We start from the raw sequence: 92,591 nt of genomic DNA on the forward strand, positions 1-92,591 counted from the left end.
CGAAACTTCGTCGGAGGCCACCGGCGCGTGGTGTGTGCAGCGAAGGGGGGTACGACAGGACTCCGTCGTAGTCGGAGATCCATGTGTCACCAATGTCCTGCAGTTCTATACCTAGCCCATCGGGGGAAGCGGGGGGAGGCCGGTGTCGGGGGCGTGGCGCAGTCCGTCGCCGGTGGAACGGCCGGAGAGCCAGGCGGTGAGGGCGCGGAGCGGGCCCTCGACGGTCAGGGACACCTCGCCCGAGCCGATCACGGCGCGGTCCGCGGTGTCGTCGGAGACCAGCTCGACGGCCGGCAGGTCGGCCGCCCCGGCCAGCCCTCCGGAGATCCGGCGGAACTGGGCGGCCGCGAACTCCTCCGGCCAGTGCGCGGGGGTGTACCCGGCGTCCAGGTCGACGTGGTGGAACTCCAGCTCGACCACGCGCTTGGCCGGGATGTCGCAGGCCGGGAAGACGTAGCCGAAGCGGTGCCTGACCGTCGCCGTCCAGGCCTCGTCGGTCATCCGCGCGGCGGCGGCCAGGAAGCGCTCGTGGGAGTCGCGCAGGTCGGCGAGCTGGACGTCGAGCGGCCGCGGCGCGTCGCGCTCGATGTCGGCGTCGCGGGCCTCGTGGGTGGCGTACTGGGGGATGTCGGTGCCGGTGCGGGCGCCGGTCAGCAGGTTGACCAGCGAGTCGGCGTTGCGGGCGAGGTGGGCGAGCACGTGACCGCGGGTCCAGCCGGGCAGGGCGGAGGGTTCGGCGAGGGCCTGCGGCTTCAGCTCGGCGGCGGTGTGCAGCAGGTGCCGGGTGCTCTCCTCGACCCGGGCCAGGGCCCGGGAGGCGGAGGCGGCGGCGGACTTCGGGTCGGCGGACTTCGGGTCGGTCATCACATCTGCCTTCTGTGCGCGACGGCGCGTTGCCCGAGGGGGCCCCGCTCGTTGACCATGTGACGCTACCGCCGAAATCGGGCCCTGAGCAGGCCCTTTTTCGGTCCGGGTACGGACGGTCCGGAGGTCGGCCTCACTCGTTCGGGTGGTCCCGGCTGGACAAGGTCGATATTCGAACGTCTGAGCTATAGGCTGGCTGCCGCATCCTGGAAGAAGCAGCACATCCCAACGCAAGCCCTCTCGCACCGGAGAAAGGCGCCAGAAGCAGTGGCCGACCGCCTCATCGTCCGCGGTGCTCGCGAGCACAACCTCAAGAACGTCTCGCTCGACCTGCCCCGCGACTCCCTCATCGTCTTCACGGGCCTCTCCGGCTCCGGCAAGTCCTCGCTCGCCTTCGACACGATCTTCGCCGAGGGCCAGCGCCGCTACGTCGAGTCTCTGTCGTCCTACGCCCGCCAGTTCCTGGGCCAGATGGACAAGCCCGACGTCGACTTCATCGAAGGCCTCTCCCCGGCCGTCTCGATCGACCAGAAGTCCACCAACCGCAACCCCCGTTCGACCGTCGGGACCATCACCGAGGTCTACGACTACCTGCGCCTGCTGTTCGCCCGGATCGGCAAGCCGCACTGCCCGCACTGCGGCCGTCCGATCGCCAAGCAGTCGCCGCAGGCGATCGTCGACAAGGTGCTGGAGCTCGCCGAGGGCACCCGCTTCCAGGTGCTGAGCCCGGTGGTGCGCGAGCGCAAGGGCGAGTTCGTCGACCTCTTCGCCGACCTCCAGTCCAAGGGCTACTCCCGCGCCCGGGTCGACGGCGGGACGATCCAGCTCGCCGAGCCGCCGAAGCTCAAGAAGCAGGAGAAGCACACCGTCGAGGTGGTGATCGACCGCCTGACCGTCAAGGACAGCGCCAAGCGGCGGCTCACCGACTCGGTGGAGACGGCCCTGCGGCTGTCCGGCGGCATGGTCGTGCTCGACTTCGTCGACCTCCCCGAGGACGACCCGGAGCGCGAGCGGATGTACTCCGAGCACCTCTACTGCCCGTACGACGACGTGTCGTTCGAGGAGCTGGAGCCGCGCTCGTTCTCCTTCAACTCGCCGTTCGGCGCCTGCCCGGACTGCTCGGGCCTGGGCAACCGGATGGAGGTCGACCCGGAGCTGGTCGTCCCGGACGTCGAGCGCTCGCTCGACGAGGGCGCGATCCACCCGTGGTCGGCCGGGCACGCCAAGGAGTACTTCCAGCGCCTGATCGACGCGCTGGCCGGGGAGCTCGGCTTCCGCACCGACATCCCCTGGGCCGGGCTGCCCGCCCGGGCCAGGAAGGCGCTGCTGTACGGCCACAAGCACCAGGTGGAGGTCCGCTACCGCAACCGCTTCGGCCGGGAGCGCTCGTACAGCACGGGCTTCGAGGGCGCGATCCCGTTCATCCAGCGCCGGCACACCGAGGCGGAGAGCGACAGCAGCCGCGAGCGCTTCGAGGGCTACATGCGCGAGGTGCCCTGCCCGACCTGCCGGGGCACCCGGCTCAAGCCGGTGGTGCTCGCCGTCACCGTCCAGGACAAGTCGATCGCCGACGTCTCCTCGATGTCGATCAGCGACTGCTCCGAGTTCCTGGGCGCGATGAAGCTCAACGCCCGGGACAAGCAGATCGCCGAGCGGGTCCTCAAGGAGGTCAACGAGCGGCTGCGCTTCCTGGTCGACGTCGGCCTGGACTACCTCTCGCTCGACCGCGCGGCCGGCACCCTGTCCGGCGGCGAGGCCCAGCGCATCCGGCTGGCCACCCAGATCGGCTCCGGCCTGGTCGGTGTGCTGTACGTGCTGGACGAGCCGTCCATCGGCCTGCACCAGCGGGACAACCACCGGCTGATCGAGACGCTGGTGCGGCTGCGCGACATCGGCAACACCCTGATCGTGGTCGAGCACGACGAGGACACCATCAAGACCGCGGACTGGGTGGTCGACATCGGACCGGGCGCCGGTGAGCACGGCGGCAAGGTGGTGCACTCCGGCTCGCTGAAGCAGCTGCTCGCCAACAAGGAGTCGCTGACCGGCCAGTACCTCTCCGGCAAGCGGTCCATCCCGATCCCGACCACCCGCCGCGAGCGGGACAAGAAGCGCCAGCTGACCGTCCACGGGGCCCGCGAGCACAACCTCAAGGACGTCACGGTCGGCTTCCCGCTCGGCACCTTCACGGCGATCACGGGCGTCTCCGGCTCCGGCAAGTCGACGCTGGTCAACGACATCCTGTACACCCACCTCGCCAGGGAGCTGAACGGCGCCCGCAGCGTGCCCGGCCGGCACACCCGGATCACCGGCACCGACCTGGTGGACAAGGTGGTGCACGTCGACCAGTCGCCGATCGGCCGTACCCCGCGCTCCAACCCGGCCACCTACACCGGGGTGTTCGACCACGTCCGCCGGCTCTTCGCGGAGACGCAGGAGGCCAAGGTCCGCGGCTACCTGCCCGGCCGGTTCTCCTTCAACGTCAAGGGCGGCCGCTGCGAGAACTGCTCGGGCGACGGCACCATCAAGATCGAGATGAACTTCCTGCCGGACGTCTACGTGCCGTGCGAGGTCTGCCACGGCGCCCGGTACAACCGGGAGACGCTGGAGGTCCACTACAAGGGCAAGTCCATCGCCGAGGTGCTGGACATGCCGATCGAGGAGGCGCTGGCGTTCTTCGAGGCCGTCCCGGCGATCGCCCGGCACCTGCGGACGCTCAACGACGTCGGCCTCGGCTACGTCCGGCTCGGCCAGTCCGCGCCCACCCTCTCCGGCGGCGAGGCGCAGCGCGTCAAGCTCGCCTCGGAGCTGCAGAAGCGCTCCACCGGGCGGACGGTCTACGTGCTGGACGAGCCCACCACCGGCCTGCACTTCGAGGACATCAGCAAGCTGATCAAGGTGCTCAGCGGGCTCGTCGAGAAGGGCAACACGGTGATCGTCATCGAGCACAACCTCGATGTGATCAAGACCGCCGACTGGGTCGTCGACATGGGCCCCGAGGGCGGCTCCGGCGGTGGCACGGTGGTCGCCGAGGGCACCCCCGAGCAGATCGCCGGCGTGCCGGAGAGCCACACCGGCAAGTTCCTGCGGGACATCCTGCCGGACGGCTTCGCGGACGCCCCGGCCGCCGCCCCGGCGAAGAAGGCGCCGCGCAAGCGCGCGGCCGCCGCGAAGAAGTAACCGCCGCGAAGAAGTAACCGACGCGAAGACACGGCCGTCGCGAAGACGCGGCCCCGCCCGCCCCGCCGCTCCCCGGGCACTGCCAGGAGCGGCGGGGCGGGCGCCGCATAGACTTCCGTGGTCCCTCGCCGCAGCAGCAAACCGTAGGAGCACACCGATGTCCGAGGCCCCCGAGACCAGCCCCACCGCCTCCCGCCGCACCCTGCTCTGCGGGGCCGCGGCCGTCCTGGCGGCCGGCGGCACCGTGGCGGTCACCGGGTGCAGTTCCTCGGCGGGGGACAAGGGCGCCCTCAAGGGCCCGGTCGACCTCGGCCCGGCCTCGGCCGTGCCGGAGGGCGGCGGCAAGGTCTTCCGCGAGCAGAAGATCGTGGTGACCCAGCCCACCGCCGGCCAGTACAAGGCGTTCAACGCCCGCTGCACCCACGCCGGCTGCCTCGTCGACCAGGTGAAGAACGCCCAGATCCAGTGCCCCTGCCACGGCAGCCGGTTCGCCATCGCCGACGGCGCCGTGCAGGACGGACCGGCCCCCTCCCCGCTGCCCGCCTACACCGTCACGGTCGAGGGCGGCAACCTCAAGGTGACCCCGAGCTGACCGAGTTGACCGACTTGACCGCCTCCCGACCGCCACGGTCCCCGTTGACGATCGCCGCCCCGCGGCCCCGGCCCCACTCGGTACGGTGGACCCATGGCTGACCCGAGCACCTACCGCCCCGCGCCCGGTGCGATCCCGACCTCCCCCGGCGTCTACAAGTTCCGCGACGCCCACGGCCGGGTCATCTACGTCGGCAAGGCCAAGAGCCTGCGGCCGCGCCTCTCGTCCTACTTCCAGGACCTGGCCGGCCTGCACCCGCGCACCGCGACCATGGTCACCACCGCCGCCTCGGTGGAGTGGACCGTCGTCGGCACCGAGGTCGAGGCGCTCCAGCTGGAGTACTCCTGGATCAAGGAGTTCGACCCGCGGTTCAACGTCAAGTACCGCGACGACAAGAGCTATCCGGAACTCGCCGTCACCCTGAACGAGGAGTACCCGCGGGTCCAGGTGATGCGCGGGGCGCACAAGAAGGGCGTGCGCTACTTCGGCCCGTACGGGCACGCCTGGGCGATCCGCGAGACGGTCGACCTGCTGCTGCGCGTCTTCCCCGTCCGCACCTGCTCCAACGGCGTCTTCAAGCGCGCCCGCCAGGTCGGCCGGCCCTGCCTGCTCGGCTACATCGGCAAGTGCGCCGCGCCCTGCGTCGGCAAGGTCTCGGCGGACGAACACCGGGCGCTGGCCGAGGACTTCTGCGACTTCATGGCCGGGCGCACCGGCAACTACCTGCGCCGGCTGGAAGACGGGATGCGGGAGGCCGCGGCCGAGCTGGAGTACGAGAAGGCGGCCCGGCTGCGCGACGACATCGGCGCCCTCAAGCGCGCGATGGAGAAGAACGCCATCGTGCTCGCCGACGCCACCGACGCCGACCTGCTGGCCGTCGCCGAGGACGAGCTCGAAGCCGCCGTGCAGATCTTCCACGTCCGCGGCGGCCGGGTGCGCGGCCAGCGCGGCTGGGTCACCGACAAGGTCGAGGACGTGGACACCGCCGGCCTGGTCGAGCACGCCCTCCAGCAGCTCTACGGCGGCGGCGAGTCCGTCCCCCGCGAGGTGCTCGTCCCCGCCCTGCCCGACCCGGCGGAGCCGGTCCGCGAGTGGCTCGGCGGCCTGCGCGGCAGCCAGGTCGACCTGCGCATCCCCCAGCGCGGCGACAAGAAGGACCTGATGGCCACCGTGCAGCGCAACGCCCAGCAGGCGCTCGCGCTGCACAAGACCAAGCGCGCCTCCGACCTCACCACCCGCAGCCGCGCCCTCCAGGAGATCGCCGACGCGCTGGAGCTGGACTCCGTCCCGCTGCGCATCGAGTGCTACGACATCTCCCACCTCCAGGGCGAGGACGTGGTCGCCTCCATGGTCGTCTTCGAGGACGGCCTGGCCCGCAAGAGCGAGTACCGGCGCTTCCAGATCAGGGGCTTCGAGGGCCAGGACGACGTCCGCTCGATGCACGAGGTGATCAGCCGGCGCTTCCGCCGCTACCTCCAGGAGCGCGAACAGACCGGCGAGTGGGCCGTCCCGGAGTCCGAGGACGGCCCGGCCGAGGACGACCGGCCGGAGGACGGCCCGCGCACCGAGGACGGCCGCCCCAAGCGCTTCGCCTACCCGCCGCAGCTACTGGTCGTCGACGGCGGCCAGCCGCAGGTCGCCGCCGCCAAGCGCGCGCTGGACGAGCTCGGCATCGACGACGTCGCGCTGTGCGGCCTGGCCAAGCGCCTGGAGGAGGTCTGGCTGCCGGGTGAGGACGACCCGGTGGTGCTGCCCCGCTCCAGCGAGGGCCTCTACCTGCTCCAGCGGGTCCGCGACGAGGCGCACCGCTTCGCGATCAGCTATCAGCGCAACAAGCGTTCCAAGCGACTCACCGCCGGGGAACTGGACTCCGTCCCGGGCCTCGGCGAGACTCGCCGCCGGGCGCTGCTCAAGCACTTCGGCTCGCTGAAGAAGCTCCGGGCCGCCACCGTGGACGAGCTCTGCGAGGTACCCGGCATCGGACGCCGCACCGCGCAGACTGTTGCGGAGGCGTTGTCGTCCCGTACACCCGTCGCACCCGCGGTCAACACCGCGACCGGCGAGATCATCGAGGACGGGGTCGACGAGACCACCGAGCCGGTGGCAGCAGCACCCCAGACCGCACCATCCCAGGAGACGCCATGACGGCCGACGCCGCCCGTCAGCCGGTGCGCCCCGGCCCCGCCCGCCTGCCCGGGCCGGGGAAGGGCGGCCGAGCCGTACGCGTTCTCCCCAGCAGAAAGACCGAGAGCGGGGAACCGAAGTGACCGTGTCAGACGTGGCCGAGAACGCGCCGGAGCTGGTGATCATCTCCGGCATGTCCGGAGCCGGCCGCTCCACCGCGGCCAAGTGCCTGGAGGACCTCGGCTGGTTCGTGGTGGACAACCTGCCGCCGGCCCTGATCCCGACCATGGTCGACCTGGGCGCGCGCTCCCAGGGCAACGTCGCCCGGATCGGCGTGGTCGTGGACGTCCGCGGCCGGCAGTTCTTCGACGACCTCCTCACCTCGCTGGACGAGCTGGAGAAGCGCGGAGTCCGGCTCCGGGTCGTCTTCCTGGACTCCTCCGACGAGGCGCTGGTGCGCCGCTTCGAGAGCGTCCGCCGCCCGCACCCGCTGCAGGCCGACGGCCGGATCGTGGACGGCATCGCCCAGGAGCGCGACCTGCTGCGCGACCTGCGCGGCGAGGCCGACCTGGTGATCGACACCTCCAACCTCAACGTGCACCAGCTGCGGGCCAAGCTGGACGCCCAGTTCGCCGACCACGACGAACCCGAGCTGCGCGCCACCGTGATGTCCTTCGGCTTCAAGTACGGCCTGCCGGTCGACGCCGACCTCGTGGTGGACTGCCGTTTCCTGCCCAACCCGCACTGGGTGCCCGAACTGCGGGCCCGCACCGGCACCGACGCGGACGTCGCCGACTACGTCTTCCAGCAGCCCGGAGCCAACGAGTTCCTGGACGGCTACACCCAGCTGCTGCGCATCATCACCGAGGGATACCGCCGCGAGGGGAAGCGCTACATGACGCTTGCCGTAGGCTGCACCGGTGGCAAGCACCGCAGCGTCGCCATGTCCGAGCGTCTGACCAAGCGTCTCATCGCCGACGGAGTCGAGACGGTGCTCGTTCACCGTGACATGGGACGGGAGTAACCGCCGCCTCCCTGCCGGGCCCGTCGGCGGAGCGGTCGGCGGGCCGAGGAACGCGAGGTGATTGTGGCGGGATACGTGCCCGGGCGGCAGCCGCAGAGCAGGACCGGTGACCGGGCGGGCAGCCCGGCCCGGCCCACGGCGCCGAGTCGTCCGCGCAGCAGTCCCGCCCGGGCCAATCCGGCCCCGAGGATCACCGCGCTCGGTGGCGGGCAGGGCCTGTCCGCCTCGCTGTCCGCGCTGCGCCGGCTCACCAGCGACCTGACCGCCGTGGTCACCGTCGCCGACGACGGCGGCTCCAGCGGGCGGCTGCGCGAGGAGCTGGGGGTGCTGCCCCCGGGCGACCTGCGCAAGGCGCTGGCCGCGCTGTGCGGGGACGACGACTGGGGCCGCACCTGGTCCGAGGTGATCCAGCAGCGCTTCACCGGCAACGGGGAGCTCGGCGGCCACGCGGTCGGCAACCTGCTGATCGTCGCGCTCTGGGAGAAGCTGGGCGACCCGGTGGCGGCACTGGACTGGGTCGGCCGGCTGCTCAACGTCCAGGGCCGGGTGCTGCCGATGTCGGCGGTGCCGCTGGACATCGAGGCGACCGTCCGCGGCCACGACCCGCTGCACCCCGGCGAGCTCACGGCCGTCCGCGGCCAGGCCGACGTCGCGGTGACCCCGGGCACCGTGCAGTCGATCCGGCTGCTGCCCGACGAGCCGCCCGCCGTCCCGGAGGCGGTCACGGCCGTCCGGGAGGCGGACTGGGTGGTGCTCGGCCCCGGCTCCTGGTTCACCAGCGTGCTGCCGCACCTGCTGGTGCCCGAGCTGGCCGCGGCGCTCACCGAGACCCGCGCCCGCCGGCTGCTCACCCTGAACCTGGCCCCCCAGCCCGGGGAGACCGAGGGCTTCACCCCCCAGCGCCACCTGGAGGTCATCGCCGACCACGCTCCGGACCTCGCGGTGGATGCGATCCTGGTGGACGAGCGCGCCGTCACCGGCGGGGCCTTCGGCCAGGCCGACCTGGACGGCTTGGAGAAGTCCGCGGCCCGGATGGGCGCCGCTCTGGTACTCGGCTCGGTGGCCCGCACCGACGGGACGCCGCGACACGACCCCGAGCTGTTGGCGGCAGCGTACGACCGGATTTTCCGGACACATGGAAGGATCGGGCCATGGCGATGACTCCAGCGGTGAAGGACGAGATCAGCCGGCTCCCGGTCACCCGGGCCTGCTGTCGCAAGGCGGAGGTGTCGGCGATCCTGCGGTTCGCGGGCGGACTGCACATCGTGAGCGGCCGCATCGTGATCGAGGCGGAGCTGGACACCGGAGCGGCGGCACGGCGGCTGCGCAAGGACCTGCTGGAGATCTTCGGGCACTCCTCGGACCTCGTGGTGATGGCCCCCGGCGGGCTGCGCCGCGGCAGCCGCTTCGTGGTGCGGGTGGTCAAGGACGGCGAGCTGCTCGCACGCCAGACCGGGCTCGTGGACGGCCGCGGCCGTCCGATCCGGGGGCTGCCCCCGGCGGTCGTCTCCGGGGCGACCTGTGACGCCGAGGCGGCCTGGCGCGGGGCCTTCCTGGCGCACGGCTCGCTCACGGAGCCGGGTCGCTCCTCCTCGCTGGAGATCACCTGCCCCGGCTCCGAGGCCGCCCTCGCGCTGGTCGGCGCCGCCCGTCGGCTCGGCATCCCGGCCAAGGCCCGCGAGGTGCGCGGCGTGGATCGGGTGGTGATCCGCGACGGCGACGCGATCGGCGCCCTGCTGACCCGGCTCGGCGCGCACGAGTCGGTGCTGGCCTGGGAGGAGCGCCGGATGCGGCGCGAGGTGCGCGCCACCGCCAACCGGCTGGCCAACTTCGACGACGCCAACCTGCGCCGCTCGGCCCGGGCCGCGGTGGCGGCCGGCGCCCGGGTGGCCCGCGCGCTGGAGATCCTCGGCGACGAGGTGCCCGAGCACCTGGCCGCGGCCGGCCAGCTGCGGATGCAGCACAAGCAGGCCTCGCTGGAGGAGCTGGGCGCGCTCGCCGACCCGCCGCTGACCAAGGACGCGGTGGCCGGCCGGATCCGCCGTCTGCTGGCGATGGCAGACAAGCGCGCCTCCGAGCTCGGCCTGCCGAGCACCGAGGCCAGCATCACCGACGAGATGGCGATGAACTGACGGTCACGCCCGGTGACGACACCACGGCCGGCGCCCCCGCTCGGGGGCGTCGGCCGTCGGCGTTCCCGGGTGGTCCCGGGGGCGGCCTCCGAACGGGTTTCCGGGCCCGCCGACACTCCCGAATTGGTAGAGACCACTGGCCCGGGACCAACTGCCCGGCGGAGCAAGGCCGGACGGCCTGAAATCGGGTTTCGGCCGCGCCACGCCCGGTCCCACCAGGCGGCGCGATGTGCCGTCCCAGGCCCCGGAGGGGTAGGGTCATAGGCGGTCGGGGACTTCCCAAATCTCACCCCCGCCGGGCCTCGCGCCCGGCGTACCTAACGAGGAGATCGGTTCGTGACGATCCGGGTAGGCATCAACGGCTTCGGCCGCATCGGCCGCAACTTCTTCCGCGCGGTCAAGGCTCAGGGCGCGGACATCGAGGTCGTGGGTGTCAACGACCTCACCGACACGAAGACCCTGGCCCACCTGCTCAAGTACGACACCACCCTGGGGACCTTCCCGGGCGAGGTCTCGCACACCGAGGACAGCATCACCGTCGACGGCCACACCTTCAAGGTGACCGCCGAGCGTGACCCCGCCAACCTCCCGTGGGCCGCCCTGGGCGCCGACATCGTCGTCGAGTCCACCGGCATCTTCACCAAGGCCGAGGCCGCGAAGAAGCACCTCGCCGCCGGCGCGAAGAAGGTCATCATCTCGGCGCCCGCCAGTGACGAGGACGTCACCATCGTGCTGGGCGTCAACGACGAGAAGTACGACGCCGCCAACCACCACATCATCTCCAACGCCTCCTGCACCACCAACTGCGTGGCGCCGATGGCGAAGGTGCTGAACGAGGCCTTCGGCATCGTCAAGGGCCTGATGACCACCGTCCACGCGTTCACCAACGACCAGGTGACCCTGGACTTCCCGCACAAGGACCTGCGCCGTGCTCGTGCGGCCTCGCAGAACATCATCCCGACCTCGACCGGCGCCGCCAAGGCGACCGCCCTGGTCCTGCCGGAGCTGAAGGGCAAGCTGGACGGCACCTCGCTGCGCGTCCCGGTCCCGACCGGCTCCATCACGGACCTGGTCGTCACCCTGGAGCGCGAGGTCACCAAGGACGAGGTCAACGCGGCCTTCCAGAAGGCCGCGCAGGAGGGCCCGCTCAAGGGCATCCTGGCCTACACCGAGGACCCGATCGTCTCCTCGGACATCGTCAACGACCCGGCTTCGTGCATCTTCGACAGCCAGCTCACCATGGTCCAGGGCAACCAGGTCAAGGTGCTCGGCTGGTACGACAACGAGTGGGGCTACTCGAACCGCGTGGTCGACCTGGTCACCCTCGTCGGCGGGCAGCTCTGACCTTGCGGGAGCTGACGTGATGTAGGGGCGAGGGCCCGGGCGGCGTACGGTGCCGGCCGGGCCCTCGTTCCGCGCTCAAGGACTTCTCAGGCGGCCCCTGCGCCGTGCCGCCTCACTGCGCATCAACCATCTCCCCAGGAGAAACCGAATCCCCGTGAAGACCATCGAAGAGCTCATCGAAGCCGGCGTCGAAGGCAAGCGCGTGTTCGTGCGCGCCGACCTGAACGTGCCGCTGGACGGCGACACGATCACCGACGACGGCCGGATCCGCGCCGTCGCGCCGACCATCGCCAAGCTGGCCGCGGCCGGCGCGAAGGTCGTCGTGGCCTCGCACCTCGGCCGCCCCAAGGGCGAGCCGGACCCGAAGTTCTCGCTCGCGCCGGTGGCCGTGCGCCTCGGCGAGATCCTCGGCAAGGACGTCGCCTTCGCCGCCGACACCGTCGGTGACAGCGCGGCGGCCACCGTGGCCGGGCTGGCGGCCGGCGAGGTCGCGCTGCTGGAGAACCTGCGCTTCAACGCCGGCGAGACCAGCAAGGACGACGCCGAGCGCAAGGCCTTCGCCGAGCAGCTGGCCGCGCTGGCGGACCTGTACGTCGGTGACGGCTTCGGGGCCGTGCACCGCAAGCACGCCTCGGTCTACGACCTGCCGGCGCTGCTGCCGCACGCCGCCGGCGACCTGATCGCCACCGAGGTCGGCGTGCTGAAGAAGCTCACCGAGGAGGTCGCCCGCCCGTACGTGGTGGTGCTGGGCGGCGCCAAGGTCTCCGACAAGCTGGGCGTGATCGACAACCTGCTGGAGAAGGCCGACCGGATCCTGATCGGCGGCGGCATGGCGTACACCTTCCTCAAGGCCAAGGGCCACGAGGTCGGCATCTCGCTGCTGCAGGCGGACCAGATCCCGACCGTCCTGGAGTACCTGGCCCGGGCCGAGGCGCGCGGCGTCGAGTTCGTGCTGCCGGTGGACGTCCTGGTCTCCGCCGAGTTCCCGGACCTCAAGACCAAGGCCCCGGCGAACCCCTCGACCGTCGCCGCGGACGCCATCCCGGCCGACGAGGAGGGCCTGGACATCGGCCCGAAGACCCGCGAGCTGTACGCGGCCAAGCTGGCCGACGCGGGCACCGTGTTCTGGAACGGCCCGATGGGCGTCTTCGAGCACCCGGACTACGCGAACGGCACCAAGGCCGTCGCGCAGGCCCTGATCGACAGCGACGCGTTCACCGTGGTCGGTGGCGGCGACTCCGCCGCGGCCGTCCGCATCCTGGGCTTCGACGAGACGGAGTTCGGGCACATCTCGACCGGCGGCGGCGCCAGCCTCGAGTACCTGGAGGGCAAGACCCTCCCCGGTCTCGCCGCTCTGGAGGACTGAAAGCACATGACCGACCGTCTCCCGCTGATGGCGGGCAACTGGAAGATGAACCTCAACCACCTTGAGGCCATCCAGCACACCCAGAAGCTGGCCTTCGCGCTGGCCGACAAGGACTACGAGGCCGTCGAGGTCGCCGTCCTGGTGCCGTTCACCGACCTGCGCTCGGTGCAGACCCTGGTGTTCGGCGACAAGCTGAAGATCAAGTACGGCTCGCAGGACATCTCGCAGCACGACGGCGGGGCCTACACCGGCGAGGTCTCCGGCCCGATGCTGGCCAAGCTGCAGTGCACCTACGCGGTGATCGGCCACTCCGAGCGCCGCCAGTACCACGGCGAGGACGAGGAGATCGTCAACGCCAAGGTGAAGGCCGCCTACCGCGCCGGGATCACCCCGATCCTCTGCGTCGGCGAGCCGCTGGACGTCCGCAAGGCCGGCACCCACGTCGAGCACACCCTGGCCCAGCTGGACGGCGGCCTGGCCGGCGTCCCGGCCCACCAGGCCGAGTCGATCGTGGTCGCGTACGAGCCGGTCTGGGCGATCGGCACCGGCGAGGTGGCCACCCCGGAGGACGCGCAGGAGGTCTGCGCCGCGATCCGCGCGCGGATCGCCGAGCTGTACGACGCCGAGCTGGCCGGCAAGGTCCGCGTGCTGTACGGCGGCTCGGTGAAGTCGTCGAGCGCGGCCGGCCTGATGGCCAAGCCCGACATCGACGGCGGCCTGGTCGGCGGTGCCTCGCTGGACGCCGAGGAGTTCGTCAAGATCGTGCGCTACCGTGAGCAGGCAGTAGGCTAACGCCGCCGCAGCAACGTAGGCTTTGGGGCCGGACCGCCGTACGCGGCCCGGCCCCTTCGCCGAAGATACGAGAGAGTTGGTCCCGTCGTGGTTCTCGGGTTCTCGATTGCCCTGATCATCTTCAGTCTGCTGATGATCCTCCTGGTGCTGCTGCACAAGGGGAAGGGCGGCGGCCTGTCCGACATGTTCGGCGGCGGCGCGATGTCCACCGGTGGCGGTTCGGCGGTGGCCGAGCGCAACCTGGACCGCATCACCATCGTTGTGGGCGTGGGATGGTTCGCATCCATCATCGTGCTGGGCCTGCTGATGAAGACCTCGGTCTGACGTACCCCTGACGCCCCGTCGCCCGAGCGCCTATCCTGTAACGGCCCGGTGCGGAGGCGATGGTGGCGGATGCTTAACTCCTGCTTACACTAGGACGACTTTCGCCACCGACGCGCACCGCGGCGGGTCGGCGCACCAGTACGCAGGGAGTCAGACCGTGGCAAGTGGCAATGCCATCCGTGGCAGCAGGGTCGGGGCCGGCCCGATGGGCGAGGCGGAGCGCGGCGAGTCCGCCCCGCGCAACCGGATCTCCTTCTGGTGCGCGAACAAGCACGAGACCCGACCCAGCTTCGCGGCCGAAGCGGCGATCCCGGAGACCTGGGACTGCCCGCGCTGCGGCTTCCCGGCGGGGCAGGACCAGCACAACCCGCCGGCGCCCTCGCGCAACGAGCCCTACAAGACCCACCTCGCCTACGTCCGCGAGCGGCGCACCGACGCCGACGGCGAGGCGATCCTGGCGGAGGCGCTGGCGAAGCTGCGCGGCGAGATCTGACCGGAACACCCGCTGAACACCCGCTGAACGGCGCGAAGGGCGCCACCGTCGAACGACGGTGGCGCCCTTCGGCGTTGCCGGGCCCGCCTACGCGGAGGCCGGCGGGTACAGCTGCGGCGGGATCTGCTCCGCGGCCGCGCGGTCCAGCAGCCACAGGGTGCGGCTGCGGCCGTACGCCCCGGAGGCGGGCGCCTGGAGCTCGCCGGGGCCGGACAGGGCCAGCGCGACCGCGCCCGCCTTGTCCTCGCCGGCGGCCAGCAGCCAGACCTCGCGGGCGGTGCGGATCGCCGGGAGGGTGAGCGAGACCCGGGTCGGCGGGGGCTTGGGGGCCCCGCGCACGCCGACCACGGTCAGCTCGGTCTCCCGCACGCCGGGGTGCTCCGGGAAGAGCGAGGCGACGTGGGTGTCCGGGCCGACGCCGAGCAGCAGCACGTCGAAGGCCGGGACACCGAGCCGGTCGCCCGGACCGGCCGCCTTCGCCAGCTCCTCGGCGTAGCGGGCGGCGGCGGCCTCCACGTCCGAGCCGTCCACCCCGTCCGAGGCGGGCATCTCGTGCACCCGTGCCGGGTCGAGCGGGACGGCGTCCAGCAGCTCGGCGCGGGCCTGGACGGCGTTTCGCTCCGGATCGGCGGCGGGCAGGAAGCGCTCGTCGCCCCACCAGAGGTCCAGCCGGCCCCAGTCGACCGCGTCGCGCGCCGGGGAGGCGGCGATCGCGGCCAGCAGGGCGTTGCCGTTGCGACCGCCGGTGAGCACCACCGAGGCGCTGCCGCGGGCGGCCTGGGCGTCCACGATCCGGGTGATCAGGCGGGCCGCGGCCGCCTGGGCCATCAGCTCCTTGTCCCGGTGGACGACCAGCTGCGGGGTCGCGTTGGTCATGCGCCTTCCTTGGTGGTGCGCTTGCCGGAGGCCTTCCGGGCGGGCTTCTTCTCCGCCGTCTCGGCGGTCACCCGGTCCGGGTTGGCCACGGCCGCCTCGGCGGCCTGCTCGACCGCCTCCTCGGCCTCCGCCGCGACCTCGCGGGCGACCTTCTCGGCCGCCTCGGTCTCGGCGTTGTCCGGCTCGTGCAGCTGGTCGACGGGCGTGCGCACGGCCGTCGCGTAGATGTCGTCCGGGTCCAGGCGGCGCAGCTCCTCGGCGATCAGCTCCGAGGTCTCGCGCCGCTTGAGCGCCACCTGGCGGTCCGGCGAGCCGGGCATGGAGAGCGTGCCGAGCAGGCCGTCCGGGCGGTCGAGGGTGATGTCCCCGTCCTTGGTGCGCAGGCGCACCGCGGTGATGCCGGGGCCGTTGGTGACGACCCGCTCGACCGGCACCTGCAGCCGGTTGGTCAGCCACAGGCCGAGCAGCTCGACGCTCGGGTTGTACGACTCGCCCTCGACCACCGCGGAGACGATCGTGGACGGACGCTGGTCCAGCGCGGCGGCCAGCATCGAGCGCCAGCCGGTGATCCGGGTCCAGGCCAGGTCGGTGTCGCCCGGGGAGTAGCTCTGCGCGCGCTGGGCGAGCTGGCCGACCGGGGACTCGGCGGTGACGGTGTCGGTGATCCGGCGCTGGGCGATCGAGCCCAGCGGGTCCTGCGCCGGGTGGAGCGGCGCGTTGTCCGGCCACCAGACCACGGTCGGGGCGTCCGGCAGCAGCAGCGGCAGGACCACCGACTGGGCGTGCGCGGCGAGTTCGCCGTGCATCCGCAGGACAACCGTTTCGCCGGAGCCGGCGTCCGAGCCGACCAGGATCTCGGCGTCCAGCCGGGTCTCGGCCCGGGCCCGGGGCGAGCGCCCGGCGCGCTTGATCACCGCGAGGGTGCGCATCGGGTGCTCGCGGGAGGCGTCGTTGGCGGCCTTGAGGGCGTCGTAGGCGCTGCCCTCGTCGGTCACGATCACCAGGGTGAGCACCATGCCGGCGGCGCCGGAGCCACGGGCCCGGCGCGCCTCCATCAGCGCGGCGTTGATCTTGCTGGACGTCGTGTTGGTGAGGTCGATCTTCATGGCCGGCGCCAGCTCCTGCCGTCTCGTGCGAGCATCTCGTCCGCCTCGACGGGGCCCCAGGTCCCCGCCGCGTACTGGGCGGGCTTGCCGTGGGTGTCCCAGTACTTCTCGATCGGGTCGAGGATCTGCCAGGAGAGCTCGACCTCCTGGTGGCGCGGGAACAGGTTGGCGTCGCCGAGCAGCACGTCGAGGATGAGCCGCTCGTACGCCTCCGGGCTGGACTCGGTGAAGGACTCGCCGTAGGCGAAGTCCATCGTGACGTCCCGGACCTCGAAGGAGGTGCCCGGCACCTTGGAGCCGAACCGCACCGTCACGCCCTCGTCCGGCTGCACCCGGATGACCAGGGCGTTCTGCCCCAGCTCCTCGGTCGCGTAGGAGTCGAAGGGCAGGTACGGGGCGCGCTGGAAGACGACGGCGATCTCGGTGACCCGCCGGCCCAGGCGCTTGCCGGTGCGCAGGTAGAACGGGACGCCCGCCCAGCGGCGGTTGTTGATCTCCAGCTTGATGGCCGCGTAGGTGTCGGTCTTGGAGTCCGGGTCGATCCCGTCCTCGTCCAGGTAGCCGACGACCTCCTCGCCGCCCTGCCAGCCGGACGCGTACTGGCCGCGCACGGTGTGCCGGCCGAGGTCGGCCGGGAGCTTGACGGCGCTGAGCACCTTGAGCTTCTCGGCCACCAGCGCCTTGGGGTGGAAGGAGGCGGGCTCCTCGATGGCGGTGAGCGCCATCAGCTGGAGCAGGTGGTTCTGGATGACGTCACGGGCGGAGCCGATGCCGTCGTAGTAGCCGGCCCGGCCACCGATGCCGATGTCCTCGGCCATGGTGATCTGCACGTGGTCGACGTACGACCGGTTCCAGATCGGCTCGAACATCTGGTTGGCGAAGCGCAGCGCCAGGATGTTCTGGACCGTCTCCTTGCCCAGGTAGTGGTCGATCCGGAAGACCTCGTCCCGGGGGAAGACCTCGTGGACGACCTTGTTGAGCTCCTGGGCGCTCTCCAGGTCGTGGCCGAACGGCTTCTCGATGACCGCGCGGCGCCAGGAGCCCTGCGGCGGATCGGCCAGGCCGTGCTTCTTGAGCTGCTGGACGACGGTCGGGAAGAACTTCGGCGGGACGGACAGGTAGAAGGCGAAGTTGCCGCCGGTGCCCTGGGCCTGGTCCAGTTCCTGGATGGTCTCGCGCAGCTTGTCGAAGGCGTCGTCGTCGTCGAAGGTGCCGTGGACGAACCGCATGCCCTTGGCGAGCTGCTGCCAGACCTCCTCCCGGAAGGGGGTGCGGGCGTGGTCCCGGACGGCGTCGTGGACCTCCTTGGCGAAGTCCTCGTCGTCCCACTCCCGGCGGGCGAAGCCGACGAGGGAGAAGCCCGGCGGAAGCAGACCGCGGTTGGCCAGGTCGTAGATGGCCGGCATCAGCTTCTTGCGGGACAGGTCGCCGGTGACCCCGAAGATGACCAGACCGGACGGCCCCGCGATGCGCGGGAGCCGTCGGTCGGAGGGGTCACGAAGCGGGTTGACCGGGCTGGACGGGAGGTCGTCCACGTCCGATTCCGAAGTCAACTCGGGGAAATCAGTGCTCACTTGATGGGCTCCGCTTTCGTGCGCTGGCTGTGAGCCTGGGTCACTTCTCGTCGGCGAAGGAAGCGAGCGAGGCGGTGACGGTGTCGAGCAGTTCCTTCCAGGACTGCTCGAACTTCTCGACGCCCTCGTCCTCCAGGACCTGGACGACGTCGTCGTAGTCCACGCCGGCGGCGGCGATCGCGTCCAGCACGGCCTTGGCGTCGGCGTAGTTCGGGACGATGGTGTTGCCGGTGACCACACCGTGGTCGCCGGTGGCGTCCAGGGTGGCCTCGGGCATCGTGTTGACGGTGCCGGGGGCGACCAGCTCGGTGACGTACAGGGTGTCCGGCAGGGCCGGGTCCTTGACGCCGGTGGACGCCCAGAGCGGGCGCTGCGGCTTGGCGCCGGCGGCCTCCAGGGCCTTCCAGCGGGCGCTGCCGGCGGTCTTGCCGTCGACGCTGCCGAAGACCTCCTCGTACGCCTGGTAGGCGAGGCGGGCGTTGGCCAGGGCGGCCTTGGAGCGCAGGTTCCGGGCGTCGCCGCCGATCTTGTCCAGGCGCTTGTCGATCTCGGTGTCCACGCGGGAGACGAAGAAGGACGCCACCGACTCGATCTGGGAGAGGTCCAGGCCCTTGGCCTTGGCGGTCTCCAGACCGGTCAGGTAGGCGTCGATGACGGCCTTGTAGCGCTCCAGCGAGAAGATCAGGGTGACGTTGACGCTGATGCCCTTGCCGATGACCTCGCTGATCGCGGGCAGGCCGGCCTTGGTGGCGGGGATCTTGATGAAGACGTTCGGGCGGTCGACCAGCCACCACAGCTGCTTGGCCTCGGCCACGGTGACGGCGGTCTCGTGGGCCAGGCGCGGGTCGACCTCGATGGAGACCCGGCCGTCGCGGCCGTTGGAGGCGTCGTAGACCGGGCGCAGCACGTCGGCCGCGTCGCGCACGTCCGAGGTGGTGATCATGCGGATCGCCTCGTCGGTGGTGACCTTGCGGACGGCGAGGTCGCGCAGCTGGCTGTCGTAGGAGTCGTCGCCGGCGCCGGCGATGGCCTTCTGGAAGATGGTCGGGTTGGTGGTCACGCCCACCACGTGCTTGTTCTGCACCAGTTCGGCCAGGTTGCCGGAGTTCAGCCGCTTGCGGCTGAGGTCGTCCAGCCAGATCGCAACGCCTTCGTCGCTGAGGCGCTTCAGTGCGTCAGTCATGGTGCTTCAGTCCCTTGTTCTTCTTGCTTCGTGGGGTGGTCTGAGGGGGCCGCGTGCCCGCGTGCGGGCGGGCACGCGGCCCGGAACCGCTAGCGGTTGACGGCTTCGAGGGAGCGCAGGGCGTTGTGGGCCTCGGCCACCACGCGCTCGGCGGTGATGCCGAACTCCTCGAACAGCACCTTGTAGTCGGCGGAGGCGCCGAAGTGCTCCAGCGACACGATCCGGCCGTGGTCGCCGACCAGCTCGCGCCAGCCCTGGGCGATGCCGGCCTCGACCGAGACGCGGGCCTTGACCGACGGCGGCAGCACGCTGTCGCGGTAGGCCTGGTCCTGCTCCTGGAACCACTCGAAGGACGGCAGCGAGACCACGCGGGTGGGGATGCCCTCGGCCTCCAGCACCTCGCGGGCCTGGACGGCCAGCTGGACCTCGGAACCGGTGCCGAGCAGGATCAGCTGCGGGTCGCCGGTGGAGGCCTCGGCCAGGACGTAGCCGCCCTTCGCGGTGCCCTCGGCGGAGCCGAAGACCTCGCGGTCGAAGGTCGGGACGCCCTGACGGGTCAGGGCCAGGCCGACCGGGCCGGGGTGGCTGGTCTGGCGCTCGACGATGGTGCGCCAGGCGACGGCGGTCTCGTTGGCGTCGGCCGGGCGGACCATGGCCAGGCCCGGGATGGCGCGCAGCGAGGCCAGGTGCTCGACCGGCTGGTGGGTCGGGCCGTCCTCGCCGAGGCCGATCGAGTCGTGCGTCCAGACGTAGGTGACCGGCAGCTTCATCAGCGCGGCCAGGCGGACGGCCGGGCGCATGTAGTCGGCGAAGACCAGGAAGGTGCCGCCGTACACGCGGGTCCTGCCGTGCAGCGCGATGCCGTTCATGGTGGAGCCCATGGCGTGCTCGCGGATGCCGAAGTGGATCGTCCGGCCGTACGGGCCGGCCGACTTCAGCGGGTTGCCCTCGGGGAGGAAGGAGCTGTCCTCGTCGATGGTGGTGAGGTTGGACTCCGCGAGGTCGGCCGAGCCGCCCCACAGCTCCGGGATCACCGCGCCGAGCGCCTTGAGGGTGTCGCCGGAGGCCTTGCGGGTGGCGACGTCCTTGCCGGCCGGGAAGGACGGGACGGCCTTCTTCCAGCCCTCGGGCAGCTCGCCGGCCTCGATGCGGTCGAAGTCGGCCGCGCGCCCCGGGTTGGCGGCGCGCCAGGCGTCGAAGGACTGCTGCCACTGGTCGCGGGCGGCCTTGCCGCGCTTGATGACCTGGCGGGCGTGCTCGATGACCTGGTCGCTGACCTCGAAGGTCTTCTCCGGGTCGAAGCCCAGGACCTTCTTGGTGGCGGCGATCTCGGCGGCGCCGAGCGCGGAGCCGTGGGCCTTGGCGGTGTTCTGGGCGTCCGGGGCCGGCCAGGCGATGATGGTGCGCATCGCGATGATCGACGGGCGGGAGGTCTCGGCCTTGGCCGCGGCCAGCGCCTCGGCGACGGCGGCGACGTCGATGTCGCCGTTGGCCTTCGGGGTCACCCGCTGGACGTGCCAGCCGTACGCCTCGTAGCGCTTGAGGACGTCCTCGGAGAAGGCGGTCTCGGTGTCGCCCTCGATCGAGATGTGGTTGTCGTCGTAGAGGGCGACCAGGTTGCCCAGCTTCTGGTGGCCGGCCAGCGACGAGGCCTCGGCGGAGATGCCCTCCTCCAGGTCGCCGTCGGAGACGATCGCCCAGATGGTGTGGTCGAACGGGGACTCGCCGGCCGGGGCCTCCGGGTCGAACAGGCCGCGCTCGTAGCGGGCGGCCATCGCCATGCCGACCGCGTTGCCGATGCCCTGGCCGAGCGGGCCGGTGGTGGTCTCCACGCCCGCGGTGTGGCCGTGCTCGGGGTGGCCGGGGGTGCGGCTGCCCGCGACGCGGAAGGCCTTGAGGTCGTCCAGCTCCAGGCCGTAGCCCGAGAAGTACAGCTGGGTGTAGAGCGTCAGGCTCGTGTGTCCGGGGGAGAGGACGAAGCGGTCACGGCCGACCCAGGAAGGGTCGGTCGGGTCGTGCCGCAGGAACCGCTGGAAGATCAGGTACGCGGCCGGGGCCAGGGACATGGCCGTCCCCGGGTGCCCGTTCCCGACCTTCTGGACGGCGTCCATGGCCAGGACGCGCGCAGTGTCAACCGTGCGCTCGTCCAGATCGGTCCACTCGAATGCGTTCGTCGGCGCAGTGCTCACCCTGTCTCAGGGCTCCTTCCATTGAAGAGTGACCCCGTGAATGGGGACCGGGTCGGCCACGGCGCTGTGGTCCCGACGCTGGGTGGTGCCGGTCACGGAGGGTAGATCCCGCTTCTCCGTGCGAGCCTACCGTCCGGGCCGCCACTCACCCTCCGTGCTGGGACAACCGGCAATTCCGCATGCAGATTCCCGGGGGAACGGTGCGAATGGATTTGTCCCAGACTCTCCCGGTTCGCCGCCCGCCGCCGCCCCGGTGGTCAGGACGGGCTAAGGGGGCCCGCGGCGGGCGCTCAGGGGTGTCCCCGGGGGGTTCACCCGGGGGTGTGCGTTCCGCCTCGCCGGGGGACCCCGGAGCCGGATGCGATATATGGAACGTCTATGGTGTCGTGGTACGCGCAGAGCGGACGATTCGGGACCCTTCGTTCCTGTGGACGCCTGCGAAGATTCATCTTCAGTTGGGGTGTTAGTGACCGCCGTCGAAACCCGTCCCGCCGGGGTCACCGGGGCGACTCCTGCGCACCGGCCCTTCGGGGCCCGTGTCGGCGCGTTCGTCGCACTGACCAAGCCGCGGATCATCGAGCTGCTGCTGATGAGCACCGTGCCGGTGATGTTCCTGGCCCAGCAGGGCGTGCCGAACCTGTGGCTGGTGCTGAAGGTCGTCGTCGGCGGCTACCTCTCGGCGGGCGGTGCCAACGCCCTCAACATGTACATCGACCGCGACATCGACGCGGTCATGTCGCGCACCGAGCGGCGGCCGATCGTCACCGGGATGGTGTCACCGCGCGAGGCGCTGGTCTTCGGCATCGTGCTCGCGATCGGCTCGACCCTGCTGCTGGGCTACGGGGTCAACTGGCTGTCGGCCTGGCTGGCGCTCGGCGCGCTGCTGTTCTACGTGTTCGTCTACACGCTGGGGCTCAAGCGGCGCACCTCGCAGAACATCGTCTGGGGCGGCATCGCCGGCTGCATGCCGGTGCTGGTCGGCTGGTCCTCGGTGACCAACTCGGTGTCCTGGGCCGCGGTGGTGCTGTTCCTGGTGGTCTTCTTCTGGACGCCGCCGCACACCTGGGTGCTGTCGATGAAGGTCCGCGAGGACTACGAGCGCGCCGGTGTGCCGATGCTGCCGGTGGTCAAGGGCAACGTCGCGGTCGGCAAGCAGGTCGTCGTCTACTCCTGGGTGATGGTGGCGACCTCGCTGGCGCTCTGGCCGCTGGGGCACATGAGCTGGCTGTACCCGGTCGTCGCGGTGCTGCTGGGCGGGGCCTGGCTGCGCGAGGCGCACGCGCTGTACGGGCGGGCCAAGGCCGGCATCGTGGGCGCGAAGCTCAAGGAGATGCGGCTGTTCCACTGGTCGATCACCTACCTGTCGCTGCTGATGGTGGTCTGCGCGATCGACCCGTTCGTGAAGTAGAGGCTTACGAGGAGAGCCCCGGTCCAGGCGGACCGGGGCTCTTCGCGTTCTCAACGGGCGGGGAGTTCGGAGGGGCCGACGTGGCCGTCCAGCCAGTCCCGCAGCGGCTGGGAGGCGTGCAGGAAGCCGGCGATCCGGGTGTGGGCGGCGCGGGTGCCCAGCCACTTCGCGGGCTCCCACTCCTGCCAGGCCACCAGGCCCTTGTGGCGCAGCAGCCCGATCCGGGGGTGGTCCTTGGGGTAGCCGCGCGGGGCCGACTTGAGGGAGTCCCGGCCCACGACCAGCGGGCCCTGCTGCTCCACCCGGGCGATCACCCGCTCCAGCTCCGCGCCGGTGACGTCCTCCGCGACGGCGGCGCGGTAGCGCTCCAGCTGGTCGGGGGCGAGCCGGTAGTAGCCGTTGCCGCAGGCCAGGCCGTCGGCGGAGAGCTGGATGTAGCCGCCGCTCTCCAGATGGGCGCCGATGTGGGTCTTGTACGGGGATTTGTCGGCGCTGAACCGGACGTCGCGGTTGGGCCGGAAGATCTTCCCCGGCCCGAACTCGGGCTCCAGCTCGGCGAGCAGCTCCTCCATCGGGGCCCGCACGGCGTCGTCGTACTGCTCTCTGTGGGCCTGCCAGAAGGCCTTGGAGTTGTCGGCTTCCAGGTGCTCGTAGAAGTCGAGCGCCTCGGCCGGCCAGCCTGTGAACGTCACCCCTCCAGTATGTGGCCCGGTGCACAGGGCGTTCCCGTCGCCAGCGGCGCTACCGGTGGGTAGCATGCGGGCATGAGCAGCGCAGAGACCTCCACCGCCGCGTCGGACGCCCGCACCGAGCGCCGCGCCAAGCGCATCGCCAAGAACCTCACCAGCTTCGCCCGGGAGCACGGGGGCGGCGACGCCGTCGTCGAGTACGTCGGCTCCGTGGCCACCCGCATCGTGGTCGTCGGCGCGGACGGCGCCTGGGGCGACCAGGTGGCCCCCAGCTACGCCGTCGGCAAGCGGGCCGCGGAGCTCGCCGGGCTGACCCTGCACGACGACTTCGAGGGCGAGCTGGGCCTCAAGGTGAAGACCGGCGCGTACGAGTGGAAGCGCATGGCCGGCATCCAGATCTGAGCCCGCACATCGCGAACGGCCCGGTTCCCCCACACGGGGGAACCGGGCCGTTCGCCGTACCGGGGCACCGCCGCACCTCGTCTACGGGCTAGGTGCGCTGGAAGTCGGCGGGGTCGACTTCTGGTGCTTGACGGCCTGGGTGCGGCAGTGGGCGAGGGCGTACCTGATGCGGGTGTCGGGGTTGGGGGTGGTGGTGAGGAGTTCGCCGGCGGTGACGAGGGTGGCCCAGTAGAGCGTGGGGTTGCCGGTGCGGGGCATGGGCCGGGCGTGGCGTCGGGCCCGGCTTGGATCATCACGGGCATCGAGCGTGAGCCGTCACCGACGAGGATGCGGACGAGCCGGTCGGTCGGACGGCCGACACCGACGAGCATGCGGGCCTGGCAGCTGGTCTAGCCGATGACGAGCATCCGTGGTTGAGCCCGTTCGACGACGCCACTCTCGTCAGCGAGTCGGCATTGGCGTTCAGCGACCTCGGCCGCCCCAAGGAGGCTCTTCGGCACGGGATGCAGGTTGTGGTGCTACGGGAGGAAGGCCGCACACGTTCGCTCACCTTCAGCAGGATCACCCTCGTCCGTATCCATGCCGATCGCGGTGACCTGGACGCTGCGATCAGTGTCGGAGCCGAGCTTCTCGACACCAGCCCGACGCTCGGGTCCGTTCGGGTTGTTCGCCAGATGGATGACCTCTGTGAACTCCTTGAGAAGCACCGCGACTACGGCCCGGTCTGTGAATACCTGGCACGATTCGATGAGGCGCGCAGAGCCCGGCAGCTCCTGCTCGCTGACATCATCCCGTTGCCTCGGGGAGGTCCAACATGAGGCCCGCACCTACCGACACCCAAGCCTGGAACGCCTACCTGGCGGAGGGGAACGCCAGGCAAGCCCGGAAGCGCGTCTCGGCGGACGTGATCCTGCGCGACCGGGCTGGTCGCATCCTGACCGTCAACCCGACCTACAAGGAGGGCTGGGACCTCCCCGGCGGGATGGCTGAAGCCAACGAGCCACCGGACGAGGCCGCAGTGCGGGAACTGCGCGAGGAATTGGGCCTGGAGATCAGGATCCATCGCCTGTTGGTCGTGGACTGGGTTGCGCCGCACGGCCCGTGGGACGACCAGATCGCGTTCATCTTCGATGCGGGAACCCTCCCACCCACTCGGGCCGCGGGGGTTCGCCCACACGACGACGAACTGTCCGAGGCCGTCTTCCTCCCCGCATCGGAGGTCGCCGAGCGACTGCGGATCCGCCAGCGGAACCGGCTGAACGCCGCTGTCAGGGCAATCGCAGACGGTGGCACACGGTATCTGCGTGACGGGGTAGAGATGTGGTGACGCCAGGGGCAGTGAACGGGGCAGACCGGCTCCCGTCTGCGTCGCCGGGCGGCGGCGCGCGCTTGGACCATGATCACCCAGCCCCCGCTCCCACAGCTGCGCGTACACGCGGCGGGATGTGTTCCTGCGAACAGGAGTTCAGGTTTGACCGAGCACCATGAACCGTTCCTCTATGTCATCGTCTGCGCCTCGGGAATCGCTGACGGCGTGGGCGAACTGATCACCGCCGCCCACGCCGAGGGATGGAAGGTCGGGGTGATCGCCACTCCCAACGCGCTCGGCTTCCTGGACCAAGAAGCCATCGAGGCCCAGACCGGCTATCCGATCCGCTCGGCCTGGCGCACGCCCGGAAGCTCGCGGCCACTGCCGGAGGCGGATGCCGTCGCGGTCGTCTCCGCGACCTTCAACACCATCAACAAGTGGGCCCTCGGGATCGCCGACACGCTCGCGTTGGGCATCCTCTGCGAGGCGTACGGGCTGGGCATTCCCGTCGTCGTCCAGCCCTACGTCAACTCCGCCCTGGCGGCCCACCCGGCCTATGCGGAGAGCCTGGTCCGACTGCGCTCGATGGGCGTCCTGATCGGCGACTCGGTTCCCCACAGGCCCAAGTCCGGCGGAGCCCGCGACGAGTACAACTGGACCCATGTCCTCGACGCGCTTCGCCCGACCCTCGGCAGCTGAGCGTGGGGCTATACGCGCGTCGGGTCGGCGATCCCGTGGGAGGGCGCGGCTCGGCACGATGTGATGCTGCTCGATCCGGCCCGTCCGGTTGTGTGAGTGTGAGATTCCAGGCTGTGCCGTCGAGCATCCCGGCTCGGGACGGGTGACAGCTGCCGTGACGACACGGCGAAGGCCCCCATCCCGGGGGATGGGGGCCTTCGGCGACGGTCAGACGGTGGCGGTCTCGGGAGTCCGCGGGGCCGGGGTGTCGGCGGTGACTTCCTCGTCCGCGCGGGTGCGCAGGGCGAGGGGGACGCGCAGGGCGGCGATCCAGGTCAGTGCCGCGAGGAGCATGTGGAGGCCGACCATCAGCTCGGGGGCGTCGGTGAAGTACTGGATGAAGCCCAGGACGCCCTGGAGGAGCAGGACGGCAAGCAGTTCCTTGGTGCGGGACCGGGCCGCCTGGGGGGCCTTCACGGCGGCGAGGACGAAGATCACCGCGATGGCCAGGCCGACGGACACGAACGCGAAGTCCGCGTGGAACTGGGCGAGGCGGTCGTAGTCGATCGGGATGCGCGGGACGATCTTGTTGTCCTTGGGCGTGCCGGGGTGGTGGCCGGCGCCGGTCACCAGGGTGCCGGCCGCGACGAGCAGGCCGATCACGGTGACCAGGACGTAGGACAGCTGGTGGACCGGGCGGGGCACCACGAGCTTCGGCGGGCCGTCGCCCTCCTTGGACCGCTCCCACATCAGCAGCGCGACCCAGACCAGGGCCATCGCGGCGATCATGTGCAGCGCCACGGTGTACGGGTTGAGGCCGGTCAGCACGGTGATGCCGCCGAGCACGGCGTTGCTCATCACCAGCCAGAACTGCGCCCAGCCGAGCTTGGTCATGCCGTGCCGCCACGGCCGGTGGCAGCGGGCGGCCAGGATGGCCCAGCCGACGGCGGCGCTCAGCACGTAGGTGAGCATCCGGTTGGTGAACTCGACGACGCCGTGGAAGCCCATCTCGGCGGTGGGCACCAGGCTCTCGTCGGTGCAGCGGGGCCAGGTCGTACAGCCGAGGCCGGAGGCGGTGAGGCGGACGGCGCCGCCGGTGACGACGATCACCACGCTCATCACCAGCGCGGCGAACGTGGCGCGCCGGACCATCTCGGCGGATGGCTGCCAGCGCTCGGCGAGCAGGGAGAAGGGGTTAGGCACGGGGTCAATCGTAGGCGGCCTTACAGGCGATCTTGGGGCGGGGCGCGGGCGGGGCGCGGGCGGTGCGGCGGGCGGTGGGGCGGGACGGCGCGGGTGGTTCGGCCGAGTGGGGCGGAGCCGGTGGTCGGCGACACGCGGAGGGGCGACACGCGGACAAACCGGGGTGGTTCGGTCAAGGAGTGAATTGGTCTTGACCATTCACCCGTTTGGCCGAAAGAGTGCGGGTTGGTCCATACCTTTTCCGGGCCGCTCCCCCCACCCTTCCCGCACGCAAGCGGAGCCTGCACATGCGCATACCCATTTCCGCCGCCGCGCTCGCCGTCGGTGGCTCACTCGCACTGGCCGGGCTCGTCGCGCCGGCCGCCCAGGCCGTCGGCACCGACCAGGAGTGCCGCGGCCTCGGGGTCGCCAACCTCTACGGCGAGTTCATCGAGGGCGACGACACCCACACCCCGGACGCCGAGGGCGCGGTCGCGGTCGGCGGCAACGCCGACTTCACCGGCGGCTTCTCGGTCGGCCAGGAGCTCACCGCCGCCGAGGTCGACGCGCTGCCCGGCAAGAACGCCCTGGTGGTGGCCGGCAAGATCACCGGCCACAACACCCAGGTGATGAAGGGCAACGGCGTCTTCGGTGCCAAGGCCGACGGCGCCGTGGTCCAGGCCCACCAGGGCGCCGTCGCCCAGGGCTCCTCGCCGATCGACTTCAAGGCCGAGTTCGCCAAGCTGCGCGCCGCCGCCACCTCGCTGGCCGCCGTGCCGCAGACCGCCGGCGCCACCGTCCAGGCCGAGGGCGCCAAGCTGACGCTCACCGGCGGGGACGCGAAGTACAACAGCTTCACCGTCGACGCGGCGAAGCTGCAGGGCGCCAAGGACGTCTTCCTCAAGGTGCCGGCCGGCTCGGTGACGGTGGTCAACGTGACCGGCGGCTCGTACGACATGGCGGCGGCCGGGACCACCGGCTTCCACCTGTGGGACGAGGGCAAGAAGGCCTTCGTGCTGGACGACAAGCTGCAGAGCGCCGCGGGCGGGGCGATCCGGTCCAAGCTGCTCTGGAACTTCCCGACCGCCATCAAGGTGGTCAAGAACAGCCAGGCCGCGTGGGCCGGTACCGTGCTCGCCCCGAACGCCGCCTTCGACCTCGGCAGCGGCGGCCCGGTCAACGGCTCGGTGATCGCCGCCTCGCTGACCGGCAAGGGCGGCGCGGAGACGCACCACTACCCCTTCACCGGCTGCCTGCCCGGCACCGTCCCGACGCCGTCCGGCACGCCGACCCTCCCGCCGACCGGCCCGAGCGGCTCCCCGTCGGCCACGCCGAGCGCGTCGACCTCCCCGAGCGGCTCGGCGAGCCCGTCGGGCAGCCCGTCCGCCCCGACCAGCGGCAAGCCCAGCGCGAGCGGTTCGGCCAGTCCGTCGACCGGTGGCGCGACGGCCGCTCCGGCGGCCTCGGGCAGCCCGTCCGCCCAGCCGGACGCCGGCGGCAACCTGGCGCACACCGGCTCCGGCCCGGTGCTGCCGCTGGCCATCGGCGGCGCGGTGGTGATCGCGGCCGGCGGTGCGATCGTGGTGGCGGCCCGGCGCAAGGCGGCCCGGAAGGCCTGAGCCGTCGGGGCCGGAACGGCCCGGAGATTCGTCGGCTGACCGAATCGGAGCCCTCGGTGATTGAACCTGATCACCGGGGGCTCCGTTCTGTCTTGAAGATGACGTAGCCCATTCAGGTTTGCCGAATCCGCATTCTGCGAGGTCGCGGCTGTGATGGGCTGGTCATGCACATCAGAAGACGGACGGAAAGTCGATATCCGGTCGTACGGCGGGGTGTGGCGGGGTGCGGGAGTGCCGGTAGAGTCCCCCGGACAGTCGTAGCGGGCCACCGCGAACCACTCAACACGCCTGCTGCACAAGACCGTTCGGAGGGGAACATAGTAATGGCACGACAGCAGCGGCACTTCGCGATCGGCGCGACGGCGCTCGCCGGCACGGCTGCGGCCGGTTTTCTCCTGCCCCTGGCGCTGGCCACCAACGCCTCGGCGCACGTGCCGAGTTGGACGGTGACCTGCGACAAGATCGTGGTCGATCTGATCAACTACAGCCCCAAGGCCGACGTGAAGAACACCGTCAGCCTCACCATCGACGGCGAGAAGGTCCTGGACGCCAAGGCCTTCCCCGCGGAGTTCCACGGCTCCTTCCCGGTGAAGGACCACAACGCCCCGATCAAGGCGAACCTGGTGGTCACCACCACGGAGAACCCGAACGAGAAGGGCTGGAACATCAACGAGACCAAGACCATCGAGCCGTGCCACACGCCGACTCCGACCCCCACGCCCACCCCCACTCCCACCAAGACGCCGACCCCGACGCCGACGCCGACCCCGACGCCGACCGTGAGCACCCCGCCGCCGGCCACCACGCCCCCGGCCAGCCCGAGCCCGTCGGTCACCCACACCCCGACCAAGACCCCGACCCCGGCGCCCGCCACCAGCGCTCCGGCGCTCGCCCAGACCGGTAGCAGCGACGCGACGCCGATGATCGCGGCGGCCGGCGGCGGCGTGCTGCTGGTCGGCGGCGCGCTCGTGCTGCTCGCCCGCAAGCGCCGCGGCGGCAGCGAGAGCTGACGCCCGCAGGCGGAGAACGACGACGCCCCCCGGCCTGTCCAGGCCGGGGGGCGTCGTGCGTCGGGGGTGTCGCGCGTGGTCGCGGATCGCTCCCGGCGGATCACTTCCCGCGGGTCACCCGCAGCGGCTCACTCCCAGCGGAAGAAGCGGGCGGCGGCGGCCAGGGCCACCACGGCCCAGCCGGCCAGGATGCCGAGGTCCGACCACGGCACCCCGGCGCCGGACTGGAGCACCGACCGCAGGCCGTCCGAGAGCGCGGAGATCGGCAGCAGCTCCAGCACCGACCGCACGGCGTCGGGGAACCTGCTCAGCGGCACGATCACCCCGCCGGCGAGCAGCAGCAGGACGAACACCAGGTTGGCGCCGGCCAGGGTGGCCTCGGCCTTCAGGGTGCCGGCCATCAGCAGGCCGAGCCCGGAGAAGGCGGCGGTGCCGAGGACCAGCAGCGCGGCGACCGTCAGCGGGTTGCCGTGCGGGGACCAGCCGAGGGCCAGCGCGATCACCGACAGCAGTGCGACCTGCAGCGCCTCCGTCACCAGGACGCAGCCGGTCTTGGCGGTCAGCAGCGCCCAGCGCGGCAGCGGGCTGGCGCCGAGCCGCTTCAGCACGCCGTAGCGGCGCTCGAAGCCGGTGGCGATGGCCTGGCCGGTGAAGGCGGTGGACATCACGGCCAGCGCGAGTAGGCCGGGGGCCAGGAAGTCGACCCGCTTGCCGGGGCCCTCGACCGCGACGATGTCCACGGCGGAGAACAGCACCAGCAGCACGGTCGGGATGACCACGGTGAGCAGCAGCTGCTCACCGTTGCGCAGCAGCATCCGGGTCTCGAACGCGGTCTGCGCGAGCAGCATCCGGCCGACCGGCGCCGCGCCGGGCCTGGGGGAGTAGTCCGTGGTGCTCATGCGTCGACCCCGCTCCGCTCGGTGGGCGCCGCGCTCGACGCGCACCGCTCGATGGTTCGCTCGGTCACGGTCGGAGCTCCCGTCCGGTCAGGTCGAGGAAGACGTCCTCCAGGCTGCGGCGCTGGACGGACAGCCGTTCGGGCAGGATGCCGGAGGCCGCGCACCAGCCGGTGACCGTGGCCACCAGCTTCGGGTCGACGGGGGCCTCGACGCGGTAGCGGCCGGGGGAGGCCTCGACGGCGGTGGCACCCTCGGGCAGCTCCTTGAGCAGCGGGCCGAGGTCGAGGCCGGGCGGGCCGTCGAAGTGCAGCGCGCTCTCGGCTCCGCCGCGGCACAGCTCCTCGGTGGTGCCGTCGGCGATGACCTTGCCGCGGTCGACGACGGCGACCCGGTCGGCGAGCTGCTCGGCCTCGTCCATGTGGTGGGTGGTGACGACCACGGTGGCGCCGTCGCGGCGCAGGTCGCGCACCAGCTCCCAGGTGGCGCGGCGGGCCTGCGGGTCGAGGCCGGCGGTGGGCTCGTCCAGGAAGACCAGTTCGGGGCGGCCGACGACGGCCATCGCCAGGGCGAGCCGCTGCTGCTGGCCGCCGGAGAGCCGGCGGTAGGTGGTGCGGCCGCAGGAGCCGAGGCCGAGGCGTTCGACCAGGGCGTCGACGTCCAGCGGGTGGGCGTGCAGCTTGGCGGTGTGCCGCAGCATCTCGACGGCGCGCGCGCCCGCGTACACGCCGCCGGACTGCAGCATCACGCCGATCCGGGGTCGCAGTGCGGCGCTCTGGGTGGCCGGGTCGAGGCCGAGGACGCGGACGGTGCCGGCGTCGGGGCGGCGGTAGCCCTCGCAGGTCTCGATGGTGGTGGTCTTGCCGGCGCCGTTGGGGCCGAGGACGGCGGTGATCGCGCCGGCCGGGATGGTGAGGTCGAGGCCGTCCACCGCGAGCTTGTCGTCGTAGCGTTTGACCAGCCCGGCGATCTGGACCGCGGGTTCGGAGTGCATACCGGCGAGTGTAAGAGTGCCTGACGCGCGGGCCGTCCGGCGGGCCGATGATCGTTTTCCCAGGTCAGGTAAGGCTTACCTGCGTGACAGATGACACCGGTGAGGCCTGGGTCACGGCTTGTCCCGGCGGAAGGAATTACGCAACACTGGTGTTGTGAAAAACATGCGCGAGCACGCCCAGCAGCAGGAGGCCGAGTCGGCCTCCTCCTGCGACGTGCCCGTGACGGCGGCCGAGGTGCTGCTGGAGGGCCACCGGGCCACCCGGGACCGGGTCGCGCGGTCGATCCTGGACCACGGTCCGTCCTCCGCCGCCGACCTCGCCAACCGGCTCGGCCTCACCGCCGCGGCCGTCCGCCGCCACCTCGACGGGCTGGCCGCCACCGGCCTCGTGGAGTCCCGCGAACAGCGGGTCTACGGCAGCCGGGGCCGGGGCCGTCCGGCCAAGGTCTTCGCCCTCACCGACGCCGGCCGGGACGCCTTCTACCAGGCCTACGACCAGCTCGCCGCCGACGCGCTGCGCTGGATCGCGGAGTCGGTGGGCGGCGGCAAGGCGGGCGAGGAGGCGGTCGCCGCCTTCGCCCGCGCCCGGTTCGGCAAGCAGGCCGAGAAGTACCTGGAGGCCCTGCGCCTGGCCGCCGCCGGAGAGCGCACCGAGGCGCTCGCCCAGGCGCTGAGCGCGGACGGGTACGCTGCGACGGTGCGGCGTGTCCCGTCGGCCGCGGCCAAGGCCCCGGCGGGCGCCCAGCTCTGCCAGCACCACTGCCCGGTCGCGCACATCGCCGAGCAGTTCCCGCAGCTCTGCGAGGCGGAGACCGAGGTCTTCTCCCAGCTCCTGGGCACCCATGTGCAACGGCTGGCCACGATCGCCCACGGCGACGGGGTCTGCACCACCTATGTGCCGGCATCCGGTGCCGCATCGTCGTCCGCCCGGGTGCCCTCGGGCCGCGGCTCCGATGCGCTGCCGACTGCCGGTACGTCCACCGAAGATTCTGCGTCCGCGCGTTAGGAAGCTCGCATGACTGACACCGTTTCGCACCCGGAGCTCGAGGGCCTGGGCACTTACGAGTACGGCTGGGCCGACCCGGACACCGCCGGTGCCGCGGCCAAGCGCGGGCTCAGCGAGGAGGTCGTCCGCGACATCTCCGCGAAGAAGAACGAGTCCGAGTGGATGCTCAACCTGCGTCTCAAGGGCCTGAAGCTGTTCGGCAAGAAGCCCATGCCGACCTGGGGCTCCGACCTCACCGGCATCGACTTCGACAACATCAAGTACTTCGTCCGCTCCACCGAGAAGCAGGCCGAGTCCTGGGAGGACCTGCCGGCGGACATCAAGGCGACCTACGACAAGCTCGGCATCCCGGAGGCGGAGAAGCAGCGCCTGGTCGCCGGCGTCGCCGCCCAGTACGAGTCCGAGGTCGTCTACCACCAGATCCGCGAGGACCTGGAGGAGCAGGGCGTCATCTTCCTGGACACCGACACCGCGCTGCGCGAGCACCCGGAGCTGTTCAAGGAGTACTTCGGCACGGTGATCCCGGCCGGCGACAACAAGTTCGCCGCGCTGAACACCGCGGTGTGGTCCGGCGGCTCGTTCATCTACGTGCCGAAGGGCGTGCACGTGGACATCCCGCTGCAGGCCTACTTCCGGATCAACACCGAGAACATGGGCCAGTTCGAGCGGACGCTGATCATCGTCGACGAGGACGCCTACGTCCACTACGTCGAGGGCTGCACCGCCCCGATCTACTCCTCCGACTCGCTGCACTCGGCGGTCGTGGAGATCATCGTCAAGAAGGGCGGCCGCTGCCGCTACACGACGATCCAGAACTGGTCGAACAACGTCTACAACCTGGTCACCAAGCGCGCCGTGGCGTACGAGGGCGCGACCATGGAGTGGGTCGACGGCAACATCGGCTCCAAGGTCACCATGAAGTACCCGGCCGTGTACCTGATGGGCGAGCACGCCAAGGGCGAGACCCTGTCGATCGCCTTCGCGGGCGAGGGCCAGCACCAGGACGCCGGCGCCAAGATGGTGCACATGGCGCCGAACACCTCCTCCAACATCGTCTCCAAGTCGGTGGCGCGCGGCGGCGGCCGGACCTCCTACCGCGGTCTGATCGAGATCGGCGAGGGCTCCAAGGGCGCCAAGTCCAACGTGCTGTGCGACGCGCTGCTGGTCGACACCGTCTCCCGCTCGGACACCTACCCGTACGTGGACGTCCGCGAGGACGACGTGTCCATGGGCCACGAGGCGACGGTCTCCAAGGTCAGCGAGGACCAGCTCTTCTACCTGATGAGCCGCGGCCTGACCGAGTTCGAGGCGATGGCGATGATCGTCCGCGGCTTCGTCGAGCCGATCGCGCGTGAGCTGCCGATGGAGTACGCGCTGGAACTCAACCGGCTGATCGAGCTGCAGATGGAGGGCTCGGTCGGCTGACCCCCGGCCGCCGCCGTCCACTCATTTCCGAGGAAGAGAGCACTACGAACAGCCATGGCTGAGCAGAACACCACCGGCTCCACCACCGCCGGGTCGATCGAGGTCGGCACCGCCGGCGCGGGCGCGCAGCTCGCCGGCCCCGGCACCGGCCGGACCACCGTCCAGCAGCCGATCGACGCGCGCGTCGCGGTCAAGCCGTCCTTCGACGTGAACGACTTCCCGGTGCCCACCGGCCGCGAGGAGGACTGGCGGTTCACCCCGCTGCACCGCCTCGCCGGCCTGCACGACGGCACCGCCGCGGCTGCCGAGCGCGGCGAGGACAAGGTCGAGTTCACGCTGCCGGACGGCGTCACCGCCGAGACCGTCGGCCGGGACGACGCCCGCCTGGGCAAGGCCGGCACGCCGGTCGACCGGGTCGCCGCGCAGGCGTTCAGCGCCTTCGAGCAGGCCCTGGTGGTCACCGTCCCGAAGGAAGCGGTGCTCACCGAGCCGGTCAAGATCGACGTGCGCGGCGAGGGCGGGGTCCGCTTCGCCCACGTGGTGATCGACGTCAAGCCGTTCGCCGAGGCCGTCGTGGTGCTCAACCACGCGGGCACCGGCACCCGGGCCGCCAACGTCGAGCTGCTGGTCGGCGAGGGCGCCAAGCTCACCTTCGTCTCCGTGCAGGACTGGGAGCGCGACGCCGTCCACGTCGCCCAGCACAACGCGCTGGTCGGCCGCGACGCCTCCTACAAGTCCGTGGTCGTCACCTTCGGCGGCGACCTGGTCCGCCTGCACCCGCGCGTCAACTACGCGGGCCCCGGCGGCGAGGCCGAGCTGTTCGGCCTCTACTTCGCCGACGCCGGCCAGCACCTGGAGCACCGCCTGGTCGTCGACCACGACACGCCGCACTGCCGGTCGAACGTGGCGTACAAGGGCGCGCTCCAGGGCCAGGACGCCCACGCGGTCTGGGTCGGCGACGTGCTGATCCGCGCCGCCGCGCTCGGCACCGACACCTACGAGCTCAACCGCAACCTGGTGCTCACCGACGGCGCCCGGGTCGACTCGATCCCGAACCTGGAGATCGAGACCGGCGAGATCGTCGGCGCCGGCCACGCCTCCGCGACCGGCCGCTTCGACGACGAGCAGCTGTTCTACCTGATGGCCCGCGGCATCCCGGCCGACGAGGCCCGCCGCCTGGTGGTGCGCGGCTTCTTCGCCGAACTGCTCCAGCAGATCGGCGTGGCCGAGGTCCAGGACCAGCTCATGGAGAAGATCGACGCCGAGCTGGAAGCGGCGGTCTGAGCCCGATGACCTTCCTCCGTGCCTGCGCGCTGAGCGACCTCCAGGAGGACGTTCCCAAGCGCGTGGACCTCAACGGCGTGCCGGTCTCCGTCGTCCGCACCGACGAGGGGGTGTTCGCGATCAACGACACCTGCTCGCACGCGAACGTCTCGCTCTCCGAGGGCGAGGTCGAGGACTGCATGATCGAGTGCTGGCTGCACGGCTCCAGCTTCGACCTGCGCACCGGCAAGCCCTCCGGCCTGCCCGCCACCAAGCCGGTCGCTGTCTACCCCGTAAAGATCGAAGGGGACGATGTGCTCGTCTCCGTCAACCAGGAGTCCTGAGTACACATGGCAACCCTTGAAATCCGCGACCTGCACGTCTCCGTGGACGCCGAGAACGGCCCGCGCGAGATCCTGAAGGGCGTGGACCTGACCGTCAAGCAGGGCGAGACCCACGCCATCATGGGCCCGAACGGCTCCGGCAAGTCCACCCTGGCCTACTCGCTGGCCGGTCACCCCAAGTACACCGTCACCGGCGGCTCGGTGCTGCTGGACGGCGAGGACGTCCTGGAGATGTCCGTCGACGAGCGCGCCAAGGCCGGCGTCTTCCTGGCCATGCAGTACCCGGTCGAGGTCCCCGGCGTCTCGGTCTCCAACTTCCTGCGCACCGCCGCCACCGCCGTCCGCGGCGAGGCCCCCAAGCTGCGGCTGTGGGTGAAGGAGGTCAAGGAGGCGATGGCCGCCCTCCAGATGGACCCGGCCTTCGCCGAGCGCAACGTCAACGAGGGCTTCTCCGGCGGCGAGAAGAAGCGCCACGAGATCCTCCAGCTGGAGCTGCTCAAGCCGAAGATCGCGATCCTCGACGAGACCGACTCCGGCCTGGACGTCGACGCGCTGCGGATCGTCTCCGAGGGCATCAACCGGGTCCGCTCGACCGGCGAGGTCGGCACCCTGCTGGTGACCCACTACACCCGCATCCTGCGGTACATCAAGCCCGACCACGTCCACGTCTTCGCGGGCGGCCGCATCGTCGAGTCCGGCGGCGCCGAGCTGGCCGACAAGCTGGAGAACGAGGGCTACGAGGCGTATGTGAAGGGGGGCGCGTCCGCGTGACGCATCCGTTCGCGGGACTGCTCGACACCGACGCGATCCGCAAGGACTTCCCGATCCTCCAGCGGGTGCTGCACGACGAGAAGCCGCTGGTCTACCTGGACAACGCGGCCACCTCGCAGAAGCCGCGCCAGGTACTGGAAGCCCTGAACGCCTACTACGAGCGGCACAACGCCAACGTCCACCGCGGCGTGCACGTGCTCGCCGAGGAGGCCACGGCGCTGTACGAGGGCGCCCGGGACAAGGTCGCGGCGTTCGTCAACGCCCCGAGCCGCAACGAGGTGATCTTCACCAAGAACGCCTCGGAGTCGCTCAACCTCGTCGCCAACATGCTCGGTTGGGCCGACGAGCCGTACCGGGTGGACGCCGACTCCGAGATCGTCATCACGGAGATGGAGCACCACTCCAACATCGTCCCGTGGCAGCTGCTCTCGCAGCGCACCGGTGCGAAGCTCAAGTGGTTCGGGCTGACCGACGAAGGCCGGCTCGACCTGTCGAACATCGACGAGCTGATCACCGAGAAGACCAAGGTGGTCTCCTTCACCCTGGTCTCCAACCTGCTGGGCACGGTCAACCCGGTCGAGACGATCGTCCGCAAGGCCCAGTCGGTCGGCGCGCTGGTCGTCATCGACGCCTCGCAGGCCGCACCGCACATGGTGCTGGACGTACAGGCGCTGGAAGCCGACTTCGTCGCCTTCACCGGCCACAAGATGCTGGCCCCGACCGGCATCGGCGTGCTCTGGGGCCGGCACGAGCTGCTGGAGGACCTCCCGCCGTTCCTCGGCGGCGGCGAGATGATCGAGACCGTCACCATGGGCTCGTCCACCTACGCCCCGGCGCCGCACAAGTTCGAGGCCGGCACCCCGCCGATCGCCCAGGCGGTCGGACTCGGCGCGGCCATCGACTACCTCCAGGACATCGGCATGGAGAGGATCGCGGCGCACGAGCACGCGATCACCGAGTACGCCGTCGAGCGGCTGCTCGAGGTCCCGGACCTGCGGATCATCGGCCCGCGCACGGCCGTCGACCGCGGCGCCGCGATCTCCTTCACCCTCGGCGACATCCACCCGCACGACGTGGGCCAGGTGCTCGACGAGCAGGGCATCGCCGTGCGCGTCGGCCACCACTGCGCGCGGCCGGTCTGCCTGCGGTACGGAATTCCGGCGACCACGCGGGCGTCGTTCTACCTGTACTCGACGCCGGGCGAGGTCGACGCGCTGATCGACGGCCTGCACCACGTCCGGAACTTCTTCGGCTGACGGGACGGGGCAGGACGACCATGAAGCTCGACTCGATGTACCAGGACATCATCCTGGACCACTACCGCAACCCCCACGGCAAGGGTCTGCGGGACGGCGACGCCGAGGTGCACCACGTCAACCCGACGTGCGGCGACGAGATCACCCTGCGGGTGAAGCTCGACGGCGCCACCGTCACCGACGTCTCGTACGAGTCGCAGGGCTGCTCGATCAGCCAGGCGAGCGCCTCGGTGCTCAACGACCTGGTGGTCGGCAAGACCGTGGGCGAGGCGCAGGCGGTCCAGGAGGCGTTCCTGGAACTGATGCAGAGCAAGGGGCAGGGCGAGGGCGACGAGGAGGTGCTGGAGGACGCGGTCGCGTTCGCCGGCGTCTCCAAGTACCCGGCCCGGGTCAAGTGCGCCCTGCTCAGCTGGATGGCCTGGAAGGACGCCACCGCCCAGGCGCTCGCCCAGAACCCCGCCACGAACGACTGACCCCGCAGAGGAGGACAAGACCATGAGCGACGAAAGCACCACCACCACCACCGGCGCCGAGGCCCCCGCTGCGGAGCAGCAGACCGGCACCGTCATCGTCGGCACCACCGCCGGCACGGTCTCCGTCGAGGACCTGACCGAAGCCCTGATGGACGTCGTCGACCCCGAACTGGGCATCGACGTCGTCAACCTGGGCCTGATCTACGGCATCCACATCGACGAGTCCGACGTGGCCACCATCGACATGACGCTCACCTCGGCGGCCTGCCCGCTGACCGACGTCATCGAGGACCAGGCCAAGACCGCCACCGACGGCCTGGTCCAGGACCTGCGCATCAACTGGGTCTGGATGCCGCCGTGGGGCCCCGACAAGATCACCGACGACGGCCGCGACCAGCTGCGGGCGCTGGGCTTCAACGTCTGAGATCGCCTTCGGCTCAAGCTGCTGCCGCGCGACACCCTTGGGGTCGCGCGGCAGCGGTGTGCCGGGGGGCCTTCGCCTGGAGCGGGCCTGGCCGTGTGCCGCCCGGCCCGGCGGCACACGGTGCGTCCAACAGCGTCCGGCCGGCTCGCACCGGCCTCAGCGGGCGATCAGCTTGCGGACCTCGTCGCTGACCTCGGGCAGCTCACCCGGGAGTGCCCACTGGTGCGCGTCGTGTTCGGCGAGGACGACCGGCCCGGTCCGCTCCACGGTGACGGCGAAGTTGAACTGGCGGGTGGTGCCGCCGCGGCTGTTCCGGTAGTCGAAGTGGCCGACGTAGCCGGTGATCCGGTCGATGGCCAGGCCGGTCTCCTCGGCGGTCTCCCTGTGCAGGGCGGCCAGGATGCTCTCCCCGGTCTCGACCGTTCCGGAGGGGATCTCCCACAGTCCGCCCAGGTAGTCGTCGGGGTTGCGACGTACGAGCAGGACCCGGCCCTCGTGCTTGATCACGGCGGCCGCGACGAAGCCGGTGACGCCGGCGGCTTCGGCGCCGGCCGCCAGGTCGGCCACGAACTCGGGAGAGACGACAGTCACAGCAGCTCCTTGTGGTGGTCGCTGACCTTGACGGCCGCGCGGACGTACTGCTCGGCCAGTTCGAGATCCTGTTCACGATGCCAGACCGGGAGCTTGATCGTGTGGCCGTGGGCGTGCTCGGCGACGGGGAAGTCACCTGGCTTGTACCGGCGGTGGGAGCGCGAGTGGCCGGCGAACAGCGTGCCGGGCTGCTGGTACAGCGGCAGTCGGTTCAACGGACAGGTGGAGCCGGGCCGGTCGAACTCGGTGGCGCCCTCGGCGATCACAGCCTGGTGGAACCGCTCGATCGGCAGGCCGCCGAGCTGGTCCGGCTTGTAAGTGAGCGTCAACCCGTACCAGGACGGGATCACCCCGTCGGGCATCACGGTGACCTCCAGACCGGGTGTCGGGGCGAGTCGGCCGGTGAGGTAGCGGGCGATCTCGGCCCGGCCGGCGAGGTAGCCGTTGAGACGGGCGAGCTGGTCGTGGGCGATGGCGGCGGCGAGAGGATGGATGCGGAGCTTGAGGCCGGCCCCGGTGACCGCGTACCGCGCGAACGGATGGCCTTCCGGGATCTCGGTCCTGGCCCGCTTGTTGTAGTGCGCGAAGGCGATGACCCGGTGGTAGATGTCGTCGTCGTCCGTGAGGACGAAGCCGCCTTCGCCGCCGGACAGGGGTTTGGGGCCGTGATCTCCAGCCCGTACGGCTCGATGGCGATGCCGGCCTCGGATGCCCAGCCGGTCAGCGTGGCCATCAGGTGCCCGTTCGCGCAGCCGATGTCGAGAAAGCTCCCGCCGGCAGGGAGAAGAGCTTCGAGGAGGAGCCCGCGGGCGTGGCGCCAGCGGGCCTCGTCGCCGCTGTACCCGGACTGGGCACGGGGGTTGTCGGTCTTGAGGTACTCGCGCTCGGTGACGGCGAGCGTCGCGGCGTACCAGTCCTCGGCGGTGATCTCGCCGTTCTCGTACGCCAGGTCGATCGGGGCGAAGTCACGCCACCCGCGGTTCTCGCGGCGGCGATCTCTCCGGCTTCGGGCGCAGGATCCCCAGGGTGGGCCTGTTGGGACGGAGCGGTCATGACGCGGTCCTCTCGGCGTCGCGGTCGGGCCGGGCACGCTACGCGGGATCGGTGCGCGGCTCGCCGTGCCGCGCACACCGATACCCGATGAGGTGAACCGGTCCGGCCTGTCAGCGAGTTGGCGACGGGCCGGCTCCGGTGTGTGCCCGCAGAGCCGTCACGGCCTCGTCGGCTGGTCCGGGAACCTGGTCATCCGCAGGAGCGCCGGGTCGCTGTCGAACCCGACGGCTCGGTACAGCGGCGCGGAGCCGTCGCTGGCGTACAGCTCGAACAGCGTGCAGCCCTGCTCGGAGAGGTGGTCGACGACGGCCTGGACCGTCGCCTTGGCGTACCCGCGGTGCCGGAAGTCCGGGACGGTCGCCACCGCGTGGATGCGGGCGGCGAGGCCCTTCGGGTAGCGCGGGGCCGGCAGCACCCGGTGGATGAAGGCGAGCGCGCAGGACGCGAGGCCCCCGGTGGGCGCGTCGACCACGTAGGCCACCGCGTCGTCCTCGTCGGCCAGACGCTCGGCCAGCTGGTCCGTGCAGATCCGCAGCCACTCGGCGTCCATAGGGGCCGAGAGGATCAGCTCGGAACGCAGGCGCGCGAGTTCGGCGGCATCGTCGGGGGTGGCTCGGCGCACAGGAAGCACCGGGTCTCCTTCGTCTCGGTGGTGGTGTCGGTGGGGTGGATTCCCGCCGGCCGCCCGGAGCTACCGGGCGGCCGGGGTCAGAAGTGGTCGGGAAGCCACGGCTCCTGGTCGAGGGCGGCCCGCACGAGGGCGGTCAGCGCCTGGTCGGAGCGGGAGCGCACGCCGGACAGGGCGGCCGCGGCCGGGCTGCGGTAGCCGCCCGCGTACCAGACGGCGAACTGGCCCCGGGTGAACGCCACGGCGCCCTCGGTGCGCACGGGGGCGAGGTCGGCCGACCCGGCGCAGATCCGCAGCAGGTAGCGGTGGCTGGAGCCGGGCCGCTCGTCGCCGATCTCCACCGGGACCTCCAGGTCGAGGTCGGCCGGCCACCCGCGCATCCGGACCGCGGCCTGGAGGTCGAGGATGCGCAGCATCCACGGGTGCCAGGCGTCGGCGCTCACCCGGTGGCGGTGCAGGTTGTGCAGCAGCAGCGGGTAGGGCGGCAGCGCGCCGCGCCGGAACTGCACGGTCTCGGCCCGGCTGTTGTGCCGGCCGAGGAAGGCCAGCATCGCGGCCGCGCAGTCCGCGTCGGAGGACCAGAAGTCGTGGACCACCAGGTCCATCCCGTGCCGGTCGCTGCGCTTGGTCGTCAGCGACACCCACCCGGCCACCGGTTCGCCGGAGCGGGAGAAGCGGTAGGTGGTCAGCGCGTTCTTCGCGGTCGTCCACGTCGACCACCAGTCGGGGCGCTGGACGGGCCCGTTCCACTGCCGGGCGAGCTCCTGCTGCAGGTCCAGGGCGTCCTTGGTGAGGCCGTGCTCGATGTCGAAGTCCCCGGCCGCGAAGGACCGTTTCAGGTCGTCGGAGCTGACCGCCCAGCCGAACACCGGCACCGGGGCCTCCCAGCCCATGCGGCGCGCGTAGCCGTTGGAGATGGTGGAGATGGTGGAGACCACCGCGCCGCGCTCGCGCAGGGCCCGCAGCCGCTCGTGGACCATGCGGGCCGCGAGGTGGGCGCCGCGTTCCTCCGGGGCCACGCTCCCCGCGGCCAGGCACGCCGTGGGCACCGCGGTGCCGCCGAAGAACTGGGAGGTGAGGATGCCGAGCCCCCCGGCGACGACCCGGCCGGCGCGCACGGCCACGCGCACGTCCGCGTGGCCGCGCAGGTGGCTGATGTCGCCGACCGGGTGGCCGAAAGAGCGGGCGGCCAGCTCGTCGTACTCCTGGGCGAGGCCGTCGTCGGCCCGCACGAAGGTGATGCCGTCCTCCATGACGTGCGCCTCCTAGTAGTGGGCCGGGCCGCGGGCGGCGGCCGGGTCGGTGGGCACGAGGAAGGTCCGGGTGAAGCCGACGACCCGCTCGTTGTCCTGGCTGAGGCCGGTGGTGCGGCAGGTCACGATGCCCTCGCCGGGGCGGCTCTTGGACAGGCGGCGCCCGATCACCTCGGTCTCGGCGTAGAGGGTGTCGCCGACGAAGACGGGGTGCTCGAAGCGCACGTCGTCCAGGCCGAGGTTGGCCAGGGTCAGGCCGCTGGTTCCCCGCACCGTCATCCCCGCGACGTAGGTGAGGGTGACGCCGCTGCACACCAGGATCCGGCGCCAGGGGGTCTGGGCGGCGTAGTGGGCGTCCAGGTGGATCGGCGCGGTGTTCCCGGACAGGGCGGTGATCAGCGTGTTGTCGGTGTCGGTGATGGTGCGGCCGGGCCGGTGTTCGATGACCAGGCCCTCGGTGAGGTCGTGGTAGCCGGGGCCGACGACCTCGCGCACGCGGTGGGTGCTGATCTCGCGGTAGCCGGGCGGCAGGGAGGCGGTGCTCACCGGATGGGCTCCTCTCCGGCGCCGGCCGCCTCGAGGACGGAGCGGGCCATCGCGAAGAACGGGCGGCCGAGCATGTGGCCGTCGACGGAGGTGATGTTGCTGCCGCTGCTCTGGGCGGCGGCGACGATGGCGCGGGCCCGGGCGATGTCCTCCTCGGACGGCGTGAAGTGCTCGGTGATGACCGGCAGCTGCGCGGTGTGGATGGCGCCCTTGCCGTGGAAGCCGAGGGCCTTGGCCCGCTCGGCCTCCTGCCGCAGGCCGTCCGGGTCGTCCATCTGGAAGTACGGCGAGTCGATCGCGGCCAGGCCGGCGGCGGCCGCGCTGTTGGCGACGACGGAGCGGGCGTGGAGCATCGGCTCCCAGCCCATGCCGCAGCCGAGGGCGGCGGCGTAGTCCGCGGTGCCGAACACCAGCCCGGAGATCCGGGACGCCCTCACGATCTGGGGGAGTTCCTCGATGGCGCGGGGCGTCTCGATCAGCGCGAACAGGTAGGGCCGGTAGTCGGCCGTGTCCAACACGCCGGCCACCAGCTCGATGTCGCGGGCGGACTCGACCTTCGGCACGAGCACCACGGCGGGCTTGCTGCTCCAGCCGGACATGGCGGCCAGGTCCTTGATCCCGTCGAGGAGGACGGGGGCGTTCATCCGCACGCCGAGCAGGCACCCGCTGGTGGCCTGGTTGTCGAAGAACCGCTCGGCGATCGTCCTGGCGTGCTGCTTCTTGGCGGGGGCGACGGAGTCCTCGAGGTCGACCAGGGCGACGTGGGCGCCGCTGGTCTTCGCGGTGTCGTACCGGTTGACGGCCGGTGCCGGGACGCTGATCCAGGCCCGGGCGACCCGCAGGGGAAGAGCGCTCATGGCCGCGGTCACCGGCCCTGGCGCTTGGCCGCGACGAGCTGCACGAGACCGGCGAGGGTTCGGGCGGCGGTGATCTCGTCCTCGGTGACCTTGGTGCCCAGGTTCTCGGACAGCATGACGGCCAGCTCGATGACGGACAGGGAGTCCAGGCCGATGGCCTCCAGGGTGGCGTCGGCGGCCAGCTTGTCGGGGTTGACGCGCAGCTCGCGCACCAGGAGGTCTTCGAGGTCGGGGTCGATGACCGGGGCGGCGGTGTGGTCGTTCACGTTCTGCTCCTTGAGGTGTCGGGCGGCTTGGGGGATGAGGTCTTCCTGACCGGCGATCACGTGGCGCCGTCCGAGCTCGTCGAACAGGTCGCCGGCATCGACGCCTTCGGCGGCCGCGACGGCGAGGACGCGGTTCTTGAAGCCGGAGAACACCCCGGCGCGGCCGCTCATCACGGCGACGGAGTCGGTGTAGGGCGGGGCGTCCATCAGCCGCCGCTCGGCGACGTCGGCGGCGGCCAGGGCCTTCTTCAGGTCGATCCCGGTGGGGTGGCCGAGGCGTTCGAGGACGGCGACCAGGACTTCGAGCTGGGTGTTGCCGGCCCCGGCGCCGAACCCGCGGGCGCAGGCGTCGATGACCCGGGCTCCGGCCCGCACGGCGGCCACCGAGTTGGCGACGGCCATGCCGAGGTTGTTGTGCCCGTGGAAGATCACCGGCACGTCCCCGACGGCCTCGGTGATCGCGGTGATCCGCGCCTCGACGTCCTCGGGCAGGAAGTGCCCGGCGGAGTCGAAGATCCCCACCGCCTTCGCGCCGAAGCCGACCATCAGGGCGCACTGCTCGGCGAGCTGCCCGGGGCCGGCCATGTGGCTCATCATCAGCACGCCCTGGCCTTCGCCGCCGTGTTCGGCGACGAAGCCGAGGTGGCGCTCGGTGACGTCGGCCTCGGTGCAGTGCGCGGCGATCCTGAACACCTGGGCGCCGTGCCGGAAGGCTCCGCGCAGGTCGTCGCTGGTGCCCCAGCCCGGGCCCATGAACACGCCCATCCGGGCGCTGGTCAGGGCCTCAGCGACGGTGGCCAGCATCTGGGAGTCGCTGAGCTTCGCGCGGCCGATCTGGAGCGAGGAGGCTCCGAGGCCGTTGCCGTGGCCGACCTCGACCACGGGCACGCCGGCCCGGTCGGCGGCCGTCGCGTAGTCGCGCAGCTGACCGGCGTCGAGCTGGTGGCGTACGGCGTGGTGGCCGTCGCGCAGCGTCGGGTCGTGGATCAGCACGGCGGGCTTGGCGGTCATGCCCCGGCTCCTTCCGCGGTCAGGGAGATGGCGCGCTGGTGGGCCAGGTGGATCGCCGCGGCGTTGATGATGTCGAGGTTGCCCGCGTGCTCGGGCAGGCGGCCGCCGGTCGCGGACACCTCGACGGTGACGCTGACGCGCCCTTCGGAGGTCTCGAACTCGGTGACCCGGTAGCCGGGGGCGAAGCGGCGGACCTTGTGGGCGGCGGCGTCGACGAGGTCGCGCACCGGGTCCGGGTCGACGCCGGGGGCCAGGACCGTCATGCAGACGCGGAACGGCGGCGGCGGGACGGCGGGGGTCACGTTGACCATGACCTTCGCCGCGGGCGCCCCGGTGAAGGTGCGGATGGCGTCCTGGGTGGTCGCGATGTACTCGTCCAGGTTCAGGCGGGTCGCCCGCCCGGCGCTGCGACTGGCGCCGGTGGAGACGACCTCCACGTAGGCGGGCGTGCAGTGCTGGGCGATGGCGTGCAGGACCGGGATCGCGGCCTGGCCGCCGCAGCTGATCAGGCTGATGTGCCGGCCGGTCAGGGCCTCGTGGCCGTTGACCGTGGGCACCGTCAGGGTGCCGCTGTTGTGCGGGGTGAGGTCGATGAACACGGCCTCGGTGGGCTCCAGCAGGCGCCAGTGCTCGGCGTGGGAGTCCGCGTTGGAGGCGTCGAAGACGAGGTCGAAGGCGTCTTCGGAGTCCAGCAGGGCCGCGATGCCGCCGGCCGTGGTGGCGAGTCCCATCTCGGCGGCCCGCCGCAGCCCGGTGGTCTGGGTACTGCGGCCGACGACGAGGCCGCAGTCGAGGCGCGGCGAGCTGCGGATCTTGTGCAGGAGGTCGACACCTATCAGCCCGGCGCCGAGGACGGCGACCTTCAGCTTGGTGTGCGCGGACATGGCTCTCCCCGGGAATGAGGGTCGGGTGGCGGTGGCCGGGGGCTCAGAGCGCCCGGAACCACACGGGGGGAAGGTGCTGGGACAAGGCCCGGACCGTCGTCCCGGCCTTGAGGGGCAGGCTCGCGTGGACGGAGCCGGGAAGGACCACGTCACCGGCGCGCAGGCCGCCGCCGAGGGCGGCGAGCCGCCGGGCCAGCCAGACCAGCGGAAGCAGCGGGCCGCCCAGGACGTCGCGGCCGTGGCCGAAGGCCGCGGGGGCGCCGTCGGTCTCGACGTCGACGCGTTCGCCGCCGAGATCGAGGAGCGCGTCGGCCGGCACGGCGGGGCCGAGGACGAAGCGGGCGGCGGAGGCGTTGTCGGCGACGCTGTCCTCGAGGGAGATCTGCCAGCCGCCGTAGCGGGTGTCGATGACCTCCAGGGCCAGGAACACCTCGGACACCGCGGCGCCGGCGGCCTCGACGTCGATGTCCTGCCCGTGCAGGTCCGCTCCGAGGCGGAAGGCGATCTCCGCCTCGACGCGCGGGGCCAGCAGCCGGCCCGCGACCAGGTCCCCGCCGCAGGGCACCTCCATGTCGGCGAACAGGACCCCAGAGTCCGGCTCGCTGACGCCCATCTGCTGCTGCATGGCGACCGAGGTCAGACCGATCTTGTGCCCGACCGCCGTGGCGCCGGCGGCCAGGCGCAGGTCCGTGCCCCGCTGCTGGATCCGGTACGCCTGGTCCAGGGTCAGGCCGGGCAGCTGGCGGGCCATCGCGGTGGCGGGGAGGACGGACAGCTCGGCGGCGCGCAGTTCACGCGCCGCCCCGTCCTCGCGGACCTCCACGTCCGGGGAGGCGGCCTGCACACTCATCGGTCCTCCCCGCTGTGCGGGCGGCGTAGTGCTCCAGCAGGGGCTCCAGGTAGTCGACGTGCTGGCCGTCCAGCCCGGCCAGGTCCTTCGGGGACGCCAGCAGGACGATCTCTTCCAGCTCCGCCGCCCGGCCCTGCGCGGTCTCCGCCTCGACCACGCCCGCGAACCGCGCCAGCACCAGCGGCTCCGGCAGCTCCGGGGCGAGGTAGTGCAGGCCGACGTTGCCGTTCTCGCCGCGCGTGATCGCCAGCAGCACGAGAGCGTCCGCGGCCACCTCGATCCCGGTCTCCTCGGACAGCTCCTTCGCCCCCTGGCGCCGCAGCTCGGCCTCGTCCAGGCACGCACCGCCCTGGGGCGGCTCGACGTTGCCGCCGGGCAGCTGCCACCGGCCCGGGGCCGCCGTCGACGCCGACATGCGCCCGACGACGATCCGGCCGTCCTCCACCGGCTGGGCGACGGTCACAAACACCGACGACACCACCGGGGCACCCGGGACACGGCGCAGGGCGAACCGCCGGTAGGTGGTGGCGGCCCACGACAGGTCGACGGCGCCGTCGCGCTGCTCCAGCGTGGTGCAGATCACGGCCGGCCCGTCGAACAGCGACGGGTTCGCCGAGGTCGCCTTCTCCCAGACACGGTCCATGGCCGACCGGTGCTCGGCGGACAGCCCGGGGACGGGGGTCTCGGCCAGCCGGACGCCCTTGGCGTTCAGGACCTCGACAGCGGACGTGGGGGCCGGGGCGGATTCAGTCGTCAACGGGGTTCTCTCTTCCGAGTGTTGTGCTGCATCGGGCTCTCCTGGTGCTCAATGCTCGGATGGTGCGGGAAGTGGTGGTGCCGGCCGCGCGCCGTGGTCGTGCGGCCGGCACCGGGTCCGCCCGGCCGGTGTGCCTACCGTGGGATTCGCGGGCGGAGACTGGGGGGATCAGGCGTCCCCGGTGACCAGGCCGGTTCCCGTGCGGCGCTCGGCCTCGGAGAGCGGCTTGGGCCCGAGGGCCGCCCAGGCGGTCTTGCTCGACCCGAACCGCCACCAGCCGCACTCCTTCGAGCACGCCTCGGTGAGCGCGACGCCGCGGCCGCGCACCTCCTGCGGTCCGGGTTCCTTCTTCTTGGGGACGGTGGGGCTGGAGTCGGTGACGACCACGGTGACCGTGTCGCCGCTGGACCACAGCACCACGTCGACCATCCCGAACCGGGGGGTGCCGTGCTGGGCGGCGTTGGCCGACAGCTCCGTGACCACCAGTGCGACGGCGAAGGGCTGCTCGTCGTCGGGGTCGTAGCCCCACTCGGTGAGCTTGGCCTGGACGAAGCCGCGCAGCGCGGACACGCCGTCCAGATTGGTGCAGTCGGTGGTCCAGCGTGCCCAGCGGGCGCCCATCGGCTGGTCGGGGGGCTGCTGCTCGATCACCTCGGACACCGCCCTCGCGGCGGTCTGCGGCGAGCGGGCAGGACACCGCGGGCCGGTCGGGCGGGGTCGGCCGGACTGCCGGCCTCGGGAAGCGCGGCCGGTACCGCCGCTTGGGGGAGCTGGTGCACCTCCGCCTTCCGTCTCTGCTCTGGGGTTGGTCCCCCTGGTCGGGGTGTCCGGGAGCCGTACACCCCGACCAGGGGCTCAGCGGCTGCTACTCGGCGTGGCTCTCGTTGCCGTGGTTCTCGTTGCCGCCGTCGTTCTCGTGCTGGTTGCCGCTCTCGTTCTCGCCGTTCGCGCTCATAGCGGACGTTCCTTTCGGAAAGGCCCAGGAATCCCTGGGGCTGTGGGTTGGTCGGGAGCGTGAGCGGAGCGTTTCGTCCGCCGGCTCCGGGCCCGGGGAAGAGCACCGCGGACGGTCCTGTGGTTGGGGGCCGGTGCGGTGGCTGGCCTCCTGGCCGCGAAGGGTGATGTCGGCAGGGAGGCCATCGGCCGGCGGCTTCCCCGGTGAGCGCTCTGGGCGCCTGCTTCCGCCGAACCGATGACAGTAAGTAAACGTGCGGTCACGCACATTGGGGTAGGACGTTTCCGGGGGGCCGTGTTCACGGAACCCGGACGTTTGCGCCGAGTTGACGCCGTGTTGACTCGGCCGCCGAGCCGAGTACGGTCGCCGGTACCGGCCCCGAGGAGCGCCATGCCCGAAGCGCAGCCGAACGAGGTCCTCAAGCTGCTGATGGACGAGCACGGGCTGAGCGCCCGCAAGCTCGCCGACGCGATCAACTCCGCTGAGGAAGGCCTGTTCGGGCGTCCCGGCAACGCCACCGACCGGCAGGTGCGGCGCTTCGTGTCCGGTGAGACCGCGACGCCTCACCTGCACTACCTCGCGGCCATGATGAGGGTGTTCCAGCTCCAGGCGGACCAGCTCGGATTCACCATCACCGCCGCCAGATCACGGCAGCTGGCGTCGCTGGGCGACGGACCTACGCTTCTTGAAGGACACCCCGCCGATCCTCAGGAGACCCGCCCCGTGCTCCGCCGTGACTTCGTCCTCGCCGCCACCGGCAACCTGCTCAACTTCGCCTTCGCCCCGCTCCCGGCCAGCGGCCGCATAGGGATGAGCGACGTCGTCCGCATCCGCGGCAGCATCGACAAGCTCCACGCCGTGGACGACGCCTACGGCGGCGACCAGCTCGCCGACGTCGCCGAGAAGTACGTGAAGCAGATCGAGGACGCCATGGGCCGGTGCCTCTACGGCCCCAACGTCGAGAGGGCCCTCTACACGGTCATCGGCGACCTCAACGCCTCCGCGGGCTGGTTCGCCTTCGACAGCGGCGACCAGCCCCGCGCCACCCAGGACTTCGACGCGGGCCTGCGCGCCGCTCTGCTGGCCGGCGACCGCATGCTCCAGGCCCGCATCTGGTCCTACATGTCCCGCCAGAGCTGGGAACTCGGCCGCGCGATGGAGACCGTCACCATCGCCCGTACCGCCCTCGAAGCCACCCGAAACGGCCGCGACCACCGCCTCAGCGCGCTCCTCCACGGCCGCCTCGCCCTCGGCTACGCGGCCTCCGGCGAAGCGTCCCGGTGCGCGAACGCCCTCGCCCGCGCCGAGACCTGCCTCGACCGCGCCACCGACCAGCCGCCGGCCTGGCTCGCCTTCGTCGGCCCCGGCGAGATCCTCGGCGCCGCCGCCATGGCCCACATGAACCTCAAGCAGCCCGACCGCGCCGCCCACCAGGAAGAACAGGGCATGACCCTGCTCGACCCGCGCTTCCGCCGCAACCGCTTCGCCAAGCTCGTGCACCTGTCCGAATGCCATCTCGCCGCCAAACGCCCCGAGCAGGCCGTCGCCACCGCCGACCAGGCCCTCGACCTCTACGCCCACGTCAACTGCCCTCGGTGGGCCGTTCGCCTGGACGGCTTCCGCGACAACGTGGCCGGAGCCTGCCTTCCGGAAACCGAGGCATTCGTAGAACGCTATGACGAGATGACCGCCAGCTGACAGGAGCCGACCCGCCCGTGGACGCCGCCACGCTCACCGTTGCCTACTACACCAACGACGACTTCGCCCGCGTCGAACAGCGGCTGATCGACGTCTACGCCGAGGTCTACGCGGCGGAGGCCGCCACCGACCCGTTCTTCACCGTCGACCGGTTCACCCAGCGCCTGCGCGCCCACGCCGCGGGCCCGCGCTGGGGCTGCGCGCTCGGTGAGGTCGACGGGCAGCCCGTCGGCTACGCGTACGGCTTCGCCCGCACCGCCGCCTACCAGTGGAAGGGCCTGCTCACCGAGGTGCCGGCCGCCGATCTCACGGAGACCGACACCCGCACCTTCGCCCTGTGCGAGGTGATGGTCCGCGCCCCGTGGCGGGGGACCGGCATCGCGCTCACCCTCCACGAGGAGCTGCTCTCGCACCGCATCGAGGAGCGCTCGCACCTCCTGGTAGAGGAGACGCACCCCAAGGTCCGCGCCCAGTACGAGCGCTGGGGCTACCGCTGGATGGGCACCATGCAGCCCTACGCCGACGCACCCCGGTACGACTCGATGCTCCGGCCGATCTGACCAACCGGAGCGCCGAGCCGTGCCTTCACCGCCTCCAGCGCCCGGACAAGAAGCGGCGGTGGTCCACCAGGTCCTGCACGGTCTCCTCCAGCGGCGGCAGGAGAAGCACGGAGGTTTCGGTCTCGTGCCATCGGGCGGGGGCGCCCGGCCCGAGCAAGGCCCGCAGTCGGAAGCGTCCTGCTCGTCTTTTCGTCGCGCGGTCCGACGCGTCCCTAGCCGCGCTGTTGCGGTCCGCTCCGCCCATCGTTTCCCGGCGTGGAGCCGTTGACGGTCCGTACAGTTGTCGTATGCCCTCTGGTGAACTGCCTGGGATGACCCGGGAACTGATGATGGTGGAGTACCCGTCGACCACGCGCCTGTCGCAGTCGAGCACTCCCGGGGGCCGCAGCTCCCTCGCGCGCAATGACGAGAACGGCCTCACCACGCACGCGGTGCTCTTCCCCGCGGACGACGAGGTCGATCGGATCAGAGCCGAAGGAGTCCGGGCCGGCTACACAGACGGCGCCCAGGTCGGCCTGGCGGTGGGCGTCGCGGTGGGCGCCGTGGTGACCCTCCTGGCCTTGAAGGCCGCGCCACATGTCAAGAGTCGGTTTGCTGACCTCAGGGCCAAGCTGGGCTGGAAGGCCGAGGTTGCCGTCGAGGTCCTTCCTGGAGAAGCCGGAGCTGAGGTGGAGACACCTCAGAGCGAGAACCGGACCTTCGCCACGATGGCGGAGTGACGGGTTCGTCAGCTCAGCGGACCCCGCGGACCCGGTTCCACTCCTGGATGCCGAGCCGGTACCGGGTGACGATCCTGCGGACGTGGTCTTCGGCGGGAAGGGAGAGAGCGGCCTGCGGGTCGAAGAACTGCACGTCGGTGGCGCCCGGGACCGACAGCTTGTCGGCCGCCCCGTACCAGGGGAGCACGAAGACGCGGACGGTCTTGATGGAGGGCGTGCCGACTTCGGCGGTGAACAGCTCGAAGATCGTGGACGTGTACGCCGATGCGCGGGCCCCCTGCTGCACCTGCCGAACTACCGCGTCGACGCGTTCGCCGAACGCCTCGACCGACATGCCACCGAGCCCGGCTTCGAGATCGTCCTCGGCTACGACGGCGAGGTGCCGGTCGGTTACGCCTACGGCAACACGATCGAGGCGGGCGACCGATACTGGAAGCGGATGACCGAGCCCCTTTTTGACGGCTACACCGAGGCCCCGGCCCTGGCCATCAAGGAAATCGGCGTCCGGACCCGCTGGCACGGCACGGGGACCGCCCGCCGGATCCACGACAGCCTGCTGCGCCGCCGCGTTGAGTGCCGTGTCACCCTTCTGGTCAACCCGCTCGCCGGGGACGGAAAAGTCCAGCGACTCTACGAGGCCTGGGGCTACCAGGCGTTCAACGCTCGGCAGCCCTCTCCGGACTCGCCCCGGCTGACCGCGATGATCCGCCCGATCCGCTGAGCCGGGGTCGGCGGCGCCTGGTAGTACACGCCGATGGTTGACCGGCAGTCGCCCTGCTTCTTCAGCGCCACGCGCCGCCTGGCCGCGCGCCGCGCGGTCAGGCCCGGGGCGGGCACCCGCCGGGAGGCGGGTGGGGGGTGGATGGTGGGGAACGGTGGGGGAGCTGTTCGACGGAGCGGATGATGCGCGGGTGTTCACAGCTGGTGGCGAAAGCGCCGCTGCCCGGGGCCACCGTAGTGGTCCCGGGCAGCGGCGTTCTGTGTGCGGGGTCAGGCCGTCGGCTTGGGCCTGCGGGCGACGGCGATGGCGAGAGCGGCGCAGAGGAGGGCGGCGAGGCCCGTGAAGCCGCTGACGGAGGGCAGGAGGCCGTAGTGCTGGACGAGGGCGCCGAGGGCGATGATGGGGCCGGAGCTGCCGAGGTAGACGATGACCCACAGGGAGCTCAGTTCGGAGCCTCGGCGTTCCGGGTCCATGGCGGCGACGGCGCTGGTGAACAGGGAGCGGAAGGCCACGCCCTGGGAGATGCCGCCGAGGACGCTGCCGATGAAGAGCAGCGCGGGGGTCTCGGTGTATCCGGCGGCGACGACCAGGCCGAGGCCGGTGGCCAGGCCGGTCATGCCGAGGGCGGTCACGACGCGGTCCGAGGTCGGCGGGACGATCAGCTGGGTGGCTGCCGAGGAGCCGAGCAGGAGGGCGGCCACGATCGCGCCGACCAGTTTGGAGTCGGTGTGCAGCAGGTCGGCCGCGAAGGCCGGGGCCAGGCTGAGGTAGACGCCGAAGACCGCGTAGGAGATGAATCCGGCCGCGGCGGCGAGGAGGAACTCCCGGCGGCCGGTGCGCGGCAGGCGCAGGCGCTGCGGGCGCAGGTGGGCCGGGGTGGTGATCCGGGGCGGGGAGGCCGGCGGCCGGCTGCGGCCGGGCATCCGCGGGTGGACCAGGGCCAGCGGCACGCAGAGCGCGAGCAGGGCGACGGCGTGCAGCAGGAACGGGGTGAGGAGTGGGTCCGAGCCGCCGGCCAGCAGGGCGCCGACGATCGGGCCGAGTGCGACGCCGCCCGCCGAGCAGGCCAGGGTGATCTTGGCGGCGAGTGTCGGGCGGTCGGGCAGCAGGTCGCCGAGGGCGGCCCCGGCGGCACCGGTGGACAGGCCGACGGCGACGCCCTGGACGGCGCGGCCGGCGGCGAGCTGCCAGAAGCTGCCGGAGGTGGCGAACACGGCGTCGCCGACGGCGGACAGTGCGACGGCGGGCAGGATCAGGGCGCGTCGGCCGAGGTGGTCGGACCAGTGGCCGACCACGGCGAGCACCGGGACGAGCGCGAACACGTAGATCGCGAAGAGGACGGTGGTGTCGAGCGCGGTGAGGTGCAGCTGCTGCTGGAGGAGCGAGTAGATCGGTGTGGCGAGGTTGGCGCCGATCAGCATGAGCAGCAGGGCGGCGGCCACCAGGCCGACGCGGACGCCGCGTAGCGCGTTCCAGCGGCTGATCGCGGCGAGTCGGAGCTGGGCGCGCGGCGCGAGCTCCAGGGGAAGCAGGGCCTCCGACAGTCGGCGTCCGTCGAGCTGCGCGGTGCGCAGGCCGGAGCCGGCGGGGGAGAGGTCCGCCATGGCAGGGGTCTCCTGTGGCCGGGCACCACCGGGGTCGGCGGGGTGTGCCGGCGCGCCCGTCCGGAGGCGCTGTGGTGGTGGCCGCGGGTGAGGGCTCCCTGGTGGGGCGAGGTGAACTGAAGAGGGCCCCTCCGGCCCGGGGTCGGGTGGAGGGCGTGGGCTTCGTTGCCCCGGTGGCACGCGCGGGGTGTGCGCGGTACCAGACCGAAGGATAAGGGGTGGGCGCACGCCCACGGCGCGCGCCCCTGGGTGCGCCCGGAACAGCCGGGCGTCGGGGGTGCCCGACCTATACGCTGAGGTGGTGGATCGGTACGCGGCGCTGTTGGGCTGACCGCTGGCTGAGGGAGAGCGCACAACGATGGCCGGACGACGGCGCAAGACCACCGGGGCTTCGGCTGGTGAGGGCACGGCCGAGGCGGTGCTGCCCGCGGACCTGGAGCTCCAGGACCTCTACGGGGCGTTCGCCGCGCACGGGCTGGACGACGAGGACCTGGACGACGCGGCGGTGCTCGTCCCGCCGGTGAAGCTGCCTGCCGAGCGCGAGCTCGCCGAGCAGGCGAAGGCCGTCCCGATGTTCGGGTTCGCCCTGGCGCTGGCCCGCTGGGCCGCCCCGCACCTGGCGGTGGACGAGTTCGGCGACCTGGTCGAGGCGGACCGGGCCCCCGCGGCCCGGCTGCTGGGCCTGGCCCCGGCCGAGGGCGAGGTGCCCGAGGAGGCCGAGGTCGAGGCGCTGCGGGCCTGGTCGCTGGCCTGCGACCTGGACCTGGTGGAGCTCGGCACGACCGCGGAGGGCGAGCACGTCGCCGTCCCGGGCCCGGACCTGGAGCCCGCCGAGCAGGGAGACCCGGAGACCGTCCTGGAGCTGTGGCTGACCGCCGCCGGGATCGTCCGGGAGCTGGCCGTCGAGGCGGACTCCGTCCCGGAGGAGGCCGAGGGGGAGCCCGCCGCCGGAGGGGAGGCCGAGGGGGCAGAGGAGGACGAGGACGGGCTCACCGAGGTCGAGGAGGCCCGGGACGAGGCCGCCGAGCTGCTGGACGAGGCCCTGCAGGTGCTCTACGAGACCACCGCCTTCGCCGAGCCCGGCAACGAGACCGTGCCGCTGGGCGTGCTGGCCGCGCTGCTGGTGGTCCCGGAGGGCGAGGAGCCGAGCGAGGAGCTGCTCGGCGACATCACGGACGTGATGGTCGCGCTGGACCCGATGCTGGGCGATCTCGCCGAGCTCGGCCTGCTGGAGTACCGCCCGATCGACCCCGAGCTGTTCGACGAGGAGGACGGCGAGGAGCCCGCCGTGGTCGGCGAGGAGCCGCTGGACGAGGAGGAGTCGGCCCGCTTCGGGCTGGTCCGGCTCACCCCGCTCGGCCAGTACGGCATCCGGCAGTGGCTGCTGGAGGACGGCTACGACGCACCGCTGGTCGGCGACCTGGCCAGGGGGGACGCGGCCGAGCTGCTGCGCGGCGTGTGCGAGTCGGCCAACGTGCTGCCGGAGGAGGAGCTGCGGGTGTGGACCGCCGACCGGGAGCCGGTGGCGGCGGCGCGCGAGCTGCTGGCCGCGGCGCGCGGCACCGACGGCTACGGCCCGCTGCGCCGGATGCTCTGCGTCTCCGCGCTGAACCTGCTCGGGCCGGAGGCCGGGCCCGCCGCTCGGGAGGTCATGGACGACCCGGAGCTGGGCGGCGCGGTGCGGGCCTGGCTGACGGCGCAGGGGGCGACGGACGTCCCCGTGCCGGACCGGGCGATGGCGCTGTGGACGGTGGTCGACACCTTCGCCGCCCAGCTGCTGGACAACGGCGGGGACGCCGAGCTGCTGCGCGAACTGATCACCGACCTGCCGGTGAACGGCGATCCGGCCGGGTGGTTCGGCGAGCTGTGGCGGGTCGACCACCCGTACACGGCGGACGTCCTGGAGGCGATCGGGGAGCTGCACCCGGACCGGGCGCTGGCCAAGGAGGCGCGCAAGGCGGCCTTCAAGGCGCGCTCCAAGGGCTGAGGGCGTGAGGGCGGCAACGCTTCAGGGCAGGTCCAGCGAGCCGTCCTCGGTGAAGGGGAAGAACGGGTTGTGGGCCAGCTCCCAGAGGTGGCCGTCCGGGTCCTCGAAGTAGCCGGAGTAGCCGCCCCAGTCGGTCGGGACCGGTGGCTTGACGACCACGGCGCCGGCCTCGACCGCCGTCCGCAGCGCGGCGTCCACCAGTGCGGGGGACTCCAGGTTCACCGCGAGGGTGACGCCGCGGAAGGAGGGCTCGCCGGCGGCGGGCACGCCCGCGTCGGCGGCCAGCTCCTCGGTGGGGAAGAGGCCGAGCGCCGAGTCGGCGGTGCGGAACCAGACGATCTCCGGGCTGGAGGCGGTGGAGCGCTTCCAGCCGAGCCCCTCGTAGAAGCGGGCACTGCGGTCGAGGTCGGTCACCCCGAGGGTGACGATGCTGATCCGGGCGGGGAAGGCGCCCTGCCCGGTGCGGTCCTGTGCTGCGTCGTTCTGTGCTGTCATGCCGCCAGGTTAGGGAGGGCGGCTGACAACCGGGCGTCCTGACACGGCCACCGCCCCCGTCCGGAGGCCGAGCTGATGACCCGGCAGCTGCGGGCACGTAAGGTGGCGTCAGCGGTGCGGGCGCGAGGACTCGGGGGTGCGGCACAGGATGATGCGGGAGAGCGGCGGCAGGCACCAGGAGTGGAACGCGGGACCCTCGGGGCCCGCCCCGGTGCCGGAGCAGCCGGTCCGGGAGGACCGTGTTGCCGGTCGACTCGTGGACCGGGCACCGGACCGGGCGGTGGGCCGATCGCGGGAGCGGCCGGCGGACGGGTTCGCCGATCAGGAGGAGTTCTCCCGCCGGATCCTGGCGGCGGCGGACTTCCCGGTGTTCGGGGTGGTCGCCGGGGCGCCGGCGGACGAGGCACGGGCCGGCCGGGCGCTGGCCGCCTTCGAGACCTCCGGCGGCGAGCTGCGCTGGGCCGAGGTCAGGTGCGGTGACTGGCGTTCGGCGGCCGGCCCGTACGTGACCGTGCGCACCTACCGGCCGGGGGCCGAGGAGGGCGAGCAGCTGCCCGAGCTGGAGGACCTGGTCGAGGACGAACGCGACCGCGTCTACGAGCAGTTGGGCGTCGACGAGGGCGACGGGCCGGGCCGGGTGCGGGCGTTGCGGGTGTGGATGACGGTGGACGGCGAGCCCTGCGCGGTGGAGGTGCACGAGGACCGGCCGGTGCCGGAGCCCGGCGCCCCGGCGGTGGGCGGGCCCGAGCCGGTGTGGGCCGGCCGGCTGCGGGTCGGCGGGCTGACCGTGACGGTGTGCGGGCGCGGGATGCCCCCCGGCGCGGTGGAGCTCGGCCCGATCGGCGACTTCGAGTGCTATCTGCGCGGCCGCACCGAGCTGTTGCGCGACCTGGCCGCCCGGCGGGCCCGTCACGTTCCGGTCGAGGAGCGCGAACTGCCGCCCGCGGTGGGGATGGAGGCGCACCGGGCGCTGATCGCGCAGACCGTCGCCGAGTCCGCCGCGATCGAGGCGCAGGTGCGCGTCGGGCGCACGCCGAGGCTGCCGCGCGGGCTGCGCGGGGAGGCCGGCGCGGTGCGCTGGGAGGCCGCGGTGCGCCAGCAGATGCGGCTGGCCACCGAGACCCGGCAGGAGGCCGTCGCGGCGGTGACCTCGATGGTGAACCACCTCAACCGGCTTTCGCAGCAGACGCATTGGCTGCTCGGCACGGCGGAGGGAGAGGCGGCCGTCGAGGAGGTCGTCCGGTACACGGTGTTCGCGAGCGAGGTGGCGAGCCTGCCGGCCCAGCGGGCCTGGGCGCAGCTGTGGCGGGAGCGGCCGGGCAACGGCGGGGCGGGGGTCTGGGAGGAGCAGCGGCTGGCCGAGCAGTTGTGGCTATCGGCCTGGGAGCAGTGGCGGGCGGCGCGGAGCTGACGGGCCGCCGGTGCGGGTGGGGCCGGCCGGGGCGGCGGGTGCACGGGTAAAGCCAGGGTCATGTGAAGGTCATCGGTCGGCAAATGGCCGCCTGGACGTGAGATGGACGTCATGCCGGGTTCACCCGTCCGGCGGAGCCTGCTGGGCGTCGGCATCCCGCACCGACGCCCCCGCTCATCCTCAGGAGTTGCTGCCATGTCGCTGTCCCGCCGGGACTTCGTCAACCGTTCCACCCTCGTCGGGGCCGGCGTGCTGATCGCCGGCAGCGCCGAGGCGCTGGCCAGCGCCCCGGGCGCGATCGCCGCTCCGGCCGGCGGCGAGGCCCCGGCCGCCGCGGCCACCGGGACCAACTCGGCCGCCGGCACCGCCGTCGGCTACGGTCCGCTGGTCCAGGACCCGGAAGGCCTGCTGTCCCTGCCGAAAGGCTTCTCGTACAAGGTCCTCAACCGGGCCGGCGTCACCAAGCTGCGCAGCGGCGAGTTCACCCCGAGCAACCACGACGGCACCTCCGCCTTCGAGGACGAGCGCGGCGGCAACCTGATGGTCGTCAACCACGAGCTGGCCGGCGCCCGCGCCAACTGGCCGCACCCGGTGCCGCTGATCGAGGGCCACGTCTACGACCCGGGCGCGGCCGGCGGCTGCACCATCGTGCACGCCAAGCGGGACGGCTCGGTCGAGCAGTGGGTCGGCATCGCCGGCACCGCCACCAACTGCGCCGGCGGCGTGACCCCGTGGGGCACCTGGCTGTCCGGCGAGGAGACCGAGGACAAGGCCGGCAAGAACGGCTTCACCAAGGACCACGGCTACGTCTTCGAGGTCGACCCGTTCGACGACGACTACAACCGGGACCCGCAGCCGGTCAAGGCCTTCGGCCGCTACGCCCACGAGGCCGTCGTGGTGGACCCGAAGAAGGGCCACGTCTACCTGACCGAGGACGCCTCCAACCCGAACGGCCTGCTGTTCCGCTGGACCCCGCCGGCCGGCTTCAAGCACGGCCGCTACAAGCTGCGCAAGCTCGCCGACGACGCCGGTGTGCTGGAGGCCTTCAAGGTCTTCGACGCCCAGGGCAAGTTCGTCGACGACCTCTCCCGCGCCACCAAGGTCGGCACCACCTACGGCGTGGACTGGGTCAAGGTCCAGGACCGCGACGCCAAGACCGTCTCGGTGCGCAAGCAGTTCAAGGACGGTGAGGTCACCCGCGCCCGCAAGCTGGAGGGCATGTGGTGGGGTGACGGCGGCTTCTACTTCGTCTCCAGCTTCGCCCGCTCGGAGAGCCCGGTCCAGCACGACGGCCAGGTCTGGTTCTACAACCCGAACCGCCGCACCATCACCCTGAAGGTCCTGCTGGGCGTCAACAGCGACGTCTGGGGCGACCACGACAACTTCGACGGCCCGGACAACATCACCGTCTCGCCGTACGGCGGCATCGTGATCTGCGAGGACGGCGACGGCGTCTCGCACCTGTTCGGCGCCACCGAGGACGGGCTGGTCTACCCGATCGCCCGCAACGAGCTGAACATCGGCACCGCCGAGAAGCCCGAGTTCAGCGAGTTCACCGGGGTGACCTTCTCGGACGACGGCAAGACCCTGTTCGCCAACATCCAGACCCCGGGCATCCAGCTGGCCATCAGCGGCCCGTGGCGCCGGCTGAACGAGCACAAGCGCGGTCAGGGCTACGGCAGCTGACGTCGCGTCAGGTGGAACGGCTGCCCGCGGACCACTCGTCCGCGGGCAGCCGCAGTTGCAGCATCGCCAGCAGCCGCTGCTGCGGCTGGGCGAGGTCGATGCCGGTCAACTGCTCGGCGCGGCGCACCCGGTAGCGCAGGGTGTTGGGGTGGATGTGCAGGGCGTCCGCGGCCACCCGGACCTCGCCGAGCGCGTCCAGCCAGGCCAGCACCGACTCGGCGAGCCGGGTGCCGTGCCGGCGGTCGTACCCGGTGAGCGCGGTCAGCCGCGGGTCGCGCAGGCCGGTGCGCTCCTGGAGCAGCGCGAGCATCTCGCTGACCAGCACCTCCGCCTGGACGTCGATCAGCGCCGCGACGTCGAGGTCCACTCCGCCGCGGCCCATCGCGTCCAGGATGCGGTCCGCCTGCGCGCGGGAGTCGGGCACCTGGGCCAGGCCGTCGACGGTCGAGCCGATCGCGGCGCGCAGCGGGACGCCCAGGTGCTCGCGGGCGGCCGTCACCACCTCGGAGGCCCAGTCGCGCACGGTGGTCATCGGCAGGCCGGGCGGCAGCTCGGGCAGCAGCACGTACACCCGGGACTCGATCGGGGCGAGCAGCGCGCCGCGGTGCCGGGCGGCGGTGTGCACCGAGATCAGGCCGGTGACGTCGGAGCGGTGCAGCGCGTCGGTGGTGTGCGCGCCGTAGGCCAGCACGGTGGCCGGGCGGCGCAGGTCCAGGCCGAGGTGGGTGGCGAGCGACTGGGGGCCGGTGGAGCCCTCCAGCAGGCCGGTGAGCAGGGTCCGGGTGAGCCGGACGTCGGCGGACAGCTCCCGGCGGCGGCGCACCAGCTGGGCGGCCGCGACCCGGGCCGCGCCGACCAGGGCCTGCTCGGCCAGCGGGGCCAGCGGCTGGGCGCCCTCCTGCACCCAGATGGTGCCGAGCGGCTGAGCCCCGGCCCGGATGCCGACCGCCAGGCGGCGGCGCAGGCCCAGCTCGGGGTGCGGCTCGACCGCGATCGGGGCGTCCGAGCTGCGCAGGTGCTGGAAGATGCCCCACTCGCGGAGCTTGGACAGGTACGGCTCCGGGCCCTGCCAGCCGAGGATGGACAGCCGGCGCAGGTCGTCGACCTCGTCGGAGTCGGAGGACCGGGAGTAGGCGAGCACCCGGCTGGAGGTGTCCTCGATCGAGACGATGCCGTTGGTGAGCACGGCGACGGTCTGGGCGAGGGAGAAGAGGTCGCCCGCGTTGGGCTCGGGGGCGCCGGGGGCGTCCGGGGCGTCGGGGCCGGCGATGATCGCCCGGGCCAGCGAGTCGAGGTGCTCCCAGCGGGTCTCCCGGCGCACCGAGAGCAGGGCGACGCCCGCGTCGGTGGCGGCCTCGCGCAGCGCGTCGGCCTGGCCGGGGCCGTCCAGCTTGACGGCGACGGCGGCGGCCCCGGCGCGTCCGGCCGCGCGCAGGGCGGGCAGGGCGGCGCGGCCGCGGGCGCCGATCGCCAGCACGAGCTCGCCGGCGGCGGCGGTCGGCGGGTCCTCCGGGTCGAGGATGGCGACGTCGCGCACCGGCACGTCCAGGCCCTGCGGGGCGGCCTGGAGCTCGACCAGCGGTTCGCCCAGGGACATCAGGAGTTGACGGAGCGGCAGGCCGGGAGTGGTCACGCCGGTCCTCCTTCATCCGCTCGGACAACGGTGTGTGGTTGATTTTAGCCGGACGGACAGAGTTCGGGTTCGTCAGGGCTGAATAGTTGATTTCGACTATCCGGGACCGGATAGTCAGTACCGACCAACCGATGGGGAACGTTCTCGATGGCGAAGCGACGCAAGGTGTCGAACCCGCTGGCCCTCGCGGTCCTGGCCGAGCTCACGATCGAGCCGATGCATCCGTACGAGATGGGGCGTCGACTCAAGGAGCAGGGCAAGGACCGCAACATCAAGTACAACCGCAGCTCGCTCTACATGGTCGTGGAGCAGCTGCGGAAGGCCGGGTTCGTCGCCGAGCGGGAGACCGTCCGCGACACCCAGCGGCCGGAGCGCACCGTCTACGCGCTCACGGCGGAGGGCAGGGCGGAACGCGACGACTGGATGCGCGAGCTGGTCGCCGAACCCCGACACGAGTACCCGGCGTTCGGGGTGGCCCTGAGCCTGTTGGCGGCCCTGCCGATCGAGGAGTCGGTGGACCTGCTGGCCCGCCGGCTGGAGGCGCTGGACGCCCTGATCGACGCCTCGCGCTCCGCGCTGCACGAGGCCGAGGGGACGGGCCTCCACCCGATGTTCGTCATCGAGGAGGACTACGCCCTCGCGCTGCTGCGGGCCGAGCGCCGCTTCACCGAGAACCTCATCGGACAGCTCGGGGAGCCGGAGTTCCGTCGGACCCTGGACGAACACCTGAGGAGGCTGGAATGAACGGGATCCGCACCACCGGAAAGGCCCTGGTCATCGGCGGCGGCATCGCCGGGCCGGTGACGGCGCTGGCGCTGCGGCTGGTCGGCGTCGAGGCCGTCGTGTACGAGGCCTACGGGAGCTCCGCCGAGGGCATCGGCGGAACCTTCATGATCGCGTCCAACGGGCTCGCGGCGCTGGCGGCCGTCGGCCTGGAGGCGGAGGTCGCCGCGATCGGGCAACCGGTCGACCGGATGGTCATCGAGGACGCGAAGAACGCCGTCCTCGCCGAGTTCCCCGAGGCGGCCGGGCGGGTGATGCGGCGCGCCGAGCTGTACGCCGTGCTCCAGCGGCGGCTGGCCGAGCAGGGCGTCGCCGTCCGGTACGGCAAGCGGCTGGTCGGCGTCGAGGAGCGCGCGGACGGCGTCACCGCCCGGTTCGCCGACGGCAGCACGGCGGACGGCGGCCTCCTGATCGGCGCCGACGGCGCCCGCTCCGTGGTCCGCGGGCTGATCGACCCGGCCGCGCCCGGCCCCCGCTACACCGGCCTGATCGGCGTCGGCGGGTACAGCGCGCACCGGTTCGACGGCCCGCGCGGCGCCGGCCTGTCCCTCCACTTCGCCCAGGGGCCGCGGGCGTTCTTCGGCTACTGGGCGCTGCCGGACGGCGCCGGGACCGCCTGGTTCAGCAACATCCCGCAGCCGGAGCAGCTGACCGCGGCGCAGGTCCGGGCGGCGACGCGGGCGGACTGGCTGGCGCTGGCCCGCGCGCGGCACGCCGAGGACCTGCCCGCCCGGGAGGTGCTGGCGGCGGCGGACGAGGAGAGCGTCGAGGTCTTCCCCCGGCTGGAGATCATGCCCTCCGTGCCGCACTGGTACCGCGACCGGATGGTGCTGGTCGGCGACTCGGTGCACGCGCCGTCCAACAGTTCCGGCCAGGGCGTCTCGCTTGCCGTCGAGAGCGCCGTCGAACTGGCCCGCTGCCTGTCCGAACGGCCCGACCCGGCGAGCGCCCTGGCGGCGTACGAGGCGGCCCGGCGGCCGGTGGTGGAGGCCGTCGCGGCCAGGGCGGAGGTGGTGAACGAGCAGAAGGCGGGCGCCGGAGCGTGAGCCGGTCGGGCGGGCCGGGGGCGTGAGCCGGTGGCGCCGGGTGATGCGGGGTGGTGCCGGGTGGTGTGAACGGTGGGGTGGACGGGGGCGGTTCGTGACCGCGGCGTGACCCTGTTCGTCGGGCCGGACAACGCCGTACGGGGGAATTTAGCCGCCCGGCCAATCAAGTGGCCCGGTGGCCAGGAATAGCGTTCGTGCTGTGGTCGGTGCGCAACCCGCGCCGGCAGTCCCCCCGCACTGAACGAAGGAGAGCGTGCGCTCTATGGACGCTGTGACCCAGGTCCCCGCGCCGGTGAACGAGCCGGTCCACAGCTACGCCCCCGGGAGCCCGGAACGGGCCCGTCTGGAGGCCAAGCTGAAGGAGCTGGGCGGCCAGGAGCCGGTCCAGCTGACCATGACGATCAACGGTGAGCGCCGGATGGGCGGCGGCACCGAGATCCACGTCGTCCAGCCGCACAACCACGCGGCTCGGCTCGGCACCCTGCGCAACGCCACCCAGGCCGACGCGCAGGAAGCCATCGACACTGCCCTGGCCGCGGCCCCGGCCTGGCAGGCGCTCTCCTTCGACTCCCGCGCCGCGATCTTCCTCAAGGCCGCCGACCTGCTGGCCGGCCCCTGGCGCGAGACCCTGGCCGCCGCCACCATGCTCGGCCAGTCCAAGACCGCCCAGCAGGCCGAGATCGACACCCCCTGCGAGCTGGTCGACTTCCTGCGCTTCAACGTGCACTTCGCCCGCCAGATCATGGCCGAGCAGCCGATCTCCTCGGACGGCGTGTGGAACCGCAGCGACCACCGCCCGCTGGAGGGCTTCGTCTACGCGATCACCCCCTTCAACTTCACCGCGATCGCCGGCAACCTGCCGACCGCGCCCGCGCTGATGGGCAACGTGGTGCTGTGGAAGCCGTCCCCGACCCAGCAGTTCTCCGCGCACCTGCTGATGCAGCTGCTGGAGGAGGCCGGCCTGCCCAAGGGCGTCATCAACATGGTGACCGGCGACGGCCTGGCCGTCTCCGAGGTCGCGCTCAAGCACCCGGCGCTGGCCGGCATCCACTTCACCGGCTCCACCGCGACCTTCCAGCACCTGTGGCGCGAGGTCGGCAACAACATCTCCGGCTACCGCACCTACCCGCGGATCGTCGGCGAGACCGGCGGCAAGGACTTCCTCGTCGCCCACCCGTCCGCCGACCCGAAGGTCCTCAAGACCGCGATGACCCGCGGCGCCTTCGAGTTCCAGGGCCAGAAGTGCTCGGCGCTGTCGCGGGCCTACGTCCCGGCGTCGATCTGGGCCGGCCTCAAGGACGAGTTCGCCGCCGAGGTCGACGGCCTCACCATGGGCGACGTCACCGACCTGACCAACTTCATGTCGGCCGTCATCGACGAGCGCTCCTTCGCCAAGAACAAGGCCGCGATCGACCGCGCCCAGGCCGACCCGCAGGTCGAGGTCCTCGCCGGCGGCACCTACGACGACTCGGTGGGCTACTTCGTCCGTCCGACCGTCCTCGTCTGCCAGGACCCGTCCAGCGAGTACTTCAAGGACGAGTACTTCGGCCCGATCCTCGCCGTGTACGTCTACGAGGACGAGAAGTACGAGGAGATGCTGGCCCAGATGGAGTCGGTGTCGCCGTACGGCCTGACCGGCTCGATCATCTCCCAGGACCGCGCCGCGGCCCAGGACGCGATGCACAAGCTGCGCTTCGCGGCCGGCAACTTCTACATCAACGACAAGCCGACCGGCGCCGTCGTCGGCCAGCAGCCCTTCGGTGGCGGCCGGGCCTCGGGCACCAACGACAAGGCGGGCGCCAAGCAGAACCTGGCGCGCTGGACCTCCACCCGCTCGGTCAAGGAGACCTTCGTCCCGCCGACGGACTACCGCTACCCGCACATGGGCTGACCAGCCCCTCCGACCAGCAGGCTCCTCCAGTAGCCACCGGTCACCCGCGACGCCCGGTCCCGCAGCCGGGCGCCGCCCGCCGGGGCGGCGGGCCCGTCCGCGCCCAGCGGCACCCTTCTCGGGACGCGCTGCGCGCGGCACCCCCGGTACCGCCGCCCCGGCCCCTCTGCCACCCTTGGAAACACCAGCTCCAGGAGTCACGATGCTCCGTTCCGCCCTTCTCGCGGCCTCCCGGTCCCCGCAGGTCCGCACCGTGGTCGAGAAGTTCCCCCCGACCCACGCGATAGTCGAGCGATTCGTCGCGGGCGACGTCCTCGACGACGCCATCACCGCCACGGACGACCTGATCGCCACCGGCCGCAAGGTCACCCTCGACCACCTCGGCGAGGACACCCAGGACGCCACCCAGGCCGCCGGCACCGCCGAGGCCTACGAGCACCTGCTCAAGGCGCTCAAGGAGACCGGCCTGGCGGCCGGCGCCGAGGTCTCGGTCAAGCTGTCGGCCGTCGGCCAGTTCCTCCCGGTGGACGGCGAGAAGATCGCGCTGGAGAACGCCCGTCGCATCTGCGAGGCCGCCGCCGACGCCGGCACCACGGTGACCCTCGACATGGAGGACCACACCACCACCGACTCCACCCTCGCCATCGCGCGGGAGCTGCGGGCCGACTTCCCGTGGCTGGGCGTCGTGCTCCAGGCCTACCTGCGCCGCACCGAGGCCGACTGCCGCGAGTTCTCCGGCGCCGGTTCGCGCGTGCGCCTGTGCAAGGGCGCCTACAAGGAGCCCGAGTCGGTCGCCTTCCAGGGCAAGCACGAGGTCGACCTCGCGTACGTCCGGGCCCTGAAGGTCCTGATGGCGGGCGAGGGCTACCCGATGATCGCCTCGCACGACCCCAACATGATCAAGATCGCCGGCCAGCTCGCCCAGTGGAACGGCCGCAAGCGGGACTCCTTCGAGTACCAGATGCTGCTCGGCATCCGCCCCGAGGAGCAGCTGCGCCTCGCCGGCGAGGGCAACACCATGCGCGTGTACCTCCCGTACGGCCAGGAGTGGTACGGCTACTTCATGCGCCGCCTCGCGGAGCGCCCGGCCAACCTGACGTTCTTCCTGCGCGCCATGGCCACCCGCGGCTGACCCGCGCGCCCACGAACCGCGGCCCGCACCCCTGACGGGGGGTGCGGGCCGTCCGCGTTCAGAGGAACGGCTTCGTGTCGAGGTCGAAGCCGAACGGCGCGGGGAGAGCGAGCGGTTCCCCGAAGGCGGCCAGGTGGACCTCGGTGTACTCCTCGCGGTGCGGCTTGGGGAGCTCGATGAGGATCTCGCCCTCGATGAGTTCGGACCGCAAGCCTTCGGGTGCGTCCAGGGCCAGGAACAGTTCGAGGAGGATTTCGCTGTCCGTTGTGTTCATGAAGGGCCTCTCGACTGGATGTGTCGAAAGGTACGGGGTGGTGGGCATGGGTGGGGAGGGATGAGCGTGCCGTCACTCGATGGTGTGGGGCCGAAGGTGGGCCTAGGATCTTGCTGCTGGTGAACTGGCTGTTCGAGCCGAGGAGTTGGGGATGCTGAAGGCCTTCGCGGAGCTGTCGACGCCGTTGGTGGCGGATGCGTGCGTGCGGCTCGGGGTGGGGTTGCGGGTGGCGCCGGTGGGGGTGGGGCCGGTGGTGGCCGGGGCCCGGGTGGCGGGGCGGGTGCTGCCGGTGCGGCACTACGGGAGCGTGGACGTGTTCCTGGAGGCGTACGGGGCGGCGCGGGACGGGGACGTGCTGGTGGTCGACAACGGCGGGCGGACCGACGAGGCCTGCATCGGGGACCTCGCGGTGCTGGAGGCGCGGGCCGCCGGGGTGGCCGGGATCGTGGTGTGGGGGCTGCACCGGGACACCCCCGAGCTGCGGGAGATCGGGCTGCCGGTGTTCAGCTACGGGGCGCTGCCGCTCGGCCCGGTACGGCTGGACGACCGCGAGCCGGAGGCGCTGCTGACGGCGAAGTTCGGGCCGCACCCGGTGAGTGCCGGGGACGTGGTGTTCGCCGACCCGGACGGGGTGCTGTTCGTGCCCGGTGACCGGGTCGCGGAGGTGCTGGAGACGGCCGGCGCGATCGCCCGGACCGAGCGCGCCCAGGCCGAGCGGATCGCCGGCGGGGACACGCTGCGCCGGCAGACCTCCTTCGACGAGTACCTGGAGCGGCGCGCCGCCGAGCCGGGGTACAGCTTCCGGCAGCACCTGCGGCGGGTCGGCGGGGCGATCGAGGAGTAGGCGCCGGGGCGGGCGGGCCGTTTCGCGGTCCCGCCCGCCCGCGGGCCGTCGCGGCGGGCGGGCGGGTCAGCCGCCGAGGACGGCGTCCTCGACCAGGGCGGCGGCGTGGGCCTGGCCGGTGGCGTTGGGGTGCACCACGGCGTACCGGAGGGGGAGGACGCTGGTCAGCACGCCGTCGAGCCAGTGGTCGGCGTCGCAGACGCTGTGGCCGGCGCTGGCCGGGTAGAGGTCCACGAAGGCGTCGCCGTGGGCGGCGGCGACCCGGGCGACGAGGGCGTTGAGCGGTTCGACGACCGCGGTGCGGGTCCAGCGGAGGTCCCCGGTGGTGAAGGTGCCGAACTGCAGGACGTTGCCGTACTGGCAGAGCTCGGCGGCCTCGGGGACGAGGTGTGGGTAGCCGACGGTGACGATCCTGGCGGACGGGGCCTTGGCGTGCAGCGCGGTGAGCATCCGGTCGTAGTCGTCGCGCAGCGCGTCGAAGCGGGCGGGCAGGCCCGCGTCGAACTTGTCCTTGCAGGGCGAGCCCTGGCCGAGCTGGAGGGCGCCGAGTTCGATGCAGCTCTTGAGGATCTCGGCGAAGCCGAGGTCGTTGCCGCCGATCCCGACGGTGACCAGGTCGGTGGCCGCGTCGACGCTGTCGATCTGTGGCGGGACGGCCGGGTAGGGGCCGTTCGGGTCGGTGCCGAGGGGTGGCAGCGGGCGGCCGAGCGGGCTCTGGGAGTCGGCGTAGACGCCGTCGGTGGTGGCGCCGCTGCAGCTGACGTTGCGCAGGTCGACCAGGGAGCCGAGGTCGCGGCGGATGATCTCGGGGTAGGACTCGACGGTGCGGGCGCAGCCGTCGCGGGGCTCGGTCTCGGCGCCGGTGGCCTCGATGACCCCGGCGGTGTAGGAGTCGCCGAGGGCCGTCCAGCGCAGGGCGCCGGCGCGGTCGCCGGGCCGGGCGGCGGCCTGGACGGTGGTCGGGGTGATCAGCCCGGCGGCGAGCACGGTGGCGGTGCCGACGACGGCGAGGCGGGACAGGGAGTGTGGCACGGCTCTCCTCCTCGGGGTGCGGGGGAGAGTGCGATTCACCCCCCTGAGAGTCAATCGAGTCGGTGCGTGGACGACTTGATGCCTCGGGAGGGTGAATTCGCGGGCGTAGCAGTGACGTCGGGTGTCAGAGGATCGCGGCGGCGGGCTCGATCATCGCCCGCGCGGTCTTGCCCTCGACGTACTCGCCGACGGCCGTCATCTCCCACTCGCCGCCCGGGCGGCGCACCAGCTTGCACATCATCACGCCGGTGTGGGGTTCGGAGTTGGTGAGGTCGAAGCGGACCAGTTCCTCCTCCGTCCGGGCGTCCAGCAGCCGGCAGTAGGCGTCCCGCACATCGGTGAACTTCTGGCCGGAGAAGGAGTTCACGACGAAGACCAGCGCGTGGACCTCGGCCGGCAGGCCCTCCAGGTGGACGGTGATCACCTCGTCGTCGCCGCCCTCGCCGCCGACCAGGTTGTCGCCGGAGTGGGAGATCGCGCCGTTGAAGATGTTCAGCTTCATGAACCAGGCCGTCTCCAGCCGCTTGTGGCGGGCGTCGAAGGCGAGGCAGGAGGCGTCCAGGTCGATGTCCCGGCCGCGGGCGGCGGACTTCCAGCCGAGGGCCATCCGGACGGAGGAGAGGAAGGGCCGGCCGTTCTTGACCAGGGAGACCGAGCTGCCCTTGACCAGGTTGACCCGGCCCTTGTCCAGGGTGATCCGGCCGGGGGCGGCCGGGGCCGGGGGAGCCGCGGGCGGGGTCGGGAGGGTGTTCTGGCCGGTGGCGAGGGCGATCCGCGGGTCGACCGGAGCGGCCGGGGGCGTGGGCGGGGCGGCCGGCGGGGCCGGGAGCTGGACGGTCCGGTCCGGTGAGGCCGGCGGCGCGGCGGGCGCGGCGGGCGCCGGGGCTGGGGCCGGGGTCGGAGCCTGAGCCGGAGCCGGAGCCGGGGAGTCCTCGACGGTGACGCCGAAGTCCGTGGCGATGCCCGCGAGGCCGTCGGCGTAACCCTGGCCGACCGCGCGCACCTTCCAGGCTCCGCCCCGCAGGTAGACCTCGACCACGATGAGCGCGGTCTCCAGGCCCAGCCGGGGCGGGGTGAAGGTGACCAGCACCTCGCCGGTGTCGGCGTCGCGGACGGTGGCGGTGGGCTCCGTCCCGGCGAAGGTCGAGACCTGGTCGGCGGGGCTCGCGGTGACCACGATCTTGGTGATGCCGGCCGGGACGGCCCGGGTGTCGACGGTGATCGCGTCGGGGGTGCCGGCGGTGGCCGGGCGGTGGCTGACGCCGGGGCCGTTCGGGGCGTTGAAGAAGACGAAGTCCTCGTCCGAGCGGACCTTCCCGGCCTCGGTCAGCAGCAGGCCGGAGACGTCCAGCGCCTTGGGCGCGGTAACCTCGACGGTCACTCGCGCGGCGGTCAGCGGTGCGTTGCCGCCTTGGGTCAGGACGGTGGACACGGACTCCTCCTCGGGTGCGGAACGGCGGCCCGGCCGGGGCCGGTTGGGGGCGCCGGGTCGGGTGCTGCCCACAGTAACGAACGAGGGTGCGGGGATGAGCCCGTCCGAATCGCCCTGCGGCCGGATCGTCGGAGGACTGTTACACCCGGCCGTCGGCAGGTCAGCGCGCGGTGGTGCCCGCGATGGTGGCCGCGGTGGCGGTCGGCACGGGGAGCGACGGCTCGGCGGTCGGCGCCGGAGCCGGGCCGAAGCCGCCGAGCGCGGCCACCGCGCGGGGGCGGTCGAGGGCGAAGGCGGAGACGTTCCAGCTCTCCGCCGGGGCCGGCCCGCGCCCCGCGCTGGACGGCTCGGCGGCCGGACGGGCGCCGCGCACGCCGAAGGTGTAGTGGCCGGGCCGGACGTCGGTGCCGGGCGGGGTGGTGAAGCGGTGGACGACGGTGCCGCGCTCCTGCTGGGTGGTCACCACGGCGCCCGGAAGGTCGGTCCAGACGGTGCCGGGCCCGGGGGCCGACTCGCCCGGGGCGAGCCGGAACTCGGCCTGGAACGCGGTGACCGGCTCGGTGACGTCGAGGGTCAGCTGGTGGCGCAGGCCGTCGCGGCCGAGCGGGGAGACCTGGCCGGCGCCGGTCAGCGCGCGGTCGGTGCCCGGGGCGATGCGGTCGGTGCCCGGGGCGATCCGAGGAACGCCCGGGGCGATCCGGGGGCCGCCGGCGGGGGTCGCGGTCGGGGTGCCCGGGTCGCCGCCGGAGTCCGGGAGGGGCATGGCGGGCGGCGGTGCCGGGCGGGCCGGCCCGGCGGCCCCCAGCCCGGGCACGGCCGACCCGGGGGTGGGCTGCGGGCGGTCGGAGCCGGCCGGGGCGTAGGGCTGCTTGGCCTCGGCGGGCGGGGTGGACACGGAGGGGGAGGGCGAGGGGCCGGCGGCGGCCGGGGCGCCGGCCTCGGTGCCGGTGAGCTGGGTGCCGGGGGCCGGGGCGTCCTGCCCGGCCGAGGCCTGGCCGCCGGTCTGGGGCATGCCCGGGCCCGCCGGGTGGAACGCGGGTGGGCTGACGGCGACCGGCGCCGGCCCGGAGGGGCGGGAGGAGGGGTGCGTGGACGGGTGCGTCGAGGGCCGGCCGCCCAGGGGGCGTCCGGCGGAGGGGGCGGGCGACGGGCCGTCGGTCGGGGTCTGCGCGGAGATCGCCTCGGCCTCGTCGGTGGCGCCCGGGGTGGGCGGCGGGGTGGTGCCGACCCGTGCGACGCCGGCCCGGCGGCCGATCCCCTGCTGCTCGTTCAGCAGCAGGGTGGTGGCGATGCTGATGCCGACCACGGTGGACATCGCCATCGCGGCACCGGAGAAACGCACGGTGGGCAGCCGGAACAGGCCGCCGAACGGGCGCGCCCGCCCGTGCCGCCCCTGTCGTGCGGGCTCGTGCCGCACGTCCCGCGCGGTGTCCTCGCGCCCAGCCAACGGACCCCTCCCTCCCCGAAGCCGCCGTCGCGTCGCCGTATTCTCCCACGCGTCGCCGCCGGGCCCGGTCCCGGCCGTCGAGGGCCGGTTCCGCGCGGGCCCGCACGGGGGAGGGGGCGAGCGTACCAGCGGGTGACCGCGTTCCGGTCGGTCCTGATCAACTTCACGGAAACCCTTTCCATGCAAGGAAGTTGACGTTCCGTCTGACAAGCGCGGTAAGGGGCTGTTGCCCCGGACGGGGGTTATTGCAACCCCCTTGCAACCCTTGCCCGCCGGGTGCGGCGTGACGCAGGCTGAGGGCATCCCACGCCGTCCCGGAGAGACCGTCATGTCGCTCGACCCGCTGTCCGCAGCCTCCAGTGCACCCCTCGCCGCCACCCCCACGGGCGGCGATGGGGACGGCTCCACCGCCGCTCCGGCGGCGGTGGAGGAGGTGCTGACGCTGCGGATCTCGCTGGGCGAGGAGGTGGTCGGCGAGGTGCGCACCCGGTTCCGGTTCACCGCCGAGCGCCCGTACGAGGTGCTGCTGACCTTCCACCTCGGGCGGCCGGACGAGGCGGACTGGGTGTTCTCGCGCGAACTGCTGCGCGACGGCCTGCGCGCGCTGAGCGGCCAGGGCGACGTCAAGCTGTGGCCGGCGTACTGCCCCTGCCACGGCGCGACGCTGCACCTGGCGCTCGAATCCCCGCACGGCAGCGCGCTGTTGGAGGCCTCCAAGCCCCGGGTGCAGGCCTGGCTCGACCGCACCTACGCGCTGGTCTCCGAGCACCAGGAGCGCCGCTGCGGCCCCACTGACGCGGAGCTGGCCGCGCTGCTCGCGAAGGGCTGAGGGCCGCCGGGGGGGGGGCGAGCCGGCGCCCCGGCGTCAACGGTGCCCCGGCGTCAGTGACGCCCCGCCGTCAGCGACGCCCCGGCGACTCGGCGGCGCACGGCGGCGGGAAGCCCGGCGCGCCGGGCAGCCGGGCCGTCCCCGCGTCCAGCGCGGCCCGCAGCCGCCGGACGGCCGGGGCCGAGGAGGCGGGCAGCAGGTCGTACGGGTCGTCCGGCCCGTCCACCGTGACCAGCACCGACTCGGCGATCCGGTACGGCCGGTGGGCCAGCAGCCCGCCCAGGTAGCGGCGCAGCCTGGACAGCTCGGCGCGGACCGTCACCGTCCGGCCCGCGTCGCCGAACAGCGCCTCGGCGAGCTGGGCGGCGGTGCTGCCCTCGCGGCCGGTGGCGAGCAGGAGCAGCAGTTCGGCGTGGCGCGGGCTGAGCGGGTGCGACCAGCTTCCGGCCGCGCCCCGGACGGACAGCTCGGGGCGGTCCGGGCGGCGCAGGTCGAGCCGCAGCCGGGCGCCCTCGGCCTGTTCGGCTCCCACCGTGCCGGAGCCGTCCTCCTCGGGCGGCCGGACCGGGCGCACCAGCCAGCCGTCGGCGAGCGGCTCCAGCGCGCACTCGCCGAGGCCCGGCACCCAGTGCACGGCGGCCGGGGCCCAGCCCTCGCTGGGCACCCGCAGTCTGCTGGGCGGCGGCAGCCCGGCCGCGGCGGCGGTCCAGCCGGCCGCGTCCACCACCAGGGCCGGGCCGCCGAGCCGGGCGAGCAGCGGGGCGGCCAGGGCGCGCAGCTGGTGCAGCGCCTCCAGCCGGTGGGCGCGCAGCTCGGTCTCGGCGAGCCGGGCGGCGGTGGCGGTGAGCTGGAGCAGGTACGGGCGGACGCTGTGCGCGGGGCCGCTGAGGTTGATGGCGCCGACCAGCTGTCCGGTGCCCGGGTCGCGCACCGGTGCGGCCACGCAGGTCCAGGAGTGGTGGCTGCGCAGGTAGTGCTCGGCGGAGTGGACGAGCATCGGGCGCCGGGTGCGCAGCGCGACCGCGATCCCGTTGGTGCCGACGCTCTCCTCGATCCAGCGGGCGCCGGTGGTGAAGCCGATCCGGTCGGCGCTGCGGCGCAGGCCGCGCTCGCCCTCCTGCCAGAGCACGTGGCCCTCGGCGTCGGCGACGGCCAGCAGCAGCGGGGGCGCGCCGCCGGCTTCCAGCAGGGTCTCGCGCAGCACCGGCAGGACGGTGTCCAGCCCGCTGGTGCGGCGGCGCTGTTCGATCTCGCCGGGGCCGAGCAGGACGGCGGCGGCGCCGGTGTCGGGGTCGAGGCCGAGGCGGCGCAGCCGGGCCCAGGAGTCGCCGATCTCGGGGCGGGGGTCGAGCGGGCCGGGACCGCCGGCCCCTTCGGCGGGGGCGGTCAGTTCCCGGGCGGCCGCGTCGGCGAGGGTGCGGTCGTGGACCTTGGCCAGTTCCGTCGCGGTGGGCGGGGTGCGGCGCTCGGGCCGTCGGGACTGCCGTCCGGTCTGCCGCACTCGCTTCGCTCCTCGCCACCGTTCGAGGACGCGTCGGGGCCGACGCGCTGACGAAAGCGTACGGGGGCGGTGGGCCGCTGGGGACGGGGTCCGGCAAGTCCGCGTACCGGGCGGTACGGAACGCGGCCCCGTCCGCGGGGCCCGTTGCCGTCCGGTCGCGCCGGGACCGGACCTCGCCGGAGCGGGACCGGACCCGGACGGCGCGGGACCGGACCCGGACGGCGCGGGACCGGACCCGGACGGCGCGGGACCGCCCCCCGTCGGGGTCAGTGCCGCGGGCCGGAGCCCTGCTGGGCCGCCTCCACGGTGTGGTGCAGGTCGGCGGTGGCCTCCAGGGTGGCGCCGGTGCTCAGGGCGAGGCAGGCGGCCAGGGCCACGGCGGCGGCGCGCAGCCAGGTGCCGGAGGAGGCGGCCGGGCGGGGCTGGAGCAGCGCGGCGACCCGGCGCGGGACCGGGCCGGAGTGGGCGGCGGCGACCGTCCGGGGGCGGGCCGGCCAGGGGGAACGGCTCGCGGCCAGGGCGGCCCGGCCGACGGCGCGGGCGGTGACGGCGCGGTCGCCGACCCGGGCCGCGGCGACCTCGTCGGCCCAGCGCTCCAGGTGGTACCCGAGGGGGGTGCGCAGCGGGCGGAGGGCCGGGTGGACGTGGGCGGCGTGTTCGGCGAGGGCGAGGAAGAGGTGGTGGCGGGCGGCCAGGTGGGCCCGTTCGTGGGCGAGCAGGGCGGAGCGTTCGGGGCCGCTGAGGGCGCGCAGCATGCCGGAGGTGACCACGATCCGGCCGGGCTCGCCCGGTCGGCCGGGGCGGCCCAGGCGGCCTGGCAGGGCGAAGGCGTCGGCGCACTCGTCGTCCAGGACGGTGAGCGGGTGGTCCGCGGGCCGCAGCAGGGTGGCGGGCCGCAGCAGGCCGACGCGCCGGAGGAGGGCGGTCGGCCAGGCCGAGGGGCGTGACCGGCGCACGGAGGCGCTCGGGGGGCGCATGTCCGGATGCTGGGCAGAGGAGGGGGCGCGGCCCGGTCGGCGGGCGCCCGGCCTGTCGGCGGGGTGGCCGTCGGCGAGACCGGGGGAGGGCTCCGCGTGGTGTCCGTGGCCCGGGAGCGCGGCCCGGGCGGTGCGCAGCTCCCGCAGCCGCCGGCCGGCGGTGCGCACCGCCAGCGCGATGAGCGCGAGGAGTGCGAGGGCCGCCAGCGAGGCCGCGAACGGCGCGTCGGGCGCGGCCGAGGTGAGCCAGGGCAGCGAGAGGTGGCCGAGGGCGGCGACCGGCGGGAGCTGGAGCAGGCCGGCGGTGGCCAGCAGGCCGAGCGAGCAGACGGTGCCGCCGGCCAGGACGGCGGAGCTGCCGGCCAGCATCCAGGCGGCGGCCCGCGGCGGCAGCGCCTCGGCGAGGCGGCGGGCCAGCGGGGCGGCGAGGAAGGGCAGCAGCAGGGGGACCCAGACGGCGAGCATCATCGGCCGGCCGCTCCCGGTAGGTCCCGCCCGGTCGGGTCCGCGTCCGGGGCGCCGTCGCCGAGGAGGTCGCGCAGCAGCTGCTCGTCCTCGGCGGAGAGGTCGGAGACGAAGCGGGCCAGCACGGTGGAGCGGTCGGCCTCGCGGCCGAGTTCGGTGTGCATCCGGCGGGCGGCGAGCCCCGCGGTGTCGTGGACGGTCGGGGTGTAGGCGTAGGCCCGGCCGGCCCGGGTGCGCTCGACCGTCCCCTTGTCGAACAGCCGGGCCAGGATCGTCGCGATGGTGGTGCGGGCGAGGTCCCCGCCGAGCGCGGCCTGGACGTCCTGCGGCGTCATCGGCTGCCGGGCGGACCAGAGGGCGGCCAGCACCTCGGCCTCCAGCTCCCCGGCGGGCCGGCGGGCGGACGGTACGTCGGGCATGGCGGCGCTTCCTCCAAGTTTCGTCTACAGTCATGTAGACCGTCTACGTCACTGTAGACGGTCGGGCGGGTTCCGGTGCGAACCGCCCTCCAACGTACGGGAGGTCCGTCGCCCTTGCTCCAGTTCCTCGCGGATCCGGCCGCTCACCTCGCGGTGAACCCGCTGGACGCGTCCTCGCTGCTCGCCGCGTTCGGCGCGCTCGGCATCGCCGCGGTGCTGTTCGCCGAGACCGGACTGCTGGTGGGCTTCTTCCTGCCCGGCGACTCGCTGCTGTTCACCGCCGGCCTGCTCTGCGTGCCCGGCGCCACCAAGGGGCCGCAGCTGGAGCTGTGGCAGGTGCTGCCCGCCGCCCTGGTCGGCGCGATCGGCGGGGCCCAGGTCGGCTACCTGATCGGCCGGCGCGGCGGCCGGGCGCTGCTCGCCCGGACCAGGCGCAAGAGCCTGCTGGAGGGCGTGGCGCGGGCCGAGGAACTGCTCGCCAGGTACGGCCACGGCAAGGCGATCGTGCTCGCCCGGTTCATCCCGGTGGTCCGAACGGTGCTGAATCCGCTCTGCGGCGTACTCGAAGTGCCGGTCCGCTCGTTCACCCTGTGGCAGGTGGCCGGAGGCGTGGTCTGGACGGTCGGCGTGGTGTTCGCCGGGTACGGGCTCGGATCGTCGATCCCCGGCATCGACCGATATCTGCTGCCGATCATCGGTCTGGTAGTAGTTGTCTCCGTGCTCCCCATTGTTCTCGAACTGTTCCGTGCCCGTAAGGCGCGACGTCACGGAGGTGACATGTGACTGCCTCCCGGGCGCTCGCCGTGTACGACGGCAGCGGAATCGACGGCGGCCTGTACACCCGCGTCAACGGCTGGGCGCAGTCGGCGCCGCACTGGCTGGACGAGCTGATCAAGGTCTGGTCGGCGCTCGGCCTCGGGCTGTTCGCGGTCTTCATGCTCTACGCCTGGTGGCGGGCGCGCGGCGCGGACTCGGCCGTGATGGCCCGGGTGCTCGCCTCGCCGGTGATCGTGGTCGTCGCGTACGCCGTCAACTCGGTGTTCAAGGGCATGGTCGAGGAGATCCGGCCGTGCGCGCAGATCCCCGGCAGCGTCGCACTGGAGACCTGCCCGGGCACCGGGGACTGGTCCTTCCCGAGCAACCACTCGGTGATCGCCTTCGCCGCCGCTGCCGCGCTCTGGTTCGTCGACCGGCGGCTCGGCTGGGTGGCCGGCCTGTTCGCGGTGCTGATGGCCGCCTCCCGGGTCTGGGTCGGCGTGCACTACCCGCACGACGTGGCGGTCGGCGCGCTGGTCGGCCTGCTGGTCGCGGTGGTGCTGGCGCCGCTCGCCGGGCGCTGCGGTCCGCTGGTGGACCGGATGCGGGCGAGCGCGCTGCGGCCGCTGCTCGGGCCCGGGCGGCCGCAGCCGCTGGTGAACCACGGCCATTCGGCGTACCGGGCGCAGGGGCACTGACCCCGGCCGGCCCGCGGCCGGTCCCCGTTTGCGCGGTTTCGCGGCCAAGGCGCTCCCCAGTCCTGTCCGCCCCGCCCCTTGTCCGGTTTCGGACGACGGGTGGAGCATGTGAGCCGGGCGTGGAGCCTCCTCCGGGAGGCGCCCGCCCGGCTCAGTCGTGCTCGGGCGCGCGGGCGCCGGGCGTGCCAGTGGAGGGAGTGCCGAATGCCGTACCGACTCGACATCACGCAGGGGGACTGGCCGGGCGACCTGCTGCACAAGGGCGTGGAGGGGCTGCTCGCCGAGGCCATGGTGCTCACCCTCGCCACCGCGGGCCACGAGCACGGCCCGCACGCCAATCTGGCCTTCTTCGCCCACGACGACGACCTCGTCCTCTACTTCGTCAGCGAGCGGTCCACCCGGCACAGCCACCACCTGGCGGAGGAGGCCCGGGCCGCCGCCACCGTCTTCCTGCCGCCGCCGGTGTTCGGCGAGCAGCTGCGCGGCCTCCAGCTGTCCGGCAGCGCGAGCGAGGCCTGGGGGCGGCAGGCCGAGGCGGCGCTGGCCGCCTACCAGGGGCGCTACCCGGCCTTCGCGCAGGACGGGGAGACCCGGCGGCAGTTCCTCACCGGCGGCGGGGCGGCGGCGCTGTACCGCTTCCAGGTGGAGGAGCTGACGGCGGTGGACGAGCCGAACTTCGGGCGGCGCAACTACCTGCGGGCGCGGGTGGTGCGGTCGTAGCGTCGGGGCCCACGGAGTGGGTTGTCTGTACAACTTCCCAGGTGGTTCATCTTCGGGACGGACCTCGTACGCCCCTCGGACACCTGGGCGCATCAGCCTGGACGCATGAGAGTCATCGTCGTAGGAGCAGGCGTGCTCGGCACCATGCACGCCTGGCAGGCCGTCGAGCGCGGTCACGAGGTCGTCCACCTGGAGCGCGAGGCGGAGGCCCGCGGCGCCTCGGTGCGCAACTTCGGCCTGGTCTGGGTCAGCGGCCGGGCGCAGGGCGAGGAACTGGACACCGCGCTGCGGGCCCGCGAGCTGTGGGAGTCCATCGGCTCCCGCGTCCCGGACCTCGGCTTCCGCGCCAACGGATCGCTCACCGCGATCCGCACCGAGGCCGAACTCGCCGTCGCCGAGCAGGCGCTGACCCTGCCGGACGCCGCCTCCCGCGGCTACCGGCTGCTCGACCCGGCGGAGACCCGCGCCGTCAACCCGGCCCTGCGCGGCAAGCTGCTCGGCGCCCTGTGGTGCGAGCGCGACGCCGCCGTCGAACCCCGCACCGCCCAGCCCGCGCTGCGCGCGTACCTGGAGTCCACCGGCCGGTACACCTTCCTGCCCGGGCGCGAGGTGCGCGAGGTCGTCGGCGAGAACGCCGTCCGCGACGACCACGGCGACGTCCACACCGGCGACCTGGTGATCCTCTGCACCGGCGCCTGGCTCGGCGGCCTGGTCCGCGAGCTCGCCCCCGCCCTGCCGGTCCGCCGGGTGCGGCTCCAGATGATGCAGACCGACCCGCTCGGCGAGGCCCTGACCACCTCCGTCGCCGACGGCGACAGCTTCCGCTACTACCCCGCCTTCGCCGGCACCGCCCTGGACCGGCTGCGCGAGACCCAGCCGCAGCCGCCGGTCGCCGCCGAGCACAAGATGCAGCTGCTGATGGTCCAGCGCCGTGACGGCGGCCTGACCATCGGCGACACCCACGAGTACGACCAGCCGTTCGGCTTCGACGTGGTCGAGGACCCGTACGACCACCTCGTGGGCGTCGTCGAGGAGCTGCTCGGCCGCCCGATGCCGCGGATCCGCCGCCGCTGGGCCGGGGTGTACGCGCAGTGCGTCGACTCCACCCGGGTCGTCCACCGCGAGCGCGTGCGCGACGGCGTCTGGCTGGTCACCGGCCCCGGCGGCCGCGGCATGACCTGCTCGCCCGCCATCGCCGAGACCACCGCCGAACTCGCCAACCTGTAAGGAACGTTGTCATGACGAACGACATCCGCCTGGTCGTGCTGGACATGGCCGGCACCACCGTGGCCGACGACGGCCTGGTCGAGCAGGCCTTCACCGCGGCCGCCGCGAAGCTCGGCGTCGAGGCCGGCAGCCCGGAGTTCGACCCGATGCTGGCCCACGTCCGGGCCACCATGGGCGAGTCCAAGATCTCCGTCTTCCGGCACCTGTTCGGCGAGGAGGAGAAGGCCCAGCTGGCCAACGCCGCCTTCGAGGCCGCCTACGACGACCTGGTCGGCGCCGGCCACTGCGCCGCCCTGCCCGGCGCCGCCGAGGCGATCGCCGAACTGCGCGGCCAGGGCCGCACGGTGGTCCTCACCACCGGCTTCTCCCGGACCACCCAGGACCGCATCCTGGACGCCCTCGGCTGGCAGTCCGTCGCCGACCTGACCCTCTGCCCCGCCGAGGCCGGGCGCGGCCGCCCGTACCCCGACATGGTGCTCACCGCCCTGCTGCGCACCGGCACCGATTCGGTCCGCCAGATCGCCGTGGCCGGTGACACCGGCTACGACATGCTGACCGGCACCCGGGCCGGCGCCTCGATCGTCGCCGGCGTCCTCACCGGCGCCCACGACGAGGCCCGCCTGCGGGCCGACGGCGCCACCCACGTCCTCGGCTCGATCGCCGAACTGCCCGCCCTGCTGGGCTGACCGTCCGTCTCCCGCCCCGGATGCCCGGGGCGGGAGACGGACGGCTCAGGCGGACGACTCCTTCGGCCGGCGCACCGACCAGAGCACGGTGCCGTCGATCAGGACGTTGCAGCCGAGGAACGCCAGCAGGTAGGCGGAGGAGTCGGCCTCGCCGGGGAGCTTGGGGGCGACCCGCCCGGCCGGGTCCATCCGGACGGTGATCACCTGGCCGCGCTCGAACCGCGGGGAGTTCTCCGTGAGCGGGCCGCCCGGCACGTCGTCGTTCAGCTCCGTGGAGGCCAGGCTGTACGCCCGCCCGGTGCCGTGGAGCGCGTCGGTGACCTTCTCGTCGACGACCACGGCCCGCACGGTCCGCCCCGAACCCAGGATCAGGTTCGCCCAGGCCTCGGTGCCGGCCAGGTACGCGACGAAGCCGACGGCGGAGATGCCCATGCCCCAGGCGACCATGCTCTTCTGGAACCTGGGGTTGCTGTCGGCGTCGCGGCGCACGGCGAACGCGTACAGCACGACCAGGGGGTGAGCGAGCCCCACCACCGCGGCGAGGAACGAGTTGACGTAGACGTCCAGCGCGATGACGCCGACGAGCACCGCCGTGGTGACGGCGATGAGGGCCAGGGCCCCGCCGAGTCGGCGGGACCCGCTCTGGATGCCCTGGTCGGGCTGGGCGATCGTCACCCGAAGGCCTTCCGGATGTTGTCCTGCCGCTCGGGCGGCAGGGCGTTCGATGTCTCGTTCAGCGGGGGGTGGAAGGAGATCCCGCTGATGGCGGCTCCCACCAGGACCGACCAGCCGTCCCAGTAGTCCAGGTGCCGGGTGGAGAAGACGACGGCGAGCACGTGGGGGCTCCACGGGTGCGCGAACAGGGCCTCCAGCTGCCGGACGGTGGTGACGCCCGATCCCGGCAGGCCGTAGGCCGTCCCGGACACGGGTACGGCCAGGTCGCGGACGGTCACGGCGGCCCGGCCGAGCGGGAAGTCGAGGACCTCGACGTCGGCGTCCGGCCAGGCGGTCGCGAGCTCCCGGGCGACGCGCTGGGGGTAGCCGCCCGGGACGCCCTGCTCCTGCTCGCGCAGGTACAGGCTGAACACGCCCTGGACGATCTCGCCCTCCTCGGTCTGCACCAGGCAGTTGGAGACGTGCACGGCCCCCTCGCGCAGCTGCGCCTGGAGGGCGAGTTCGGCGGAGACGGCGATGCCGAGCTTCTGCTCCGGACCGGCGCCGGTGAGTCCGTCGAGCCCGTCCACGATCCGGCTCATCCGGTCGCCCGGGTCCTCGGACAGGTCGATGTCCGTGAACCCCTCGGGCAGGGAGAGCCAGAAGGACGGCGCGGTCGTGTCAGTCATGTCCCACTCCCCAGACACCGGTGACGATCGCGCTGCCGCCGCCGAGCAGCGCGGGCAGGATCCGGCCCTTGCCGCTGCCGCCGATGGCGCCGCCGGCACCGTTGAGCGCGGTGCCGCCGCCGGTGGTGTAGTTGACCGCGGCGCTCAGGCCCGGGCTCGGGTCGTCGGTGAAGAGGCCGGCGGCGGTGGGGGCGGTCAGCGCGACCCCGCCGGCCGCCTGCACGCCGTCGGAGACGTTCATCGCGGCGGCCTTGGAGAGCCCGAGCTTCATGGCGGGCTTCTCGATCGCCGTGGTGAAGACCGGGTTGGCCGGATCCATCGCCCGGGCGGCGACGCGGATCTCCTTGGCCCCGGCGCTCACGGCCTTGGCCCCGCCTTCGGCGGCGCGGGCGCCCCTGAACGCGGTGACCCCGCCCTTGAGGAGGGCGCCTCCGGGGAGGGCCCCGAGGAGGTCGCCGGCCAGGGTGAGGTCGTTGCCGAGGTTCGCCATGCTGGTCGGTATCAGTCCCTTGATGCCGTACTGCTTGGCGTGCAGGCCCGCCGCGCCGACGCTCAGCAGGATGGCGGGCAGGGCGAACGCGGGGCAGAAGACGGCCGCGACGCCGCAGATGCCGGATGCCACCGTCAGCAGGTCGCCGCCGTGGTTCTTGAACCAGTTGCCGATCTTGCTGAGCATGCCCGGCTCCGGCGGGGCCTTGCTGTCGGCGGCCTTGCGGACGGCCTCGGCCGTCTTCCGGGCGTCCGACCTGTGGGTCCCGGCGAGCTCGTGGGCCTGCTTCCGGAGGCCGGCCAGCTCGTTGGAGGCGCTGGTGAGCAGGGAGGCGGCGGAGTCCAGGTGGTTCTTCGCCGTGTTGTAGCGCTGCTCGGCGGCGGCGAGGGCGGCGTCGTCGGGGTAGGAGCGGCCGGCCAGTCGGAGGTCGGGTGCGGCGGCCGCGGCGCTGTGGGCCTTGTCCGCCTCGTCCTTCCTCTTCTTGGCGGCGACCGCGGAGGCGGCCAACTCGGCGGCCTTGGGCTGGTGTTCGGTCAGCGCCTTGTACCAGACGTCGAGCGCCGTGTAGGCCGAGGTGATCGAGTCGGCGGCGTCCTGGAGGTAGCCGGGGAGCTTGCCGAACTGCTCGGCGAACTTCTTGGCGGCCTCACCCGTCCACTGGCCCTCGTTGGCGGAGATCTGGGAGAGCGTGGTGTGCACGCCGGTCAGGTGTTGGCCGACCCGGCGCAGGCCGGTGCTGAGCGCGGTGACGGCGGCGGAGTCGCCGGGGGTGGGGTTGAAGCCGAGGCCGGACCAGTCGGGCGCCGGAGGCGTGGGGGTGCTCACGACTGCCCCGCCGGGGCGAGGACCTTGACGATGCTCTGCTCGGTGCCGTCGTAGTTCTTCTGCACCTGCTCAAGGCCCTCGTCCAGGGCCTTGACGCACTCGCGGACCTTCTTCAGGCCGAACTGCCACTTGTCCTTGAAGTGCCCGCAGGCCTCGTCCAGGAAGTCGAAGCCGGTGCCGGTGTGGCCGGCCGCCTCGAAGGCCTTGAGGCCCTGGTCGAGTTCGTCGGCACAGCCTTTGAGGTCTTGGGCCAGTTTTGCGAGGAATTCGGTACTGACTTTGAAGTCGGACACTTTCGCCCCCCGATGCGTCGAATGTCGGACCGGGCGAGCATAGCTCCGGCCGACGGGGGAGAGATCGTCACGGCCGGAATCGGAGGCGGTCGTTACGGGACTTTTACGGGCCGTCGACGCCTTCTTGACGTCGGCGGCCCAGATCCGAGGCGTATGCGTACGGTCGTTCTCAGCGGCGCCAGAAGCCGCGCTTCTTCGGGGTGACGAGCCGCACCACGGCCGCGACGAAGAGTTCGGCGACGGGGGAGGGCCCCTGCCCGTGGTTGAGGTGGCTCTCGGCGGTCCACTCGCCGAGGACGGTGCCGGGGCTGCCGTCGAGGGGGCTGAACGCGTGCTCCAGGGTCACGTAGCGGACGGTCCTGGAGCCCTGGGGCTGGACGGCGGCGACGAAGTGGGCCTCGGTGGCGCCGACCGGGGTGGGCAGGGTGACCAACAGCATGTGGTGGCCGTCGACCGACAGGTGGCGGCAGTCGAGGCCGTGGCCGGGCAGGCGGTCCTCGGGCGGCAGGGTGCCGCCGAGGTCCTCCCAGATCTGGGTGACGACGGGCAGCAGGCTGCCGCCGTCCGGGGTCGGGGTGGCCACGCGCGGGCCGAACTCCAGCACCTGGCGGGCCAGCTCGCGGTGGACGAAGCGGTAGTGGTGTGGCCGGGGGTCCGTCATGGGGGACACCGTAGCGAAGCCGCCGGGGCGGGAGGTCGGCGCGTCCGACTTCCCGCCCCGGCAAGCGAGTTGGCCAGCATTGTTCTATCTGACTGAACGTCAGGAATCGGTTCCGCTCAGGAGTGTCCGCCCTTGAGGTTGAGCACGACCACCCCGACGATCACCAGTGCTATCCCCAGCCACTGGAGCCGTCCGAGCGACTCGCCGAAGGCGACCACGCCGATCCCGGCGACCGCCGCGGTGCCGGCGCCGGACCAGACCGCGTACGCGACCGAGACCGGTATGTGCTTGAGCGCGCGGCCGAGCAACAGGAAGGAGAGGGCGTAGCCGATGCCGACGCCGAGGCTCGGCCAGAGCCGGGTGAACCCCTCGGTGAGCTTGAGGCAGCTGGTGGCGCAGACCTCACTGATGATGGCCAGGGCGAGCAGGAGATAGGGCATGTCAGGGTCGAACCGCGCCGGCCCCCGCGAGCTTCCCGAGCAGGGCGAGGTCGGCCTGCTCCAGGCTGGCGAGCAGGGTGATCCGCTCGCCCTCGGGCATCGGCACGGCGGTGGAGGGCACGGCGAGCACGGCGCAGCCGGCCGCGGTGGCGGAGGCGACCCCGGTCGGGGTGTCCTCGACGGCGAGGCAGGCGGCCGGGTCCAGTCCGAGCCGCTCGGCGGCGGCGAGGTACGGGTCGGGCGCGGGCTTGGTGCGCGCCGTCTCCTCGGCGGCCAGGGTGACGGCGAACCAGTCCCGGCCGATGGCGGACAGCACCAGGTCCACCACCCGGCGGGGGGAGGCGGAGACCAGCGCGGTCGGCACCCCGGCGTCGCGCAGCGCGGCCAGCAGGGCGAGCGCGCCGGGGCGCGGCACCGTCTCGGCGGCGACCTTGGCGGCGAAGGACTCGCCCAGCCGGGCGGCGAGTTCGGCCTCGCCGAGGGCGGTGCCGCTGACCCGGTGGAGGTGGGCGGCGGTGTGCTCGATGGCCTGGCCGAGCACCTCGGGGGCGTCCTCGTCGGTGAGCGGGCGGTCCAGTTCCTCGGCGAGTTCGGCGGCGGCCCGCCACCACAGCTGCTCGGTGTCGACCAGGGTGCCGTCCATGTCGAACAGGACGGCGGCGGGCAGGGCGGTGGCCGGGAGGGCGGTGGCCGGGAGGGCGGTGGTCGGGAGGGCGGCGGGGCTCGCGGGCGGGTCGGTGGCGGGTCCGGGGGCCTCGGGGCGGGCGGAGTTCTCGGGCAGGACGGAGTCAGGCATGGCGGTACCTTCGGTGGTTCTTCCGGTGGTTCTTCGGTGCTCCGCGGGGCGGAGGGGGAGGTACGAGGCTCTCAGGCGGAGCGGCGGTCCACCAGGACCGGGCGCTCCGGCAGGGTGAGCGCGGCCCGGGCGCCGGCCGGCAGCGCGGCGGCGGCCTCGGTGGGCAGGTCGGCCTTGACCTCGGTGCCGTCGTCCAGCCGGACGGTGAGCCGGGTGACGGCGCCCAGGAAGGAGGCGGTGACCACCAGCGCGGGCCCGTCCTCGGCCGGGGTCAGGGTGACGTTCTCGGGGCGGACCAGCACCTGGAGCTCGCCGTCGGCCGGGACCACGCCGTCCACCGCGTGGCGGCGGCCGAGCACCTCGACGCCGTCCGAGGTGCGGGTGCACGGGATGCGGCTCATGGTGCCGACGAACTCGGCGACGAAGGCGGTGGCCGGCCGGCCGTACAGCTCGGACGGGGTGGCGCACTGCTCCAGCTTCCCGGCCCGCAGCACCGCGACCCGGTCGGCCATCGAGAGCGCCTCCTCCTGGTCGTGGGTGACGAACAGGGTGGTGATGCCCAGCTCCTGCTGGAGCCGGCGGATCTCGTCACGCAGCTGGAGGCGGACCTTGGCGTCCAGCGCGGACAGCGGCTCGTCCAGCAGCAGGACGCGCGGCTGGAGGGCGAGCGCGCGGGCGAGCGCGATGCGCTGCTGCTGGCCGCCGGACATCTGGTGCGGGTAGTGGTCGGCGCGGTGCGGCAGTCCGACCAGCTCCAGCAGCTCCTGGGCCCGCTTGCGGCGCTCGGCCTTGCCGGTGCCGCGCATCCGCAGCCCGAAGGCGACGTTGTCCAGGGCGGTCAGGTGCGGGAAGAGGCTGTAGGACTGGAACACCATGCCCGCGTCGCGCTTGTGCGCGGGGATCGCGGTGATGTCCTGGCCGTCGACCAGCACCTCGCCGGAGTCGTGCTGCTCGAAGCCGGCCAGGATGCGCAGCGCGGTGGTCTTGCCGCAGCCGGACGGGCCGAGCAGGGCGAGCAGTTCGCCCGGCCGGACGGTGAGGTCCAGGCCGTCGAGGGCGGTGGTGGCGCCGAACGCGCGGCGCAGGGAGCGGAATTCGACGGTGGCGCTGCCGGGGGAGAGCGAGGCGCCGGTGGCGATGGCGGTGGCCGTGGTCATGACTGGTGACTCCGGGGGGTTTCAGGAGGTGGCGGTCTTGGCGCGGCGCTCGCGCCCGGCGGTGGCCAGCAGGAGCAGCAGCAGCCAGGTGAGCAGCAGGCTCAGGATGGAGACCGCGACCGACATGTGGGCCTGGCTGTTGCCGACCGAGTAGATCCAGACCGGGAAGGGCTGGAAGCCGAGGATCGAGGCGGTGGTGAACTCGCCGAGGACCAGGGCCAGGGTGAGGAAGGAGGCGTTCAGCAGCGCCCCGCGCAGGTTGGGCAGGACGACCGTGAACACCGCGCGCGGCCAGCTCGCCCCGCAGTTGCGGGCGGCCTCGACCAGGGTGCGCACGTCCATCGAGCGCAGGCCGGCGTCCAGGGCGCGGTAGGCGAGCGGCAGGGCCATCAGCACGTAGGCGATGACCAGCACCAGCGGGAAGTCCGGGTCCTGGATGAACACGAAGGTCTGGAAGAACGGGGTGTCCATCAGGTAGTCCGGGCCCCAGCGGAGCACGCCGATCAGGCCGGCGGTCAGGGCGACCGGCGGGACGACCAGCGGCAGGGTGCAGAGCACGTCGATGACCGGGCGCAGCTTCGGCGAGCCGAGCCGGACGGAGATCAGCGCCGGGACGAGCAGGAGCAGCAGCACCACGACGGTGACGACGGCCAGGCCGAGGGTCAGCCAGAGGCTGTCCAGGAAGCCGGGGGCGGAGAGCAGGCCGGTGTAGGCCGAGAAGGAGATGCCCTGCGGGTCGTCGATCGAGAACCAGAAGGAGGCCGCGAGCGGGACGACGAAGTAGACGCCGGCGAGCAGCAGCACGGCTCCGCGCCACCAGCGCACGGTGCGTCGGCCGGGGCGGGCGGGGGTGGTCAGCTGAGCCATCGGGCGCTCCGGCGCTGGAGGGGGAGGTACACGGCCATCACCAGGACGGCCACGACGATCATGTTGAGGCTGAGGGCGAGGGCGAGGTTGCCCTGGCCGACCAGCACGTTGCCGGAGAGCGCGTCCGCGATCGAGCGGCTGACCAGCGGGACGGTCGCGCCCACCATGGCGGCGGCCGTCGCGTAGGCGGCGAAGGCGCTGCCGAAGAGCAGCACGAAGCCGCCGAGCAGCGAGGGCGCCAGGATCGGCAGGGCGACGTGCAGCCAGTACTGGACGGAGGTGGCGCGGTTGTTCTGGGCCGCCTCGCGCCACTGGGTCCGCAGGCCGTCCAGCGCCGGGGTGATGGTGAGCACCATCAGCGGGACGAGGAAGTACAGGTAGACGATCGTCAGGCCGGTGAACGAGTACAGCGACCAGCCGTGGTCGGTGAGGTGCAGCAGCTTGGTGATCTCGCCGGCGTTGCCGAGGGTGGCGACGAACGCGAAGGCGAGCGGCAGGCCGCCGAAGTTGGCGAGCACGCCGGAGGCGGTGAGGACCGCCTGGCGCAGCCAGCCGTGCCGGGAGGTGACGACGGCCTGGGCGAGCGGCAGGCCGAGCACGGTGGCGAGCAGCGCGGTCAGCGCGGAGAGCTTGAGGCTGCTCAGCATCGCCGTCTGGTAGCCGCCCTGGACGGAGGCCGTCAGGTTGTCGAAGGTGAACTGCCCGGCCCCGCTCTCCGCGTCGCTGGAGGTGGTGAACGCGCCGATCACGATGGCGACGGTGGGAAGCCCGAAGCCGATCAGGAAGAACACCAGCAGCGGCACGGCGGCCAGCCAGGACGCGCCGCCGAGGCGGGCGAGCGGCCGGCGCCGCGGGGAGGGGGCGGTGGTGGGGGAAGCGGTCGTGGCGGTGGCGGACGCCCCCGCGCCGCCACCGGGGGAGGTGGCGGCGGGGGTGGTCGGCACCGGGGTGGGAGCCGTGGTCATGAGTGCCTTTTCTCAGCCCGAAGTGCGGTACGTGGCCGGGGTGTCAGCCCGAGACGGCCTTGGTCCAGTTCTCGGTGACGACCTTCTTGGCCGCGTTGATCTGGTCGACGGACGGGAAGGTGGTGAACGGCTTCTCGACGGTCGGCAGCTTGGCGGCCGCGGTGGTGTCCAGGGTGCCGTCCGTCTTCAGGGCCTCGAAGGTGGAGGGGGTGGCGTAGCCGCCGAGGAAGAGGTTCTGGCCCTCGGTGCTGAACAGGTACTCCTGCCACAGGCGGGCGGCAGCCGGGTGCGGGGCCCACTTGTTGACGGCCTGGTTGTAGAACTGGGCGTAGGAGCCGTCGGTCGGGATGGAGACCTTCCAGTCGACGCCCTTGTCCTTGAACTCGTCGGTGTAGCCGGCGTTCAGGTAGGACCAGTCGATCGAGATCGGGGTCTCGCCCTTCTCGACGGTGGCCGGGGTCGACTCGACCGGGTTGAAGTTGCCGGACTGCTTCAGCTTGGCGAAGAAGTCGATGCCGGGCTGGATGTTGTCCAGCGAGCCGCCGTTGGCGAGCGCGGCCGCGTAGACGCCGCCGAAGGCCGAACCGGACTTGGTCGGGTTGCCGTTGAGGGCGACCTGGCCCTTGTACTCCGGCTTGAGCAGGTCGGCGAAGGTCTTCGGGCAGTTGGCGATCTTCTTGGCGTCGCAGCCGATCGAGACGTAGCCGCCGTAGTCGTTGACGGCGGCGCCGTTCGCGTCCTTCATGGTGTCCGGCACCTTGTCGAAGGTGGCGACCTTGTAGGGGGCGAGGATGCCGTCCTTGACCGCCTGGAGGGCGAAGGCGCTGCCCAGGTCGACCACGTCGGGAGCGCGGTCCTGGCCCTTGCGGGAGTTGATCGCGTTGATCTCGTCCTGGCTGGAGCCGTCCGGGTTCTCCTCCTCGACCTCGATGCCGTACTTGGCCTTGAAGCTGTCGATGATCTTGCCGTAGTTCGCCCAGTCCCGGGGCAGCGTGATGACGTGCAGCTTGCCCTCCTTCTTGGCGGCGGCGACCAGGCCGTCCATGCCGCCGAAGTCGGCGACGGAGGTGGCCGTCTTGGCGTCCTTGGCACCGCCGTTGGCGGCGTCGCCGGACTTGGCGCTCGAACCGGCGGAGCCGCAGGCGGTGAGGGAGAGCGCAGCGGCGGTCAGTACGGCCGCGAAGGCGGCGGTGCGGGCGCGGTGCACGGTCACGGGGAAGTCTCCTGTTGAGGGGCGTACTGCGAGGGGCGTCCGCGGGGGGTTCCGCGGGTCTGCGTCGTACGAAGGGCGGCGGACCGGCCGGGTGGGCAATCGATCGACGTCGTCCGAGTTGACTAGCCAACTTCGCTGACAGCAGTAAGTACGCCGGAGCCCGGTGACGGGAAGGTGAACGGACGGCCCAGAACCGGGGTCGGCTGCGGGAACGGTCGAATCCGGCCATCGGAGCGTGAACCGTTCGGTGCGATGCTTCGAAGGCGCAGCGGGATAAGGTCGGGCTGTCCGCGCCGGTACGGCTGCGCAGGACACCGCCCCAGGAGGGACATTGACTGACGTGGCAACTGAGCCCCAGCGCCCCGAGGCCGCGGGGCGGCCGGCAGCCGGGAACCACTCGGCGGCCGGGGACGCCCCGGCCGAACGCCCCGGCGCGCTGTACCGGAAGGTGGCCGCCGACCTGCGCGAGGCGATCACCACCGGCGCCTACGGCGAGGCCGGCCGGCTGCCCGCCGAGGGCGCGCTCGCCGAACAGTACGGCGTCTCGCGCGGCACCGTCCGCCAGGCCCTCGCGGTGCTGCGCTCCGACGGGCTCGTCACCTCCCGCCGCGGCACCCGCCGGGTCGTCCTCGGCGGCGCCCGGGTGCAGAGCTTCTCCGAACTGCTCAGCTTCACCCACTGGGCGTACTCGATGGGCGAGGAGCCCGGCGGCATCCTCGACTCGCTGGTGCGCCGCCCGGCCGACGCCGCCGAGCGCGAACAGCTGCGCCTGGAGCCGGGCGCCGAGGTGTACGTCATCGTCCGGCTGCGGACGCTGTCCGGCACCCCGGTGATGGTCGAGCGCACCGTCTACCCGCCGCGGGTCGGCGAGATCGTCGCCGAGCTGCCGCCGGACGTCGTCTCGCACACCGAAGTGCTGCGCGAGCACGGCATCCTGTTCACCGACGCGGACCACACCATCGACGTCGTCCCGGCCAACGCCGAGGACGCCCGACTGCTCGGCTGCCGCCGGGGCGGTCCGCTGCTGCGCGAACGGCGCCGCACGACCGACCCGACGGGCACGCCGGTGGAGTGGTCCCAGGACCGCTACCTGCCCGGGACGGTGGCGTTCAGCGTGCACAACTCCCTGGCCACGTCGGCGCTTTCGCGGCACGCGCGGGAGCTCGACTGAGCTGATCCCGGGTGCCGCCCGGCCGTCCCCGGGTGCGGCCCGGGCATCGCCGGTGCGGGCCGGCTCAGTGCATGAGGGCGGCCAGCAGCGGGCGGTAGTGCGCGAAGCCGGGCGTCGCGGCGCCGGCCACCTTGGCCTGCTCGTCCCAGCGTCGCACCGCCACCGCGTCCCGCGCGCCCGGGAGTTCGGCGAAGGCGGCGGCCTGCCGCTCGTCCATCGGACCGCCCTGGACGCTCAGGGTGTACTCGGAGGCCGGGGAGAGCCGCTCGCGGTACCCGGGCTCGACCGCGCACAGGTAGCGCTTGGCGGCCACGTGCAGCCGGACCGGCTCGGTGACCTCGGGGCCGAACCAGCGGGCCAGCCAGTCGGCGCCGGAGTCGCTGTGCCGGTTGTCCTGACCCTCCATCAGGTCGCGTCCGTGCAGGGCTCCGTGGAAGTGGCCGACGTCGTGCAGCAGTGCGGCGGCGACCAGGTGGTCCGGGGCCCCGGCGGCCTCGGCCGCGGCGGCGGCCTGGAGCATGTGCTCGGCCATGGTGACCTCCTCGCCCAGGTACTCCCCGGCGCCCTCGCCGGCGAACAGCGCGGCGATCGCGTCCAGGGCCCCGGCGCGGCGGTGCAGCACGGCGAGGGTGCTGTTCAGCGAGTCGAGGTCGGCGTAGCAGCCCTGGAGGTGGCGGTGGCCGTCCTGCTGGAAGGCCGTCCGGGCGTGCATCAGGCGGGTGTTGTCGAAGACCAGGCAGTCGCCGGGGCCCAGCCGGAAGGTGAGCCGGAGCCCGGGGCGCAGGGTGATCTCCGCGAAGCGGCGGTAGGCGGCGTAGAAGGCGTCCAGCTCGGCCGGGGCGAGGCCGCGCAGGGTGCCGATCGAGCGGTTGTTGAACCGGACCTCGCGGATCCGGCCGCGCGGGTCCACCTCGATCAGCGGGCGGTCGGCGCGCAGCTCGGTGCGGCGGTCGCGGAAGACGAACGGGACGGGCGTGCGGGTGAGGACCTCGAACGCCTCCGGGGCCTCCTCTCGGAGGAGCGCCGCGGCCTTGAACCCGTCCACCAGGCCGGAGTCGCCGCCGGTCGCCGAGTTCTCCAGGCAGTGCAGCAGTTGGAGGGTCGGCACCGGGTCCCGGTAGGGGTTGTCGGTGTGCGGGGCGATGCCGACGCTGGTGAAGGCGAGGTTGTTCGGGTCCGGCTCGACCCGGACGTCGAACAGCTCCCCGTAGTTGGTGACCCGGACGTAGCCGAAGCTCTCCGCCACCCGCAGCACCTGCCGCTCGACGGCCGGCACCCCGCGCAGCACGGCGAAGCCGCTGTCCCGGACGGCGGCCAGCACCGCGGCCCGCTCGGCCGGGTCGGTCAGGTAGGCCTCCCAGGATGCCTCCGGGACGCCGGCGGCGAAGTCCGCCGCCGTCCAGAGCCGCTTGTTCCGCTCGGTGCGCCCGTCGCCGTCGTCCGCGCGGTCGAGCCACTCCAGCGGGTAGCGGGAGCGGTGCCCGTCCGACCAGAGCACCTCCAGGTGTCCGTCGGTCCGCTCGCTGCCGGCGATCGCGAGGCCCTCGGGCAGGTCGTCGATCTGGAACAGCTTCTGCCCGTTGCGCGGGTCCCGGCACTCGGCGCAGGGGCAGTTGTCGCGCAGCCAGTACGGCGGCAGCTCGGTCATCGGTCTCTCCCTCGGCGGCACTTCGGCTGTCGTGTCGGGTGAAGTTGTATAGCCAACTTCAGGTCCTGTTCCGGAGCCTGCCTGCCGTCGGTGAGTTCCACGTGCCCGGCAGGTGAACGTCGCGGGAACTGTGCCGGCGCCGGCGGCCGGACCCCGCGCGCACCGGTCCGGTCCGGCCGGAAGCCGCGGACGCCGCCCCGCCGACACCCGCCGAGGCCCCCCACCCGCGCGTTCCACGGGGCGGCCGGAGTGCCGCCCCGAGCCTCCCGGCCCCCGGCCCCGGCGGCCGCTGTTCGGGTGAGGGGCGCGGGGTGCGGGGCGTTTCGGGGCGGGCGGGAGGCGGGGCTGCGGCACTGTCGGGGGACTTCCTCCTGCTTCGAGAGGCGATCGGCCATGGCCCATTCCTCCTCCAATCCGCCCGGATCGGGGCACACCGGGCTGCGGCGCGAGGTCGGCGTCATCGGCCTGCTCTGGGCCTCGGTCGGGGCGATCATCGGCTCCGGCTGGCTGTTCGGCGCGCAGAAGGCGGCGGTGGCGGCCGGTCCGGCGGCACTGCTGTCCTGGGGCATCGGCGCGGTGGCGATCGTGCTGCTGGCGCTGGTGCACGCCGAACTCGGCGGGCTGTTCCCGGTGGCGGGCGGCACGGCGCGCTACCCGCACTACGCCTTCGGCGGGTTCGCCGGGATGTCCTTCGGCTGGTTCACCTGGCTGCAGGCCGCGACCATCGCGCCGATCGAGGTGCAGGCGATGATCAACTACGCCCAGCACTGGAGCTGGGCGGACGGCCTGCTGAACCGGAACCTGACGCTGACCGGCTGGGGGTTCGTCGTCGCGGCCGTCCTGCTCGGAGTCTTCGTCGCGGTCAACTTCCTCGGCGTGCGGCTGCTCGCCCACACCAACAGCGCGGCCACCGTGTGGAAGGTCGCCATCCCCGTGCTGACCATCTTCGCGCTCGGCATCTCCGAGTTCCACGGATCCAACTTCGACGTGCACGGCTTCGCGCCCGACGGTGCCAAGGGCGTGCTCGCCGCGATCAGCAGCAGCGGGGTGATCTTCGCGCTGCTCGGCTTCGAACAGGCCATCCAGTGGGCAGGGGAGAGCCGCAACCCGCGCCGGGACATCCCGCGCGCGGTGCTCGGCTCGGTGGTCATCGGCACCGTCGTCTACGTGATGCTCCAGGTGGTGTTCATCGGCGCGCTGCCGCCGGAGACCTTCGCCCAGGGCTGGAGCACGCTCGACTACCCCGGGATCAGCGGACCGTTCGCGGGCCTGGCGACCCTGATCGGCCTGGGCTGGCTGGCCACCGTGCTGTTCATCGACGCGGTCATCTCCCCGGCCGGCACCGGGCTGGTCTACATCACCTCCAGCTCCCGGGTCACCTACGGCCTGAGCCGCAACGGCTACGCGCCGCAGGCGCTGCAGTCCACCGACAAGCGCGCGGTGCCCTGGCTCGGCCTGCTGATCGCCTGGGTGGCCGGGGTGCTCTGCTTCCTGCCCTTCCCGAGCTGGCAGCGGCTGGTCGGCTTCATCACCTCGGCGGTGGTGCTGATGTACGCGGGCGCCCCGCTGGCCTTCGGCGTGCTGCGCAAGCGGCTGCCGCGGATGGAGCGCTCGTACCACCTGCCCGCCGGCGCGGTGGTCTCGCCGCTGGCCTTCGTGGTGGCGAGCCTGGTCATCTACTGGTCCGGCTGGGACACCCTGTGGCGGCTGGGCCTGGCGATCGTGATCGGCTACCTGCTGCTCGGCGGGTACTCCTGGTACGCGCGCTCGAAGGGGCTGCCCAACGCGCCCCGGATGGACTTCCGGGCCGGGCAGTGGCTGCCGGTCTACCTGGTCGGCATGGGCCTGATCTCCTGGCAGGGCACCTTCGGCGTGGGCGCGCGGGGGAACCTGCCGCTGTGGTGGGACATCGCCGTCGTGGTGGCGTTCTCACTGGTCGTCTACTACTGGGCGCTGGCGATCGCGCTGCCGGCGGAGGAGATCGAGCGGAACATCCGCGGTGTGGAGGTGGTGGACACCAACGGGCACTGAGCGGCCGTCCCGGCCCTTACCCGTACGGCCGCGGCCCCCGGAGGACGTCCTCCGG

Annotated in this window: 90 protein-coding genes and 2 pseudogenes; 46 read left to right on the top strand and 46 right to left on the bottom strand. The window is 72.6% G+C overall.

Translation table 11 applies throughout. The features are described 5' to 3' along the window. Positions 1-111: 111 nt before the first annotated feature. Positions 112-864: a maleylpyruvate isomerase family mycothiol-dependent enzyme gene (locus ACWD4P_RS13730; protein WP_449779724.1), complete on the bottom strand. Its 753-nt coding sequence runs from the start codon at positions 862-864 to the stop codon at positions 112-114. A gap of 267 nt (positions 865-1,131) precedes the next feature. On the opposite strand from ACWD4P_RS13730, the gene uvrA reads away from it, so the two are divergent. The 11 genes from uvrA (at position 1,132) to ACWD4P_RS13785 (ending at position 14,235) form a co-directional block, all read left to right on the top strand. Then, a complete protein-coding gene (gene uvrA / locus ACWD4P_RS13735) occupies positions 1,132-4,044 on the top strand; it encodes an excinuclease ABC subunit UvrA (protein WP_359817172.1) in 2,913 nt (970 codons plus the stop codon). A 157-nt stretch (positions 4,045-4,201) separates the two neighbouring features. Beyond that, positions 4,202-4,636, top strand: coding sequence for a Rieske (2Fe-2S) protein (locus ACWD4P_RS13740; RefSeq protein WP_359817174.1), 435 nt, complete (start codon positions 4,202-4,204; stop codon positions 4,634-4,636). A 93-nt stretch (positions 4,637-4,729) separates the two neighbouring features. Further along, positions 4,730-6,781, top strand: coding sequence for an excinuclease ABC subunit UvrC (gene uvrC, locus ACWD4P_RS13745; RefSeq protein ID WP_359817176.1), 2,052 nt, complete (start codon positions 4,730-4,732; stop codon positions 6,779-6,781). A 118-nt stretch (positions 6,782-6,899) separates the two neighbouring features. Next, on the top strand, positions 6,900-7,784 hold the full coding sequence (gene rapZ, locus ACWD4P_RS13750; protein WP_359817177.1) for an RNase adapter RapZ: 885 nt from the start codon (positions 6,900-6,902) through the stop codon (positions 7,782-7,784). Positions 7,785-7,847: 63 nt separating this feature from the next. Then, entirely contained in the window at positions 7,848-8,945 is a 1,098-nt protein-coding gene (locus tag ACWD4P_RS13755) for a gluconeogenesis factor YvcK family protein (RefSeq protein WP_359817255.1), read from the top strand. Next, on the top strand, positions 8,936-9,916 hold the full coding sequence (gene whiA / locus ACWD4P_RS13760; protein WP_316527119.1) for a DNA-binding protein WhiA: 981 nt from the start codon (positions 8,936-8,938) through the stop codon (positions 9,914-9,916). Before ACWD4P_RS13755 ends, whiA begins: the two co-directional genes overlap by 10 nt. A gap of 336 nt (positions 9,917-10,252) precedes the next feature. Then, a complete protein-coding gene (gene gap / locus ACWD4P_RS13765) occupies positions 10,253-11,260 on the top strand; it encodes a type I glyceraldehyde-3-phosphate dehydrogenase (RefSeq protein WP_359817179.1) in 1,008 nt (335 codons plus the stop codon). 154 nt (positions 11,261-11,414) lie between these two features. Then, complete coding sequence (locus ACWD4P_RS13770) at positions 11,415-12,626, top strand: phosphoglycerate kinase (protein ID WP_449779725.1); 1,212 nt, start codon at positions 11,415-11,417, stop codon at positions 12,624-12,626. Between the two features lie 6 nt (positions 12,627-12,632). Beyond that, entirely contained in the window at positions 12,633-13,418 is a 786-nt protein-coding gene (tpiA, locus tag ACWD4P_RS13775; RefSeq protein WP_449779726.1) for a triose-phosphate isomerase, read from the top strand. An 87-nt stretch (positions 13,419-13,505) separates the two neighbouring features. Further along, positions 13,506-13,742 carry a preprotein translocase subunit SecG gene (secG, locus tag ACWD4P_RS13780; RefSeq protein ID WP_359817184.1) on the top strand — a complete coding sequence of 79 codons (237 nt, stop codon included), beginning with the start codon at positions 13,506-13,508 and terminating at the stop codon, positions 13,740-13,742. A gap of 205 nt (positions 13,743-13,947) precedes the next feature. Beyond that, positions 13,948-14,235, top strand: a complete 288-nt coding sequence (locus ACWD4P_RS13785) for an RNA polymerase-binding protein RbpA (RefSeq protein ID WP_223245297.1) — start codon at positions 13,948-13,950, stop codon at positions 14,233-14,235. 87 nt (positions 14,236-14,322) lie between these two features. Here ACWD4P_RS13785 and pgl read toward each other — a convergent pair whose 3' ends face one another. From pgl to tkt, 5 genes are all read right to left on the bottom strand, one after another. Then, on the bottom strand, positions 14,323-15,111 hold the full coding sequence (gene pgl, locus ACWD4P_RS13790) for a 6-phosphogluconolactonase (protein WP_359817187.1): 789 nt from the start codon (positions 15,109-15,111) through the stop codon (positions 14,323-14,325). After that, entirely contained in the window at positions 15,108-16,217 is a 1,110-nt protein-coding gene (gene opcA / locus ACWD4P_RS13795) for a glucose-6-phosphate dehydrogenase assembly protein OpcA (RefSeq protein WP_359817189.1), read from the bottom strand. Before opcA ends, pgl begins: the two co-directional genes overlap by 4 nt. Further along, positions 16,214-17,752 (bottom strand): glucose-6-phosphate dehydrogenase, encoded by a 1,539-nt coding sequence (zwf, locus tag ACWD4P_RS13800; protein ID WP_449779772.1) that lies wholly within the window; start codon positions 17,750-17,752, stop codon positions 16,214-16,216. The genes opcA and zwf overlap by 4 nt, the downstream gene beginning before the upstream one ends. Before the next feature lie 79 nt (positions 17,753-17,831). Next, the gene (gene tal / locus ACWD4P_RS13805; protein WP_359817191.1) at positions 17,832-18,974 is read right to left on the bottom strand and encodes a transaldolase; all 1,143 of its coding nucleotides are present in this window, start codon (positions 18,972-18,974) and stop codon (positions 17,832-17,834) included. Positions 18,975-19,063: 89 nt separating this feature from the next. Continuing rightward, a complete protein-coding gene (tkt, locus tag ACWD4P_RS13810; RefSeq protein WP_449779727.1) occupies positions 19,064-21,163 on the bottom strand; it encodes a transketolase in 2,100 nt (699 codons plus the stop codon). A gap of 460 nt (positions 21,164-21,623) precedes the next feature. Here tkt and ACWD4P_RS13815 point away from each other — a divergent pair, with 460 nt between their 5' ends. Then, on the top strand, positions 21,624-22,571 hold the full coding sequence (locus ACWD4P_RS13815) for a heme o synthase (RefSeq protein WP_359817195.1): 948 nt from the start codon (positions 21,624-21,626) through the stop codon (positions 22,569-22,571). 50 nt (positions 22,572-22,621) lie between these two features. Here the strand turns inward: ACWD4P_RS13815 and ACWD4P_RS13820 are convergent, their stop codons facing one another. Continuing rightward, positions 22,622-23,263, bottom strand: a complete 642-nt coding sequence (locus ACWD4P_RS13820) for a DUF2461 domain-containing protein (RefSeq protein ID WP_449779728.1) — start codon at positions 23,261-23,263, stop codon at positions 22,622-22,624. A 72-nt stretch (positions 23,264-23,335) separates the two neighbouring features. On the opposite strand from ACWD4P_RS13820, the gene ACWD4P_RS13825 reads away from it, so the two are divergent. After that, on the top strand, positions 23,336-23,662 hold the full coding sequence (locus tag ACWD4P_RS13825) for a hypothetical protein (RefSeq protein ID WP_449779729.1): 327 nt from the start codon (positions 23,336-23,338) through the stop codon (positions 23,660-23,662). A gap of 81 nt (positions 23,663-23,743) precedes the next feature. On the opposite strand, the gene ACWD4P_RS13830 is transcribed toward ACWD4P_RS13825, so the two are convergent. Beyond that, positions 23,744-23,920, bottom strand: a complete 177-nt coding sequence (locus tag ACWD4P_RS13830; protein ID WP_449779730.1) for a hypothetical protein — start codon at positions 23,918-23,920, stop codon at positions 23,744-23,746. A gap of 155 nt (positions 23,921-24,075) precedes the next feature. Here ACWD4P_RS13830 and ACWD4P_RS13835 point away from each other — a divergent pair, with 155 nt between their 5' ends. The 3 genes from ACWD4P_RS13835 (at position 24,076) to ACWD4P_RS13845 (ending at position 25,670) form a co-directional block, all read left to right on the top strand. After that, positions 24,076-24,480 carry a hypothetical protein gene (locus ACWD4P_RS13835; RefSeq protein WP_449779731.1) on the top strand — a complete coding sequence of 135 codons (405 nt, stop codon included), beginning with the start codon at positions 24,076-24,078 and terminating at the stop codon, positions 24,478-24,480. Continuing rightward, positions 24,477-24,989 carry an NUDIX hydrolase gene (locus ACWD4P_RS13840; protein ID WP_359817202.1) on the top strand — a complete coding sequence of 171 codons (513 nt, stop codon included), beginning with the start codon at positions 24,477-24,479 and terminating at the stop codon, positions 24,987-24,989. The genes ACWD4P_RS13835 and ACWD4P_RS13840 overlap by 4 nt, the downstream gene beginning before the upstream one ends. A 144-nt stretch (positions 24,990-25,133) precedes the next feature. Beyond that, complete coding sequence (locus ACWD4P_RS13845) at positions 25,134-25,670, top strand: flavoprotein (RefSeq protein WP_449779732.1); 537 nt, start codon at positions 25,134-25,136, stop codon at positions 25,668-25,670. 207 nt (positions 25,671-25,877) lie between these two features. Here the strand turns inward: ACWD4P_RS13845 and ACWD4P_RS13850 are convergent, their stop codons facing one another. Next, positions 25,878-26,852 (bottom strand): COX15/CtaA family protein, encoded by a 975-nt coding sequence (locus ACWD4P_RS13850; RefSeq protein WP_449779733.1) that lies wholly within the window; start codon positions 26,850-26,852, stop codon positions 25,878-25,880. A 287-nt stretch (positions 26,853-27,139) separates the two neighbouring features. On the opposite strand from ACWD4P_RS13850, the gene ACWD4P_RS13855 reads away from it, so the two are divergent. Together ACWD4P_RS13855 and ACWD4P_RS13860 are read left to right on the top strand one after the other, a co-directional pair. Beyond that, positions 27,140-28,450, top strand: coding sequence for a choice-of-anchor A family protein (locus tag ACWD4P_RS13855; protein WP_449779734.1), 1,311 nt, complete (start codon positions 27,140-27,142; stop codon positions 28,448-28,450). A 323-nt stretch (positions 28,451-28,773) separates the two neighbouring features. Further along, positions 28,774-29,460, top strand: coding sequence for an LAETG motif-containing sortase-dependent surface protein (locus ACWD4P_RS13860; protein WP_449779735.1), 687 nt, complete (start codon positions 28,774-28,776; stop codon positions 29,458-29,460). Between the two features lie 128 nt (positions 29,461-29,588). Here ACWD4P_RS13860 and ACWD4P_RS13865 read toward each other — a convergent pair whose 3' ends face one another. Both ACWD4P_RS13865 and ACWD4P_RS13870 read right to left on the bottom strand, forming a co-directional pair. Then, entirely contained in the window at positions 29,589-30,359 is a 771-nt protein-coding gene (locus tag ACWD4P_RS13865) for an ABC transporter permease (RefSeq protein WP_359817212.1), read from the bottom strand. Positions 30,360-30,423: 64 nt separating this feature from the next. Further along, entirely contained in the window at positions 30,424-31,350 is a 927-nt protein-coding gene (locus ACWD4P_RS13870) for an ABC transporter ATP-binding protein (RefSeq protein WP_449779736.1), read from the bottom strand. A gap of 163 nt (positions 31,351-31,513) precedes the next feature. On the opposite strand from ACWD4P_RS13870, the gene ACWD4P_RS13875 reads away from it, so the two are divergent. The 8 genes from ACWD4P_RS13875 to ACWD4P_RS13910 are packed head-to-tail and all read left to right on the top strand — an operon-like array spanning position 31,514 to position 38,312. Further along, positions 31,514-32,356 carry a helix-turn-helix transcriptional regulator gene (locus ACWD4P_RS13875; protein ID WP_449779737.1) on the top strand — a complete coding sequence of 281 codons (843 nt, stop codon included), beginning with the start codon at positions 31,514-31,516 and terminating at the stop codon, positions 32,354-32,356. 9 nt (positions 32,357-32,365) lie between these two features. After that, positions 32,366-33,781 carry a Fe-S cluster assembly protein SufB gene (gene sufB / locus ACWD4P_RS13880; protein WP_359817218.1) on the top strand — a complete coding sequence of 472 codons (1,416 nt, stop codon included), beginning with the start codon at positions 32,366-32,368 and terminating at the stop codon, positions 33,779-33,781. 54 nt (positions 33,782-33,835) lie between these two features. Continuing rightward, on the top strand, positions 33,836-35,065 hold the full coding sequence (gene sufD, locus ACWD4P_RS13885) for a Fe-S cluster assembly protein SufD (protein WP_359817220.1): 1,230 nt from the start codon (positions 33,836-33,838) through the stop codon (positions 35,063-35,065). 5 nt (positions 35,066-35,070) lie between these two features. Continuing rightward, positions 35,071-35,388, top strand: a complete 318-nt coding sequence (locus ACWD4P_RS13890) for a bifunctional 3-phenylpropionate/cinnamic acid dioxygenase ferredoxin subunit (RefSeq protein WP_063349526.1) — start codon at positions 35,071-35,073, stop codon at positions 35,386-35,388. Between the two features lie 6 nt (positions 35,389-35,394). Continuing rightward, the gene (gene sufC, locus ACWD4P_RS13895; RefSeq protein WP_359817222.1) at positions 35,395-36,159 is read left to right on the top strand and encodes a Fe-S cluster assembly ATPase SufC; all 765 of its coding nucleotides are present in this window, start codon (positions 35,395-35,397) and stop codon (positions 36,157-36,159) included. Continuing rightward, complete coding sequence (locus ACWD4P_RS13900) at positions 36,156-37,415, top strand: cysteine desulfurase (protein ID WP_449779738.1); 1,260 nt, start codon at positions 36,156-36,158, stop codon at positions 37,413-37,415. The genes sufC and ACWD4P_RS13900 overlap by 4 nt, the downstream gene beginning before the upstream one ends. Positions 37,416-37,435: 20 nt before the next feature. Beyond that, positions 37,436-37,888 (top strand): Fe-S cluster assembly sulfur transfer protein SufU, encoded by a 453-nt coding sequence (gene sufU, locus ACWD4P_RS13905; RefSeq protein WP_359817226.1) that lies wholly within the window; start codon positions 37,436-37,438, stop codon positions 37,886-37,888. Between the two features lie 22 nt (positions 37,889-37,910). Continuing rightward, positions 37,911-38,312 carry a metal-sulfur cluster assembly factor gene (locus ACWD4P_RS13910; RefSeq protein WP_359817228.1) on the top strand — a complete coding sequence of 134 codons (402 nt, stop codon included), beginning with the start codon at positions 37,911-37,913 and terminating at the stop codon, positions 38,310-38,312. A gap of 156 nt (positions 38,313-38,468) precedes the next feature. Here ACWD4P_RS13910 and ACWD4P_RS13915 read toward each other — a convergent pair whose 3' ends face one another. From ACWD4P_RS13915 to ACWD4P_RS13970, 12 genes and pseudogenes are all read right to left on the bottom strand, one after another. Next, positions 38,469-38,903, bottom strand: a complete 435-nt coding sequence (locus ACWD4P_RS13915) for an NUDIX domain-containing protein (protein ID WP_449779739.1) — start codon at positions 38,901-38,903, stop codon at positions 38,469-38,471. Beyond that, positions 38,900-39,817 (bottom strand): DegT/DnrJ/EryC1/StrS family aminotransferase, encoded by a 918-nt coding sequence (locus ACWD4P_RS13920; RefSeq protein WP_449779773.1) that lies wholly within the window; start codon positions 39,815-39,817, stop codon positions 38,900-38,902. Before ACWD4P_RS13920 ends, ACWD4P_RS13915 begins: the two co-directional genes overlap by 4 nt. A gap of 296 nt (positions 39,818-40,113) precedes the next feature. Beyond that, complete coding sequence (locus tag ACWD4P_RS13925) at positions 40,114-40,587, bottom strand: GNAT family N-acetyltransferase (RefSeq protein ID WP_449779740.1); 474 nt, start codon at positions 40,585-40,587, stop codon at positions 40,114-40,116. 77 nt (positions 40,588-40,664) lie between these two features. Next, positions 40,665-41,837, bottom strand: a complete 1,173-nt coding sequence (locus ACWD4P_RS13930; protein WP_449779741.1) for a GNAT family N-acetyltransferase — start codon at positions 41,835-41,837, stop codon at positions 40,665-40,667. 12 nt (positions 41,838-41,849) lie between these two features. Beyond that, a complete protein-coding gene (locus ACWD4P_RS13935) occupies positions 41,850-42,383 on the bottom strand; it encodes a MaoC family dehydratase (protein WP_449779742.1) in 534 nt (177 codons plus the stop codon). Then, on the bottom strand, positions 42,380-43,240 hold the full coding sequence (locus tag ACWD4P_RS13940) for an HpcH/HpaI aldolase/citrate lyase family protein (protein WP_449779743.1): 861 nt from the start codon (positions 43,238-43,240) through the stop codon (positions 42,380-42,382). The genes ACWD4P_RS13935 and ACWD4P_RS13940 overlap by 4 nt, the downstream gene beginning before the upstream one ends. 8 nt (positions 43,241-43,248) lie before the next feature. Continuing rightward, the gene (locus tag ACWD4P_RS13945) at positions 43,249-43,506 is read right to left on the bottom strand and encodes an acyl carrier protein (protein WP_449779774.1); all 258 of its coding nucleotides are present in this window, start codon (positions 43,504-43,506) and stop codon (positions 43,249-43,251) included. A gap of 12 nt (positions 43,507-43,518) precedes the next feature. Next, positions 43,519-44,517: pseudogene (gene dmpG / locus ACWD4P_RS13950) on the bottom strand (4-hydroxy-2-oxovalerate aldolase); the annotation flags it as partial. Further along, the gene (locus ACWD4P_RS13955) at positions 44,514-45,401 is read right to left on the bottom strand and encodes an acetaldehyde dehydrogenase (acetylating) (protein WP_449779744.1); all 888 of its coding nucleotides are present in this window, start codon (positions 45,399-45,401) and stop codon (positions 44,514-44,516) included. The gene ACWD4P_RS13955 and the pseudogene dmpG, both read right to left, overlap by 4 nt. A 43-nt stretch (positions 45,402-45,444) precedes the next feature. Further along, positions 45,445-46,251, bottom strand: a complete 807-nt coding sequence (locus tag ACWD4P_RS13960) for a 2-keto-4-pentenoate hydratase (protein WP_449779745.1) — start codon at positions 46,249-46,251, stop codon at positions 45,445-45,447. Beyond that, positions 46,193-47,008: an NUDIX hydrolase gene (locus tag ACWD4P_RS13965; protein ID WP_449779746.1), complete on the bottom strand. Its 816-nt coding sequence runs from the start codon at positions 47,006-47,008 to the stop codon at positions 46,193-46,195. Before ACWD4P_RS13965 ends, ACWD4P_RS13960 begins: the two co-directional genes overlap by 59 nt. 168 nt (positions 47,009-47,176) lie before the next feature. Next, complete coding sequence (locus ACWD4P_RS13970; protein WP_449779747.1) at positions 47,177-47,659, bottom strand: ATP-binding protein; 483 nt, start codon at positions 47,657-47,659, stop codon at positions 47,177-47,179. A gap of 694 nt (positions 47,660-48,353) precedes the next feature. Here ACWD4P_RS13970 and ACWD4P_RS13975 point away from each other — a divergent pair. The 3 genes from ACWD4P_RS13975 (at position 48,354) to ACWD4P_RS13985 (ending at position 50,940) form a co-directional block, all read left to right on the top strand. After that, a complete protein-coding gene (locus ACWD4P_RS13975) occupies positions 48,354-49,661 on the top strand; it encodes a hypothetical protein (RefSeq protein WP_449779748.1) in 1,308 nt (435 codons plus the stop codon). A 17-nt stretch (positions 49,662-49,678) separates the two neighbouring features. Continuing rightward, positions 49,679-50,221, top strand: coding sequence for a GNAT family N-acetyltransferase (locus ACWD4P_RS13980; RefSeq protein WP_449779749.1), 543 nt, complete (start codon positions 49,679-49,681; stop codon positions 50,219-50,221). A gap of 311 nt (positions 50,222-50,532) precedes the next feature. Beyond that, complete coding sequence (locus tag ACWD4P_RS13985) at positions 50,533-50,940, top strand: hypothetical protein (RefSeq protein WP_449779750.1); 408 nt, start codon at positions 50,533-50,535, stop codon at positions 50,938-50,940. 13 nt (positions 50,941-50,953) lie between these two features. On the opposite strand, the gene ACWD4P_RS13990 is transcribed toward ACWD4P_RS13985, so the two are convergent. Further along, positions 50,954-51,274 (bottom strand): hypothetical protein, encoded by a 321-nt coding sequence (locus ACWD4P_RS13990; protein WP_449779751.1) that lies wholly within the window; start codon positions 51,272-51,274, stop codon positions 50,954-50,956. Between the two features lie 45 nt (positions 51,275-51,319). On the opposite strand from ACWD4P_RS13990, the gene ACWD4P_RS13995 reads away from it, so the two are divergent. Then, on the top strand, positions 51,320-51,661 hold the full coding sequence (locus tag ACWD4P_RS13995; RefSeq protein ID WP_449779752.1) for a GNAT family N-acetyltransferase: 342 nt from the start codon (positions 51,320-51,322) through the stop codon (positions 51,659-51,661). Between the two features lie 269 nt (positions 51,662-51,930). Here ACWD4P_RS13995 and ACWD4P_RS14000 read toward each other — a convergent pair whose 3' ends face one another. Further along, positions 51,931-53,265, bottom strand: a complete 1,335-nt coding sequence (locus tag ACWD4P_RS14000; protein WP_449779753.1) for an MFS transporter — start codon at positions 53,263-53,265, stop codon at positions 51,931-51,933. A 358-nt stretch (positions 53,266-53,623) separates the two neighbouring features. Between ACWD4P_RS14000 and ACWD4P_RS14005 the strand changes: the two genes are divergently transcribed. Continuing rightward, the gene (locus ACWD4P_RS14005) at positions 53,624-55,252 is read left to right on the top strand and encodes a hypothetical protein (RefSeq protein ID WP_449779754.1); all 1,629 of its coding nucleotides are present in this window, start codon (positions 53,624-53,626) and stop codon (positions 55,250-55,252) included. 21 nt (positions 55,253-55,273) lie between these two features. Here the strand turns inward: ACWD4P_RS14005 and ACWD4P_RS14010 are convergent, their stop codons facing one another. Then, a complete protein-coding gene (locus tag ACWD4P_RS14010) occupies positions 55,274-55,747 on the bottom strand; it encodes a VOC family protein (RefSeq protein WP_359817244.1) in 474 nt (157 codons plus the stop codon). Positions 55,748-56,027: 280 nt separating this feature from the next. Between ACWD4P_RS14010 and ACWD4P_RS14015 the strand changes: the two genes are divergently transcribed. Beyond that, positions 56,028-57,158 (top strand): hypothetical protein, encoded by a 1,131-nt coding sequence (locus tag ACWD4P_RS14015; RefSeq protein ID WP_449779755.1) that lies wholly within the window; start codon positions 56,028-56,030, stop codon positions 57,156-57,158. A 195-nt stretch (positions 57,159-57,353) separates the two neighbouring features. Beyond that, the gene (locus ACWD4P_RS14020) at positions 57,354-58,844 is read left to right on the top strand and encodes an alkaline phosphatase PhoX (protein WP_359817247.1); all 1,491 of its coding nucleotides are present in this window, start codon (positions 57,354-57,356) and stop codon (positions 58,842-58,844) included. A 7-nt stretch (positions 58,845-58,851) separates the two neighbouring features. Here ACWD4P_RS14020 and ACWD4P_RS14025 read toward each other — a convergent pair whose 3' ends face one another. Then, positions 58,852-60,477: a PucR family transcriptional regulator gene (locus tag ACWD4P_RS14025; RefSeq protein ID WP_449779756.1), complete on the bottom strand. Its 1,626-nt coding sequence runs from the start codon at positions 60,475-60,477 to the stop codon at positions 58,852-58,854. 147 nt (positions 60,478-60,624) lie between these two features. Here ACWD4P_RS14025 and ACWD4P_RS14030 point away from each other — a divergent pair, with 147 nt between their 5' ends. The 4 genes from ACWD4P_RS14030 to ACWD4P_RS14045 all read left to right on the top strand — a co-directional run bounded on the left by ACWD4P_RS14030 (position 60,625) and on the right by ACWD4P_RS14045 (position 65,329). Then, the gene (locus ACWD4P_RS14030) at positions 60,625-61,221 is read left to right on the top strand and encodes a PadR family transcriptional regulator (protein WP_359829156.1); all 597 of its coding nucleotides are present in this window, start codon (positions 60,625-60,627) and stop codon (positions 61,219-61,221) included. Next, positions 61,218-62,306, top strand: a complete 1,089-nt coding sequence (locus ACWD4P_RS14035) for an FAD-dependent oxidoreductase (protein ID WP_449779757.1) — start codon at positions 61,218-61,220, stop codon at positions 62,304-62,306. The genes ACWD4P_RS14030 and ACWD4P_RS14035 overlap by 4 nt, the downstream gene beginning before the upstream one ends. Positions 62,307-62,568: 262 nt before the next feature. Further along, on the top strand, positions 62,569-64,197 hold the full coding sequence (gene pruA / locus ACWD4P_RS14040; RefSeq protein ID WP_359829158.1) for an L-glutamate gamma-semialdehyde dehydrogenase: 1,629 nt from the start codon (positions 62,569-62,571) through the stop codon (positions 64,195-64,197). Between the two features lie 202 nt (positions 64,198-64,399). Beyond that, a complete protein-coding gene (locus tag ACWD4P_RS14045; RefSeq protein ID WP_359829159.1) occupies positions 64,400-65,329 on the top strand; it encodes a proline dehydrogenase family protein in 930 nt (309 codons plus the stop codon). 166 nt (positions 65,330-65,495) lie between these two features. Here the strand turns inward: ACWD4P_RS14045 and ACWD4P_RS14050 are convergent. Continuing rightward, positions 65,496-65,603, bottom strand: a pseudogene (locus tag ACWD4P_RS14050) (Uma2 family endonuclease); the annotation flags it as partial. A 151-nt stretch (positions 65,604-65,754) separates the two neighbouring features. On the opposite strand from ACWD4P_RS14050, the gene ACWD4P_RS14055 reads away from it, so the two are divergent. Then, the gene (locus ACWD4P_RS14055) at positions 65,755-66,447 is read left to right on the top strand and encodes an RraA family protein (protein ID WP_449779758.1); all 693 of its coding nucleotides are present in this window, start codon (positions 65,755-65,757) and stop codon (positions 66,445-66,447) included. A gap of 66 nt (positions 66,448-66,513) precedes the next feature. Here the strand turns inward: ACWD4P_RS14055 and ACWD4P_RS14060 are convergent, their stop codons facing one another. The 3 genes from ACWD4P_RS14060 to ACWD4P_RS14070 all read right to left on the bottom strand — a co-directional run bounded on the left by ACWD4P_RS14060 (position 66,514) and on the right by ACWD4P_RS14070 (position 70,358). Then, positions 66,514-67,479: an SGNH/GDSL hydrolase family protein gene (locus tag ACWD4P_RS14060; RefSeq protein ID WP_359829162.1), complete on the bottom strand. Its 966-nt coding sequence runs from the start codon at positions 67,477-67,479 to the stop codon at positions 66,514-66,516. 124 nt (positions 67,480-67,603) lie between these two features. After that, entirely contained in the window at positions 67,604-68,899 is a 1,296-nt protein-coding gene (locus tag ACWD4P_RS14065) for a TerD family protein (RefSeq protein WP_449779775.1), read from the bottom strand. A 172-nt stretch (positions 68,900-69,071) separates the two neighbouring features. Then, positions 69,072-70,358 carry a hypothetical protein gene (locus ACWD4P_RS14070; RefSeq protein ID WP_449779759.1) on the bottom strand — a complete coding sequence of 429 codons (1,287 nt, stop codon included), beginning with the start codon at positions 70,356-70,358 and terminating at the stop codon, positions 69,072-69,074. 328 nt (positions 70,359-70,686) lie between these two features. Between ACWD4P_RS14070 and ACWD4P_RS14075 the strand changes: the two genes are divergently transcribed. Beyond that, positions 70,687-71,187 carry an SsgA family sporulation/cell division regulator gene (locus ACWD4P_RS14075; protein ID WP_449779760.1) on the top strand — a complete coding sequence of 167 codons (501 nt, stop codon included), beginning with the start codon at positions 70,687-70,689 and terminating at the stop codon, positions 71,185-71,187. 70 nt (positions 71,188-71,257) lie between these two features. On the opposite strand, the gene ACWD4P_RS14080 is transcribed toward ACWD4P_RS14075, so the two are convergent. The 3 genes from ACWD4P_RS14080 to ACWD4P_RS14090 form a co-directional block, all read right to left on the bottom strand. Beyond that, on the bottom strand, positions 71,258-72,688 hold the full coding sequence (locus ACWD4P_RS14080; RefSeq protein WP_449779761.1) for a GAF domain-containing protein: 1,431 nt from the start codon (positions 72,686-72,688) through the stop codon (positions 71,258-71,260). A gap of 266 nt (positions 72,689-72,954) precedes the next feature. Next, the gene (locus ACWD4P_RS14085) at positions 72,955-74,133 is read right to left on the bottom strand and encodes a M48 family metalloprotease (protein WP_449779762.1); all 1,179 of its coding nucleotides are present in this window, start codon (positions 74,131-74,133) and stop codon (positions 72,955-72,957) included. Beyond that, positions 74,130-74,549: a BlaI/MecI/CopY family transcriptional regulator gene (locus tag ACWD4P_RS14090; RefSeq protein WP_359826884.1), complete on the bottom strand. Its 420-nt coding sequence runs from the start codon at positions 74,547-74,549 to the stop codon at positions 74,130-74,132. Before ACWD4P_RS14090 ends, ACWD4P_RS14085 begins: the two co-directional genes overlap by 4 nt. 114 nt (positions 74,550-74,663) lie before the next feature. Here ACWD4P_RS14090 and ACWD4P_RS14095 point away from each other — a divergent pair, with 114 nt between their 5' ends. From ACWD4P_RS14095 to ACWD4P_RS14115, 5 genes are all read left to right on the top strand, one after another. After that, a complete protein-coding gene (locus ACWD4P_RS14095) occupies positions 74,664-75,332 on the top strand; it encodes a DedA family protein (RefSeq protein WP_359826887.1) in 669 nt (222 codons plus the stop codon). After that, positions 75,329-76,003: a phosphatase PAP2 family protein gene (locus tag ACWD4P_RS14100; RefSeq protein ID WP_449779763.1), complete on the top strand. Its 675-nt coding sequence runs from the start codon at positions 75,329-75,331 to the stop codon at positions 76,001-76,003. The genes ACWD4P_RS14095 and ACWD4P_RS14100 overlap by 4 nt, the downstream gene beginning before the upstream one ends. Before the next feature lie 204 nt (positions 76,004-76,207). Next, a complete protein-coding gene (locus ACWD4P_RS14105) occupies positions 76,208-76,723 on the top strand; it encodes a pyridoxamine 5'-phosphate oxidase family protein (RefSeq protein WP_359826892.1) in 516 nt (171 codons plus the stop codon). A 105-nt stretch (positions 76,724-76,828) separates the two neighbouring features. After that, positions 76,829-77,950 (top strand): TIGR03364 family FAD-dependent oxidoreductase, encoded by a 1,122-nt coding sequence (locus ACWD4P_RS14110; RefSeq protein WP_449779764.1) that lies wholly within the window; start codon positions 76,829-76,831, stop codon positions 77,948-77,950. An 11-nt stretch (positions 77,951-77,961) separates the two neighbouring features. Further along, the gene (locus tag ACWD4P_RS14115; protein ID WP_359826897.1) at positions 77,962-78,636 is read left to right on the top strand and encodes a phosphonatase-like hydrolase; all 675 of its coding nucleotides are present in this window, start codon (positions 77,962-77,964) and stop codon (positions 78,634-78,636) included. Between the two features lie 45 nt (positions 78,637-78,681). Here ACWD4P_RS14115 and ACWD4P_RS14120 read toward each other — a convergent pair whose 3' ends face one another. The 11 genes from ACWD4P_RS14120 to ACWD4P_RS14170 form a co-directional block, all read right to left on the bottom strand. Next, on the bottom strand, positions 78,682-79,311 hold the full coding sequence (locus tag ACWD4P_RS14120; RefSeq protein WP_449779765.1) for a hypothetical protein: 630 nt from the start codon (positions 79,309-79,311) through the stop codon (positions 78,682-78,684). Further along, on the bottom strand, positions 79,308-79,979 hold the full coding sequence (locus tag ACWD4P_RS14125) for a hypothetical protein (RefSeq protein ID WP_449779766.1): 672 nt from the start codon (positions 79,977-79,979) through the stop codon (positions 79,308-79,310). The genes ACWD4P_RS14120 and ACWD4P_RS14125 overlap by 4 nt, the downstream gene beginning before the upstream one ends. After that, positions 79,972-81,294, bottom strand: coding sequence for a WXG100 family type VII secretion target (locus ACWD4P_RS14130; RefSeq protein WP_449779767.1), 1,323 nt, complete (start codon positions 81,292-81,294; stop codon positions 79,972-79,974). The genes ACWD4P_RS14125 and ACWD4P_RS14130 overlap by 8 nt, the downstream gene beginning before the upstream one ends. Further along, the gene (locus ACWD4P_RS14135) at positions 81,291-81,587 is read right to left on the bottom strand and encodes a hypothetical protein (protein WP_049654274.1); all 297 of its coding nucleotides are present in this window, start codon (positions 81,585-81,587) and stop codon (positions 81,291-81,293) included. Before ACWD4P_RS14135 ends, ACWD4P_RS14130 begins: the two co-directional genes overlap by 4 nt. A 169-nt stretch (positions 81,588-81,756) precedes the next feature. After that, complete coding sequence (locus ACWD4P_RS14140) at positions 81,757-82,248, bottom strand: hypothetical protein (RefSeq protein WP_359826908.1); 492 nt, start codon at positions 82,246-82,248, stop codon at positions 81,757-81,759. 116 nt (positions 82,249-82,364) lie between these two features. Further along, positions 82,365-82,688 (bottom strand): DMT family transporter, encoded by a 324-nt coding sequence (locus ACWD4P_RS14145; RefSeq protein ID WP_359826910.1) that lies wholly within the window; start codon positions 82,686-82,688, stop codon positions 82,365-82,367. Position 82,689: 1 nt separating this feature from the next. Then, positions 82,690-83,484 carry an HAD family hydrolase gene (locus ACWD4P_RS14150; protein WP_449779768.1) on the bottom strand — a complete coding sequence of 265 codons (795 nt, stop codon included), beginning with the start codon at positions 83,482-83,484 and terminating at the stop codon, positions 82,690-82,692. Positions 83,485-83,555: 71 nt separating this feature from the next. Continuing rightward, entirely contained in the window at positions 83,556-84,641 is a 1,086-nt protein-coding gene (locus ACWD4P_RS14155; RefSeq protein WP_449779769.1) for an ABC transporter ATP-binding protein, read from the bottom strand. A gap of 21 nt (positions 84,642-84,662) precedes the next feature. Beyond that, a complete protein-coding gene (locus ACWD4P_RS14160; RefSeq protein WP_359826917.1) occupies positions 84,663-85,508 on the bottom strand; it encodes an ABC transporter permease in 846 nt (281 codons plus the stop codon). Next, a complete protein-coding gene (locus ACWD4P_RS14165) occupies positions 85,496-86,473 on the bottom strand; it encodes an ABC transporter permease (RefSeq protein WP_359826919.1) in 978 nt (325 codons plus the stop codon). Before ACWD4P_RS14165 ends, ACWD4P_RS14160 begins: the two co-directional genes overlap by 13 nt. Before the next feature lie 43 nt (positions 86,474-86,516). Continuing rightward, positions 86,517-87,686 carry an ABC transporter substrate-binding protein gene (locus ACWD4P_RS14170; protein ID WP_359826922.1) on the bottom strand — a complete coding sequence of 390 codons (1,170 nt, stop codon included), beginning with the start codon at positions 87,684-87,686 and terminating at the stop codon, positions 86,517-86,519. A 340-nt stretch (positions 87,687-88,026) separates the two neighbouring features. Between ACWD4P_RS14170 and ACWD4P_RS14175 the strand changes: the two genes are divergently transcribed. Then, complete coding sequence (locus ACWD4P_RS14175; RefSeq protein WP_359826925.1) at positions 88,027-88,857, top strand: GntR family transcriptional regulator; 831 nt, start codon at positions 88,027-88,029, stop codon at positions 88,855-88,857. Between the two features lie 64 nt (positions 88,858-88,921). Here the strand turns inward: ACWD4P_RS14175 and tmpA are convergent, their stop codons facing one another. Beyond that, positions 88,922-90,505: a 2-trimethylaminoethylphosphonate dioxygenase gene (tmpA, locus tag ACWD4P_RS14180; protein WP_449779770.1), complete on the bottom strand. Its 1,584-nt coding sequence runs from the start codon at positions 90,503-90,505 to the stop codon at positions 88,922-88,924. 393 nt (positions 90,506-90,898) lie between these two features. Between tmpA and ACWD4P_RS14185 the strand changes: the two genes are divergently transcribed. Further along, complete coding sequence (locus tag ACWD4P_RS14185) at positions 90,899-92,536, top strand: APC family permease (RefSeq protein WP_449779771.1); 1,638 nt, start codon at positions 90,899-90,901, stop codon at positions 92,534-92,536. The last annotated feature ends 55 nt before the right edge of the window (positions 92,537-92,591 follow it).

The sequence above is a fragment of the Kitasatospora sp. NPDC002543 genome (assembly GCF_053594915.1).

Bases quoted from the DNA above. Each gene is read 5' to 3' on its own strand.
- ACWD4P_RS13730 (WP_449779724.1), bottom strand. From the start codon at position 864: ATGACCGACCCGAAGTCCGCCGACCCGAAGTCCGCCGCCGCCTCCGCC.
- ACWD4P_RS13740 (WP_359817174.1), top strand. From the start codon at position 4,202: ATGTCCGAGGCCCCCGAGACCAGCCCCACCGCCTCCCGCCGCACCCTG.
- uvrC (WP_359817176.1), top strand. From the start codon at position 4,730: ATGGCTGACCCGAGCACCTACCGCCCCGCGCCCGGTGCGATCCCGACC.
- whiA (WP_316527119.1), top strand. From the start codon at position 8,936: ATGGCGATGACTCCAGCGGTGAAGGACGAGATCAGCCGGCTCCCGGTC.
- tpiA (WP_449779726.1), top strand. From the start codon at position 12,633: ATGACCGACCGTCTCCCGCTGATGGCGGGCAACTGGAAGATGAACCTC.
- ACWD4P_RS13785 (WP_223245297.1), top strand. From the start codon at position 13,948: ATGGGCGAGGCGGAGCGCGGCGAGTCCGCCCCGCGCAACCGGATCTCC.
- pgl (WP_359817187.1), bottom strand. From the start codon at position 15,111: ATGACCAACGCGACCCCGCAGCTGGTCGTCCACCGGGACAAGGAGCTG.
- opcA (WP_359817189.1), bottom strand. From the start codon at position 16,217: ATGAAGATCGACCTCACCAACACGACGTCCAGCAAGATCAACGCCGCG.
- tal (WP_359817191.1), bottom strand. From the start codon at position 18,974: ATGACTGACGCACTGAAGCGCCTCAGCGACGAAGGCGTTGCGATCTGG.
- ACWD4P_RS13825 (WP_449779729.1), top strand. From the start codon at position 23,336: ATGAGCAGCGCAGAGACCTCCACCGCCGCGTCGGACGCCCGCACCGAG.
- ACWD4P_RS13830 (WP_449779730.1), bottom strand. From the start codon at position 23,920: ATGCCCCGCACCGGCAACCCCACGCTCTACTGGGCCACCCTCGTCACC.
- ACWD4P_RS13840 (WP_359817202.1), top strand. From the start codon at position 24,477: ATGAGGCCCGCACCTACCGACACCCAAGCCTGGAACGCCTACCTGGCG.
- ACWD4P_RS13855 (WP_449779734.1), top strand. From the start codon at position 27,140: ATGCGCATACCCATTTCCGCCGCCGCGCTCGCCGTCGGTGGCTCACTC.
- ACWD4P_RS13860 (WP_449779735.1), top strand. From the start codon at position 28,774: ATGGCACGACAGCAGCGGCACTTCGCGATCGGCGCGACGGCGCTCGCC.
- ACWD4P_RS13865 (WP_359817212.1), bottom strand. From the start codon at position 30,359: ATGAGCACCACGGACTACTCCCCCAGGCCCGGCGCGGCGCCGGTCGGC.
- ACWD4P_RS13870 (WP_449779736.1), bottom strand. From the start codon at position 31,350: ATGCACTCCGAACCCGCGGTCCAGATCGCCGGGCTGGTCAAACGCTAC.
- ACWD4P_RS13875 (WP_449779737.1), top strand. From the start codon at position 31,514: ATGCGCGAGCACGCCCAGCAGCAGGAGGCCGAGTCGGCCTCCTCCTGC.
- sufB (WP_359817218.1), top strand. From the start codon at position 32,366: ATGACTGACACCGTTTCGCACCCGGAGCTCGAGGGCCTGGGCACTTAC.
- sufD (WP_359817220.1), top strand. From the start codon at position 33,836: ATGGCTGAGCAGAACACCACCGGCTCCACCACCGCCGGGTCGATCGAG.
- ACWD4P_RS13890 (WP_063349526.1), top strand. From the start codon at position 35,071: ATGACCTTCCTCCGTGCCTGCGCGCTGAGCGACCTCCAGGAGGACGTT.
- sufC (WP_359817222.1), top strand. From the start codon at position 35,395: ATGGCAACCCTTGAAATCCGCGACCTGCACGTCTCCGTGGACGCCGAG.
- sufU (WP_359817226.1), top strand. From the start codon at position 37,436: ATGAAGCTCGACTCGATGTACCAGGACATCATCCTGGACCACTACCGC.
- ACWD4P_RS13910 (WP_359817228.1), top strand. From the start codon at position 37,911: ATGAGCGACGAAAGCACCACCACCACCACCGGCGCCGAGGCCCCCGCT.
- ACWD4P_RS13930 (WP_449779741.1), bottom strand. From the start codon at position 41,837: ATGGAGGACGGCATCACCTTCGTGCGGGCCGACGACGGCCTCGCCCAG.
- ACWD4P_RS13940 (WP_449779743.1), bottom strand. From the start codon at position 43,240: ATGAGCGCTCTTCCCCTGCGGGTCGCCCGGGCCTGGATCAGCGTCCCG.
- ACWD4P_RS13955 (WP_449779744.1), bottom strand. From the start codon at position 45,401: ATGTCCGCGCACACCAAGCTGAAGGTCGCCGTCCTCGGCGCCGGGCTG.
- ACWD4P_RS13960 (WP_449779745.1), bottom strand. From the start codon at position 46,251: ATGAGTGTGCAGGCCGCCTCCCCGGACGTGGAGGTCCGCGAGGACGGG.
- ACWD4P_RS13975 (WP_449779748.1), top strand. From the start codon at position 48,354: ATGCCCGAAGCGCAGCCGAACGAGGTCCTCAAGCTGCTGATGGACGAG.
- ACWD4P_RS13985 (WP_449779750.1), top strand. From the start codon at position 50,533: ATGACCCGGGAACTGATGATGGTGGAGTACCCGTCGACCACGCGCCTG.
- ACWD4P_RS13990 (WP_449779751.1), bottom strand. From the start codon at position 51,274: ATGTCGGTCGAGGCGTTCGGCGAACGCGTCGACGCGGTAGTTCGGCAG.
- ACWD4P_RS14000 (WP_449779753.1), bottom strand. From the start codon at position 53,265: ATGGCGGACCTCTCCCCCGCCGGCTCCGGCCTGCGCACCGCGCAGCTC.
- ACWD4P_RS14005 (WP_449779754.1), top strand. From the start codon at position 53,624: ATGGCCGGACGACGGCGCAAGACCACCGGGGCTTCGGCTGGTGAGGGC.
- ACWD4P_RS14010 (WP_359817244.1), bottom strand. From the start codon at position 55,747: ATGACAGCACAGAACGACGCAGCACAGGACCGCACCGGGCAGGGCGCC.
- ACWD4P_RS14020 (WP_359817247.1), top strand. From the start codon at position 57,354: ATGTCGCTGTCCCGCCGGGACTTCGTCAACCGTTCCACCCTCGTCGGG.
- ACWD4P_RS14030 (WP_359829156.1), top strand. From the start codon at position 60,625: ATGGCGAAGCGACGCAAGGTGTCGAACCCGCTGGCCCTCGCGGTCCTG.
- ACWD4P_RS14035 (WP_449779757.1), top strand. From the start codon at position 61,218: ATGAACGGGATCCGCACCACCGGAAAGGCCCTGGTCATCGGCGGCGGC.
- pruA (WP_359829158.1), top strand. From the start codon at position 62,569: ATGGACGCTGTGACCCAGGTCCCCGCGCCGGTGAACGAGCCGGTCCAC.
- ACWD4P_RS14045 (WP_359829159.1), top strand. From the start codon at position 64,400: ATGCTCCGTTCCGCCCTTCTCGCGGCCTCCCGGTCCCCGCAGGTCCGC.
- ACWD4P_RS14055 (WP_449779758.1), top strand. From the start codon at position 65,755: ATGCTGAAGGCCTTCGCGGAGCTGTCGACGCCGTTGGTGGCGGATGCG.
- ACWD4P_RS14075 (WP_449779760.1), top strand. From the start codon at position 70,687: ATGTCGCTCGACCCGCTGTCCGCAGCCTCCAGTGCACCCCTCGCCGCC.
- ACWD4P_RS14085 (WP_449779762.1), bottom strand. From the start codon at position 74,133: ATGATGCTCGCCGTCTGGGTCCCCCTGCTGCTGCCCTTCCTCGCCGCC.
- ACWD4P_RS14090 (WP_359826884.1), bottom strand. From the start codon at position 74,549: ATGCCCGACGTACCGTCCGCCCGCCGGCCCGCCGGGGAGCTGGAGGCC.
- ACWD4P_RS14105 (WP_359826892.1), top strand. From the start codon at position 76,208: ATGCCGTACCGACTCGACATCACGCAGGGGGACTGGCCGGGCGACCTG.
- ACWD4P_RS14110 (WP_449779764.1), top strand. From the start codon at position 76,829: ATGAGAGTCATCGTCGTAGGAGCAGGCGTGCTCGGCACCATGCACGCC.
- ACWD4P_RS14115 (WP_359826897.1), top strand. From the start codon at position 77,962: ATGACGAACGACATCCGCCTGGTCGTGCTGGACATGGCCGGCACCACC.
- ACWD4P_RS14125 (WP_449779766.1), bottom strand. From the start codon at position 79,979: ATGACTGACACGACCGCGCCGTCCTTCTGGCTCTCCCTGCCCGAGGGG.
- ACWD4P_RS14140 (WP_359826908.1), bottom strand. From the start codon at position 82,248: ATGACGGACCCCCGGCCACACCACTACCGCTTCGTCCACCGCGAGCTG.
- ACWD4P_RS14145 (WP_359826910.1), bottom strand. From the start codon at position 82,688: ATGCCCTATCTCCTGCTCGCCCTGGCCATCATCAGTGAGGTCTGCGCC.
- ACWD4P_RS14150 (WP_449779768.1), bottom strand. From the start codon at position 83,484: ATGCCTGACTCCGTCCTGCCCGAGAACTCCGCCCGCCCCGAGGCCCCC.
- ACWD4P_RS14155 (WP_449779769.1), bottom strand. From the start codon at position 84,641: ATGACCACGGCCACCGCCATCGCCACCGGCGCCTCGCTCTCCCCCGGC.
- ACWD4P_RS14160 (WP_359826917.1), bottom strand. From the start codon at position 85,508: ATGGCTCAGCTGACCACCCCCGCCCGCCCCGGCCGACGCACCGTGCGC.
- ACWD4P_RS14165 (WP_359826919.1), bottom strand. From the start codon at position 86,473: ATGACCACGGCTCCCACCCCGGTGCCGACCACCCCCGCCGCCACCTCC.
- tmpA (WP_449779770.1), bottom strand. From the start codon at position 90,505: ATGACCGAGCTGCCGCCGTACTGGCTGCGCGACAACTGCCCCTGCGCC.
- ACWD4P_RS14185 (WP_449779771.1), top strand. From the start codon at position 90,899: ATGGCCCATTCCTCCTCCAATCCGCCCGGATCGGGGCACACCGGGCTG.